We start from the raw sequence: 110,438 nt of genomic DNA on the forward strand, positions 1-110,438 counted from the left end.
ACGTGGGCGTAGTGACGGCCTTCGGTCTCATATTCCACGTGCGCGGTCGAGATGGTGATGCCGCGGGCTTTCTCTTCAGGTGCGCCGTCGATCTGGTCGTAGGCTTTGAAGTCACCGAAATACTTGGTGATCGCTGCGGTCAGCGTGGTCTTGCCGTGGTCAACGTGGCCGATGGTGCCGATGTTGACGTGCGGTTTTGTACGTTCAAACTTTTCCTTAGCCATTCTGTAGGCGCCCTTTTGAATTGGGGGTCGAAACCCGACCCGAATTTCCTCTGCGCGCGCGGCTTATTTGGTTTATAGGTGAAAATCAACCCGTTCCTGTGCGTCCTGTCGCAAATCACTGCCAGATCATGAACCATAGGCCACAGAGTTGCCGCCACAGGGGAATGGCAACAGGGTTCATTGCATCGGGCATGATCGGCCATGTCGGTGTCAGGGGGTCGGCCGGTCAGAGCCTGGCGGAAACGGATCTGGATCCACCGCGCGCGTGAGGCGGAATCAGCCCGCCGCGGCTACCGGTGGTTCTGTCACCCCAGTGGTGCGCGGTTGGTCAACCTGTCCGGAGGTCTGTTCGGGCCCGAACCAGCCCTCTTCCTTGCGCTGCTCGACCAGCCAATCCTCGATCTGGCCCACGGCGTTGCGCGCCAGTCCCCGCATCTGTTCTTCGCGGGTCCGGGCATGACCGGATCCCACCAGGAAACTGTCTGCCGTTGTTGTCTCAAAGACGGTGAATTTCTTGACGACCTTGTTCAGTTTGGCACCTGCGGCGTCGTCCCAAACGGTCACATTGACCGCCAGAACCGATTTCGGGCTGAGCACGAGGGGTACGCCGCCGGGGGCGACAAAATACCCTTCAACGCTGATCCCGAAATGATAGATCTTGTCGCCCTGATACTGGCTGAAGCGGGCATTGACCTCATTGGTGAGGATATCGACCCATTCCTCTTTTGAGACTTTCCGCGACCCCGGCACCATCTGAACCTTGGATGCGATGACGATGTTATGACCCAGCTTGAAGTTCCCGAGTTCCTCCAGCGGTTCGTCCGGCGCAGCGGCGGTACAGGCGGCGACAGCGATCATGGCGGCCAGGAGGGTAAAGATCCGGATCATAGCAGTCTCATTTCAGTTAGAAGACATCCCCAGATAGCCGCGCGGTACGGAACCGGTAAAGCCGTCATGGCCCTACGGTTCCACCGGGTGGCGCTGAGGTCACAGGTGCAGGGCAGCCACATCTGATCCTATCTGAACTTGTAGTTGCGCGGGAACCCGTAGGGCGGCCGTTTGCCGACACCTGCGCGCTTGCCCAACCACTGGCCCAGATCGGTTTCATGACGGGTCTTGCCACCGCCCATTTCCCAGCTGAGACCGTCATCCCAGTTGAACGTGGTGACATCGCTCAAACCGCCATCCAGCTCCAGCGACCCCTGCTTGCCACGGGCCATATTGTATTTCTGCAACCGCACGCCCTTGCCACGGGACAGCTCGGGCATCTCCTCAACCGCGAAGACCAGGAATTTGCCATTCTCAGACACCACTGCAACGTGATCGCCGATCACGGGGATGCAGATCTTGGCACGGTCGTCATCCTTGACGTTCAGCACCTGCTTGCCGCCGCGTGTCTGGGCAACGATATCTTTCTCGGCGCAGATAAAGCCGTTGCCCGCATCCGAGGCGACCAGCAGGCGACCGTCTGGATTGTGGATCAGAATATCGACAATCTCGACCTCATTGGGCAGATCCACCATCAGGCGCAGGGGTTCACCCATGCCGCGCCCGCCGGGCAGGTTGGACGCGGAAATCGTATAAAACCGCCCGTTGGACGCAAAGACCAGAAGCCGGTCCGTGGTTTCGGCATGGAAGATAAAGCGGGGGCCATCGCCATCCTTGAACTTCAATTCCCGGCCCAGGTCGATATGGCCGGTCATGGCACGGATCCAGCCCATCTGCGAGCAGACCACGGTGATCGGTTCGCGGTCGATCATCGCTTGGAGCGGCACATCTTCGACTTCGCCCGCCTCGGCAAAGCGGGTGCGACGCGGACCACCCTCATAGGATTTGCCAAACTGCTTCTTGGTGTCCTTCAGCTGTTCGGCGATGCGGCTCCACTGGAGCTCTTCGGAGGCCAGTAATTCGACCAGACCGGCGCGTTCTTCCTGTAGGGCATCGCGTTCGCGCACCAGTTCGATCTCTTCCAGGCGGCGCAGGCTGCGCAACCGCATGTTCAGGATCGCTTCGGCCTGGACTTCGCTCAGCTCTCCAGGCCCGGCGGCGGGCGAGATATAATCGGCTTCGGTGTAGGCGCGCGGGTGATCCAGCGCCCAGTTCTCGCGCATCAACGCGGCCTTGGGATCATCGTCATAACGGATGATATCAATCACGCGATCCAGATTGAGGAAGGCGATAATGAACCCTTCCAAAACCTCGAGCCGGTGGTCGATCTTGTCCATCCGGTGCTGCGACCGGCGCTGCAACACGTCGCGACGATGATCAAGGAAGGCGCGCAGCACCTCCTTCATCGAACAGACCTTGGGGGTCACGCCGTCGATCAGCACGTTCATGTTCAGGCTGAAGCGGATTTCCAGATCCGAATTGCGGAACATCATGTTCATCAGCACTTCGGGATCCACATTCTTGGACTTCGGCTCAAGAATGATGCGGATATCCTCGGCTGATTCGTCCCGAACATCGGCCAGGATCGGAATCTTCTTGGTCTGGATCAGCTCGGCGATCTTTTCGATCAGCTTGGATTTCTGGACCTGATAGGGGATTTCGGTAATGACGATCTGCCACTGGCCACGGCCCAGATCCTCAACCTCATGGGTACAGCGCAGACGGAAGGATCCGCGCCCGGTGTTATAGGCCTTGGCGATATTTTCGCGTGGCTCGACAATCACGCCGCCGGTGGGAAAGTCCGGTCCCGGCACGTAGTTCAACAGCGTATCATCACGGGCATCCGGGGTCTTGATCAGATGCAGGCAGGCATCGATCAGTTCGCCGATATTATGCGGCGGGATATTGGTCGCCATGCCCACCGCGATACCGGCCGCACCATTGGCCAGGATATTCGGGAAGGTTGCGGGCAAAACAACCGGTTCGGTCAAACGCCCGTCGTAATTGTCACGGAAATCAACGGCGTTCTCGCTCAGCCCGTCCAGCATCGCCTCGGCTACAAAGGTCATCCGTGCCTCGGTGTAACGAGAGGCCGCCGGGTTATCGCCGTCGATATTGCCGAAGTTGCCCTGCCCGTCGACCAGCGGATAGCGGACGTTGAAATCCTGCGCCAGACGCGCCATCGCGTCGTAGATCGCCGCGTCGCCGTGGGGATGGAAATCACCCATGGTGTCGCCGGAGATCTTGGCCGATTTCAAAAAGCCGCCCGTCGAGGTGAGACGCAGGCGGCTCATCGCGTAGAGAATGCGGCGGTGCACCGGTTTCAGACCATCGCGGGCATCGGGCAGCGCCCGGTGCATGATGGTGCTGAGAGCATAAGTCAGGTACCGCTCGCCAATCGCACGGCGCAGCGGCTCCAGTATTTCTCCGGTTGCGGGGGAATCGGGGGTGTCTTGATCATCTACCAGGTCGGTCATGCTCTGGTGATACTGCCCCCTCCGGTCTTGGTAAAGCGGGGCCGTGCGAAAATGCGGAGTTACCCCCATATATCGACCCCGCCACAACCGGCAGGGTCTGCCCGTCGCCCGACCACCCCCCGTACGACCGACAAAGCTGGCTTGGGGGAGAAAGTCGCCACCTCTCCCCTACTACGACTCGAAAAACTGCTGTAAGATCTAAGTTAAGCCGGAACAATCTGTGCAGCGGGTGCGTATTACCTGCAGCCGAGCGAATGCTCGATAATCATGAATTTGCACAGGTTTTCAGGCTGATCCTGGGGGGGATTTGTATATGTCACGCTTTGTTATCGCATCATTTCTGTTTTTGGGCTGGGGTTTTTACGAAGCCAGTGGCGGCGCTGATTTTGAGCCGCCCAAAGGCCCCTCTGCTGCCATCGACATCGCCAAGGCTGCTTTTGGCAGTGATGTCGACACCAGCGACACCGCAGCGCGCCGCACCGCGGTGACCGCAGAATCGCTGGTCAGCAAGGTGGCCCTGCGCGTGCCACAGACCGCAGCTACAACCTCAATGAACGCAAAATCGCCGCGCCCCTCCGCAGACCCCAATCTGCGTTCGCGTGTCGCGATGGCGCAGATCGCAGCCGTTGGTGAGGGGCTGAGCAACAGTGACGCTGCATTTTCCGTAGCCCAGGCTGCGGCGCCCGCCTCTGCGCGGATACCGGGTTCGGGCGATACGGCAACGGTGCAGCTGGCCTCGCTGTCGGATGGGCTGTCGGGGCAACCCCTGGTTCAGGCCGCGCTCGAAGCGGATGCCGCCGAATTGAACCCGGCCGAACCCGCAGAAGACATTCGCACCATCACTGCAACCCGCGTCAACATGCGGACAGGCCCCGGCACGGTTTACCCGATCCTGGATCGGCTCAGCAACGGCGAGAAAGTCACGGTTGTTGAGGACATTGGCACCGGCTGGCTGCACCTGCGCACCGTAAAAGACGGCAAGGTTGGCTGGATTGCGGCTTCCCTGGTGAGCAAGAAACGCCCATAAAGCGCCGGTACAGGTGACCGCGCGAGGGGTTTTATGCAGAAAACGATCCTGATCACAGGCTGTTCCTCCGGGATCGGTCTGGATGCTGCGCATGGTATGCGCGAACGTGGTTGGACCGTGTTCGCCTCCTGCCGCAAACCGGTCGACTGCGACAGGCTGCGCGCGCAGGGATTTGTCAGCCCGCTGATGGATTATACAGATGCAGAAAGCCTGCGCAGCGGTCTGGCAGAGGTGCTGGAGCGCACCGGCGGCACGCTGGACGTATTGTTCAACAATGGTGCGCACGGGCTGCCCGGCGCTGTTGAGGACGTATCGACCGAAGGGCTGCGCAGCATCTTTGAAAGCAATGTCTTTGGCTGGCACGAGCTGACCCGCAACGTCATCCCGGTGATGCGCGCACAGGGGCATGGGCGGATCGTGCAGAATTCCTCGATCCTCGGTTTTGTGAGCTTCCCCTGGCGCGGCGCCTATGTGGCGACCAAACACGCTATCGAAGGGCTGACCGATACCATGCGGGTTGAGCTGCGCGACAGCGGCATCAAGGTCGTTCTGATCGAGCCCGGCCCTGTGACGTCGAAGATCCGCGAAAAGGCCATTCCCCATTTCGAGAAATACGTCGATTGGGAGAACTCCGCCCTGCGCGACCGCTATGAGGCCAGCCTCCTGAAGCGGCTCTATGAAAGCAATGGACCAGACAGGTTCGAACTCCCGGCATCCTCAGTCACGGCCAAACTGATCCATGCCTGCGAGAGCCGACGGCCACGTCCGCGTTACTATGTCACCGTGCCGACCCATATCGGAGGTGTGCTAAAACGCATCCTGACCACACGCGCGATTGACCGTATCCTCGCGCGGCTTAGATAGCTGATGCGCGGCGGGCCCTGCCATGAAGGCAGCGGCTGTCGCGGCAAGAAACAAGGAATATGAGAAGATGGGCGATCCGCTCTACATCCTGGCGATTGCTGCGATCGCCGCAACCGTCATCGTGCTGGTAATCGGCATTGGTGGGTTCGGCGCCGGCGGCGCCTTCAATGCCAGAAATGCCAACAAGATGATGCGCCTGCGCATCCTGTTTCAGTTCCTCGCCGTGGTTTTCATCCTCGGATATGTCTATCTTCGCGCTCAGGGAGGTCAGTAAATCATGGTCGTATTGAACAAGATCTACACCCGTACCGGCGACAAGGGCGACACCGCTCTTGGCAATGGAGACCGCGTTGCCAAACATTCCGCGCGGGTCAATGCCTATGGCACCTCGGACGAGCTGAACGCCTTTGTCGGGGTGGCGCGACAGGAGGCCGACGGCGAGATGGACGCGGCGCTGGCGCGTATTCAGAATGACCTGTTTGACCTGGGCGCGGACCTCTGCCGACCTGAAATGGACAAAGATGCCAATGCCGAATACCCGCCACTGCGTGTTGCCGATGCACAGGTTGCGCGTCTGGAGGCGGAAATTGATGTCATGAACGCCAATCTCGCGCCTCTGCGCAGCTTTGTGCTGCCCGGTGGCGCAGCTCTCTCCGCACATCTCCATGTATGTCGTACCGTGGCGCGCCGCGCCGAACGTCTGGCAACCGAGCTTGCCACGCAGGAGGACATCAATCCGGCAGCGGTGAAATATCTCAACCGGCTGTCCGACTGGTTCTTTGTTGCGTCGCGTGCCGCCAATGACAACGGCGCGCGCGATGTGCTCTGGGTGCCCGGCGCCAATCGGTAAGCGCCGCAATGACAATACCCCACGCGCCCGGCCGAGCGGCGCGTGGCAGAGCTGGTCGGTGATCGCATAGCGCTGCGGCAACCTGTCCCATCGAGATCAAGCACCGGTATAGCTGCCGCTGCGGCAGTGCAGCATTATCGGCGAAACATTCCTGCAAAACTGCTGATGCAAACCGTCAGACGCGACGTCGGAGGGCGGTAACGTGACGATTTTGCCCTGTTGCGGCGCAATCTAAGCCGCTATCAACATCGCGAGAGCATGGAGGAGAGTCGCCCCGGCGGCTTACCGTTTGTTAAGGAGAGAACGCAAAATGAAGGTACTTGTGCCTGTCAAGCGCGTGATTGACTACAACGTGAAGGTCCGCGTCAAAGCGGACGGCAGCGGTGTCGATCTCGCCAACGTCAAAATGTCGATGAACCCGTTTGACGAAATCGCCGTCGAAGAGGCGATCCGCCTCAAGGAAGCCGGCAAAGCTGATGAGATCGTCGTTGTCTCCATCGGTGTGAAGCAGGCGCAGGAAACCCTGCGGACCGCGCTCGCCATGGGTGCCGACCGCGCGATCCTGGTTGTTGCAGCAGATGACGTGCATACCGACATCGAGCCGCTGGCCGTTGCCAAAATCCTCGCCAAAGTGGTCGAGGAAGAGCAGCCCGGCCTGGTTCTGGCAGGCAAGCAGGCGATCGACAACGACATGAATGCCACCGGTCAGATGCTGTCGGCGCTTCTGGGCTGGTCGCAGGGCACCTTTGCCTCTGAGCTGGACATTGATGGCGATAGCGCCGTTGTGACCCGCGAAGTGGACGGCGGCCTGCAGACCATCAAAGTGAAGATGCCCGCCATCGTCACCGTTGACCTGCGCCTGAACGAGCCGCGTTACGCTTCGCTGCCGAACATCATGAAGGCCAAGAAGAAGCCGCTGGACGAGAAAACCGCCGCCGACTACGGCGTCGATGTCTCCCCGCGTCTGGAAATCATCTCCACCACCGAACCCGCAGCCCGTGCCGCAGGCATCATCGTGGGCTCCGTGGATGAGTTGGTCGGTAAACTCAAAGAAGCGGGGGCTGTGTAATGGCTGTTCTTCTCCTTGCCGAAGTGACCGATGGCGCCCTGGCGCTGGACGCAACCGCAAAAGCCGTGACCGCGGCAAGCAAGCTGGGCGACGTGACCGTTCTGGCCGCTGGCGCCTCTGCGGCAGCAGCCGGTGCAGAAGCCGCCAAGATTGCAGGCGTGTCGAAGGTTCTGGTTGCTGAAGACGCCTCGCTCGGCCACCGTCTGGCGGAACCGACTGCTGCGCTGATCGCCTCGCTGGCATCCGACTATGAGCACATCGTGGCGCCTGCGACCACTGACGCCAAGAACGTCCTGCCCCGCGTTGCAGCCCTGCTGGACGTGATGGTCATTTCGGACGTATCCGGTGTTGTCGATGGCGACACATTCGAGCGTCCGATCTACGCAGGCAACGCGGTTCAGACCGTAAAGTCGCGCGACGCCAAAAAGGTGATCTCGTTCCGGACATCCACCTTCGACGCGGCTGGTGACGGCGGCTCCGCCTCCGTTGACACCATTTCCGCTGCCGAAAACCCCGGCCTGTCCGAATGGGTCGAGGACAAAGTCGCCGCCAGCGATCGCCCCGAGCTGACCTCGGCCGGTGTTGTTGTGTCCGGTGGTCGTGGTGTTGGGTCCGAAGAGGACTTCAAACTGATCGAAAACCTGGCCGACAAGCTGGGTGCGGCGGTTGGCGCCTCCCGCGCGGCCGTGGATTCGGGCTATGCACCGAACGACTGGCAGGTGGGTCAAACCGGCAAGGTCGTGGCGCCTGAGCTTTATGTTGCGGTTGGGATCTCCGGCGCAATTCAGCACCTGGCAGGCATGAAGGACTCCAAGATCATCGTTGCGATCAACAAGGACGAAGAGGCTCCGATCTTCCAGGTTGCCGATTACGGCCTGGTGGCCGACCTGTTCCAGGCCGTACCCGAGCTGATCGAAAAACTGTAAGCGCATCGCTTAAACATGTGAAAAGCCCGGGACATCTGTCGCGGGCTTTTTTTGTTTCCAACAACCTTTCGGGTCGCGATCAGTTCCTGAGGCGGGGTTGCAGATACTGCGCCACCTGCGCCGCAATTCTAACATGCTCCTTCGGGCCGACCATTCGCTGGGCCGACGGCAGGTCAAGCTGTCCGTAGAACATGCCGTCAATGTCTGCGGCATCCCGCGCGGTATGGACAGGGATCTCAACAACCCCGAGCACACGCGCACGCAGTGCATCCACCATCGGCCGGTCAACCAGCGCAGGCTCATGCCCAAACAGGACCTGATGATCGACGTCGTAATGGATCCAGAGCAAAGTCACCTCCCCATTGAGCGCCGCGATCAGCTCTCCCATACGGTCAACCCAGGTCTCTTGCAGATGATCACGAACGGTTTCGTAACGGGTTCTGCAACAAGATCGGAGCGCGCTCAGCAGGTGCTTGTTAAAGTGATACTCCGTGAAATCCATTTCCGGATACAGATCCCGCAGCGGCTCATGAGCGCATAAGAACCTGTCATTGCGCCGGGGATGAACCTTGTAATAGCCGTTGGAGATATTCTGTGCCCCCAGCACCTGGACAAGAGATGCTTCGGCCTTGCGGGCAATATCCAGAATATCCGGATCGCTCAAAAAGCTGTCGACCCCGGCATTCACGCTGCCAAGGTTTACGCAGGGGCGCTGTAGAATCGTTTCTGCTTCGGCCACGAAGGGACGTTCGACAAAGCGTCCAAAGACCTCTGTGCCGCCGATAAATGCCAAATATGGTTCAGTCAGATTACGCGCCGGCCCGCGGACCAATAATTTCGAACCCGCATAGCTGCAAGGCTCGCCCGCAAGCGCTGTCGCGCTCTTGAGTTCATAGCTCATAATACCCACCAAATTTCACCCGAGACTCACTTAATCCGAGATCCGTTGACGAATTGCTAATGCTCAACTTTGCCTAAAAACCCGGCCAATCGGCCTTGTGCCGCCCACGGACCCGCCAGTATGATCCGCCGGAAAACTCCCAAGAGGCATGAGCGATGGACATCCAGAAAATAGGCGTGATTGGTGCAGGCCAGATGGGCAATGGCATCGCACATGTGATGGCGCTGGCAGGCTATGATGTTGTTTTGAATGACATAAGCCAACAGGCCTTGGACAGTGCCGTGAATGCGGTGAAGAAGAACCTGACCCGGCAGGCCAGCAAGGGCAAGATTGAGCAGGCGGATGTTGACGCTGCACTAGGGCGCATTTCGACAACGCTAACGCTGGCGGATGTCGGCAAGACTGATCTGGTCATCGAAGCGGCGACAGAACGCGAAACGGTGAAGCAGGCCATTTTCGAGGATCTGCTGCCGCATCTGCTGCCGCACACGATTCTCACCTCCAACACCTCGTCGATCTCGATCACCCGACTGGCCAGCCGGACCGACCGGCCGGAGCGTTTCATGGGGTTTCACTTCATGAACCCGGTGCCGGTCATGCAGCTGGTCGAACTGATCCGCGGCATCGCCACAGATGAGGCCACTTTCTCGGCCTGTCACGCGGTGGTGGAAAAACTGGGCAAGACCGCAGCAAGCGCGGAGGATTTCCCCGCCTTTATCGTCAATCGGATCCTGATGCCGATGATCAATGAGGCGGTCTACACCCTGTATGAAGGCGTGGGATCCGTGAAATCCATTGATGAGTCGATGAAGCTGGGCGCCAATCATCCGATGGGACCATTGGAGCTGGCTGATTTCATCGGTCTGGATACCTGTCTTGCCATCATGAATGTACTGCATGATGGTCTGGCGGACACCAAATACCGCCCCTGCCCGCTGCTGACGAAATATGTCGAAGCAGGCTGGCTGGGCCGGAAAACGCAACGCGGGTTCTATGATTACCGGGGCGAGATCCCAGTGCCGACGCGATAGGCGGATATCTCAGAAAGGGGGCGCTGCCCCCTTCGCAGGCGAAACCGTCTGCCAGACGGTTTCCGGGAAGCCTGCTCATCCCACGGGGATATTTCCAGCCAGAAGATGACGCGCGGCGGCTCTAGCCCTGCTTGCCGAGCGACAGCGTATGTTCGCGCAGCCAAGCCATAAAGCCGCGCGGATCGCTCTGCAGCTTTTCCATCTGCGCATCGCTAAGGGGTTCACCGACAACCGGGCTCTGCGGCTTGTTGCAGGATCGCACGATCTCATGCAGCAACAACCCCTGACGCAGGATCGGCGAGACCTGATTGGCGATCTGGTACCAGCGAGAATTGCTGCCCGGAAAAAAGATGGGCACCACACGCGCGCCGGAGCGGCGAATGAGCTGGGCGGTGAACACGTTCCATTCCCGCTCGATTGCGGGGCCGAACCAGCTGTCCGAGGACATCACCACACCGGAGGGAAACAGCGCGACCACGCCCCCCTCTTTCAGATGCGCCATCGTTTTGGCCCGCATTTCGACCATCTTGCTTTGTGCTTCGGGGTCATGGGGAAACGGGACCGGAATCATAAAAGAGGTTGCCGCCTCGTCCAGGCCGGTCAGCACGGAGCGGGTCAGGATGCGATAATCCTGACGCACCCTGCCAATGAGATCCGCAAAGATCATCCCATCGACCATCCCATGCGGGTGATTTGCAACCACCACCACCGGCCCCTCTCGCGGGATGCGCAGGATTTGCTCCTGCGGTGTTTCCAGATCGATTCCCATGACATTGAGGGCACCGCGCCAGAATTTCTGGCCCCGGTATTCGGCGTTGCTGCGCTCGAACCGGCGCACCATCCTGAGGATCGTCAGCTTGCCCGTGCACCATTCGATGGCGCGGATCGCAAGAGACGTCCAGCGGTCGTCAAAGGAATTGGCATAGGTGAGAGTCCGGCGGTCATAGATCTCGCCGGTCTCTTCGGTCCCTGGCGTCGCGCCAGCGTCGCGATCATGCGCAGTATCCGCCAAGTGCCTTGTCCTGTTCCGTAGCTTTGAATGAGCCTCAGTAGCCTTCGCCGAACTTGTCAGCAACAAGCGTGTCCAACGCCGAGGCAAGCGCCTCTGCATCCGGGCCCGAGGTCTCGATGTCAATAGTCGTTCCTTTTGAGGCTGCCAACATCAAAAGCCCCATGATGCTGTCCCCGGAGGCCGACAGCCCGTCCCGCGAGACTTCGGCCGTGGCATCAAAGCCCTCGACCACCTCGACCAGCTTCGCTGAGGCGCGCGCGTGCAGTCCTTTTTCATTGACGATTTTCAGCGTTTTACGAACCATTTAGTGCGCTTGCTCCCCTTCGGGGTTGATATTTTGGGCGTTAATGTACTTGCGGCCCGCCTCCATGGCATGCCTGACCGCATCCGCAACAGGCAGATGGCGGGATTTTGCCAGTTTGATGAGCATCGGCAGATTGGCCCCGTAGAGGATCCGGCGATCTGGTGGCGTACAGGCCAAGAGGCTGAGGTTCGACGGAGAACCGCCAAACAGGTCCGTGACCACAACAACACCGCCGCCGCTATCGACGGCATCGGCAGCACGGCAGATCTCGCGCTGCTTCTCATCCCGGTCGTCTTCTGGGCCTATGCTGATCGCCTCCAGGCAGACCTGAGGACCCACAACATGTTCCACGGCGGCCAGATATTCTCTGGCCAGCCCCCCATGTGCAACGATCACGATTCCGATCAAGCCGGTCCCTCACTTCTGTCGCTGGCCGTGCAGCTCGCGGTGTCTAATTGACACCTGCTGCCCGTTTTCCGCAAGGTCCTTGGCCAGGGTTTCTGCCATCGTGACCGAGCGGTGCTGCCCTCCGGTGCATCCAAATGCTATAGAGAGATGCGATTTACCCTCTTCTCGATACGCAGGCAACAGCAAGCGGATCAGATCAAGCACCCGGTCAAAGAACGGCTGATAGCGGCTGTCCTCCTGAACATAGCTCTGCACCTTCGGATCCCTCCCGTCTAGGCTTCGCAAGTCTTTCTCCCAATAGGGATTGCGCAGGAACCGGCAGTCGAACACCATATCAATGCTGCGTGGCACGCCGCGTTTGTAGGAAAAGCTCTGCAAGGAAACCGCCAGCGCCCGCCCTTCGGGGGCAAAGCGGCGTTCGATATCCGCCTTCAGCTGGTGGATGTTCATCTCCGAGGTATCAAGCAACAGGTCGGAACGGTCGCGGATCGGCAGCATCAGATCAATCTCGCGAAGCACCCCGACCTCAGGATCCTCGGCCGGGGCGAGCGGATGCCGGCGCCGGGTCTCCGAGTAGCGTCGCAGCAGGACATCGGGGTCGGCATCGAGGTAGAGCACGGTCAGATGTAGATCCCGGCGCGCAGCCAGCATGTCGATAACATCGAGCAAGGCGGCGGGGGAGAAATCCCGGTTGCGACTGTCCAGACCCAGCGCCATCGGTCGGGTCAGGCTGTTGGTCTCCACCAGACCGGGCAGCAGGCGCAAAGGCAGATTGTCAATCGCCTCAAAACCGAGGTCCTCCAGCACGTTGATGGCCGTGGTGCGCCCGGCACCGGACGGGCCTGTCACCAGAACGATCGGCACCGCCGTTGGATCAGGGACAGCATCCGGGTCAGGCATCGGGATTCAAGGCTCCGTGTTTGAGAAACTGCAGCAGCGCAGGGGCGAAATGCGGGCCGTCGACACGACGCAGCTGGCGGATTGGCCGGTTGAGGATCGTGGTTTCAATCTGGGGCGGCAGACGTTCGGTTTCAACATGATCCAGATCGACGACACCGGCCAAATGCGCCTGGTCTGCTGCCCGGGCGAACAGCAGGCCCAACCCGCGCGCCTCGATCATATTGCGCAATGGTTCCGGCGCGCTGACCACCAGAGCGTCATCGCTGGCAGTTATGATCACCTGATCATCCGCGATCAGCTCCGCCCCGAGCGCCATCATTTGCAGGGCCAGTGTCGATTTTCCACTGCCGGAGCCGCCCGTGATCAACAGACCCTGCCCCGCCACCGCGACACAGCTGGCGTGAAGCCGACAGGTCGGCGTCGCAGCCATGGGTCAGACCGGGAGGCCGACGACAAACCGAGCCCCCAGAGGTTCCGAGGTGATGTCAGCTTCGGTCGGGCGGATATTCTCGGCCCAGATCACACCACCGTGTGCTTCGACGATCTGTTTGGAAATCGCCAGGCCAAGGCCCGAGTTATTGCCAAAATGCTCAACGGGCCGTTGTGAATAGAAGCGTTTGAACACCTTGCTCAGGGCCTGATCGGGGATGCCGGGACCGGTATCTTCAACCACGACCAGAACGCGGTTGTCGCGACGGCGCGCCCAGACGCGGATGGCATCGCCGTCCTCGCAGAAGGAAATCGCGTTGGTGATCAGGTTGACGAAGACCTGCGCCAGCCGGGCCTCCAGCCCCTGAATTGTTATCGGTGTCTTTGGCAGGTCGGTGATATAGTCGATCCCCTTGCCGCGCGCATCCTCGCCAAGGAATTGATTGAGGTTGCCAAGCATATGGAGGAGATCAAAGCTCTCCTCCTCCTCTTTCACCAGCTCAGCGTCCAGCCGCGAGGCATTGGAGATATCGCTGACCAACCGGTCCAGACGCCGCACGTCGTGTTCGATGACATCCAGCAACTTATCACGCTGATCTTCGCGTTTGACCATCCGTAGCGTACCGACCGCCGATTGCAGGCTGGCCAGCGGGTTCTTGATCTCATGAGCCACATCTGCGGCAAACTGTTCATTGCTGTCGATGCGATTATAGAGCGCCTTGACCATACCACGCAGGGCGCGGCTGAGACGGCCAATTTCATCCGGGCGGGCGCTCAGATCGGGAATGCGAATGCGCCCAGGCTTTGATTTTCGGGAGTCGCCATCGCGACCCAGCTCTGCGGCTTCTGCGAGGTCTGCGAGCGGGTTTGCGATCGTTGAGGCCAGCACCAAGCTCAACCCGATGGATACCACCAGCGCAACCACAAACATCTGCAGGACGCGCTCCTGCTCGCCGCGAACCAATGCGTCGATTTCGCCGGTTGGTGAGGCCAGCGTGACAACGCCGATCGCTTCTCCCTGAAACAGGATCGGCGTGGCAGCGGAGAAGACCGTGCCGCCGCTGGTATCAACAACGGCCTTTACCTCTGTCCCGCCGACCAGCGCCTGTTGCACCATAGCGCGCAGCTGGTCCTCAAGAGGCTGGGCCGGGCTCTCCGGCGTGTCCGACTTCAACAGTCCGCCCACAAAGGACCAAACAGCCGCCAGAGCATCGCTGATCAGGGTTGCTGATGGGCTGGCGTCATTGAGAAGGTCCAGCGCGCCGCCCTGTTCGACCCCCTTGGTCTGGGCAATCAGCGTCCCTGCGGTGTCAAAGACAAACACTTCCGCACCGGCCCGCAGGCTGATGTTCTGAAGGGTCGTTACCGGATCTATCCCGTCGCCGACCGCAAGGCTCACGGTGCCCAGTTCAGGCAGCTGTGCCTCAAACACATCCGAGATCAGCATCGCTTCGGCCGCCAGGGCACCTGCGCGCTGAAGCACAAGGCTCTGACGCGAGGAATTGAGATAGAGGATACCCGACACCAGAATGATCAGCGCAATAAGGTTCAGCGTGATGATCCTGCGTGTGAGCGGCGACGCCCGCAGCGTCAGGACGCCGCGACGGGCCCGCCGGTCCTGAAGTTCACGCGCGACGTTCTGCTCCGGCGCGACCCAATCATCGCCCAGAACAACATCACTATCCCGCCGTGGACGGGTTATGCCAGAATCGCGCATCGGCGTTGTACTCCGCCTGACCCTGAGCAGGGCTTACTCTTCATTGTAACGGTACCCGATACCATAAAGCGTCTCAATCGCCGAGAATTCAGGGTCCGCATTGCGCATTTTCTTGCGCAAGCGTTTGATGTGGCTGTCGATGGTCCGGTCGTCCACATAGACCTGATCGTCATAGGCGACATCCATCAGCTGGTCGCGGCTTTTGACGAAACCCGGTCGCTGTGCCAGTGCCTGCAGGAGCAGGAATTCGGTCACCGTGAGCGATACATCCTGCCCCTTCCAGCTGACAGAATGGCGTAGGGGATCCATCCGCAGGTTGCCACGCTCCATCACCTTGTTTTCGGTGGTGGTGGCCACTGCATCGCCGCTGATCGCCTCCTGACGGCGGAGCAATGCGCGGATGCGTTCGACCAGCAGCCGCTGCGAAAACGGTTTCTTGACGTAGTCATCAGCGCCCATACGCAGGCCCAGAACCTCGTCGATCTCATCATCCTTGGAGGTGAGGAAGATCACTGGCATCTGGGTCTTCTGGCGCAGTCGCTGCAACAGGTCCATGCCGTCCATCCGTGGCATCTTGATATCAAGGACGGCCATATCGGGCAGCTTCTTGTTGAACGCGTCCAACGCAGCCTGCCCGTCATTATAGGTCTCAACCTCGAAGCCTTCAGCCTCAAGGGTCATCGAGACCGAAGTCAGGATATTCCGATCATCATCGACTAAAGCAATCTTAGACATCTGATTGGCCCCTAATCTGCTCTTTTTTGCGTTTTTTAGACGTTCATCGCCGTTCTATCTCGGCGAATCAATGCCAATTGAGGAATCTCGACACAGTTTCGCCTCAATTGAGACAAAAATACCTTAGCAGGCGCTGAACATTCCGGCATCTACCCTCGCAAATTGTCTTTAAAAAAAATGGTTGCGCTAAACATCGCCTTGATGGCGCTAACTGCGTCAAACCGTTCTGTTCAGCCAGTAAAACCTCATGTTAAGACCACCCACATCGGCCGGTTGTGCCGATCTCTGCCCCAGGGCGCGGCTTTTATTGTTTGCGGCCTTCGATGGTCGACACAGGAGAAAGAACACATGGCATCTGGACGGGTTAACCCGCAATTCCGCCTCGAAGATCAAGGTATCGAAGGACTGGGGAACGTCTATTACAACCTCATGGAGCCAGCTCTGATCGAGGCAGCTCTGAAGCGCGACGAAGGTACTCTTGGCAACGGCGGCGCCTTCCTGGTGACCACCGGCAAGTTCACCGGCCGCTCCCCCAAGGACAAGCACGTGGTGAAAACCGACAGCGTCGCTGATACCATCTGGTGGGAAAACAACGCCGAGATGAGCCCAGAGGGCTTTGATGCGCTCTACGAGGACATGCTCGTCCATATGCAGGGCAAGGATTATTACGTGCAAGATCTGGTCGGCGGGGCCGACCCTGTCCATGCGATCAATGTGCGCATGGTCACCGAACTGGCCTGGCACGGGCTGTTCATCCGCACCATGTTGCGCCGCCCGGATCGTGAGGATCTGGATGATTTCATCGCCGACTTCACCGTGATCAACTGCCCGAGCTTCCAGGCGAACCCTGAGCGCCACAACTGTCGCAGTGAGACGGTGATCGCGATGAACTTCGATCGCAAGATGATCCTGATTGGCGGTACGGAATATGCCGGTGAGAACAAGAAATCCGTCTTCTCGCTGCTGAACTACCTGCTGCCGGAAAAAGGCATCATGCCGATGCACTGCTCCGCCAACCACGCCAAGGGCAATCCTGTGGACACCGCTGTGTTCTTTGGCCTCTCCGGCACCGGCAAGACCACCCTCTCCGCGGATCCTGACCGGGTGCTGATCGGCGACGATGAACATGGCTGGGCCGACAACGGCACCTTCAACTTTGAAGGCGGCTGCTATGCCAAGACCATCAACCTGAATGCCGAGGCAGAGCCGGAAATCTACGCCACTACTTCCAAGTTCGGCACCGTGATCGAGAACATGGTGTTCGACCCAGAGACCAAGAAGCTGGATTTCAACGACGACAGCCTGACGGCCAATATGCGCTGCGCCTACCCGCTGCACTATATCTCCAACGCCTCAGAAAGCGCCCGCGGCGGCCACCCGAAGAATATCATCATGCTGACCTGCGATGCCTTCGGAGTGCTGCCTCCGATCGCGCGGCTGACCCCAGCGCAGGCGATGTACCACTTCCTGTCCGGCTTCACCTCCAAGGTGGCGGGCACCGAGCGCGGCGTGACCGAGCCGGAGCCGACCTTCTCCACCTGCTTTGGCGCGCCCTTCATGCCGCGCCGCCCGGAGGTTTACGGCAACCTGCTGCGTGAGAAGATCGCCCAGCATGGCGCCACCTGCTGGCTGGTAAATACCGGCTGGACCGGCGGCGCATATGGTATCGGTTCACGGATGCCGATCCGCGCAACCCGCGCTCTGCTGACCGCCGCCCTGGATGGTTCGCTGGCCGAGGCTGAGTTCCGCAAGGATGGCAACTTTGGCTTTGACGTACCTGTGACCGTTCCGGGCGTGGCCGAGGTTCTGCTGGATCCGCGCCGGACTTGGGACGATCAGGCTGCATATGACGCGCAGGCTGCGAAGCTGGTTCAGATGTTCTCCGACAACTTCGAGCAGTACCTGCCCTACATCGACGATGATGTGAAGGCAGCCGCGATCAGCTAAGCCGACCACAGTCAGATCAGAAAAGCCCCGGTCCATGGCCGGGGCTTTTTCGTGTCTAGCAATGACCGATCTACTGCCCCGGTTTGATCCCGCCATCTTCCAGTTTGTGTTCCGGTTCCACGTGGATCGTAACCTGCGCTGTAGGCAGGGAGACGCGGATCGCCTCTTCGATACGATCACAGATCGCGTGCGACGCCCGCACGGTCATCTCGCCTGCGACAACCATATGGAACTCGACAAAAACCGCCTGCCCGGCGCGCCGGGTTTTTAGACCGTGCACCTGCAAGGCACCCTGCGCGGTCCGGTGGATGATCTCGGCAATCTCCTCGCGTTCGTGGGATGGCGCGGCCTGATCCATCAACCCGCCAACAGAACTGGCTACGACGCGGTACCCTTCGCGCAGGATATTGACTGCCACAAGCAGCGCCAGAAGCGGATCCAGCCATGGCCAGCCTGTCGCAAGCGCAAGACCAAGGCCGCAAAGAACCCCGGCAGAGGTCCAGACGTCGCTCATCAGGTGGCGCCCACCGGCAGATAAGGCAGGCGAGGCCAAGGCCGTACCACGCCCGATCAGAACCCCCGCCCACCAGAGATTGACCAGCATCGCCACGGCATTCACCAGCAGCCCGAACGGGCTCCACACCAATGGCGCCGGGGTGCGCAGCGCCTCTATCGCCTCGTGCAGGATCAGAAGGGCCGCGACGATAATCATGATCCCTTCCAGCACCGCCGAGAAATACTCGGCCTTGTGATGGCCAAAGGGGTGACCAGCATCAGGCGGGCGATTGGCGTAGCGAACCGCGAACCACGCCATGATAGCACCACCGATATTGACCAGAGACTCCATCGCATCGGAAAACAGGGCAATTGATCCGGTCATCCACCAGGCCAGCGCCTTCAGCGCCAGCACCAGCAGCGCAACGACAATAGATGCAGTGGCCAACTGTTCCGCGCCAAATCTCTTCACCATATGCCGTCCTTCGTCTGCCCGTTCGGATCATACAGGCTCAAGTGATGGTGTTAGAGCCTATGAGATGAGGCCCCGCCGCAGCAGATTTGCCCCCGCCAGCAGCAATACAACCAAAGTTACCCGCCGAAAGGTGACCTGATTGATCCGATCCTGCAACCGTCCGCCGATCCACATTCCCAGAATCGCTGGAGGGATCAGCAACATTGAAAAGGGCGCGGTCTCGGCTCTCATGACGCCGGACCCGATATGCGCCACCAGCAGCGCCACGGCGCCCAGCCCGTAGATGACTCCCTGTACCCGCATCTGCTCGCGCTTTTCGGTTCCAAGCGCCGTCAGATAGGCTACCGTGGGCGGCCCCCAGATACCGGAGAAACCACCGATGAAGCCGGCGACAGCAGCGACCGTTGCCTCAATACGCGGTGTGGCGCTGGAAATGGGGATTGGAATCCCAAACAGCTGCAACAAAGCAAACAGGGTGACCGGCCCACCTATCAGGATCAGCATGACGTCCTGTGGCAATACGCGGACCAGCTGCGCACTGCCCAGCAGAAAGATCAGACCCACAAGCAGAAAGACTCTGAACCGCCGAATCGACTCCCAGGCCGCCATTACCCCTTGCCGCAGGGCCTGCATCCCATTGGTCACCAGCGTGGGCAGGATCAATCCGGCAAGTGCGATATCGGGCGGTAAGAACAGGCTAAGTCCTGAAACAAGGATCATCGGCATGGCAAAACCAACCATCCCCTTGACCGTGCCGGCAAGTGCTGCAATCGCAAACGCAAAGATCAAGTTTTCCGGGGTAAGACCCGCAGAGAGGAAAACGGTAAGGATCGAATTATCGGACATGATCAAACCCTTAGCACAGGTTTCCATCGCCGTGCGCGCAAAATCGTTACGTAATTTTTGATCCAATCATAATGCCGCAGGGTATTTTTGTTGCGCTGCAACTGCAAAATGATTTACCACTGAGCCAGCTGAAAAGGATGTGATTCATGGCCCACGACGGACAGGACCCGCAAATGCAACCAACGCTTATTCCTGATTTGCTGGCGCTGACCGCTGCTGCGCTGGAACCGGTTGACCAGCTGCTGGAGGCGGCCCGTAGCACCGTCCGCGATCAGGTCAGCGAAGGCGGCCGGGTCTCTGGCGCGCTGGTCGAGGCCAACCAGACCGCCGCCCATGGCCTCGCCTGGCTCGCGACCTACGCCTACAGCCTGCGCCAGATGCACCGCTGGGCCAGCGACCTGCACTCAAATGGCAAGTTTGGCGAGATGGAGCACCTGCTGCTACAAATCGGTTTTGGCGAATACCTCTGGCAGATCTACGGCGGCATCCAGATGAACCAGGGCGAAATCCTGCGTTTGCAGGATCTGGGCCTGTCGCAAGAGAGCCAGCGGATGCTGATGGCCCCTGCCGTCATGACGCTCTGTGACAGCGGCAACACGCAGGCAGCGCGCGTCCGGCTGGTTGAGCTGATGCAGGAACAGGCCGGATCGGTGATGTTCGGCGCCTCGGGTCTGGACGAAGAACTGGAGATGATCCGCGACCAGTTCCGTCGCTACGCGGTCGAAAAGGTCGAGCCAAACGCCCATGACTGGCATCTGAAGGATGAGCTGATTCCGATGGAGATCATCGAGGAACTGGCCGAGATGGGCGTCTTTGGTCTGACCATCCCCGAAGAATACGGCGGCTTTGGTCTCTCCAAGGCGTCGATGTGTGTTGTCTCCGAAGAGCTGTCGCGCGGCTATATCGGTGTTGGCAGCCTTGGCACCCGCTCCGAGATTGCCGCCGAGCTGATCATCGCAGGCGGCACTGAAGAACAGAAAGCCAATTGGCTGCCCAAGATTGCCAGCGCGGAAATCCTGCCGACGGCGGTATTCACCGAGCCGAATACAGGCTCTGATCTTGGATCTCTTCGCACCCGCGCGGTGAAGGATGACAATGGCGACTACAAGATTACCGGCAACAAGACATGGATCACCCATGCCGCCCGGACCCATGTGATGACCCTCCTCGCGCGGACCGACCCCGACAGCACAGATCACCGTGGCCTGTCAATGTTCCTTGCGGAAAAAACACCGGGCACCGATGAAAACCCGTTCCCAACCGACGGTATGACCGGTGGCGAGATCGAGGTTCTGGGCTATCGCGGCATGAAGGAATACGAGCTGGGCTTTGACGGGTTTCACGTGAAGCGTGAGAACCTCCTCGGTGGTGAAGAGGGCAAAGGTTTCAAACAGCTGATGGAAACGTTTGAATCCGCCCGTATCCAGACCGCCGCCCGCGCCATCGGTGTTGCGCAATCGGCTCTGGATATCGCTATGCAATATGCCCAGGACCGCAAGCAGTTCGGCAAGCCGCTGATCGCCTTCCCGCGTGTGGCATCGAAGCTGGCGATGATGGCGGTAGAGATCATGATCGCGCGTCAGCTAACCTATTTCTCCGCCTGGGAAAAGGACAACGGCCATCGCTGTGACCTAGAGGCGGGCATGGCAAAACTGCTTGGCGCACGTGTTGCCTGGGCGGCTGCCGACAACGGCCTGCAGATCCACGGAGGCAATGGGTTTGCCTTGGAATACAAGATCAGCCGCGTGCTCTGCGATGCCCGCATTCTCAACATCTTTGAAGGCGCTGCAGAAATTCAGGCGCAAGTCATCGCGAGACGCCTCTTGGCCTGAGTTCAGTCATTAACTCCCCTGGACACTCCTCTGACCCGGTGCGTTTCGCGCCGGGTCTTTTTTATCTTTGCGCGTCCCTGGTTGGTTGACCTCGCCCCCTCATCGAGTAGCGTGCGGCGATGCGGACCAAGTTTTTCTCTCTCGTCACCCTGACTTGCGCTTTGCCCCTAACGGGCTGTTTCGGCGATGAAACCCTGCGCGGCTACGGCGGCCGTGGCGTGCTATGGCAGCTGCAGGAGATCGACGGCCATATTGTGAAAGACGCCACAACCCTGTCCTTTGATCGCGGGGAGAACGTGTCCGGCACCCTGCCCTGCAATCGTTTCACCGCGCGGCTGGACGTCCCCTACCCGTGGTTTGACCTAGCGCAGATGGCGACCACGCGCCGTGTCTGCCCGGCTCTCGGCGAAGAGGTGGCGGTTCTCGACGCCTTGCAGCAGATGCAGATCGTGGAGATCAAGGGCGACGTCATGATCCTGTCAAATGACACCGGGCGCGAGATGGTTTTCAAGGCTGCCGACTGAGCACATCCAAAAAGCGCCCCCGCGCCTCTGGCAGCGGGATGTTGCCCAGCGATGGTGCAAGCCTGTGTTCCAGAAAGAAACCCGTGGTGGACAAAGCCGCCACGATGTCCTGCGTCTCGGCCCCTCCACGTCCCAGTAACACGTCCGGCAAGGGCAACATGCGGTCGGCCCATTCCCCCGCCCCAGCGCGCGACACCGCTCGCCCGCTTTTGGGGGAGACATAGATCAGCTCATGTCGACTGCCAGTGACGGCGCAGTGATCGAGATCCAAGCCGAAGCCCATCTCCTCCAGCAGCGCAACTTCCCAGCGCAGATAGGCCAGCGGCCAGATATCGTCACGCCCCAGAAGGTCCAGAAGCTGCGCGCTGCGCAGATACAGGTCCGGGTGCGGTTCGCGTTCAGGCAGGCAGAAGGCGAGCAGCGCCGTCACCGCGTTCAGCCCGGCAAGCGCCAATCGGCTGGACATTGCCGTGGCGGCGCGGCTGCGGATCAGCTCAGCCTGATAGCTGCCAAGATGGTCTTCGAGCCGCGCGCGCCAGGTCAGGTCCAGTTGGGCACCCGGCTGCAACACCGGCGCCATCCGGCGCCCCGCGCCACCGCGGACGATCCCGGAGTGACGCCCGTGTTCGACGGTAAACGCATCCACGATGGCAGCACTTTCCCCATGGCGGCGCATCGTCAGCAATATGCCTTCGTCGCGCCACTCCATGATCAATCCAGCCCCGGCTCGTCCAGCAAATGCCGCCCATCGCGATCTTCGACCTCGATTACCCAGAGGTCAGGGTCGAAACTGCGCTGTTTGGCGATGGCGGCATCGACATCCGCCTCATCCCCCTCGGCCAGAGTGACCCAGCTGCGCAAGCCGCTCATCAGGTCATAGGAGCGGTGCAGAGCCTGCGCCCGACGGTCCAGCGTGTTCAGCTTCACCAATACGGCCCCCGCTGTGTCATCACCATGAGAGGTCACAAAGGCAGGGATATCGGCGAGCCGCAATCGGGTGAGATAGGCCTGCACCCAGAAACTGGCGGTCAGCCGCGCCATATGGGATCAATTCCCGTCCTTGAAATCGAGGCCCATCTCGGAATAGCGCTCGGATTCTTCCAGCCAGTTCGGGCGGACCTTCACCTGCAGGAAGAGATGCACCTTGCGGTCTAGGAACTCTTCCAGCTCAGCGCGCGCCGCCTGGCTCACAGCCTTGATGGTCTCGCCACGCTTGCCCAGAATGATGCCCTTGTGACCATCGCGCACGACATAGATGATCTGGTCGATCTTGGCGGAGCCATCTTTGCGCTCTTCCCAGTTTTCGGTTTCGACCGTCAGTTGGTAGGGCAGTTCCTGGTGCAGGCGCAGGGTCAGTTTCTCGCGGGTCATCTCTGCGGCGATCATCCGCATTGGCAGATCGGCGATCTGGTCCTCAGGGTAGAGCCAAGGCCCCTCTGGCAGCTGCTCCGCCAGCCAGCTGCGCAGATGGTCGACACCGTGGCCCTTCTCGGCTGAGATCATAAATGTGTCGGCAAAGGGGTAGCGGTCGTTGAGTTCCTTGGTCAGGCCAAGAAGCACTTCGGATTGAACACGGTCGATCTTGTTGATTGCGAGGGCAATCTTGCGCCCCTCGCCGATGTTCTCCAAACCTTCCAGGATGCGCTCTACCCCTTCGGTGATGCCACGATGCGCCTCAACCATCAGAACAACCACATCAGCGTCCGCAGCTCCACCCCAGGCGGCAGCAACCATCGCGCGGTCCAGACGCCGCCGCGGCTGGAACAGACCAGGCGTGTCGACAAAGACGATCTGGCTCTCCCCCTCCATGGCGACACCGCGGATGCGGGCGCGAGTGGTCTGCACCTTATGGGTTACAATCGACACCTTTGCCCCAACCATACGGTTGAGAAGGGTGGATTTGCCCGCGTTGGGCTCACCAATCAGGGCAACAAAGCCGGCGCGTGTGGTCATTTTTCCTGCTCCAATCGAGCCAACAGAGATTTGGCTGCGGCCTGTTCGGCCTGACGTTTTGATCCGGCGGTTGCGCGGCCTTCGGTGCCGTCCTGCAGCTGCACGGAGATGGTAAATTCCGGCTGGTGGTCGGGCCCCTTGCGCTCAACCAGTACATAGGTGGGCGGCTGCTCTCCGCGCGCCTGAGCAAATTCCTGCAATGTGGTCTTGGGATCGCGCGCATCCGCCTCGACTCGGCCAATTCGATGGCCCCAGAGCCGCAGGATCAACTGCTGCGCGGCCTCAAAACCACCGTCCTTGTAGACTGCGGCGATGACCGCCTCCATTGCATCCCCCAGCAAGGCCAGTTTGCGTCGACCGCCTGACATGGTCTCGGAGCGGCCCAGTTTCAGCACGGCCCCCAGATCAATCTCCCGTGCCACATCGGCACAGGTTTCCTTGCGCACCAAGGCGTTGAACCGTGGCGCCAGCTGGCCCTCGGTTGCGGTCTTGTCCGTATCCAACAACGCCGTCGCCATCACCAACCCCAGAACCCGGTCGCCCAGAAATTCAAGCCGCTGGTTGTCCTGCCGGTTCGGAGACGAGACCGAGGCATGTGTGAGGGCGCGCACCAAGAGTGCCGGCTGGGAGAAATGATAGCCGATCCGCGTCTCAAACGCGCGCATTTCTTTAGAGAGTTTCACTCGATCCCCTTGAAGAAGCGATCCGCGCGCCAGGTCCAGAAAAACAGCATCGACCGGCCAGCCGAGGAGAACATGATCCGATCTGCGCGACCAATGAGATTTTCGAAAGGCACATAGCCGACACCACCGGCCGATTGCGGCAGTCGGCTGTCGGAGGAATTGTCGCGATTGTCACCCATGAAGAAATAGTGACCAGCAGGCACCTGATAAATGCCTGTGTGATCCATACCCTGATTGCCGATGTTGAGCACAACGTGCTGACTGCCGCCCGGCAGAGTTTCGATCTGGCGGGATTTCGTGCAGGTTGCCCCTTCACCCACAGGGGCGTTTTCACAAAGAGGATAAGATCCGGCAGGTCCCTGCGGCGCCATCAGCTCCTCGAACTCGCCTGCATCCTGCAGGGCAACAGCCGCGCCATTTATATGCAGGATGCCGTTTTTGACCTGGATCTTGTCCCCCGGCAAGCCAACCAGCCGCTTGATGAAATCGTTCTGGTTTACCGGGTGACGAAACACAACGACATCGCCGCGTTCGGGTTCATCGGCCCAGATGCGCGAGTTATCACCGTCAAGGAAGCCACAGATATCACTGCTGTCGATGTCGATGCCGACGCTGGGGAATTTCAGGCTGGGGCAGGACGCCGAAGAGTAGCCGTAAGCCATTTTGTTCACGAACAGAAAGTCGCCGATCAGCAGGGTTTCCTTCATCGAGCCCGAAGGGATCCAGAACGGCTGAAAGAACAGGGTGCGGAATACACCTGCGATCAGCAGGGCGTAGACAATGGTCTTGACCGTCTCAAGGATCGAACTTCCGACTGTTGCTTTGGCCGTCATCAGGCTCTCCGGTCTAACTGTAAACAAGGGTCCGGCGCTACATGCGGGGCCGCTCCGGGTAAGTCAAGCATCGCCCGGCGTCGCAAGCGGTTCACTGGTGATTAGGCGCGCTTCGATGACGACAAAAGCCTGCGCCCAGGGATGATCATCAGTCAATGTGACATGGATGATGGCCTCGTGACCCGGCGGAGTCATCTTTGCCAGCCGATCTGCGGCCCAGCCGGTGACATGCATGACCGGCTGGCCGCTGCGCAGATTGGAAACGGCCATGTCTTTCCAGGCGATTCCCATCCGCAACCCGGTGCCGAGTGCCTTGGAGCAGGCCTCCTTGGCAGCCCAGCGTTTGGCATAGGTTCCGGCGACATCCATGCGCCGCTCGGCCTTGCGCTGTTCGATTTCGGTGAAAACACGGCTTTTGAACCGGTCACCAAACCGGTCCAAAGTGCGCTGAATACGCTCGATATTTGCCAAGTCAGTGCCAACGCCCAATATCATGCCCCGATCAAAGGCGATCTGACCGGAACTGGCAAGACCCGTGGGCGTCGGTGGCTGTCCTAGACGCGCGCCTCATCCATCAGGCGGCGCATTTCGGCGATGGCCGGGGTCAACCCTCTGAAGATGGCCTCGCCGATCAGGAAATGGCCGATGTTCAGTTCGCGCACCTCTGGAAAAGCTGCGATCGGTTGCACACAATCATAGGTCAGACCATGGCCCGCGTGAACCTCCAGCCCCAGGGAATGGGCAAAGCTGGACATTTCGCGCAGGGCTGCCAGCTCGGCATCGCGCTTGGCAAAATCGCCCTCGGCATGAGCCTCACAATAGGCACCCGTATGCAGCTCGATCACCTCAGCACCGATGCGATGTGCCGCCTCGATCTGCCGCTGGTCAGCGGCAATGAAGATCGACACCCTGCACCCGGCATCGCGCAACGGCGCGATGTAATGGGCCAGTTTGTTTTCCTCGCGGGCCACTTCCAGCCCCCCCTCGGTCGTGCGTTCTTCCCGCTTTTCCGGCACGATACAAACCGCATGGGGTTTGTGGCGCAGGGCGATCTTCTGCATTTCTTCGGTTGCGGCCATCTCAAAATTCAGAGGCACGCTCAACGCTTCCATCAGCCCGTCGATATCGCGATCGGTGATGTGACGGCGATCTTCGCGAAGATGGGCGGTGATCCCGTCGGCTCCGGCTTCCTCGGCCAGCTTGGCAGCGCGCACCGGATCAGGTACCTGGCCGCCGCGTGCATTGCGAACGGTGGCCACGTGGTCAATGTTCACGCCAAGCCGCAGGTCTGTGTTGTGCGAGGAAGTCTGTGCCATGGATCGCAGTTCCCAATTGAGTGCCTTTTGCCTGACACTAGGGGTTGCGCTGGCAAGGGCAAGCCCGGAAACCGCCAAATCGCGCAGTTTGGCAGCGGCTTAGCTGCTGCTGTCGTCTGCGGCGTCCAGCGAGGCGCGTTTCTTGATCACGTCGAACTTAGCCTTGATCTTGGTGCGGCGGCGCTGCTGATAGGCGCGGATGACCGGTACACTCAGCACATAGCAGACGGTTGCGGTGATGAGGCCGGGGATCACGCCACCGACGAGATAAGGATAGAACACATCGTGGTAGAACAGGGTCAGCCCCTGCCAATCCGCCGGTCGATCAGTGACCAAAGCGATCAGGTTGTCAAAAAGATCATTCCCGGCGGCCAGAAATTTCCCGACCAAAGACTTGTCGACATCGGCGTCGAACTCTGTCCCAAGGATCCAGTGGCCGGTCTGCAGAGAGGCAACGCCGATCGGCACATAGGTGAGCGGGTTGCCAAAAAACGTGCCGCTGAGGGCGGCGAGGATATTGCCGTTCATCAGCCGCGCGATAATCGCGGCCACAACGAAATGCATCCCGTAGAATGGGGTAAAGGTGGTGAATACCCCCGCCCAGACACCGCGGGCGATCCGCTCCGGCGAATCGGGCAGACGACGCACACGATGCTTCACATAGTGAAACGCGCGCCCCCACCCGCCCCGCGGCCACAGGAAATCGGCAACCGCGCGCAGAGGCGGACGTCTATCACGGCGCCTGAATACCAAAGGTTCGCGTCCTTCCCAAATCCTACTGAACGGCTACCCGAGCTTTGGGCGGCTTTCCGGCACATCGCGGTACCGTGCAACGGCGGCGACATCGCTCTCTGCTTCCAGCATCAACATCAGCGAATGCAGCTGCTCTACATCCCGCAGTTCGACATTAATCATCAGCCGGTAAAAGTCTGGTTTCCGATCGACAAATTCAAGGTCGGAGATATTGGCCTTTTTTTCGCCGATCAATGTGCAAATACGTCCCAGGACACCGGCGTCATTGCCAATCGTCAGCTCCAGCGTCACGCCGTAGACTGCGGGGTGGGTCCCACTGTGCCAGTGCAGATCGACCCAGCGTTCGGGCTGATCCTCGACCTCTCCCAAAGCGTCGCAATCTGCAGCATGGACCACAACACCCCGGCCACGATAGGTGATGCCGATGATCCGTTCGCCGGGCAGTGGCTGGCAGCAGGGGGCCCGCTCGAAGCTCTGCCCCGGCTCAAGACCAATCACCGCACGACGCGGCGAAACCTCATCGCTGTTGTCAGCGGCCAGTTCCGGATAGACCGCCTGAACCACATCATGCGCGGTGAGTACCGCAGCCCCCAAACGGGCCAGCAATTCATCGACCGTGCTGACGCGAAGCGCACGGGCCGCCGTCTCCAACGCCTTGTCAGTGGCCTTGCGCCCGACATGTTCAAACGCGGATCGCGCCAACTCGTGGCCCAGTTTCACGAACCGGGCGCGGTCAGCCTCGCGCAGGGCACGGCGGATCGCAGTACGCGCCTTGCCGGTGGTTGCAATATCCAACCAGCTTACCTGCGGGGTCTGGCCCTCAGCAGTGATGATCTCAACCGACTGGCCATTGCGCAGGCGTGTCCAAAGCGGCACGCGGATCGAATCCACCTTTGCCCCGACACAGGCGTGGCCGATGCGGGTGTGAATGGCATAGGCGTAGTCGATCGGAGTAGCGCCCTTTGGGAGCTTGATCACATCGCCTTTGGGAGTGAAGCAGAACACCTGGTCGGAATACATCTCCAGTTTGACGGCTTCGAGGAATTCATCGTGATCCTCCTCCGCATCAAACTGCTCCGTCAGGGACGCAATCCATTTGGCCGGATCAACCGCAAAGGGGTTCTCAGAGCGCACCCCATCGCGGTAGGACCAATGGGCCGCCACACCGGTTTCTGCCACATCGTGCATCTGCCGGGTGCGGATCTGCACCTCTACCCGCTTGCCGTCGCGCCCGGAGACGGTTGCATGGATCGACCGATAGCCGTTGGACTTTGGCTGGCTGATGTAATCCTTGAACCGCCCAGGGACAGCACGCCAACGCTGATGTATGGCGCCCAGGGCCCGGTAACAGTCTTCCTCGCTCGTTGTGATAATGCGGAACCCGTAGATATCGGACAGTCGCGAAAAGCCCTGATCCTTTTCCTGCATCTTGCGCCAGATGGAATAGGGTTTCTTGGCGCGGCCAAAAACTTCGGCTTCGATCCCGGTCTTTTCCAGTTCGGCCCGCATGTCGCCGGTGATCCGATGGATCACATCGCCGGTTTCCCGCTGTAGCGTGACAAAGCGGCGGATAATTGACTGGCGACCTTCTGGATTGAGCACGCGAAAGGCCAGATCCTCCAGCTCCTCGCGCATCCATTGCATCCCCATGCGACCAGCCAGTGGCGCGTAGATATCCATGGTTTCACGGGCTTTCTGGGCCTGTTTCTCCGGGCGCATCGCTTTGATGGTGCGCATGTTGTGCAGACGGTCGGCAAGCTTCACGAGGATAACCCGCAGGTCCTTGGACATTGCCATGAACAGCTTGCGGAAATTTTCTGCCTGTTTGGTTTCGCGGCTGGACAGCTGGAGATTGGTCAGCTTGGTGACACCATCAACAAGCATCGCCACCTCTTTGCCAAAGCGGCTGGCGATTTCGTCGTAAGACGCCTTGGTATCTTCGATGGTGTCGTGCAGCAGCGCCGTGATGATCGTGGCGTCATCCAGCCGCTGCTCTGTCAGGATGGCAGCAACCGCCACGGGATGGGTGAAATAGGCCTCACCCGAATGGCGGAACTGCCCGTCGTGCATCTGTTCGCCGAACGCATAAGCATCAGCGATCCTGTCCGCATTGGTCCTGGGATTGTAGTTGCGGACCAGAGCAATCAGGTCTTCTGGTGAAATCATTTCCGGTCCGCAGCCTCAGCTCATTATGTCTTGCGACGTCTTAACCCTGCCCTTGCGCCTCCATCAGCGCACGCAGCAGTTTCTCTTCCGACATATCATCCGTGGCAGGCTTGTCGCTTTCCGCGCCCATCAGCAGGGCCATCGAGTCATCCTCCGGCTCATCAACCTCGATCTGGGTCTGGTTGCTTTCGATCAGACGCTCACGCAGGGAGTCGGCGCTCTGCGTTTCATCAGCGATCTCACGCAGGGACACGACGGGGTTCTTGTCGTTGTCACGCTCAACCGTGAGCGGCGCACCAGCGGCAATCTCACGAGCGCGATGCGCTGCGAGCATCACCAGCTCAAAGCGGTTGGGAACCTTGTCTACGCAGTCTTCAACCGTCACGCGGGCCATGGGCGACTCTCCAAATCAAAAATAAGTCCAGAAGGGTGACTTCTAAAACCAAAGCTTTCTCTTGACAAGCGCCGAATGGGGCGCATTGGCGGCTCAGACCGGCGAAATCTCGGTCAAATCGGACATTGGCAGCGCCGCACAGAGCTGACGCACGGTCTGACCCAGAATCGGATGGCGCCAATCAGGTGCAACATCGCGCAGAGGCACCAGCACAAAGCCACGATCCTGAAGCCTGGGATGCGGCAACAGCAACTGGCCCGGCGCCTCTTTCATCTGCAGATCCAGTGGCAGATCCCTCCACCGTTCGAAGGTCGTCACATCCGGACATACCAGATCGTCATAAGCGACCAGATCCAGATCCAGTGTCCGCATGCCCCAGCGCTGCACACGTCGGCGGGCAAAATCCGCCTCCACCTCATGCAACAGTTCCAACAGTTCCCGCGGGGGCAGGTTTGTGCCGATCGCAATCGCTGCGTTCACATAGTCAGGACCCGAGCCCGCCGGGAAGCAAGGCGTTTGATAGAAGCGCGAGATTGCCCTTAGCCTGATGTCTGATTCGGACAACTGCCCAACAGCCCCTATGAGGGTATGCTCAACCGACTGTTCGCCGATAGGCAGGTTCCCCCCCATGGCGATAAGCGCCTCTGACCGGAATTCGGTCATTTTTGCCCTCGTTTCTTAATCCCGATACACTTGCGGCAAATGTCAAATAACCTACATTAAGTCCACCCGTTTTAGCGTATTTCAGCATTCACTCACGGAACCTCACTGCTGGGACGGACCTACCGGAAGGACATATTTGATGTTTTACAAGGACGAACGGCTCGCGCTGTTCATCGATGGATCGAACCTATATGCGGCAGCAAAGGCGCTTGGGTTTGACATCGATTACAAGTTGCTCAGGCAGGAATTCATGCGCCGGGGCAAGTTGTTGCGCGCGTTTTACTACACAGCTCTGCTGGAAAATGATGAGTACTCTCCGATCCGGCCATTGGTTGACTGGTTGCATTACAACGGTTTCACCATGGTGACCAAACCAGCCAAGGAATATACCGACAGCATGGGTCGGCGTAAGGTGAAGGGGAATATGGATATCGAGCTGACGGTCGATGCCATGGAACTTGCTCCCCGCGTGGACCATATCGTGCTGTTCTCCGGTGATGGTGATTTCCGCCCGTTGATCGCCAGCCTGCAGCGGCAGGGTGTGCGCGTCTCCGTGGTCTCCACCATCCGCAGCCAGCCGCCAATGATCTCGGACGAGCTGCGCCGACAGGCCGATAATTTCATCGAGCTGGAAGAGTTGAAGGACGTGATCGGCCGCCCTCCCCGCGAACAAAGTGACCCGCGCTCCGTATCAGCCGCCACCGGCTGATACAGATCTCTGGCCTGCCGGAGGCCACCACGACCCAGACATGGCCCGCAGCAGTACCTTCACTGTTTGCGGGCTTTTGCTTGCGCTGTTTTTGGTTTCCTTGTCCCCGGGACCGCCGCTTAATCAATTGCCACGGGGCTGGACCTCGCCGACAGAAAGCCCTAGCTCTGAGCGATAAGGAGACCGCGATGACCAAGCCCCCCCTCACGCTATATCTCGCCGCGCCGCGCGGCTTTTGTGCCGGTGTCGACCGGGCGATCAAGATCGTCGAAATGGCGCTCGAGAAATGGGGGGCGCCCGTCTATGTGCGCCATGAGATCGTGCACAACAAATATGTGGTCGACGGGCTGCGCGACAAAGGGGCCGTCTTCGTTGAAGAGCTGGATGAATGCCCCGATGATCGGCCGGTGATCTTTTCAGCGCATGGCGTCCCGAAGTCGATCCCGGCCGAGGCAGACCGGCGCGAGATGATCTATGTCGATGCCACATGCCCGCTGGTGTCGAAGGTCCATATCGAGGCGCAGCGCCATGCGGAAAACGGGCTCCAGATGATCATGATCGGTCACAAGGGGCATCCTGAAACCATTGGCACCATGGGACAGCTGCCCGAAGGAGAAGTGCTGCTGGTGGAAACCCCGGATGATGTCACCACGGTGACGGTTCGCGATCCTGACAATCTCGCATATGTCACCCAGACAACCCTGTCGGTCGATGACACCAAGGATATTGTTGCAGCACTTCAGGCTCGGTTTCCGAATATTGTCGGCCCTCACAAGGAAGACATCTGCTATGCCACCACCAACCGCCAGGAGGCCGTCAAGGAAGTCGCCCCGAAGGCAGATGCCCTATTGGTTGTCGGCGCTCCCAATTCATCGAACTCACGACGGTTGGTCGAAGTTGGCGCCAAGGCGGGATGCCAATATGCACAGCTGGTACAACGGGCCGAAAACATTGATTGGCGCGCGCTTGAGGGAATTTCCTCGGTCGCGATCACCGCTGGTGCCTCTGCGCCCGAGCTCTTGGTGAACGAAGTCATCGATGCCTTCCGCGAGCGGTTCGAGGTAACAGTCGAGCTGGTGGAAACCGCGATTGAACGGGTTGAGTTCAAAGTTCCCCGGGTTCTGCGGGAAACAGCCTGAGGCGGCTTGTCCCCTGCAAACGATAATGACGCAGCCGCTTTGCCGGTCTGCGGATTTCTTTGTCTTGCAACTGACCGGCAGCCGATTACCCTTGGCCTGAACCACCTTGTCTATCATAAGGAGCTGGTCAATTGATTTCACTGCAATTTCTGGTCACCGCATTTGTCGTCGTCCTCGCGCCAGGGACCGGTGTGCTCTACACGCTGGCGCTTGGTCTTGGTCAGGGGCGGCGTGCAGCGATTTGGGCAGCGGTCGGCTGCACCTTTGGCATCGTGCCCCATCTTGTGGCTGCGACACTGGGGCTGGCTGCGGTTCTGCACACCTCGGCGGTGCTGTTTCAGGCGGTGAAGATTGCGGGCGTTCTGTATCTTCTGTATCTGGCCTGGCAAATGCTGAAAACTGACGGCGCGCTGTCATTGTCCGGCGCGCCTGCTGCTCCGGATCATGGTCTAAGGATCGCCAAGCGCGGCGCCCTGATCAACATCCTGAACCCGAAACTTTCGGTGTTTTTTCTGGCGCTTCTCCCGCCGTTCCTGTCAGGCACGGCCGCAACAGCGACACAGGAGATGGTCGTGCTTGGCTTGATTTTCATGGCCATGACTTTTGGTGTCTTTGTGCTCTACGGGCTCTTTGCAGCGCAGGCGCGAAGCTTGATCCTGGGGTCGGACACCGTGGTCAAATGGCTGAACCGTAGCTTTGCTGCGCTGTTTGCCGCGCTGGCGGCCCGATTGGCGATGGAACGGGCATGAGCAGGATACCACCGGCACCGCTGGTCTTGGGGCTGGCCGGGCTGATCCCATTCGTCTGGGGAGCACTCACCACGCAGATCCCGGCGTTGCAGGTCTGGGGTGCCAGCCATCTTGGGGCGCGGTTTGTCGGCCCCTATGTGCAGCTGTTCTATGGCTCTGTGATCCTCAGCTTCATGTCCGGCGTGCTCTGGGGATTTGCGACCAAGACATCGGGTATGCAGGCGGCAACTGGTTATGCCCTGTCCGTGCTGCCAGCGCTTTGGGCATTTTTCATGACCGGCGGTGGACCGACCAGCGCGGGCATAAACCTGATCTACGGCTTTGCCGGCCTGTTGCTGCTGGATTATGCCTTTTACGTTTGGCGTCTGACCCCATCGTGGTGGATGCAGCTGCGCCTGCTGCTGACCGGCATTGTGGTCGCCAGCCTCGCCGTCGGTGTCTACCTGTGAGCGGGCCTGACCGCGAGACACTGGAGATCTACAACAACAAGGCAGCGGATTATGCTGACCGGAACCAGACACACCTGCGAGAAGACCCACGCCTGCACGAGTTCATCGCTGCCTGCCCGCCGAACGCACGGGTGCTGGATCTGGGCTGCGGTCCCGGCACCTCCAGCGCGGTTATGGCCGCAGCCGGGTTGCGCCCTGTGGCGATGGATGCTTCCGTGGAAATGATCGCACTGGCGGAACATATGCCGGGTGTTGAGACGTGTCTCGCCAGTTTTGATGAGCTGTCGGGGTGTGGCATCTATGATGGCATCTGGGCCAATTTCAGTCTGCTACATGCGCCGCGTGCCGATTTTCCGCGTCACCTGAGGGCCATCCGGCAGGCGCTACGGTCAGGTCGGCCCTTTTACATCGCGCTAAAGCTCGGTAAGGGCGAGGCCCGCGATGCCCTTGGGCGATATTATACCTACTACGAGGAAGACGAATTGATCGATCTATTGCGCACTGCTGGGTTCACCCCGGACAACCGCACCACCGGCGAAAACGCAGGGCTGGACGGCGCCATGGCGCGCTGGATTTCGGTGGCCTGTCATGGCTGATCTCTTCGCCTACACGGATGGCGCCTGCTCCGGCAATCCTGGCCCGGGTGGCTGGGGGGTTTTGCTTCGCGCAATGGACGGCGACACTGTTGTCAAGGAAAAGGAACTGCAGGGCGGCGAAGCCGAGACCACCAACAACCGGATGGAACTGCTGGCAGCGATCAATGCCCTGGAAAGCCTGGCGCGCCCCTCTACCCTCACCGTGGTGACCGATTCAGCCTACGTCAAAAACGGTGTCACCGGCTGGATCCACAGCTGGAAACGAAATGGCTGGAAGACCGCGTCAAAGAAACCCGTGAAAAACGTTGAGCTGTGGCAACGTCTGGACGAGGCGCAGCGCCGTCACACGGTCACGTGGGAATGGGTCAAAGGCCACGCAGGCCATCCCGAGAACGAACGCGCCGATGAACTTGCGCGTGCAGGCATGGCCCCGTTCAAGACTGGCAAAGCCAAGGCATGACCATCCTTACCCTTCTGGACTATGCGTCCGTTCTGGTCTTTGCGGCCTCCGGCGCCCTGGTGGCCAGCCGGGCACAGCTCGATATTGTCGGCTTTGCTTTCGTGGCCTGCCTGACCGCCGTCGGCGGAGGGACGGTGCGGGATCTTTTACTGGATCGCAACCCAGTGTTCTGGATCGGCGATTCTACGATAATCCTGTTGGCGGCGGTGACTGCGGTGATTGTCTTCTTCACCGCCCATTTGGTGGAAAGTCGGCTGCGCTGGATTGTCTGGCTCGACAGTTTTGCACTGGCAATCGCAGTTTCGGCGGGTACCGGCGCTGCCTTGCTAACCGGCCAGACGCCGGTGATCGTTGTGCTGATGGGCATGGCAACAGGCACCCTGGGCGGGTTGATGCGTGATGTGGTCTGCAATGAAGTGCCGCTGGTGCTGAAACAGGGCGAGCTCTATATCTCATGCGCCATGGCAGGCGCGATTACGGCGGTGGTCAGCATGGCATTTGGCCTGCCGACCCGCTGGGCGCTTGTGGCCTGCGCGGTGGTCTGCTGGGTTTTGCGGGCGGGCTCAATCGCATTTGGCTGGCATCTGCCAGTTTATCGTTCACGCCCGCCGCGCAGCTGAGCAACAGTCGGCAGGAAGGTTCAGCGGCGCCAGTGAAACGGCACGATGACCAACGCGCCGACGGATGCGGCGATGGCGTTCCAACCCGGTGCGCGAAAGCCGACGCCAAACATGATCACCACAAAATGGAACAGGAACGCGCCGCCAACGCAGATGATGATCGACGAGAGATACCCATTGTGGGTAAAACCGGTGCGCTCCGCCAGGTAGCCGACGATCCCGGCAATAACGACGCTGCCGAACAGGGCCAGAAACATTTCCGCCTCCCTTAAAGCTGTGTGCCGCGCGCTACGGGAAAGCCACGCAGGAAAATCTCGCGTTCCTGTGCTCCCTTGCCTGCCCGCTGCAATCGCAACAGCTCAACCGCGCCCTCACCACAGGCAACCCGCAGCGCATCGTCCAGAACGATTCCTGCCGCGCCGGCCCCCTCGACAACGCGGGATGCCAACAGTTTTACGCGCTGACCCTCGATCTCGCACCAGGCACCGGGAAACGGAGACAACCCGCGGATCGTCCGATCAACCTCCACCGCGGAGCGTTGCCAGTCGATGCGGGCTTCGGCCTTGTCGATCTTATGGGCATAGGTCACGCCCGCGTCCGGCTGCACCTCAGCTGTCAGGTCAGACAGCCCATCCAGGGCACGGACGATCAGGTCTGCCCCCATTTCCGACAGCCGATCATGGAGCTGGGCGGTGGTTTCCTCCGGGCCAATCTCGGTCGCTTCGCGCAGCAGGACCGGGCCGGTGTCAAGCCCCGCCTCCATCTGCATGATGCAGACGCCAGTTTGACTGTCGCCCGCCATGATGGCGCGGTGAATGGGTGCCGCTCCGCGCCAACGCGGCAGCAGGCTCGCATGGATATTGAGGCAGCCGTGTCTGGGGGCATCCAGCACCGCCTGTGGCAGGATCAAACCATAGGCCACGACCACCGCGACATCCGCCCGTAGATCCGCGAATTCGGCCTGCTGCTCGGCCCCTTTGAGGCTGACCGGGTGACGGACATCAAGACCCAGTTCAATCGCGCGGGCATGAACGGGCGTTGGTCGATCCTTCTTGCCGCGCCCGGCCGGACGGGGCGGTTGGCAGTAGACCGCAGCAATCTCATGACCCGCGTCAACCAGGGCATCCAGTACCGGAACCGAAAACTCCGGCGTCCCCATGAAAACAATACGCATCCGCTGCCCCTTACTCTCAATCCATTCGCCTGAAACAGGCCCCGAACCGCGGGTTTGTCCCCGCACGTGTCTCAGCCATTCAGCTTCTTCGCCTTGCGGATCAGCATATCGCGTTTCACCTTCGACAGCCGGTCAAAATACATACGGCCATTCAGGTGATCGATCTGATGTTGCACGCTGGTGGCCTCGATCCCGACGAAATCCCGTTCGACCACCGCGCCGGTTTCATCCATATATCGCACTGTCACCGCGCGCGGTCGTTTGATTTTGGCCGAGACGCCGGGGAGGTTGGGACTGGCTTCCTCATGTTCCCGAAGCGCTACCGAAGCGTGCAGGATTTCGGGATTCGCCAGCCGGACAGCGCGCCCTCGTTCGCTGGAGCCGTCGACAACTGCCAGTCGCTGCAGGACGCCGATCTGGTTTGCGGCCAAGCCAACACCGGGCATTGCCTCCATCGTGTCGATCATATCCTGCCAGAGGGTCAGCGTATCCTCGGTGATTTCGCTCACGTCCTCGGCGCGGCTGCGCAGATGCTTGTCGGGCCAGGGCAGGCAGGGGCGCACGGTCATCGGGGTGTCTCCAGATTAGTTTCATAGGTGGCAAGGGCCGCAGCGCGCGCTTCTGGGTCCACCCGGTCAAAAGTGACACGACCATCAAGATGATCGTATTCATGCTGCACGCAAGCCGCAGCAAACCCGTCAAACCGGCGCTGATGGCGCACGCCCTCCATGTCGGTCCAACCGAGATCTACCCAGGCTGGGCGCGTCACATCGAGACTGAGGCCCCTGATCGACAGGCACCCCTCGGTGCGTGTCGCCATCTCATCGGAAAGGGCGATGATCTCTGGGTTCAGGCAGACCAGCGGGTCGCGCGTGCCTTCCTTCCAGGTCGTATCCATAACAAATACCCGTGCCAGAACACCGACCTGGGGCGCGGCCAGTCCACGACCCGGCGCGGCATACATGGTGTCGAGCATATCGCGCACCAGATCCGCAACCTCTGACGGGTCAGTCACCGGCGTAGCTGGGCTACTCAGCACCGGGTCGGGCCAAGCCCTGATCTGGAGAACCGTCATCTTGTCCACCTTTCCGGGTCAAAGCAGCCGACGTACGCCATCTTGTCCACAGACGGAGCCACCCGCCCATCGTCAGCTACCGCGTCCGCGCTCGCGCTTCAGTTTCTGCATTTTCCGTGTGATCATCTGCCGTTTCAGCGGTTTCAGGTAATCAATGAACAGCTTGCCGTTCAAATGGTCGATCTCATGCTGGACGCAGGTCGCCCAAAGACCATCAAAGGTTTCCCGCTGGGGATTGCCATTGCGATCGATCCATTCGACGTCAACCACCTTCGGGCGTGTCACCTCGGCGTATTGATCGGGAATGGACAGGCAGCCTTCCTCATAGACATTGATGTCATCCGATGCTGCAACCACTTCTGGGTTGAACATGACCAGAGGGCGGGCCGGGCCATCCTCTTCCTTGACACAATCCAGCACGATAAGGCGGTCCAGCACGCCGATCTGCGGCGCTGCAAGGCCGATACCCGGCGCAGCATACATGGTTTCCAGCATGTCGTCGGCCAGCGTGCGCAATGCGTCCGAAAGGTCGGGAACAGCTGCACATACCTTCTTGAGGCGGGGATCAGGATGGATCAGGATCGGTCGTTTCATGCCGCTGATTTAGGCCATTGACGCCCGCCCTGCAACGGCCCCCTTGCGTGTCGCTGGATTGCCGTTAGCTTCGCCCCTGAACAACGGGAGTTCAGACATGGATTTTGACAAGATCATTGACCGCCGGAATACACATTGCATCAAATGGGACATGATGGAGGATCTCTATGGCGTGCCACGAGACAAAGGTCTGTCGATGTGGGTGGCCGATATGGATTTCGCAGTGCCATCGGTCGTGACCGACAAGATGCGGGAAATGGCCGACCATGGTGTCTATGGCTATGTGAACTGCGACAGCCCCTACCGGTCCGCAATCTGCTGGTGGATGCAGAACCGTCATGGTTGGTCGGTCGACCCCGACGCGATTTTCACGACAACCGGTCTAGTGAACGGCGTCGGTATGTGTCTGGATACCTATACGCAAACGGGTGACGGCATTGTGCTGTTCACGCCGGTCTATCACGCCTTCGCCAAGGTTATTCGCAACGCCGGACGTGAGGTGGTCGAATGCGAACTTGCCGTCAACGATGGGCGCTACGAAATGGATTTTGCGGCCTATGATGCGCAGATGACCGGTTCGGAAAAGATGGTCATCCTTTGCTCTCCCCATAACCCGGTCGGCCGTGTCTGGACCCAGGATGAACTGCGCGGCGTTGCCGATTTTGCCAAGCGGCACGATCTGATCCTGCTCTCCGATGAAATTCATCACGATCTGGTATTCGACGGTGCAACTCATATCCCGATGCAAAACGCGGCACCGGATATCACCGATCGCCTGTTGATGCTGACCGCGCCGTCCAAGACGTTCAACTTTGCCGGTATGCACACCGGTCAGGTCATCATTCCCGATCCCGATCTGCGCGCAAAATTCTCCCGCCGGATGCTGGCGCTGGCGCTGTCGCCGAACTCTCCCGGCCAATGGGCAACGGCTGCCGCCTACTCTCCGGAAGGCGCCGCCTGGGTGAATGAACTGGTGCCCTATCTGGACCGCAACCGGCAGATCTTCGATGCCGCCGTGAACGAGATCCCCGGTCTACATTCAACCCGGCTGGAAGCGACCTATCTGGCCTGGGTCGATTTCTCCGGCACTGGCATGAGCCGCGAGGAGTTCACCGCACGGGTTGAAAACGACGCGAAGATTGCGGCCAACCACGGGCCCAGTTTTGGAACTGGTGGCGGCAGCTTCCTGCGGTTCAACCTAGGCACCCAGCGCGCACGGGTCGAAGAGGCCTGCGAGCGTCTGCGCAGGGCATTCGCCGACCTTCAATAATGCCGGGTGGAAAATCGGTCTCGCTCAGATACGCGAGACCGAGGAGAAAAAAACGGGGGCTCTATTTAAGGCCCCCGTTTTCCAATCAAATATCAATATACCCAAGCAAATTCGCCCGGCTCAGAGCCGCAGGTCATCCTGTGCAATCAGCCCCACCGGCGCGTCCGGAGCACGGTAGAAATCCAATGGTGCCTTGTCCGAGGCCGGTGTTGCGCGTTTGAACTCATACCGCATTTCGCCGCCCTCCTCATCAGAGGCAACGATCAGGCATTGGGACAGATGCCGACTGCCGTCAAACAGATCAACCAGGCCCCGCAGCTGCGGTGCATCTGCTGCCTCGATCGAAAAGCCGTCTTTCCACATGCGCAAGACCGGAAACATGTGATCGTCTACAGCCACGCGCAGGCGGCTCTTGCGTTTCATTCCATCCAGCCGCGCGGCATCCAGCGCGTCCAGCACAGACTTCGGAACAAATGTCGTCATCGCAGTGACCTTTCGATCTGGCAAACGCTGGCGTCATCGCATGGCGATAATTGTTCCAGCGCGAGCGGGCGTTTTGCCCGGTTCACCACAAGTGTGAACTTGGAAAGGATAAAATCAAGTGAACTTTTTGAGTCATTTCCACATCTTGCGCGCAGCACCACTTTTGATCTGCGCGATGCAGGCTGGATACGCCCCTTGTCGCAGCTGTGCACTGGCGCAGGGATGATGCGCGTAAACTGCGATGGGCGCGCGCCCCCGCTCAACCTAGGTTACCTCTCGACATATGTATTCACAGCATACAGGAGACGGTGATGGGCCTCTTGATTGATGGCGTCTGGCACGACCAATGGTACGACACAGCATCAACCGGTGGCGCGTTCAAACGCTCGCAGGCGCAATTTCGAAACTGGATCACCAAAGATGGTCTGGCCGGGCCAACCGGCAAAGGAGGCTTTGCCGCGGAGAGCGGGCGTTATCATCTCTATGTCTCGCTGGCCTGCCCATGGGCGCATCGTGCGCTCATCCTCCGCCAACTCAAAGGGCTGGCAGATCATATCAGCGTTTCGGTCGTACACCCGGATATGCTGAACTCAGGGTGGAGTTTTGCCAAGGACGACCACGGCGCGACGGGTGACACGCTGTTCGGGAATGATCATCTCCACCAGATATACACCCGCGCCGACCCACAGTATTCCGGTCGGGTCACCGTGCCAATCCTCTGGGACAAAACGCAAAATACCATCGTTTCCAATGAAAGCGCCGACATCATCCGCATGTTCAACAGCGCCTTCGACGGCATCAGCCACAATGATGATGACTACTGGCCCGAAGAACTGCGCGAACCGATCGAAGCCGTGAACAATCGGGTCTATTCCACGCTGAACAATGGTGTTTACAAATGCGGGTTTGCCACCACGCAGGAGGCCTATGACGCCGCTGTTGAGCCGCTGTTCGAGACCCTCGACTGGCTGGAAGACATCCTGTCCGAACATCGTTTCCTGCTTGGCGACGCGTTGACCGAGGCAGACTGGCGGCTGTTCACCACCCTTGTCCGTTTTGATCCGGTCTATCACCTGCATTTCAAATGCAATCGGCGACGGCTGATCGATTATCCGAATCTCTGGGCCTATACTCGCGCGCTGTATCAATGGCCCGGCGTGGCTGGCACCGTCGGAATGGATCACATCGTGCGCCACTATCATTACAGCCATGAGACCATCAACCCGCATCGGATCATCCCGATCAACCCGCAGATCGACTGGATGGCGCCTCACGGCCGCGACTGACCTGTCAGCCTGCCACTGTCGCATGGTTGCTGCCGTGCCTGCCTGCAACCGCGCATTCGTGGTACGCCGAATGCGCGGGCTACAATCCTCACTTGGTTCACGGATTGTCGCCCATGGATGTTCCTTGCCGCTGTGATCGGCGATCACAACCGTCGATGCGGGAATCGGCAGTTGCTCCCGGACAGCCGGTTTCCGGCAAACGAGATATTACGTCCCTATTGTCGGGTATTCGCCAAGCACACCCATAGCGAGATTCTCCGCGCCGCAATCTCCCCGAGATTAGCGAATTGTTGATTGCATGGGGCTATGGTTGCTTTCTCGTCATTGCTGCTCCATACGGCGGTATTGGGTCAGCGGTTTTCTTGGCCCTCGGTTCTGGTTCATTTGTTAAGGCCCAAGATGACAGGCATGCTGGATCTGACAGAGGTCCCTCAGCGGGACCACGGCGGCAACCTTAGTGCCGCTATTTCGGAATATGGTGGTGTAGCCAGAGATTGGGTCGATATTTCGACCGGGATCAACCCCGTGCCATATCCGATCACTGGCCTGACATCTGCGGATTGGGGTGCCCTGCCCGACCAGGCAGCACAGGCCGATCTGGTTGCCGCAGCGCGCGCCTTCTGGAAGGTGCCGAAAGATGCAAAAATCCTCGCTGCCCCAGGCGCCTCGGCGCTGATTGCCGCCATTCCGGCCTTGGCTGACCCACGGTGGGTCCAGATCACGCCACCGACCTATAACGAACATGCCGCTGCCTTTACCACTCACGGGTGGCAGACCGTCACAGGGGGCCCGGCAGAGGCGCGGGTTCTGGTCCATCCAAACAATCCCGACGGACGCCGGTGGAGTGCTGAGGATGCACAGGCCCCGCTGGTCGTGATTGATGAGAGTTTTTGCGATGTCTGCCCTGAGGACAGCCTTATTCATCTTGCAGATCGCCCGGGCGTTATCATCCTCAAAAGTTTCGGCAAATTCTGGGGCCTCGCGGGCCTGCGGCTTGGCTTTGCTATCGGCGACCCCTGCCTGATCGACGGTCTGGCAGCTTGGCAAGGCCCCTGGGCGGTCTCCGGTCCGGCCTTGCGCATCGGCGCGCAGGCCTTGCGGGACGAGGACTGGGCCACCACCACACGGCTGAGGCTGCGGCAGGATGCCGAGCGCCTGGATCAGATGCTCATCGCCAAGGGCGCCCAGATTGTCGGTGGCACCGATTTGTTCCGCCTATATGATGTGGACGACGCTGCGGCCTGGCAGACCCAGCTTGCACGCGCACATATCTGGACGCGTATTTTCCCCTATTCAAAAAACTATCTGCGTCTCGGCCTGCCCACAGGGGATGGCTGGGCGAGGCTTGAGGCGGCTCTGTGACAACTGCGGAACTGCTGATACCGGCCTTGCTGCTGGATGCTGTTTTTGGCGAACCACGCTGGCTCTGGACGCGGCTGCCGCACCCTGCGGTTTTGATGGGGCGTGCGGTTGAGCTTACCGACCGGTCGCTTAACACCGGCAAACAACGCAAGGCCAAAGGTGTTCTGGCCATCGTCCTTCTGGTTCTTGGGGCAGGCTGGCTTGGCTGGGTTCTGTCGCTGTTTGGGCCGGTCGTGCAGTTTCTGGTAGCTGCGGTTCTGCTGGCACAACGATCGCTTTGCGAACACGTCGAAGCTGTTGCCCACGGCCTGCGCCACGATCTCGCAGAGGGTCGTACGGCGGTTTCTTTGATCGTCAGCCGCGATACCACCGGCATGACAACCCCGCAGATCGCGCGGTCAGCCATCGAAAGCGGTGCCGAAAATTTCTCCGACGGGGTGATCGCACCCGCATTCTGGTTTCTTGTCGGTGGCCTGCCCGGGCTGATGATCTACAAGATCACCAATACAGCCGACAGCATGATTGGCTATAAAACGCCGCGCCACAGAAATTTTGGTTGGGCAGCTGCACGGCTGGATGACGCGCTGAACCTGATACCGGCGCGGCTGTCAGCGTTGATGATCGCAGCCGTTGGTCGCGTGCTGCCAAGCTGGCCCGAAATTGCACAGGACGCAGGCCGCCATCGCTCCCCGAATGCAGGCTGGCCCGAGGCTGCGATGGCACGCGCGCTTCAGGTCGCGCTGGCCGGGCCCCGCTCCTACGATGGAAAAATGCAGGATTTTCCTTGGGTCAATGCTGTCGGCTCCAAAAGCGCCAGTGCCCATAGTATCACCCGTTGCGTTCGCCTGCTTTGGATGTCTTGGGCGCTGGGGCTTGCGCTAACGGTTGCCATTGCCGCGCTATTGTAGCTAACAAGGGGCAGCACTCTCAAAAAGGACACGCCAACCGTGTTGCGCCCCAGTCTTCTCGCCCTCGTCTCATTCCTGCTCCCTCTTCAGGCCCAAGCACAATGTGGCGGCGGATTTCGCAATTTCGTCCAGTTGATGAAAGAAGAAGCGCTGACCGGCGGATATGATAGCGCTACGGTGAACCGGTTCTTCGAAGGTGTTCGGCAGGATCAGTCGGTCCTGAAAGCGGACCTCGCGCAGGGTGTATTCCAAAAACCGTTCATCGAATTTTCGCGGCGCCTGATTTCCAAAAACCGGCTGGACCGGGGTCTGGCGATGGCGCGCAAATATGATACGACCTTCCGCCGGATCGAGACGACCTATGGCATAGATCGCAGCGTGCTGCTTGCGTTCTGGGCCTTCGAAACCGACTATGGCGCCGTTCAAGGGGATTTCAACACGCTGAACGCCCTTGTAACCCTATCCCATGACTGCCGCCGACCGGAGCTGTTCCGCCCGCAGGTGTTTGCGGCGCTGGAACTGTTTCGTCAGGGCAACTTTGATCCACGCCGCACCACCGGCGCCTGGGCGGGCGAAATCGGAATGGTGCAGATGCTGCCCGGCGATATCCTCGAAAACGGGGTCGATGCGGATGGTGACGGCCTCGTCAGCCTCAAGACCTCCGCTCCCGATGCGCTGATGTCCGGGGCGAAGATGTTGTCGCATTTGGGCTGGCGGCCCGGCGAACCCTGGTTGCAGCAGGTGACAATCCCCGAAGATCTGGACCTCCGCCTGAGTGGTGTTCATCACAAGCAGACAGTCGGCGATTGGCGGGCTTTGGGCGTGCGGTCCCGGTCCGGTCGGCTGGCAGCCACCGGCACCAAGGCTGCACTCATTCTGCCACAGGGTCACAAAGGGCCTGCCTTCTTGGCCTATCCGAACTTCGACGTCTATTTCGAGTGGAACCAGAGCTTTACCTATGTGCTGACGGCGGCATATTTCGCCACCCGCCTGTCAGGAGCCGCCCCCTATGATGCGGGCGCACCTGATACAGGTCTTGTGGCCAAGCAGATGGAACAGCTTCAGCGCAAACTCATCGCGCGGGGCCATGACGTCGGCAATGTGGATGGCATCCTTGGCGCCAAGACACGGATCGCGGTGCAAAAAGAGCAGGAGCGCCTGGGCTTACCAGCCGACGCCTGGCCGACCGAAACGCTGCTGTCGCGTCTCTGATCAGCTGGTGCAGCACCCCTGATATTCACCGGATCGAGCGCACCGGGAACCTCTGACCGTCGGAGGTGATTACCACCGTGCGGTCACGGTTTGTCACATATTGATCGCAGCGTGAGGCGCCGTTGACAAAGGTTACGCATATGAGGCCGTCCGGCTTGACGCTGTAGCTGCCCCAGGCCGTACCTCCGCCATTCTTCGCAGAATATGTGTAGGCGTAGGCCCCATCCGAGCCGAACAGCGCCTCGCCATCATCGTAAAAGACAAAGGAACGTCCGGGCAGCGCCGCCAAGGCCTCGGCATCAAAAGGTCGGTCTCCGCTGCGCATCGCACCGTCTTGGGCCGACACGGTACCGAAGCCGGCAACTGCAGCAAGGAAAACATAAAAGGCCAGCAACATGGGGTATCTCATGCAGCCAGCCTAGCGGTATTTCAGAGTCTGATCTGTCATGTTTCGGTGACGAAACCTTATGGGTCACCAATCAATGAATTCTTCGAATTCCTGTATGATCCTGGACCAGTAGCTCAAGAGCTCGGCGAAATCGTCCGGGTTCATCCCGCTTTTGCCAAGATAGACGTCCAGCTCAACCCGAGCGGATCCCTCGTCCGAGATATAAGCACGGCCAAAGCGGTTCTCCGTGTTCCATTCGTTGATCTTCGCCACACGCACGCCGCCATCCGTCTGGTAGCCCGAAAAGAACTGTATCGCATCGCAGTTCCTATTGTTCTCGCAGCCATAGAAATAGATTGAGAAGTCATTGCCGTAATAGTCGACCTTTAGCTTGGGGTCGCCCACATCGTCAGTTGTGACCTCAAAATCGACCCCTTCAGTCTCAAAAAAATTCGCAAGCGTGGTTGCATCCTTCGCAAGGATATTTTCAGCGTGCCCCAGACCAGGAATGGCGACCAGGGCTGCGGCTGTCAGTAGAGAAAGAAATTTCATTGCAAATCCTGTCATTGTCGCGGCGACGATAGAACCAGCGGCCTTGTTGAACAAGGGTTCAGGCGACCAGAGATTCGGCCTTCTTGAGATCGACAGACACCAGCTGGCTCACGCCTTTCTCCTGCATGGTCACGCCAAACAACCGATCCATCCGCGCCATGGTCACCGCGTGGTGCGTGATGATCAGAAAACGGGTGTCGGTCTGTCGGCACATCTCATCCAGAAGATCACAGAAACGGGTGACATTGGCATCATCCAGAGGTGCGTCGACTTCGTCCAACACACAGATCGGTGCCGGGTTCGACAGAAACACCGCAAAAATCAAGGCCATAGCGGTCAGAGTCTGTTCTCCGCCGGACAACAGTGAGAGCGTTGACAGCTTCTTACCCGGTGGCTGGCACATGATCTCAAGCCCGGCGTCCAGCGGGTCGTCACTTTCGACCATAACCAGATTGGCCTCGCCGCCGCCGAACAGATGGGTGAACAGCATGGTAAAGCTGGCGTTCACCTCCTCAAAGGCGGTCAGAAGCCGTTCACGTCCCTCACGATTGAGGCTGGCGATCCCTGCGCGCAACGTCTTCACCGCCTCTTCCAGATCGGCTTTCTCGGTGACCAGCTGGTCATGCTCTTCCTGCACCACACGGGCGTCTTCTTCGGCGCGCAGATTGACGGCTCCCAGCGCATCGCGCTGGCGCTTGTGACGGTTGACCTCCGCTTCCAGCTCCTCTGCATTGGGCATATCTTCAGGCGTGGCATCAAGGCGGGCCAACAGGTCGTCCGGCACGGTCTGCTGTTCCTCACGGATCCGCGCCTCCGCATGTCCCACCGCCTCACGGGCGGCATCGCAACGCGCTTCGGAGCGGGCTCGTGCTTCACGTGCCTCTGACGCAAGGCGCGCGCACTCGCGCTCGGCCTGCACGGCATCGCGCAACACGGTTTCAGCGCCGATCAGCGCGTCCGACGCGGCAGCCTTGCGCGCCTCTGCCTCTTCAATCGCGGCATTCAGTTCGTCATGTCTCTCCGCAATTTCAGCTGGAACCGCATGGGCCTCTTCCAGCTCGTCTTCTGTTGCCGCGCGACGCTCGGTCAGCTCGGCAATGCGCCTCTCGGCGCTGTCGAGACGATGACGCCAGCCGGAGAGCTCTTTGGTCACCTGCTGTCCGCGTGCGGTCCGAGCCTCGCCTTCGCGACGCAATTCATCCTGCGTTGATCGATGCGTCAGCATGGTGATCCGCGCGGCTTCGACCGCTTGCTTTACATCCTCGACCTTGGCGCGCGCTTCGGAGAGGTCTTCAAGGCCCTCCACCGCAGTCTCAGCCTCAGCCAGCTGCGCCTTTGCCGCCGCTGCATCCTCGTCATGGCGGGTCACTGCAATGCTGAGAGTTTCAAGTTTGCCTTCGGAGAGGTTGCGGTGGCTTTCGGCCCTGCTCAGCGCACGCGCGGCATCGGCGACGCGCTGATCCGCGACCCGGCGCGCCTGACGGGCGGCCTGATCAGCGGCGGTCACCTCCTCAAGCTTTCGCATCAGGACCTCATGTGCCGCCCTGGCGCCATCGGCACGCGCTCCTACATGCTCCATGTCCTGTTTCAGCGTCTCGAGACGGTTCATCTGCTCCAAACGCAGCGCTGCAGCACTGGGTGCATCCTCCGCCCAGGCGCGGAACCCGTCCCAGCGCCACAGATCCCCCTCCAATGTCACAAGACGCTGCCCCGGCAACAAGCGCGAATGCAGGTCTCTTGCGGCATCACTGTCGACCAGACCAACCTGCGAAATCCGACGCTGCAGCGCTGCCGGGCAGCTGACATGCAGAGACAGCGGCACAGCGCCCGCAGGCAGAGCCGCATCGCCGTCATAAGGCGGCAGGGTAACCCATCCACTTGGCCCGTCGATCTCTGCAAGAGGCGCACGCAGATCATCTGCCAGCGCCGCCCCGAGTGCCTTTTCATAACCGGCGGCGACACGCATTTCATCCAGAACATGCCCGCCCTCGGCAGTGTCACGTTCCACCAGCTTCGCAAGGGCCGTCACCTCAGCACGCAGCGCACCCAGCTCTCCTTCGGCTTCGGAGCGGCGAGCACGGGCCTCTGCTTCTCGCGATTGGGTGTCATTGCGGGCTTCATCCGCCGCCGCGAGGGTTTCATCTGCCAGTTCAGCAGCCGCGCGCGTCTCTTCTTCAGCGCCGACTGCCGCTTCAAATGCGGCCTCGGCTTCGGCCAGTGTTTCGCGGGCGGCCGCCATCGCCTCGCGGGAACTGCCGCCTTCCTCTTCCGCACGACTCAGTGCGCGACGGCAATCCTCAACCTGGCGCTGCGCGGACTGGTGGCGCGCGGCTAACCGTGCCACATCTTCGGTCAAACTCGTCAGATGCTCTTCGCGCGCCTGAAGAACAGATCCGGCCTCGCGGGATCGCTCAACGGCTTCGGCCATGCGGTCATCATGGCCAATGGCCGCCCGCGCCAATTCGCGCTGTTCCCAGTCCAGCCGCTCGATTGTCTCGCCGGCATCCCGGTTCAGCCCGCTTTCACGTTCGATATCAAGGCCCAACTGCGCCACACGGTTGGTCAGCGTCTCGATTGTCTGGCGTGCCTGTGACTCTTGATCGCTCAGCGCATCGCGCTGCACGAACAGACGTTGCAGGACCGCCGCTGCGATCGCTTCTTCCTCGCGCAGAGGCGGCAATGCGCCCTCTGCTTCTAGTCGCTTCCCATCTGCGACACGGGCTAGCGCCTCGGCCTTGGCGGCCTGCGTCTCACGCGCGCGTAGGACATCTTCTGCCTCAAGCCGCGCGTCATCGGCCTCGCGCCAGCGGCGATACAGCAACATCCCCTCCGCCCGGCGCAGCTGCTCACCGATATCACGATAGCGCTGCGCCTGTCGGGCCTGACGGGCCAGTTGCGAAAGCTGAGCAGCCAGTTGCTCGATCACGTCATCCACGCGCAGCAGGTTCTGTTCGGTGTTCTTGAGCTTCAGTTCAGCCTCATGCCGCCTCTGGTAGAGTCCCGAAATACCTGCAGCCTCCTCCAGAATACGCCGCCGGGCCTTCGGTTTGGCATTGATCAGTTCGGCAATCTGTCCCTGTCGAACCAACGCTGGCGAATGTGCGCCGGTCGAGGCATCAGCAAACAGCATCTGCACGTCGCGGGCGCGCACATCCTTACCATTGGTCTTGTAGGCACTGCCAACATCACGGGTGATGCGGCGCAGAATTTCCAGATTGTCACTTTCGTTGAACCCGGACGGCGCAAGCCGCTCGCTATTGTCGATTTGCAGGCTGACCTCAGCAAAGTTACGCGCAGGCCGGGAACTTGTCCCCGCAAAGATCACGTCCTCCATGCCACCGCCGCGCATGGCCTTCGGGCGGTTTTCGCCCATCACCCAACGCAGCGCCTCGAGCAGGTTCGATTTGCCGCAGCCATTTGGCCCGACAACCCCAGTCAGGCCATCCGCGATCAGCAGATCCGTTGGGTCCACAAAGCTCTTGAAGCCATTCAGTCTGAGTTTCGAGAAGCGCAAGCCGATATCCTATGATTCATTGGGGTCCAAGTGTCATGGGTTTGTTACACCACTGTCAATGTGGCCGCCCCCCAAATCCGCTAGCTCAGCGCGATATCGCCACCATATATTGTGGATAACTTTCTATTTCCCGCTTAACCGGCTACGCAGTCCAATCGCCCGACCAGCACGGCCTGATCGCCCAGTACATAGCCCACGCTACACCCACTGGCCAATTCCATGGCACGGGCCGCCCGACCTCTGATCGGTCCAAGCCGCGGCGCATACTGTGGGTTGACGCGAACGGCTTCTGCCAACCGACCGCGCATCCTGACATCAAAAACGCTGCCGTCCACGGCAATCCTCTGCACGGTCTGGCCCCGAAAATGCGGACTTGCGGTATCGCAGGCGGCAAGTAATACGACAAGGAGTAATGTAAAAATCGAGCGGAATAGAACCGTGGATCTGGCCGGGTCGAACATGCGTATCACCGTGACGGTTGTGACAAATTCTTCGGTCTTGCTCTCACAGCTAGCATGGAACGCGCAGGTTGTCTGCCGAATGGATGCCGCCCTCTTGCAGCCGCACCTGCCGCGTGGTCATATGTTTTGACCAATAACGCACCTCAGAAGGCAATCATCATGCCCTTTCAAAAAGTTCAGCCCGAAAAACTCTCTGCTTCAGTGGTGCGCCAGATCGAACAGTTCATTCTGCGAGGCATCCTGACACCGGGCGAGCGGTTGCCTGCGGAACGCGAACTGGCGGAGCGTCTGGGCGTATCGCGGCCATCCCTACGGGACGCACTGGCAGAATTGCAGAGCCGAGGCCTGCTCACGTCGCGGGCCGGTGCCGGTGTTTTTGTTGCCGATGTGCTCGGCTCAGCCTTTTCGCCTGCCCTGGTGCAGCTCTTTGCCAGCCATGATGAGGCCGTCTTCGACTACCTCAGCTTTCGCCGGGACATGGAAGGCCTCGCGGCGGAGCGCGCGGCCAAATACGGTTCCGACTATGATCTTCAGGTCATTCAGACCATCTTTGAAAAGATGGAACAGGCCGGTGATCCTGCCACTTCAGAGGAAGCGGCAGCTCTGGACGCGCAGTTCCATTCCGCGATCATGGATGCGAGCCACAATGTCGTCATGCTGCATATGATGCGGTCGATGTTCGACCTGCTGCGGGAGGGGGTCTTCTACAACCGCCAGATCATGTTCCAACAGCACACCACGCGCGAGGCCCTGCTCGCGCAGCACAGCGCCATCAACGCCGCTTTGCAGGCGCGCGACCCGGATGCAGCGCGGGCGGCGGTCGAAACCCATCTGGATTACGTGAAACAGGCGCTCAGCGACCATCAGCGCACCCTGCGCAACGCGGAAATCGCCAAACAGAGGCTTGAGCACGAAATCAGCAAGTCCTGAGCCAGGCGCCGACCCCATTCAGCACGGCCGGGATCAGGCTTCGGGCATGGACGCGAGCCACTCGGCCACGACCTCTTCGGGGTATCCTCGGTGGAAATGCGACTTCCACGGGTAGGCTGGCCGATCAGTGCCGTCTTTCAGCCGGACCTTATTCGCATCCCCCCTGTCGACCGCCGGGTTCCCAACCGCGATCCGATGATCTGCAACATCTCTCGTGACTGCGCTACAGGCTCCAACCAGGGCACCCTCGCCGACAGTCACCCCGGGGAGGACGGTGGTCATCGTGGCAATCACAGCAAATGACTTGATCCGAGCGCCAAGCAATACCTCGCTGGGCGGATGGGGGTCATTGGTCAGCACAACATAGGGAAAGATCCAGACATAATCGTCGATGACGCTCTTTTGGCCGATATGGACATTGCTGTGCAGCCGGACGTAATCACCAACGGTGCAATGACCCTGGATATCGCCCAGAGTGCCTATCTGGAAACCGCGTCCGGCCGAGGTCAGTTCACGGACGGTGACACGATGACCGGTCACCAGCCCCTCTCCAAAAGTCGAGCTTTCATAGAAAACACTGTGTGAACGTATGTTGGAGCGTGCCGAGATCCGCAGCGGCGTCCCATCCCCAAGCCGGGTTTCAACGCCGAGTTCGCAATTGCTTCCTATGCTTGTGCCCTCACCGATCTCGACATTGTCATGGATGATCGAGAACGGACCGATTTCCACGCTTGGGTGAATCTTGGCATTGGGGCTGACAATGGCCGTCGGGTGGGCGCGCATGTGAGTCTCCTTCGGGACTTGGAGGCCCGAGCTCCGGCTCGGGATCTTGGCTCACTTCTATCGTTCGGCCCGCGTCCGATCCACCATTTAGGTCAGCAACCGCCCCACTCCAATGGCCAAGCCCACAGCTGGGCGAACAAAAAACCCGGCCACATGAGCCGGGTTTTTTAATACGCGCCGATAACAAGTGCAGGTTAGTGCAGCTTGGCGTCCACGTCAGCGATAGCAGCGTCGATCAGCTTGTTGGCTTCTGTCGCTGTCATCTGCTTCGAAATCACAGCATCCGCCGCCGCGATAGCAACGAGGATGGCCTGATCGCGTACTTCTTTCACCGCAGAATCCTGCGCTGCCTTGATCTGCTCCTCGGCAGCCGTCATACGACGGGCGATCGAGACTTCCAGATCCGCCTTGGCCTGCTCAGCCGCCTTGGCAGCATCTTCACGTGCCGAAGCAACGATCCGGTCGGCCTGCGCCTGAACTTCCTGCTGCTTACGTTCGTAAGACGCCAGAATGGTCTGGGCTTCTTCACGCAGGGCACGGGCCTCTTCGAGGTCCTTCTTGATGCCTTCCGCACGGGCGTCAAGCTGACCCCCCAGCAGACCGGGCACCTTGGCATAGAGCAGAATACCGACGAACAGCAGGAACGCGAGCGTCACGACAAAGTCGGTGTTGCTCATCGACAGGAACGGGCCAGACGCCGCAAACGCGGGGCTGGTGGCACCAAAGGTCAGAGCAAGAGCCAATACTGAGCGCATGTTCTTATCCTTTCATCCGGTCGGCAACCGCGGCTGCGACGGCTTTTTCGTCTGCCTTGCCGCCAAATGCGGCGACGATTTCGGCGGCGGTATCTACAGCGACGGCTTCGACGCTGGCGATGGCACCGGCCTTGATCTCGGCGATGACGGCTTCTGATTCAGTTGCTTTGGCCGATATCTGTGCGTCTGCCTTGGCAATGGCCTCATCCAGATCTGCCTGGATTTCCGCACGGGTCTCAGCAGCGATGCGCTGAGCCTCGGCACGGGCATCCGCCAGAGCTTGATTGTAAGCGGTTTCGGCCTCAACGGCTTTGGCCTTCAGGTCTTCAGCCGCGGCGAGGTCGTTGGTAATGGTTCCCTGACGCTCGGCCAACACTGCCGCAATGCGGGGCAGCGCGATGCGCGACAGGATAAAATAGATCACGACGAGCGTGACCACGAGCCAGAAGATCTGGTTCGCATAGGTCGAGAAGTCCAGCTGCGGCATGCCGCCCGAACCGTGGGCAGCCTCTGCGGCACCGTGACCTGCGTCCTGCGTCTGAGTTGCCATGTCGTCCTCCTAGGGAACTTGCCGTTACACCGGGCGGCGCAGTCGTCCACACCGCCCGGCCGTAAGGAAAATGGTTCCGAAGGGTCTTAGACGGCGAACATCAGCAGCAGAGCGACCAGGAACGAGAAGATGCCCAGAGCTTCTGCAAATGCGATGCCGATGAAGAGGGTTGCGGTCTGGGAAGCAGCCGCGGAGGGGTTGCGCAGAGCGCCTGCCAGGAAGTTAGCAGCAACATTGCCAACACCCAGTGCAGCAATACCAGTACCCATGCCAGCCAGGCCAGCGCCGATGTGTGCGAGTTCGCCTTCCATTGTGTATCTCCTTACGATTGGAAGTTGAGGATCTTGTTGTTCGGACCTAACCGCGACTTAATGCGACGGATGAAGCGCGTCCTTCAGGTACACGCAGGTCAGAATTGTGAACACGTAGGCCTGAATGAAGGCCACGAGAACTTCGAGTGCGTAAACCGCGGTGATGGCAAAGATCGGCAGGAAGCTGAACAGGCCCAATGCGCCTGCAAAACCTGCGAATACCTTCAAAACCGCGTGGCCAGCCATCACGTTACCTGCAAGACGAATGCAATGGCTGACGGGGCGCACGAAATAGGAAATCAGTTCGATGATCGCGAGCACCGGGCGCAGCGCCAGCGGTGCGGAGCTGACCCAGAACAGGCCCAGGAACTTGGTGCCGTGCAGCGCAAAGCCGGTCACGGTCACGGTCACAAAAACCAGCATCGCCAGAACCGCAGTTACGGCAAAATGCGAGGTGGTGGTGAAGCTGCCGGGGATCAGGCCCAGCATGTTCGCGGTCAGGATGAACATGAACAGGGTCATAATGTAGGGGAAGAACTTCAGACCGTCTTTACCGGTGACGTCTTCGACCATCTTGTAGATGAACCCGTAGGCAAGTTCAGCAACCGACTGAATGCGCGACGGAACAATCGCGCGCTTGGACGATCCCAGTACCATCAGAGCGAAGATTGCGACAATCGCCAGCCCCATCCACAGGGTCACGTTGGTCGGGGTGTAGAAGTTCAGCTCTGCTGCGCCACCCAGCGGCTTTACCAGGAACTGGTCAGTCGGGTGAATCTGGAGCCCCGGAATAGCGGGCGCAAAGAACAGCCCAGACGCAAGTACCAGCAGAAAAGCTGCACCAAAGATTAGTTTGCCCATTGTCCCGTTTCTCCTGTCGCCGGGGGATCAATCCCGGTCTTGCGCATCTTGTTCGGCCATTTCGGCCAGTTTCTTTTCCTGGATCTCTTGCGCGCTGCGGAGCATTGTCTTTACCCCGGCCGCCAAACCCAGCATTGTGAACAGCACCAGAAAGATCGGTATGGTCCCAAAAAGAAGATCCAAACCGTACCCGATGCCAAAGCCGATCATCAGACCGGCCACCAATTCAATCACCATTCTCCAGGCATCGCTTGCCGTCGAATAATGTTCGTCCACACGCGGCTTGGGCTCATGGGCCTTACGCGCCTCTGCCAGTCTGGCCTCGAGCTGCGCCAAACGCTGCTTTTCCGGCTCTTGTGACACGGGCACCATCCTCACGTGAATTCTGATGCGGTGCTAAGGAGTCCTAGCTCCAGAGTCAACAACGCAGATTGCACTGCGGCAGGACGCGCAAGATATTGAAAATAATAAATATTAAAGACAGCCCCTCTTGGCCACGGATGACTTTTCGTAGCGGCCCCGTGAAACTCACCCTGAAAACTCATATTCAACCAAAAGGTTGATTTTCCTCAGAGCGCGGGTTTGCGCCGGATTTTACCAACCAAACGGCCGTCGATCATCACCAGCCCGAGCAAGATCGCAGCCATGCCCGCCAGATGCTCCATTTTAAGAGGTTCCTGAAGCACCCAGGCCCCCATCACCAAAGCCGAAACCGGCGCAATCAAGGTGGGCAGGGTGATATTGGTTGGCCCCACCCGCGGCAGAACCCAGTAGAACAGGATAAAGGCGGCGGAGGTCAGAATGAAGCCAATCACCAGCAGCGCTCCCCAGGTCTCCAGCCGTGTGATGACAGGCACGCCTTCGGCCCAGATCGCAAGCGGCGCGATCGCGGCTGTTGCTCCGGTCAGGGCGATGGCAACCAGGACCACCGGATCCATATCGCGAAACTGCCGGGCAATATTGACTGAGAACGCGTAGCACAGCGGCGCACAAAGCGTCACGAGCACGGCCCATATCTCGGACTGCCGCCCCCCTTGCAAAAGCGGCAACGACAGCACCAGAATACCGAGGAACCCAAACATCACACCCATTGATTTCAGCACTGTCGCCCGCTCTCCACCCGGCCAGAAATGCGCCACAACAACTGCTAGCGCCGGGGTAAAGGCATTGAGAATCCCGGCCACGCCGCTGGCAATATGCTGCTGACCCAGTGCGTAAAAGGCAAAGGGCGCAGCGTAGCTCAATACGCCGAAGCCAAACAAAGCCAACCAGCGCGACGGTTGCTCCGGCACCCGTTTGCGGGCCGCCAAAACATAGATCCAGCATCCAAGCGCCCCAAAGCCGACACGGCCCATGGAAACCGACAGCGGCCCCAATTCGCGCAGCAGCACAGCGTTGAACATGAAGGACATGCCCCAACCGATGCCCAGCACAAAGATCGCCACCCAATATTTCAGTGCCATGTCACGTCTCTCCGGTGCTGCAATCACTGACCCGGGCGTTATGGGGTTCACAGCTTGGGATTGTCGACCCGCATTCTGCGGTTTAGGTGTGTCAGAATGAGCGACCCCCTTGATATTGTCTTTGCCGCGCTTGCGGATCCAACACGACGCAGCATTCTGACCATGCTGCTGGAGGATGATATGGCTGTTACAGACGTTGCGGATCCCTTTGACATGTCGCTGGCGGCAATCTCCAAACACCTGACGATCCTGAGCCGCGCCGGTTTGATCGCGCAGGAAAAACGGGGCCGGGTCAAATGGTGCAAGCTACAACCGGATGCCATGCGGTCCGCCAGTGTCTGGATGCAGGGGTTTGGTCAGTACGAGCCCGTCAATCTGGATGCGTTCGAGCGGTTCCTGGAAACCGAACTCGGAACCCCGGCGAACGATCTGTCATCGGATTGACGCCGATCCGCCAGCCTCTGCCGCTGCCATCGGTGGGCGACCTTCCCGCAGCAGAAGCCAAAGCGCCCAGATCGTGCAGAGCACGCCCAGCGCCACGATACCGCCCGGAGCCGGTCGACCCAATGCGATTTCCCACAGGATGACCCAGCTCGGCGTCAGATAGGTATAGGCCATCACCTTGGCGGACGGCAGATGAAGCGTCGCGTATTGCAGCAAGACAAAGGTCGCGGCACTGGCAATCAGCGCCACATAAAGCAGAACCAGCCAGACAAGCGGTGACAGCCCGACCCAATCCGTGGCGCGGATATCAGCCCAACCCACCACCACCAGGATGATGGCCCCGGCAACCAGCATACCAAAGGTAAACACCACCGCAGGTTCCCCGCGATTCAGCAGCCGCACCATCGGCGTATAGACGGCATGAGCCACGCAGCCCCAGAAATAGATCACCTCTCCGCGACCGACCTCAAACGCCCAGATCGCCGCCAGATCACCACGAAATATGACCCAGATCGCGCCCGCCGCGCCGATCGCCAAAGCCAACGCCATCCGCCAGCTCGTAACCTGGCGCAACAGCAGCCAGCCGAAAATGCCGCTCAGAACCGGTGTCAGCGTAAAGACGGCGGCCGCACTGACCGGCGCTGCCGTTTGCAGGCCATAGAACATCAGAACAAAATAGACCGCAAAGAAGCCGCCCAGAAGGATGAAGCGCCAGGGCGCCTGAAAATTCCGTCGCCGCAAGCCATGAGTCACCTGGGCGGCAATGCCAATCACAACCGCAGCAATTATGAACCTCGCCGCGTTCAGGGCCATCGGAGCGATGTCGTTGGCGACCATGGAGCCAAGCGAAAACGATCCGGCCACCAACGCCGAGAAGAGCAGCATAGCCAGATGGCCACGATGGGCCGGTGTCATTCGGCCCAGGCCTTGGCTTCTGCTTTCAGAAAGCTGAGGAAGCTCTGAACCTTGGTGGTGCGGTGCAGATCCACATGGGTGACCAGCCACAAATCGCCACTCCACTCGGGCAGCGGCTCCATGATCTGTGTCAGCTCGGGATGCCGCGCAGCTTCCCATTTGGTCAGAAAACCGATCCCCGCCCCGGCCAAGAGCGCGTCCTGTATCGACGCCCCATTGACGCAGCGGAACGACAGCGCGCTCTCGGGGGCATGCGCTCGCAGCCAGCGGGAGTAAGGCGCGCGGCTGTCGATATCATCGTTACAAATGAAGCGATGATTGGGCATATCCTCAAGCCCGTTCAAGGGGCCGAACCGCTCCAGATAGGACCTGCTGGCGTAAAGCCCATGTTGCTGACGCATAAACGGCTGAACCACGTTGTCAGGCTGCTCAGGCGGAGATCCGGCACGAATCGCCACATGCGCCTCACCGTATTCCAGGCGAAACAGGCGGCTGCCGGTCAGGAACCGGATCACCAGCTCCGGATGCTGACGCTGAAACTCGGTCAGTGCAGGAACCAGAAGCGCCGACATCGACGACAGCGATGTCACGACCAGTTCGCCCGAGACAGCATCGCCGTGCCCCTTGAGCCGACCGACAAGCTGGCCAAACTGATCATCTGTGGCCTGCGCCACGCGCAGCAGATCCTGCCCGGCCTCTGTCGGTGTGTAGCCACGGGCATGGCGTTGGAACAGCTTCACGCCCAACCGCGCCTCAATAGCATCGACGTGGCGAATGACCGTGGCATGGTGAACCCCCAAAACTTCGGCGGCGCCGCTGACCGTCCCCATGCGCGCGACCTGATAGGCAGTGCGTACCTCGTCCCAGTTCTCCATGGCTATCTCTCAACTTGCGCCCCACTTACTGCAAACATGCACATTCCACCAAGGACGGCCAGAGAAAGGTTCGCAATTGCGCAAAGGTCAGCCAGAGTTTGAGCAGTTCAGACCCAGGTGATCGCCACACCCAAACGCTGCATCACATCGAGAAAGGCCGGACGGCTCAGCGCGACCGTCCGATCATTAACCAGCGGGTGCATGTAGATCAGGTCGACCTGCTGGGCAGCCTTGTCCATGTAGAAATGCACATCTCTTTCGACACCATTGATCATCGCAAGCGGCGTCACCGCTCCTGGGCGCACACCGAGGGTCTGAAACAGCCGCTCTGCCGAGCCAAATGACAGCGTCCCCAGCCCCAGCTCAGCGGCGAGACGCTTCAGATCGACGTCGCGGTCCTGTTCCAAGCTGATCAGGTGGTTGCGTTTCTTCTTGTCCCGCAAATAAAGGTTCTTCAACCGCAATGCGGTCTTCCCCGGCTCTACGAACTCCGCTTCGACCGCTTTTGCCTCCTCAACCGTGCGCAGCGGTGGATGGCAGTGCAACCGGTAGCCGATGCCCCAGACATCCAGCTGCGCCAGCAGTTTATCGCAGGAAACCGGTAGGCTGTCCTGTAGCTCGGTTGATGCATCCATTGCGGCCTCATACTGTTATCGTTCTGCAAATCACGTGATGTCAGCAGATCAATAAGAAACCCACAAGGACGCAAGGGGTAACATCATAGTTTCGCCGGCGTTTCAATGTTGGTTGGTCAGTCTGCCATAGACCGGCTACACCCGCCGTGCCTCCTCATAATGATCGAAACCGCTTGAGAACCACGCCGTACCGCGGGTCGCACTGGCCAGGCTGTTGCACAGCTGCTCCTGCGCGGCGACAGGCAGTAGGGTTTCAAACACATCCCACCCGGCGGCATCTGGATGGGCGGCAAAGCCCAGGATCTGCCCCTGCATTCCGCTCACCACGGGGACCAGCCCGCCGGTAAAGACGGAGGGTACGTGAATTTCCACGCGCATAATCGGTTGCAGCACCACAGACCCGGCCTGCGCCAATGCCTCACGCACCGCAGATTTGCCAGCGGTGCGGAAAGCAAAATCGGAACTGTCGACGGAGTGGTGTTTGCCATCCAGCAGGGTTACCTTCACGTCGACCACAGGGTGACCGTTGACACCCGCTTGCAGAGCCTCTCGCGCGCCGGCTTCGACTGAAGGAATATACCCTTTGGGTACGGCACCACCCTTGACCTCATCTGTAAACTGAAACCCTGATCCGCGCGCTGCGGGGGCGATGCTCAGCACGACATCCGCAAACTGGCCCGCCCCCCCGGACTGCTTGCGGTGGCGATGATGGATTGTGGCAGGACGGGTGATCGTCTCCCGAAGGGCGGGTGGCACCGGTTCGTCACTGACCTCAATGCCAAACGACCCTTTTAGCAGCGACAGAATCCGGCGCAGGTGCAACGGCCCCTGGAGGTGGAGCAGCGCATGACCGCTCATTTCATCCTGATCAACTCGCAGCCCCGGATCTACCTCAGCAATTCTTTCCAGTGCAGAGGTAAGGCGGACATCATCGCGATCATGTAAAGGGGTGAGGATCCGTTGATAACTTGCCGGGCGTGGCTGCGCCCAGTCCGGCAGTTCCGCAGCGTGGTCTTTAAGATAGGTATATCCAAGACTGAGATGATCAGACTTGACCACCTGCGCGATATCGCCTGGCGCCAACTCACCGGCATCAGATGAGGCACCATTGCTGCCATTCCCCGCAGATCGTGAAGGCGTCTGGACGCCTGCCCCGTTCTTTGCAAGCCCGCCATCACCGTTCAGTTGGGTCATCGCCCCCAGGTTGCCGCCACCGACCTGTGCGCCGATCCCGACAGGTTCGCTGAGCGCGCGGACCACAACTGTCTTGCCAAGATGTTTGACGAGGTCACCGATGCAGCCCACTGCAAGGGGCGTTCCGTCCCCCGCCAACCGCTGCGCAGCAACATCAACTGCCGGGGCCTCATGCCGAAGGGATTTCATAAGCCGCACAATCCCGTTGCGATGCAGCGCCGACCCCAGCAACGCAGGGATCAGGTCATTGTGCTGCAATACCCGCGTGGCGACATCATAGACCGCTTCGGTCAGCGGCTTGCGATCCTCGATCAATTGCTCCAGCAGATCGTCGTCGTAGTCCGCCAGCGCCTCCAGCATCTCTCCGCGCGCCTGACGCTCGCGTGCATGGATGCTGTCAGGGAAGGCCACAAGGGCCGAGGGCTGCCCCTCCTGATACTTCCACGCCCGCTCTGAGATCAGGTCTACTGCCCCGATCACCTCACCACCCGCCCGCATAGGGATCTGACGCAGTACGATATTGTGCCGACAATAGGTTTGTAGCGCAGCAACAATATCCGCCACCCGCCCTGCGGCCTGATCCATACGGTTGATAAAAAGAAAGGCGGGAACACCCGCCTCTTCGACCATACGCAGATAGGGCGCGGCCAAGACCCCGGCGGCGGGATCAGCAGGCACGCAGACCACCGTTGCATCACTGGCGGCCAAAGCGGGCCCGGCGATGGCCAGGTTTTCAACCCCGCCGGCGATATCAATCACCCCCCAGTTTTCCTCCATGAACTGGAAGGCTCTCAGATCTGCAACGCCCGTGGCGTGCTGTGGTTTTTGCCCAGGCTCCTGAAGTGTCGCCAGTGCCGTTGCCAACTCCGTTTTACCGGATTGGGAGGGGCCGATGATCGAAAATACACGCATCTGTCATGATCCTTCTGATGGCTGCAAAGCCGCCCGATGAAGGAATGCGGCATTAGATTGCCGCAACAGATGCCTTGAGAATAACTGCCTCTCGCGTGGTGCCGCTTATTCGACACCGTAGTTTCGTCATATGGGGGAACACCCGAATAAGCGCCCGTGAAGGTGGTCGCCGAGGTGCCGTCTCCCTGCGATATTCCCTCAGGGAGGTGGCTCGCGTCAACCGTTGCACCCAGCGCATGGCAGCCTCCCCCTCGCTCTGTCTGGGCGCGCCGGGTTGACTCACTCCGGACAAAGGCGTAACGCATGCTGCAAATCCGGGAGCCATGATGAGTCTTCCGGTCCCTGCCCGTGTCAGGGATCGCCCCCCACCAGCGTGTTACGCCCGTGGGGGCGATTGTGCATGGACCATTTGCTCCCTACATGTGGGGCGTCCACTTCGAAACCGGCATAGGAGGCCGCAGGCATGTTTGAAAATCTATCCGAACGCCTATCCGGTGTCTTCGACCGGTTGACCAAACAGGGCGCGCTCTCTGAAGAAGATGTAAAGACCGCCCTGCGCGAAGTCCGTGTCGCGCTGCTCGAGGCAGATGTCTCCCTGCCGGTCGCCCGCGATTTTGTGAAGCGCGTACAGGAGCAGGCAACGGGCCAAGCCGTGACCAAATCGGTCACCCCGGGCCAGCAGGTTGTAAAGATCGTCCATGACGCACTGGTTGACGTGCTTCGCGGCGACGAAGATCCCGGACAGCTGAAGGTCGACAACCCTCCCGCGCCGATCCTGATGGTCGGTTTGCAGGGGTCAGGTAAGACCACGACCACCGGCAAGCTTGCCAAGCGTCTAAAAGATAAAGAAGGCAAGCGCGTCCTGATGGCGTCGCTTGACGTCTATCGCCCTGCCGCGATGGACCAGCTGGCTGTGCTGGGCACACAGATCGGTGTCGACACGCTGCCCATCGTTCCAGGCCAGAAACCCGTCGATATCGCCAAACGCGCCAAACAGCAGGCGGCGCTTGGTGGTTACGACGTCTATATGCTCGACACGGCGGGCCGGTTGCAGATCGACGAAGTGTTGATGCAGGAGGTCGAAGACGTCCGTGATGTCGTCTCTCCCCGCGAAACCCTGCTTGTTGTTGACGGGCTGACAGGTCAGGTCGCCGTTGAGGTGGCCGAAGAATTCGATGCCAAAATTGGCATCTCCGGTGTGGTCCTGACCCGGATGGATGGCGACGGCCGTGGCGGTGCGGCGCTTTCGATGCGCGCTGTCACCGGCAAGCCGATCCGCTTTGTTGGTCTCGGCGAGAAAATGGACGCCATCGAAACCTTCGAGCCGGATCGAATCGCGGGCCGGATCCTCGGCATGGGCGACATCGTTGCGCTGGTCGAAAAGGCCCAAGAAACCATCGAGGCCGAACAGGCTGAGCGCATGATGAAGCGCATGATGAAGGGTCAATTCAATATGAATGACCTGAAGATGCAGCTTGAGCAGATGATCCAGATGGGCGGCATGCAGGGCATGATGCAGATGATGCCTGGCATGGCGAAGATGGCCAAGCAGGTTGAGGATTCGGGGTTCGACGACAAGGTTCTGCGTCAGCAGATCGCCATGATCCAGTCGATGACCAAGAAAGAACGCGCCAATCCTGCCCTGCTCCAGGCGTCTCGCAAGAAACGGATTGCAGCAGGATCCGGCATGCAGGTCTCTGACCTCAACAAGCTCATGAAAATGCATCGCCAGATGGCCGACGTCATGAAGAAAATGGGTAAGATGGGCAAAGGCAAGATGCTGAAGCAGGCTATGAAAGGCATGTTCGGCAAAGGTGGCATGCCCGAAATGGCCGGCATGGATCCGAGCCAGATGGACCCAAAAGCGCTGGAAGCGGCGGCCAAGGCGATGGGCGGCAAGGGCGGTTTGCCCGGCGGTCTCGGCGGGCTTGGTGGTCTCGGGGGTGGCATGGGGCTGCCCGGCGGCCTCTCCGGTTTCGGCAAGAAGAAATAAGCCGCATGATCGCCTCCATCCCTACCCTTCAGACCGAGCGCCTGACGCTGCGCGCCCCCAAGCTTGAGGATTTTGAGCATTGGGCCGCGTTCTTTGCGTCCGAACGCGCTCGCTACGAGCGTGGCATCCTGCCGCGCGGCGAAGCGTGGAGAGTCTGGGCCGGGGATGTGGCACTTTGGACACTTCGTGGGTACGGCCCCTTCGGTGTCGAAATCCGAGAAACCGGCGCCTATGCGGGCGAGGTCGGGATTTACCAACCGGACGGCTATCTCGGCCCGGAACTGGGCTGGTTCGTCGTCCCCGAAGCTGAAGGAAAGGGAATCGCTGCCGAGGCCGCGCAAGCTGTCATGACCTGGGCGCGACAGAATTTCGGCTGGGACAGTCTGATCAATATTATCGACCCGAACAACCACCGATCAATCGCCCTGGGCCAGCGTCTCGGCGGTGTTATCGACCCCGACGCAGAGGGCGAATGCGCCGACGACGTGGTGATCGTGCATGATCTGCGGGGGCAGGTATGATGCAGATCCCGGCTATCCTTCAGCTTGAAACCGAACACTTGGTCCTGCGCGGACCGGAGGCCTACGCATGATGGCCACCCACCTTCCCACACGCGTCTTTACCCACATCCGCTCCGCTGTGGCCGCCTTGCCACAGCGCAACAGCGCCTTAACCCCTTGTTTCCCGGCATCTGGCATGATCGAGCCGTCATTGATGCCGAAACAGGTCACTGGTGCGCGCGCGGCAGGGGCCGAAACGAGTGTGGGTATGCCAGACACAGACAATCGTTTCCCTAGCCTCATGACGAAGAGGCTATTGTTGGTCTCCCCTGCGGAGGCCGGTTTTGACGCGCATGATGCCTTCCTGCGCATTGGTGCGCCGCGCTTCATCGACGCGGTCGACGATCCTGATGCGCTGTGGTGGTCGATAGCGACGATCATCGGCCACTGGCACCTGCGTGGTTACGGATTGTTCGCCCTCATCGAGCGCAATACCGGGCGCCCGGTCGGCATGATTGGCCCCTGGTTCCCGAAGGGCTGGCCAGAGCCGGAGCTTTCGTGGCACCTGACCGAGGATGCCCGTGGTAAAGGCTACGCAAGCGAGGCCGCAGAGGTCGTTCTCGACTGGCTGTTCCGCGAGAAAAACTGGAGCAGTATCGCCTCCTTCATTCCCGAGGACAACGCAGCCTCCATTGCCCTGGCGCAGCGAATCGGCGCCCGCCCAGAAAAATTAGTATCGTTCCGCCTCGCACCTGCACACAATATGCGCACCTGGCGCCATCAGCCCCGCAAACATCTGCTGGACCGGCCTGCAATCACAGGGCGCCTTCAATGATCTATTGCCACTGCGACTTCAGCGCGGGGGGCATCTGATGCCATCGTCCATCCCCGTAATCGAAACCAAGCGCCTGATTCTGCGTGGCCCGGAAGCCGTGGATTATCCCGACTTCAAAGCCACGTTCAGTTCCTATCGTGCGCGTTTCATGGGCGGTCCACTGAACCCCTATGAGGCCTGGATGCTCTATGCCGCCGAAATCGGCCACTGGCAGGTGCGTGGCTTTGGCATGTGGATGATCCACGATAAGACCACCGAGGAAACTTACGGCATGGCGGGTGGCTGGATGCCTGCTGGCTGGCCCGAGCGTGAGATCGCCTGGATCATCTGGCCCGATGCCGCAGGTAAAGGCTATGCGCTGGAAGCAACCCACGCGGCACGGAACTACTATTACAATACGCTCGGCTGGGATGGGGCGGTCAGCTATATTGACCCCAAGAACCTGGATTCGATCCGTCTTGCCGAACGGCTGGGTGCCAAGAAGGACCAGGACGCCGCAACCATTGATGGCAACGACGCCGTCTACAGGCATCCCGCACCAGAAGCGCTCAAAAACAGCCAGTTGTCCCATGGGATCGAGATGGAGATAAGCCACTACGCAGATCCCATGTTCAAACCGGAGGGTTGGGCGCTTGACTGATCTATTCACCCAACGCTGCCTGATGCGATATGCCTTCATTGCCTTGTGGAGCCAGAAATGACGACAGAGACTCAAGATCCCGTCGCCCGCGCAGCGGCGTTGCTGAAAGGCCACCGCGAGAGTATTGATCGCCTCGATGCGATCCTCGTCTACACGTTGGGCGAGCGGTTCAAGCACACCCAGGCGGTGGGCCGACTCAAGGCAGAACACGACCTTCCCCCGTCCGATCCGACGCGTGAGACAGCGCAGATCGCACGGCTCGAAGACCTGGCGAAACAGGCCGACCTGGACCCCGATTTCGCCAAGGCTTTCCTGAATTTCATTATTCAGGAAGTCATCCGACACCACAAGAAACACCAGGAATAACAGGGACTTCCCTGCAAACGCCATTAAAGGAGACTGAACCCATGGCAATGAAAATTCGTCTGGCCCGCGGCGGCTCGAAAAAGCGTCCCTTCTACCGCATCGTGGCTGCCGACAGCCGCATGCCGCGCGATGGTCGCTTCATCGAAAAGCTGGGCACCTACAACCCGCTGCTGCCGAAAGACAGCGAAGAGCGCGTGAAAATGGACATGGAGCGTGTGCAGCACTGGCTGGACCAGGGCGCCCAGCCCACAGATCGTATCGCTCGCATGTTGGAATCCGCTGGCGTACGCGCTAAGGTTGAACGTAACAACCCTAAGAAAGGCACCCCGGGCAAGAAAGCCCAGGAACGTGCTGAAGAGAAAGCAGCCAAAGCTGCCGAAGCGACTGCAGAAGCGGAGTAAGTTGATGAACATGCGGGACAATTCATTCTCTGAAGACTTCCGCATGCAACTTGATCTGTTGATGCGTGTCCGGCGCGATGTGCGCCGGTTCCGCTCTGATCCGGTGGACGAGACAGTGCTTGCGCGCTGTCTCGACACCATTCAGCTGGCTCCCTCCGTGGGTCTCAGCGAACCATGGCGGGTCATTCGCGTCGAAAGTGACGCAGCCCGGGCCGCCGCACTTGCCAATTTTGAAAGCGCAAACGCCGAAGCGCTAGCGGGTTTCTCCGAAGCCAAGGCTGAACGCTACGCCAAACTGAAGCTTTCCGGCATGCGCGAAGCACCGGTTCAGTTGGCGATCTACTGCGACGATTCCACCACAAAAGGTCACAAGTTGGGCGCCGGCACCATGCCGGAGATGCGTCGCTATTCGGTGGTCACCGCCGTGACTCTGTTCTGGCTGGCCTTGCGCGCCGAAGGGCTGGGGCTGGGCTGGGTATCCATCCTTGACCCACAACGGTTGAACAGGGATCTGGATGTGCCAGCGGACTGGCAGCTGATCGGCTATTTCTGTGTTGGTCACCCGGAGCGGATGTCCAAGACGCCCGAACTGGAACAACTGGGTTGGGAAACCCGGCGCAACGCATTGCCGATCGAAACTCGGTAATCCGCCCATGTGGCGATTGATACGGCTTGCGGTTTTTGTTCTGATCGCCTTTACCGCAGGCGTTCTATATGAACGCAATTACCAAACAGAACGCTGCGGACTCGCGGGCGGCACTTGGACTGCTGCGCGGTTCTGCAAAGGATGGACTGAATGACTGAGCAGATTTGCGTTGGTGCCATTTCCGGCTCGTACGGAGTGCGGGGCGAAGTGCGGCTGAAGAGCTTTTGTGCGATGCCCGAGGATATCGAAGACTATTCCCCGCTCAGCACCGAAGACGGCAGCCAGACCTATACGATCACCTTGGTCCGCGCCATCAAGAACGGGTTTACCGCCCGTATCGGCGGAATCGAGACCAAGGAGCAGGCCGATGCTCTAAAGGGGGTCCGCCTGTTTGCGCCGCGCAACCGTCTGCCGAGCCTGCCGGATGATGAATACTACCACACCGATCTGATGGGGCTGGAGGTGTACGACACCGGCGGGACCCTGCTGGGGACCGTGAAATCGGTGCAGAACCACGGCGCCAGTGATCTTCTGGAAGTCGCCCTCCCGGCAGACAGCAAAACAGTATTGCTGCCCTTTACACTGGCTGCGGTGCCGACGGTCGATCTTGCCAGCGGACGCATCATCGCAGACCCGCCGGACGGCGTGTTCTGAGCCCGTCAGCCTTCAGCTGCCAACAGCTGCTCCAGCACATGTTCAACAGCGACCCCGAGATCCTTTGTTCTCTGTCGCGGCTCCGATAGTTTGCCGCCCAGCGCTGACCACAGCTTGAACAGGCGCCAAGTAAAGAAGAACCTAAAGATCGGATCCGTCGTCAGTTCTGCACCATAGCCGTCCTCAAATGCTGCCCAATCGGCTTTGGCAACACCTCCGAAACCAGGCGTGCGCCCTTCTGCAGCAAGGTGGTCGGGGCAGTTGGACAACCAGATATCGGCAATATCGCGCTGCGGGAATGTTCCGTCGTGGTTTGAATAGTCAATGAATGACACCTCACCATCGCACATCAAGATATTGCGTAGATGAAGATCTCCATGCTCCAATGCACCACGAAATGTCTGTGCACGGGCGCGCCGTGCCTCCCGGTGAAGCAGCGCGCAGAGGCCCAGGTACCTCTTGGGCTTTAAGACCTGGAACTCCCCGGCACGTACCGCCTCCGCCCGCGCTGAGACCTGTTTCAGAAACGGTTTTGGCCAGAATTGCATATCTCCGGCATCCGAAACCCTGTGCAATTCAGCGACCGCATGTCCAATCCGTCGAAGAACCTCTGCCCGGTCACCGAACCCGTATTCGGTCATAGCCAGCTCGCGATAGGCGGTATCCCCTTGGACAAAGTCCATCAAAACCACAGCACTATCTTGATCTCGCCACAGCACGTCAGGCGATGACACACCGCAGACCGATTGCAGGCCAAGCGCCGCTTGCTGATGCCGGTCAAGAAACCTGATCTGCCGCGCGGCGTTGGCTTCGTCAAAAACCGCCCTCAAGACATAGCTTTGCCCACTGGCCGTTTTGACCTCGAGCACACTGCGACAGTGTTGGCGCCGACTATGCACCTGTAGTCTGCGAAAACTGACCCCATCGGGCGGCAGACCTAGATCCGACGCAATACGTGGCCAGAACGCTTTTGCGCGCGCCTGCACATCGTCGATTGCGGCCTGATACTCACGGTCGGTAACAATAAGGGCCATTTCCGAATTCATCCAAACACCAAAGCTTTTTATTGCGTGTCGTTCTAACTGGATTAAACAGCACCACATGAGTGCACAAAACAAATCTCATGGCCGCAAAGCCATTCGCCCCTCATTTAAACCGCGCGAGCTGATGACGCCGACGCCGGATCTGGTCGGCGTCTGGAAGGCCAAGATCATGACGCTGTTCCCGAATGCCTTCCCCGGCATACTTGGCGAAAGTCTGACCGGAAAGGCGTTGCAGGAAGGGTTATGGCAGCTGGAAACCATTGACCTGCGCCAATTCGGCATCGGTAAGCATCGCAATGTCGATGACACTCCGGCAGGCGGCGGCGCCGGCATGGTCCTGCGGGCCGACGTTCTTGGCAACGCTATTGAACATACAATGGCAGGCAGCTCCGATAACTGGCCCCTGATCTATCTGTCTCCGCGCGGTCGCCGCATGGATCAGGCGTTGATGCAGAACCTCGCACGCTGCGACGGGGTCACCTTGCTCTGCGGGAGATTCGAGGGTGTCGACGAGCGCGTCTTGCAGCACTATGGCATTCAGGAAGTCTCCCTGGGAGATTTTGTGATGACCGGCGGCGAGATTGCCGCCCAAGCCATGATTGATGCCACCGTTCGGCTGATCCCAGGCGTCTTGGGCAACCAAGCCTCTGCCGAGGAAGAGAGCTTCTCCTCAGGCTTGCTCGAGCACCCGCAATACACCCGCCCGGCAGACTGGAAGGGTCACCCCATACCTGATGTTCTGATGTCCGGCCATCACGGCAAGATCGCTGAATGGCGCCAGAAAATGAGCGAAGAGATCACGCAGGCGCGGCGCCCTGACCTTTGGCAGACCTTTCTGAACCGCAAAAAGGCCGAGTGAGCGCCCTTAAGTGGACAGGCCGGTCCCAGACTGAACCTGGGCTCTTGATCCGCCAGCAAAACAGGCATAGAAGGCCCTGTCTGGATTCGCTTTTGCGTCTATGGACCGGTGTGCTGTTGCATCATGAAACCCCCGACCCGCCTTCTTCGGCAATCTGGGGGGATGTCAGCCCACTCTCAGGAAAGAACGGGACGATCTCTGGCGGGCTGCAAATGGCGGGACCCGATGAAGACCAAGAGCTCTCGCAACCGCGCAAAACTTCGTGGACAAAACCACGAGCAACCATAGGAGACCTGCGATGGATCTGATCGCACAGTTGGAGGCGGAACAAGTTGCCGCCCTGGGGAAAGAGATCCCCGATTTCAAAGCCGGTGACACCATCCGCGTTGGCTACAAAGTGACCGAAGGCAGCCGCTCGCGCGTGCAGAACTACGAAGGTGTCTGCATCAGCCGCAAGAATGGCTCTGGCATCGCCGGTTCGTTCACCGTTCGCAAGATTTCGTTTGGCGAAGGTGTGGAGCGTGTTTTCCCGCTGCACTCGACCAACATCGACAGCATCACTGTTGTGCGCCGCGGCCGTGTTCGCCGTGCGAAACTGTACTATCTGCGCGCCCGTCGCGGTAAATCCGCACGGATTGCAGAAGATACAAACTACAAAGCCAAAGCGTAAGGAGTGGTATCATGAAAGCCGACACCCATCCCGAATACCACTTCATCGACGTCAAAATGACCGATGGCACCATCCTCAAGATGCGCTCCACCTGGGGCAAAGAGGGTGACACTCTCTCGCTGGACATCGACCCCACCGTGCACCCCGCATGGACCGGTGGTTCGACCCGCCTGATGGACGCCGGTGGTCGCGTATCCAAGTTCAAGAAAAAATACGAAGGCCTGGGCTTCTAAGCCGATCCGGTCTTGTTCTTTCGGAAAACGCCGCTCATTTTGGGCGGCGTTTTTTATTGGTGCCACGCCTGCCCGCGCAGCGCCCTCTCCGGTTAACGCAGGATGAACCTAGACCCTAAAACAGGGCCTAACGTGCGGATATCCCGCTTTCCATCGATTCGCGCGGGCAGTATACTCATCCCAAAATGCGCGGTATTTTGCGCAGTGATTGGGGGAAGCGAACGTGGCGCATATTATTGTCGTCGGCAACGAAAAAGGGGGCGCGGGCAAATCCACCGTTTCCATGCATGTGGCAACCACCCTGGCCCGATTGGGATACAAGATTGCCGCCCTGGACCTCGACTTGCGTCAACGTTCACTGGGGCGCTATCTGGAAAACCGCAAGGCGTTCATGGAAAAGGCCGCGCTGGACCTGCCGCTGGTGGAGCTGCATGAGCTGCCCGAAATCGATCCCGAAAGCCTGCAACCCGGCGAGAACATCTATGACCACCGGCTGTCTGCGGCGGTCTCCGAGCTGGAACCCAACAACGACTTTATCCTGATCGACTGCCCGGGTTCGCACACCCGGCTCAGTCAGGTCGCCCATTCCCTGGCCGACACGCTGATCACGCCACTGAACGACAGTTTTGTCGATTTTGACCTCCTGGCGCATACTGACCAAAAGGGTGAAAAGATCACCGGGCCGTCCGTTTATTCCGAAATGGTCTGGAACGCGCGACAGTTGCGCGCGCAGGCTGGCCTGAAACCAATTGACTGGATTGTGATCCGAAATCGAGTTGGCACTCAGCGCATGGTGAACAAGGAAAAGATGGAACGCGCGATTTCCATGCTTTCGAAACGGATCGGATTCCGCGTTGCCCCCGGATTTTCGGAACGGGTGGTGTTCCGGGAGTTGTTTCCGCGCGGGCTGACCCTGCTGGACCTCAAGGATATTGGCGTCAAACAGCTGAATATCTCCAACATCGCGGCACGGCAGGAACTGCGCGACATGATGAAATCGCTGAATCTGCCAGGCGTGGATGTCGATATCTGATCAGCCACAGTCGTCGCGCCCTATCGACCAGGTGTTGGGCAACGGCAGCCGACGGTTATTCCTGATCCTCGGGTTGGCGATTGCCGAGCTGTTGCTTGTCATGGTCGCCTACCAGCTGCTGGCCGATGTGCATTGCAAATTCACCGGAGCGGATCTCGCCTGTACCACCGTGCGATCACTCGCCGGGCGTTTGCTGGCGTTGTTGACCGTGCTCAGCCTTTATCTTGTGCTGGTGCGCAGCGCCTATACTGCGCTGGCCGCATTTGTCGGGAGCGCCTCGCAACGCCCATCGGCAGTTATCCTGAACCTCGTCGGTCTTCTGATCGCGCTGGTCCCGCTGGCCCTGTTTGGACCCAGCGGCATCAACGCATGGATTTCGCCGACCCTTATTCTGGTCTGCCTAGGCGGCGGCATCGCCGGGCTAGGCGGTCTGCTGGCCCTGATGCCACTTCGAGATTGGGTTGTCTGGCTGCGCGGCTGCGGCCTGCCTCTGATCCTGGCGCTTCTTGTGGCACTGGTCATGCCCGATATCACTCGCATGATGGAACCGATCTGGAACATAGAAGCGCTGACGTCGGTGACGTTCCTCCTCGTGACATGGGTTCTGGAAAGCTCAGGTGCCACTGTCTGGTCCGATCCGGCGTTGCATCTGATCCGTGTCGACGGTTTTCTGGTGGAGATCGGCGAACCCTGCTCAGGCGTCGAAGGGTTTGCCCTCGTCACGACCTTTATGGGGCTTTATGCGCTGTTGATGGGCCGCGACCTCAGGCAGACACGATATTGGCTGTTCCTGTTTCCCGCCGCTCTGCTGCTCAGCTGGGGCTTCAATGTCGCGCGTATCGCTATACTGATCCTGATCGGCGCCTGGATTGCACCGGAACATGCGGTCAACGGATTTCACAGCTATGCCGGCTGGCTGATGTTCACCTGTCTTGCGCTGCTGATCCTGGCGATTGCCCATCGCTCTCGCTGGTTGCAGAGCAACCCCGCTAGGGTGGCCGCCGCAACCGCCGACCTGCCACCGCTGCGCGCCGATATGCTGATCGCGAGCATAGTGCCTTTTGTCGTGATGATGCTGAGCGGCGTATTGGTTTCTGCAATCTGGGCAGAACCTGCCGACGGATATCCGCTGCGTACTGCAATGATGGCAGCCGCATTGCTGTTGTTCTGGCCTGCCCTTAGGGCGCTGGCCTACAGGCCAAGCGCTATGGATATCACCGCCGGGGCCGCAATTGCAGCCGTCTGGATCGTGATGGCCACACCCGACATCAGCCGTGGCAACATGACAGAGCACCGGGATACCCTATGGATTGCGACACGCCTGCTCGGGACCATAATTCTGGTGCCCATCATCGAAGAGCTGTTCTTTCGCGGGTATCTGCTGCGCCGCATGGCCGGGCAGGGTCAGGTTCTACGGGCGGTTATCGCCTTGATTGTCAGCAGCCTTCTGTTCGGTCTGATGCATGACCGCTTCGCGCTTGGTGTGGCCGCTGGCGCAATCTTTGGCGCCCTATATCTGCGTGGGGGCGGGTTACCGGCCGCCATATTGGCCCATATGGTGGCAAATGCCCTGATCGCCTATGTTGCCTTTGCGACCGGGAACTGGACACTTATCTAGGTCCAGAATGGTTGACTCAAGCGACGCCCTGGCAGCCATTGGTTCTAGACAGACCGGCGCCGGCGCAACTCCCAGCTCAGAAGCAAAGCAGCGGCGACCGCAGCCACGGCGAGCATACCTGCGCTGACGTCGATCTCAGGCACGGTCTGGCCATTGCCGTTGCCGTTCCCATTGCCCCCGCCGTTGCCCCAACCATTGCCCCAACCATTGCCATTGCCGTTCCCATTGCCCGGTCCGCCCGCGTCAGGCCATTCACCAGCCGCAAATGCCATGGGGGCAGTTGCACACAAAACGGCCGCAACGGTTATCAGGTCATGTATGCGCACTGCCAGTTTCATCGCACTTTCCTCGCTGCTCTCTCAATAAAGTCAGGCATGGCAGTTCAAGATTTCTTGCACGAATCTCGTTGGCCATAATCTGTCGCAGTTCTGCTTTACGCGGAAAAAATGCGTAAATTATGGCAATTTTTACCTTTGTTCAGGCTGAGCGTTGTTCTGACGCCCGATCAGAAAGACCCGCTGCGCTGCCTTCGTAAATCGTGAAGAGCTCAACCGGCTCGGCAACACCGCGCAGCATATAGCGACCCAGCGACACCAGATCGTGACTGGTCGGCTGGGCCGCCCGTTGAACCTGTTCCGAGACAATGATGCTGCGACCAACAGAGGCGTGCATACCTGACAGCCGTGCCGTCAGGTTGACGGTTGGTCCGATCACCGTGAAATCCAACCGGTTCTCAGATCCGATATTACCATAGAGGATTTCGCCGGCATGCAGGGCCAGCGTGAAATCAGCAACCGGGTTACTCTGCTGCGCACGCTCGACATTGCGATTGCGTATCTTGCTCTGTAAGCCACTGGCCGCCGCGAGCGCTGCTGTTGCATCTTCGCCGATACTGCCAAGGTCAAACATCGCCAATATGCCATCACCCATGAATTTGAGGATATTCCCTCCATGGGTCTGAATGGTCTCGACCGCCAGACCAAAGTAGTCGTTAATCATGTCGATCAATTCGGCGCCCGGAATTTGCTCAGCCAGTTGGGTAAAGCCTTTCAGATCGAAATAGCAGATCACCGCATCAATCTGGCGTGACGAGCCCCGCTGTATTTCTCCTGACAGAACCCGCTGACCAGCATCGCGACCGAGATAGACCTGAAGCAGATCCTTGGCCATCTGCTGGGCAGAGGCCGCCCGCAGCGCCAGCGCCAGATGCGGGTAGATAAAACGGATCAACGTGAGATCCGCCTCTGAGAAACCATCGAGATGATCGGTTGACCAGGATGACAGGATGCCCTCTCCCGGCCGCTTAGGATCAAAAGGGGCATCGGCAAAATCACCAAAGCGCATTGCCAGCGCAAAGTAATCCGTGGCCCCGCGCTGTTTGAACTGCGCTAGTGCAGGAAACCGCTCCAGCACATGCCCGGTCAGTTTGGTGCGAAACTCAGGCACCTGGCGTTCCAACATATAATAGAAGGTGCTGTAGAGCCACTCATCCCGCGGTGTATCGCTGTGTTCATAGAATTCATGCGACAAGCCGTCCGCGCGGGTCCAGCTAAAGCCGATACCACCGTATTTTGGGTGATAGGCACGCTGCGCCAGATGGAACCGCAGGAGCGGCACGCCGTCGTCAGCAAGCCTCTGGCAAAAGCCTTGCAGCATCTCCTGACGGCTTGCCCCTCTTAGTCCTTCAGCAGTCAGCCAGTCGATTATCGGCGTGGCGCGCAGAGCAGCATCCGTCATTGTGCACGGCCTCACATTGTGGTTCCGGCCCAATCTGAAGCCTCAACCAACGGATGTCTATGGTTCAATTCCGGCCAGTTTGCGCAGCATGTGGCGCAGCGCCTCGCTTTCACCTTCGCTGAGTCGGGATGCAAGCTGCCCATCATAGATGGCGGCCTGCTCCCGAAGATCGCGATAGGCGGCCTGCCCCTGCGGGGTCAGTTCCAGATGCTCTGATCGTCGGTCTCGTTCATCCCGGTGACGCAATACAAACCGACGCTCGGCGAGCTTCGCAACGGCACGGCTGATCTTGGTCTTATGGATTTTGGCGCGCTGGCCAATTTCCTTTGCGGTCATGCGCCCGTAGCTGCCCAGATGGAACAGGACCCGCCATTCGGTACGGAGCATCCCGTAGCGATTCTTGTAGTGTTGTTGAAACTCAAGCGAGCTCTCTTCTGCGGCGCGATTGAGGAGATAGGGTAAGAAATCCTGCAGCGCGAAGTCATCTTTTTCGGTCATGAGGGTGACCTATGCCTTGTTAGTTACAAAATCAACTATTACCGAAACAGAGAGTTAAGAAAAGGAGCGCGCCATGAATCACAAAGTCGATGCCCACGAAATGATCCAGGCCCCGTCCCTTACCGGGCCACACGAGGGCTATATGCCGGGCTTTGCCAATGATTTTGAAACCGAGGCGCTGCCCGGTGCGCTGCCGCAAGGCATGAACAGCCCGCAAAAGTGCAACTATGGTCTTTACGGCGAACAGCTGAGCGGCACCGCTTTTACCGCCGATGTGCCGGAGCGGACCTGGTGCTACCGCATCCGCCCGTCCGTCAAGCATTCGCACCGCTATCAGAAGATCGACCTGCCGCATTGGAAGTCTGCCCCCTGCGTCGATCCGGACGTGATCTCGCTGGGCCAGTACCGCTGGGATCCGGTGCCGCATTCGGATGAAGGCCTGACTTGGCTCACCGGCATGCGCACGATGACCACCGCAGGCGATGTGAACACCCAGGTCGGCATGGCCAGCCACATCTATTTGGTCACCGAGTCGATGGTGGACAGCTACTTCTTCTCCGCCGATTCTGAACTCTTGGTGGTGCCACAGGAAGGACGCCTGCGCTTTGCCACTGAGCTGGGTATCATCGACCTCGCACCGCAGGAAATCGCCATCATCCCGCGCGGTCTGGTGTACCGGGTGGAGGTGCTGGAAGGCCCCTGCCGCGGCTTTGTCTGCGAGAACTACGGTCAGAAATTCGAGTTGCCCGGCCGCGGGCCCATCGGCGCCAACTGCATGGCCAACCCGCGCGACTTCAAGGCGCCGGTGGCGGCGTTCGAGGATCGCGAGACGCCGTCCACAGTGACCATCAAATGGTGCGGTCAATTCCATGAGACCAGGATCGGCCACTCGCCGCTGGATGTGGTCGCCTGGCACGGCAACTACGCGCCCTATAAATACGACCTGACCACCTATTGCCCGGTCGGCGCGATCCTGTTCGACCACCCGGACCCGTCGATCTTTACCGTGCTGACCGCGCCGTCCGGTGTACCGGGCACCGCCAACATCGACTTTGTGCTGTTCCGCGAACGCTGGATGGTGGCCGAGAACACCTTCCGCCCGCCGTGGTATCACAAGAACATCATGTCGGAGCTAATGGGCAATATCTACGGCCAGTATGATGCCAAACCGCAAGGGTTCGTGCCGGGTGGCATGTCCTTGCACAACATGATGCTGCCGCACGGGCCGGACAAGAATGCGTTCGAGGGTGCGTCGAACTCCAACCTCGGCCCCGAGAAGCTCGAGAACACAATGTCCTTCATGTTCGAGACCCGTTTCCCGCAGCATCTGACAGGCTTTGCCGCGAACGAAGCCCCGCTGCAGGATGACTACATCGACTGCTGGGCCGATATCGAGAAGAAATTCGACGGCACACCAGGCAAGAAGTAATCCAACGGGGGCGCTGCCCCCTCTGCGGCCTGAAGGCCGCATTCACCCCCGGAGTATTTCGGGAAAGATGACGAGAGCAGCTGCTCTCAAACGAAAAGGACCACGTATGCCTTTGACAAAATCCTGGGTCACCTCCGCCAACAGCGCGACCCATCCGTTCCCACTGAATAACCTGCCTTATGGCGTGTTTTCTGTTGATGGAGACGATCCGCGCTGCGGCGTGGCCATCGGCGACATGATCCTCGATATGCAGGCCGCCGAGGAAACCGGCTTGGTCCAGTTGAGCGATGCGCCACTGTTCGACGTTCCGTATTGGAACGACCTTATGGAAGAAGGTCCGGCCGTCTGGACTGCGCTTCGCAACCGTTTGACAGCGCTGCTGTCCGAAGGCTCTGCCGAGCAGGGTAAGGTCGAACCTTTGCTGGTTCCGGCTACGGACGCCGAGCTGCACATGCCCTTTGCCGTCAGCGAATACACCGACTTCTATGCGGGCAAGAACCACGCCTTTAACGTCGGCACCATGTTCCGCGGTCCGGAAAATGCGCTGCCGCCAAACTGGCTGCATATCCCGATCGGCTATAACGGGCGGGCCTCCTCCGTTGTGGTGTCCGGTACCGATGTGCGCCGACCCTGGGGTCAGCTGAAAGGTCCAAATGACGAGACGCCGCGGTGGGCGCCCTGCGCGCGCTTCGATATCGAGCTGGAGATGGGCGCCATTGTCGGCACCCCCTCCGATGGCCCGATCACCGTGCAGGAAGCGGATGACAACATCTTTGGCTACGTGCTGCTGAACGACTGGTCCGCGCGCGATATCCAGGCCTGGGAATACCAGCCCTTGGGACCGTTCCAGGCCAAGGCCACTGCCAACACGATCTCTCCTTGGATCGTGACCAAAACGGCGCTGGAGCCGTTCCGCTGCGACACGCCCGGGCGTGAGGTGGAACTGCTGGACCACCTGAAGGATTGCGGCCCGATGCTCTATGATATCGACCTTGAGGTCACCATGGCGCCGGAAGGCAAAGAGGCCACAACCATCGCGCGGACCAACTACAAAGAAATGTATTACTCCGCCGCACAGCAGCTGGCGCATCACACCACCTCGGGCTGCCCGATGAACGCGGGCGATCTTCTGGGCTCCGGCACCATCTCCGGCCCCACCAAGGAAAGCCGCGGCTCGCTCCTGGAACTCAGCTGGGGCGGTAAGGAGCCGCTAACGCTGGACACTGGCGAGGAGCGCTCCTTCATCGCCGACGGTGACACGCTGACCCTGAAAGGCGCGGCCAAAGGCGATGGCTACACCATCGGTTTCGGCGACTGCACCGGTACCGTGCTGCCCGCGCTTGAAGACCCCTACGCAAGATAAGGAAGACCACAATGGCAAAAGCTTTTGCGTCCCAAGGGGACATGACCGAAAAGAAAATCACCTTTGATGAGATCGGCGAGGGGCTTTATGCTTTTACCGCCGAGGGCGACCCGAACTCCGGCGTGATCATCGGCGATGACTCTGTGATGATCGTCGAAGCGCAGGCGACCCCACGGCTTGCGAACAAGGTGATCGACTGCGTTCGCTCTGTCACCGACAAGCCGATCACCCATGTGGTGCTGACACATTACCACGCTGTTCGCGTACTGGGTGCTTCCGCATTTGGCGCGCAGAACATCATCATGTCGGACAAGGCCCGATCTATGGTGGTCGAACGCGGGCAGGAGGACTGGGACAGCGAATTCCAGCGCTTCCCGCGCCTTTTCGAGGGCTATGAGAGCATCCCCGGACTGACCTGGCCCTCCACCACCTTCAGCGATTCGATGACCGTTTACCTCGGCAATCGCCGGATCGACATCAAGCATCTGGGTCGCGCCCATACCGCGGGTGACGCGGTGATCCACGTGCCGGATCAGAACGTGATGTTCACCGGCGATATCGTCGAAGACCACTCAGCCTGCTACTGCGGCGACGGGCATTTCGGTGACTGGGGCAGGACGCTGGACAATATCAAAGCTTATGATGTCGACGCCATTGCCCCCGGTCGTGGAGACGCGCTGGTGGGCAAGGACGCGGTGGAACGCGCCGTCGAAAGCACCCGCGATTTCGTTGAAAGCACCTACCGCCCGGCAGCGAAAGTTGCAGCCCGCAACGGCACGCTGAAAGAAGCCTGGGACGCGGTGCGCGCAGAATGCGATCCGAAGTTTGCAGATTATGCCATCTATGAGCATTGCCTGCCCTTCAACGTGGCCCGTGCCTATGACGAGGCACGCGGCATCGACACCCCCCGGATCTGGACCGCTCAGCGCGATCTGGAGATGTGGGAAGCCCTGCAGGGGTGAGGCCCAGGCAAATTTATACTCGGGGCGGTTTGATCCAGATCGTATCGCCCCAGCAGTACCTATGAAATGTTTGACCAGAACCTCGGCGTAGCCGCGACCGGGGGCTAGTCGAGCCGTGCCTGACGGCACCCGGATTTGGGAGGAGGCCAGATGAACAAGATCTTTGAAGTTCCCTTGTATTCTTATCAACGCAGTGACGATCAGGATGCGCCCTCGCCGGTGCGTCATCCAGTCGTCGTGATCGGTGCGGGGCCGGTTGGTCTTGCTGCCGCAATTGACCTGGCCCAGCAGGGCATTGGCGTGGTTGTGCTGGACGACAACGACAAGGTCAGTTTTGGCTCTCGCGCCATCTGCTTCTCGAAACGGACACTGGAAATCGCCGATCGGCTTGGCCTCGGGGATCCGATGGTCGCCAAAGGCGTTCAATGGAACCTCGGCAAAGTCTTCTTCGACGACCGCAAGGTGTACGATTTCAATCTTCTGCCTGAGGAGGGCCACAAGCGGCCCGCATTTATCAATCTGCAGCAGTATTATTTCGAGGAATACCTGGTGAACCGGGTCCGAGAGCTGCGGGAGCAAGGCGCGCCGATCGAAATCCGCGGCCGCAACAAGGTCTCTGCCATCGGCACCCACCCCAGCCATGCCGTGCTGGAAATTGACACGCCAGAAGGTTCCTACAACCTGGAAGCCGACTGGCTGATTGCCTGCGACGGTGCCGGCTCCCCCACCCGGCAGATGCTGGGGCTGGATTTCGTCGGACGGGTGTTCGAAGACAACTTCCTGATTGCTGATGTGATCATGGACGCGGATTTCCCGACGGAACGCTGGTTCTGGTTCGACCCTCCCTTCAACAAGGGGCAGTCGGCACTGCTGCACAAGCAGCCCGACGGGGTCTGGCGCATTGACCTTCAGCTGGGCTGGGACATCGACAAGGAGCGTGAGAAGCGCCCCGAAAACGTGATCCCGCGACTCAAGGCGATGCTGGGCGAAGATGTAAAATTCGAACTTGAGTGGGTCTCGATCTACACCTTCCAGTGCCGCCGCATGGAGAAGTTCCGCCATGGCCGGGTGATCTTCGCCGGCGATGCCGCACATCAGGTGTCGCCGTTCGGAGCCCGCGGTGCCAACTCCGGCCTGCAAGATACCGACAATCTGTGCTGGAAACTCAAGCTGGTGATGGACGGCAAAGCGCCGGAAAGCCTGCTGGACAGCTATGACATTGAACGCGTCCACGGCGCTGACGAGAATATCCGGAACTCCTCGCGCTCCACCGATTTCATCACCCCCAAGTCGGAAGTCAGCCGGGTCCTGCGTGATGCGGTTCTGGACCTGTCCGAACAGTATGAATTCGCGCGTCCTTTGGTGAACTCCGGCCGGCTGTCGGTGCCCTGCACCTATGAGGGCTCACCGCTGAATTCGGCAGACGCGCTCAACGGGCCGGTACGCACCCGGCCCGGCTCACCCTGCCCCGATGTGCCGCTGGTCGACGGGTTTCTGCTTGGCAAGCTGGGCGACAAATTCACCCTGCTGACCATCGACGCCGACGCGCCTGATGAGATTGAGGAATCCGGCATCACGGTCACCCGATTGGCGCTCTCCAGCAAGGACGACAAGACACTGGCGCTGAAGGACCGCTACCTGGGCAAGCATGAAAGCGGTGTCTACCTGATCCGCCCAGACCAGCATGTCGCCGCCCGCCGCCCCAGCTATGACGACAACCTGTTCCGGCATGCGATCCGCCGGGCCATCGGCAAGGAGTGATCACCATGACCGAAGACCAACTGATCCTGGCCGCCAACCTTGAGCGCGCCGACGATTTCTATGCCGATCTGCTTGCCGCGTATGAGGATCTCAGCAAGGCCGAAAGCGATGCGCTGAATGCACGGCTGGTGCTGGTGCTGGCAAATCACATCGGGAAACGCGCGATCCTGAAACAGGCCCTGGCTGCTGCCGCGCTGAAAACCGGGGAGGACTCCGCTTGAAAATCGAACAAATCCACCACGTCGCCTACCGCTGCAAAGACGCCAAGCAGACGGTGGAGTGGTACAACAAGATGCTGAACATGGACTTTGTCCTGGCGATTGCCGAGGACCATGTTCCCTCCACCCATGAACCCGATCCCTACATGCATATCTTCATGGATGCAGGCAACGGCAACGTCCTGGCCTTTTTTGAGCTGCCGACCAAGCCGGAAATGGACCGCGACCGCAACACGCCGGTCTGGGTGCAGCACATCGCCTTTAAGGTGAAGGACCGCGCGACCCTGATCCAGTTCAAGGAGCATCTGGAGGCCAACGGCGTTGAGGTGCTGGGCGTCACCGATCATTCGATCTTCCACTCGATCTATTTCTTCGATCCGAACGGCCACCGGGTGGAGCTGGCCTGCCCCGACCCGGAGGAACAGGCACTGCTGCAAAAGCTGGACTCCGTGAAATGGGAAATGCTGGAAGAATGGTCCAAGACCAAGAAGGCGCCGAAACATGCCGAATGGCTGCACGCCAAGGAATTGAGCGAGCTTTAGTGATCGGGCCGCGGGGCGGTGTTTCCACCGATCACTCAGGCCATGCAGGGAGACCGGAATGTCTGATGTCATACTCTACGACTACTGGCGATCATCGGCCAGCTATCGTGTTCGCATTGCCCTCAATCTCGCGGGTATCGCCTACCGGAGCCAAACCGTGGATCTGGTCAACGGCGAGCAAACCGGCCCCGAGCATCTGGCCCGCAACCCGCAAGGGTTCGTGCCGGTGCTGGAAATCGACGGGCTGCGCCTGACGCAATCGCTGGCAATCCTCGACTACCTGGACCAGACCCGAAACCTTGGCCTGCTGCCTGGCACCCCCTCAGAGCGTGCGGGGGTTCAGGCCCTTGCCCACTCCATCGCGGTTGATCTGCACCCTGTCTGCAATCTGAAGGTCGCCCGCTACGCCACCAGCCTTTGTGCAGAGGCACAGCCGCAAGATGCTGAACACTCTCTCGACATGCCCGCAGACTGGATGCGCCACTTCATTCGTCCGGGTCTCATTGCTTTTAATGCGCTTCTGGAAAGATATCCCCCTTCGCCATATTGCACCGGAGACCGTCCGGGGCTCGCAGATCTCTGCCTGATGCCACAACTCTACAACGCCCGACGCTGGGGGGTGGATTTCAACGACCTGCCCCGTCTTGGTGAGATTGAAGCCACATGTGCAAGCAATCAGGCCTTCGCGATGGCGCATCCGGATGCAGTTCATTCCGCCACTACAACGGACAAACAGATAGGATAATCCGCTTCCAGCGGTACGGCTCCTGCCAGACGAGGGGATCATTGATGTCAACCGATTGGACGGGTTTCACCCTTGCCATGACAGTGTTTATCGTCAGCCATTTCCTGCCACGCCTCGCAGATCTGCGCGGGCGACTGATCGCAACCCTTGGTCGCCGCGCCTATTTCTCGGCCTACGGGCTTTTGTCACTCGGAGTGTTCGGCTGGGTCATCGTAGCCGCGGCTGATGCGCCTTATGTCGAACTCTGGCCGCCATCTGATTGGTTGCGATGGGCCCCGATGCTGACAATGCCCTTGGTCTTTGTGCTGACAAGCTGCGGTTTGGGCGTGGAAACCCCCTTTACGCTTGGAGGACGGCGCAGTTCCGATCCGACGCGGGATGATCCCGGGCGCGCCGCGTTCAGCCGCCATCCGATCCTCTTGGCGCTGGCACTCTGGTCGCTGTCACATCTGCTGGCCAACGGCGATTTGGCTCATGCCATTGTGTTTGGCGGATCCTTTCTCCTGGCCGGTGCTGCAATCCTGCTCTTTGACCTTAAGGCACGCGCAACGCTTGGTGCGGACGCAGCGGCTTATTTCGCAACTACCGCCTTGTTCTCGCTACGCCCGATCCTCAACTCAGGCTGGCGGCAACAGCACCTGCGGGATCTGGCCATACGGGCCGCGCTTGGCCTGTTGCTCTGGGCGGCCGCGTTACATTTGCATGAGCGCGTGATCGGCGTTTCACCCTTGCCAGTCTAAAATTTGATTTCGCGCAAAGTCCTGCATTCAGAAATCGGTCATATCTGGCAATATGAAACAGATTGATCGCCTTCGCGAGCTGGGACTTTTTGACAGCCGCGTTCCCCGCTATACCTCCTACCCCACAGCGCCGGTATTCAGCGCAGCCGTCGATAGCGCTTTCCAGAGCCATGCACTGTCGGCGCTGGACCCGGCGGAACCTGTGTCAGTCTATATACACGTGCCCTTCTGCGAACGCTTGTGCTGGTTTTGTGCGTGCCGAACCCAGGGCACTCAGACACTCAGCCCGGTCGAAAGCTATATCGCCACCGTCGAAAAAGAACTGTCCCTTCTCGCCGAGCGACTTCCCAAAGGGTTGCAGATGGGCCGCCTGCATTGGGGAGGCGGCACTCCGACCATTCTGCCGCCAGCGCTGATACACCGGCTGGCGCAAGCGGTGAAATCTGCCATACCGCCGACAGATGATTGCGAGTTTTCAGTCGAGATCGACCCGACAATGGTAGACGGCGACAAGATTGCGGCTCTGGCAGAGGAAGGCATGAACCGCGCCAGCATCGGCATTCAGGATTTTGATCCCGAGGTGCAGGCAGCAATCGGCCGTATCCAGCCCTATGACGTCACTGCCGCCTGTGTCGCTGAGCTGCGCGCGGCTGGCATTCGATCTCTGAATACCGATCTCGTCTATGGATTGCCCCATCAGGACGCGACACGCATCGCGGATACGGTTGACAAGGTGCTGACACTGGCGCCAGATCGTGTCGCCCTGTTTGGTTATGCCCATGTCCCATGGGTGGCAAAACGGCAGAAGCTGATTGATGATACCGCGCTGCCAGGCGATGAAGCCCGCTACCATCTGGCTGAGCTGGCCGCAGAGGCATTTCGATCTGCCGGATTTGCCAACATCGGCATAGATCATTTTGCGCGCCCTCAGGACCGCTTGAACCTGGCCAGCGAAAATGGCGGCTTGCGGCGAAACTTCCAGGGTTACACGGATGACCGCTGCCCGACGCTGATCGGTGTTGGCGCTTCTTCGATCTCGCGCTTTGAAGGCGGCTATGTGCAGAATGCAGCTGCTACGGCCGCCTATGTTCAGAGGATTGAAGCCGGCGAGCTTGCCGGCGCACGCGGCCATCAACTTACCCAGATCGACAAGGTGCGGGCTCGGGCGATTGAAATGCTGATGTGTGATTTCCTGCTGGATCTCACGGAACTGCGCCAGCGGTACGGGCCCATATGCCAGCAGCTGACTGCGGATCTGGAGGAGGTCACCGCGACCTACGGTGAACTGGTGACCTGGGCGGACGACGCCCTCCGCGTCAAACCCGAAGGGCGCGCGCTGACCCGGATCATCGCCAGCGCATTCGACGCGCATAAACCAGAGGGTGTCCGCTACAGCCAGGCCTCTTGACGCTTTGAAAATGACATAGATCAGTCTCGAATATTGGCTTATCTGTCGCGCCTTTCTGCGCGGGACCACCCTGCCGTTGCCAGCTTTCCCCGTTGCCAGCTTTCCCCGTTGCCAGCTTTCACGGTCACGCTATCTGCTGCCAGACCAGCGGAGTACCGGGACATGACCAATAATGTGACACCTCAGGACAGCAATGACCGCGGCAGGATTATTCTGATCCTGGGTGATCAGCTGTCGCATGATCTTTCGTCTCTGCAGCAGGGTGACCGACAGAAAGACCGCCTCCTGATGGCTGAAGTTACGGAGGAAGCCAGTTATGTCCCGCACCACAAAAAGAAACTCGCCTTTGTCTTTTCCGCCATGCGGCACTTCGCGGATGAGCTGTCCGCCGACGGTTGGGCCCTGCGGTACATACGACTTGAGGATCCCGACAATTCAGGCAGCTTGATTGGCGAGCTGGAGCGTGCATTGGAGCAGACCCCGGCAACAGAGGTTCTCATCACCGAGCCGGGAGAATATCGCCTCAAAGAGGCGCTGACCAACTGGTCTGGACCGGCAAAGCTGACCATGCTTGAGGACAGCCGCTTTCTCGCCAGTCATGAGATGTTCCGCAACTGGGCGGAGGGGCGCAAACAACTCCGCATGGAGTATTTCTATCGCGAAATGCGTCGCAAAACCGGCTTATTGATGCAGGGTGACGACCCTGAGGGTGGCAAATGGAACTATGATTCTGAGAACCGCAAACCGGCCCAGAACGACATGTTCATGCCCAAGCCTGTTCACACCGATCCGGACAAAATCACGCAAGGCGTACTCGCGCTGGTGGAGCAGCGGTTTTCCAGCAATTTCGGACAGCTAACCCCCTTCTGGTTCGCAGTCACCCGCAAGGAAGCCCTGGCGGCGCTAGATCATTTTGTAGATGAGGCGCTGCCACTATTTGGCGATTATCAGGATGCCATGCTGACAGGAGAGCCGTTTCTCTACCACTCCGTTCTGGCGCAATACATCAATATTGGCCTGCTTGGCCCTTTAGAAGTCTGCCTCCGCGCCGAACGTGCCTATTATGAGGGGCGCGCTCCTCTCAATGCGGTCGAAGGGTTTATTCGTCAGATTATCGGCTGGCGCGAGTATATGCGCGGTATCTACTGGCTGAACATGCCGGGCTACACCTCAATGAATTTCCTGGGGGCAACACGGGACCTGCCAGAGTTCTACTGGAGTGGCCGAACCGACATGGCCTGTATGGCCGCAGCCATCAGTCAGACCCGTGACGAGGCCTATGCACATCATATTCAGCGGCTGATGGTCACCGGCAATTTCGCCATGCTGGCTGGAGTGGACCCGCACCAGGTCCACGAATGGTATCTGGCGGTCTACGCAGATGCCTATGAATGGGTTGAAGCGCCAAATGTCATCGGCATGAGCCAGTTTGCAGATGGCGGTTTCCTAGGGTCCAAGCCCTATGCCGCCAGTGGAAATTACATCAACAAGATGTCGGATTACTGTGCGAATTGCGCCTATGACGTGAAACAAAAAACAGGGCCCAAGGCTTGCCCGTTTACACCGCTGTACTGGGATTTTCTGATCCGAAACCGTGAAAAACTGTCAAGAAACCCGCGTTTGATGCAGCCCTATCGGACCTGGGACAGAATGTCGTCAGACAAACAGGAGGCCTATCTCAGCAGTGCAAGAAAGGTTCTGAACAGTCTCTAAATAGGCATTTTCGGGGATTTGGCCGAATATTAACCCGATTCAGGATCACGCTCCTTTCACCAAACATGTCCGTCAGAATTGGCACTTTGCCCTCGACTGGTTTGTTGTGCGGTCTCTGCTGTTGTCAGGGCAGCCACTTTTGCAGGGCGATGTGACACGGTATAAATCGATCATGACCACTTCAACGCTCCCATATTTTCCACTCAAGCGCGGACGCGTACATGAAGTCTGCGGTCCTGGCAGTTTTGGGTTTCTTGCAGCTTTGATGGCCCAGACCTGCGGACCCACGCTTTGGATACGTGAAAGCCACCGTCCAGAATATATCAACCCTCTGGGGCTAGGTGAATTTGCAGATCCCTCTCAGATGCTGGTTGCAAATGTGACGCATCAGACCGATGGGCTTGCCAGTGCCGAGGAGGCGTTGCGGGAGCGCGCTGTCGCATTGGTCGCGATCGACATCAGCAAACCTCTCAGCCTTACTGCCGGGCGGCGTCTGCAACTCGCGGCGAAGACAGGAAACAGCACCGGTCTTTGCCTTATCCCTGAAGGGATGGGCAGCAATGCCGCCGAAAGCCGCTGGCGCTGTCGACCTCTATTTCATGCACAGGACTCGACTCATTTTCACTGGAGTCTTATTAAGAACAAATCGGGAACAGTTGGATCTTGGCATGTTCGATGGAATCGCACGTCGCGTCGTGTCGATATGGTTTCACCGGTTAGCGAGTGACCGGTTTCTTCGGCAGTACCCGCTGTCCGGCCCTTTTGCGCTGACCATCAAACACAGCAATGCAAATCGGCTGTATTGCCTCAATACGGAAGCCGCGCAGCAAGGCTTGCACCAGGGTATGTCCCACTCAGACGCCCGCGCATTTTGTCCAAAACTACAAACAGCCCCTGCGGATCTCTACCGGGATCAGCAATTCTTGCTGACCCTGCGCCGATGGGCCACCCGGTATTGCCCTTGGGTAGGGTTAGAAGGCCGGGACGGCCTGGTTCTTGATATCAGTGGCTCTTCTCACCTTTTTGGAGGAGAGGACAATATGTTGAGTGATATCCGCACAGGTCTGACACGGGCGGGCCTATCGGCACAGATCGGACTGGCCGACACACGCGGAGCAGCCTGGGCGCTGGCACATTTCGGCGAGGGACAGGCTGCACCAGGGGCTATGTTGCCAGCTCTTAAGGACCTTCCCGTTGCCGCTCTGCGGCTGGATGTGAAGACAACAACCGCTCTGATCAGATTGGGGCTGCGCAAAATCGGGGATCTTGCGACAACGCCCCGTGCCCCGCTGACACGCCGTTTTGGACCAAACGTAGTGATGAGGCTGGATCAGGCCTTAGGGCAGCAAGTTGAAGAAATCACACCTTTGGCCGCGCCGCCCCATTACGGTGTCCGCATGACATTGCCAGAGCCTATCGGCCTGATAGATGATGTCATGGCTGGCACGAAAAGACTGCTGACACGACTCTGTGCAACCTTGAAAACCCATGAGATGGGCGCCCGTGTGTTTGTCGTAACACTGCGGCGAGTGGATCAGGGACACCAAGAAGTGGAATTGCGTCTGGCCCGCCCCTTGCGCGATCCACTCCGGATTCTCCCCCTGTTCGAAAAGGGACTGTCTGAAATTGACGCTGGCTTTGGCATAGATCAGCTGCGTCTCGAAGCGACACAGACCGAGGCTCTGCCCGCGCAGCAGATGACTCACGTTGCCACTGACAGCGACGACCGGCTGGACGATCTGATTACGCGGCTCGGGACACGGATCGGTCTTGAAAACATTCAGCGTTTTCTTCCCGCCGACAGCCATATTCCGGAACGTAGCTTCATTACATCACCTGCGGCCTATTCAACCGCCGCCAGCGGTTGGGTTTGCAGGAACCCACGCCCACTCTGCCTGTTTCACCCAGAACCGATTGCAGGGGGCGGATCTTATCCGCCGACCCATTTCCGCTGGCGACGCATGTCATTGACCACAGGCAGGGCCACCGGACCGGAGCGCATCACCCCCGAATGGTGGTTTGATGACGACAACTGGCGGTCTGGCTTGCGTGATTATTGGCGGGTGGAAACCACGCAGGGGCGACGGCTCTGGCTGTTTTATACGCCTCAGAACCCCGGCTGGTACGTGCAGGGGGAATTCGCATGATTGAGGTCAACCACAGGCATCGGCAGGTTGAGGTGTTTCAGAAAGATCTGCCGGATCGACGACTGCAAAAGCAAGATTATGCCGAACTGTGTGCCACCACAAATTTCACCTTTCTGACCGGGGCCTCCCATCCCGAAGAACTGGTTGCGCGAGCTGCCGAATTGGGACTGTCAGCGCTGGCAATAACAGATCACAACTCGCTTGCGGGGGTTGTCCGGGCCTGGAGTGCGCTAAAGGAGCTGACACGGGAAACACAGGATGCCTTGAAAATCCGGTCCCACCAGCGGATCGATTCCTCCTCTCGGCAAGAGATAGGCCACGCATCTGCCATTCCCAAGCCGATAGCACCGGTCCTTCCCAAGTTGATTGTCGGATGCCGTCTCATCTTGCAGGACAGCGCAGTGGATTGGCTGGCCCTACCATGCAACCGAACCGCCTATAGTAAGTTGGCAAGATTGCTCACCCTCGGGAAACGGCGTGCGGAAAAAGGTAAATGTATTCTCTACACTGAAGACGTCATCAATGCCTGCCAGGCCATGATCCTGATCGCCTTGCCAAAGGGATCATTGAACGATGCTGTCCTGGATATTCAACGAATGGGGCGGCAGTTTCCGCACCATGTCTTCTTGGGGGCCGCGCCGCGCTATGATGGAAGCGATCAGGCTTATCTCGCGGCCTGCGCCCAGACAGCGCAAAAAACATGCGCTCCAATGGTGGCGATCGGAGATGTCCTGATGCACCGTGCCAATCGCAGGCAGCTTGCTGATGTTTTGACCTGCATGCGCGAGAATATCACCATCGATGAGATTGGCACCCGCGCCTTGCCAAATGGAGAACGTCGGCTCAAAGCGGGCGCCGATATGGCACGTATATTTCGTGATCACCCTGCAGCGCTCCGCCGCACGTTGGAGATTGCCAATAGATGTAATTTTGATCTGGGTGAACTCTCCTATGAATACCCACATGAAGAGGCGGACGGTGAAACAGCACAGGCCCGTTTGGAACGCCTGGTTCAGGAAGGCTTGAAACGTCGCTACCCAGATGGTCCTCCGGACAGGGCAATTCAGCTGATGGAGAAAGAGCTTTCTGTTGTCAAAGAACTGGAGTTTTCAGCCTATTTTCTGACCGTTCATGACATCGTGCAATTTGCCAAATCCAAGGGGATCCTCTGCCAGGGACGCGGGTCTGCTGCCAATTCAATCCTTTGCTATCTCTTGGGCATTACGGATGTCAGCCCCGATATGATTGCGATGGTTTTTGAGCGTTTCGTGTCAAAGCATCGGGGAGAGCCACCGGATATCGACGTTGATTTCGAACACGAACGGCGTGAAGAAATCATCCAGTGGATTTACCAGAAATACGGTCGCCATCGTGCTGGGCTTTGCGCAACCGTCATCCACTTTCGCACGCGCGCTGCCATTCGCGAGGTCGGCAAGGTTATGGGCCTCAGCCAGGATGTAACTGCAGGCCTGTCCGGACAGATCTGGGGCATGAGCAATGGCAATGTGGATCTGGATCGCATTCGTGAACTTGGGCTCAATCTAGAAGACCGCCGCCTGATGCAGACGATACAACGGATCGGCGAGATCATCGGCTTTCCACGTCATCTTTCTCAACATGTGGGCGGGTTTGTCATCACCAGTGGACGGCTGGACGAACTTGCCCCGATTGAGAATGCCGCAATGGAAGATCGTACCGTCATCTGCTGGGACAAGGATGATATTGATGCCCTGCGCATTCTGAAAGTAGATGTGCTGGGATTGGGTATGCTCACCTGCATTAAAAAAGCCTTTGCCTTGATGCAGCAACACGAGAACATAACGCACAGCATCGCAACCGTCCCCCAAAAAGATGAGGCCACCTACGATATGCTCTGTGCCGCAGATGCGGTGGGGGTCTTTCAGGTAGAAAGCCGGGCACAGATGAATTTCCTGCCCCGGATGCGGCCCCGCAAATTCTACGATCTGGTTATCGAAGTCGCGATCGTCCGCCCGGGTCCGATACAGGGAGATATGGTGAAACCTTATATTCGCAGGCGAAACGGTTTGGAAAACCCGGATCCCTTCGGACCTGCTCTGGAACAGGTAACCAAGCGCACAATGGGCGTGCCTCTGTTTCAGGAGCAGGCTTTGCAGATCGCTGTTGTCGGTGCGGGTTTTTCTGCAGAAGAAGCTGACCACCTGCGCCGTTCTCTTGCCTCCTTTAGGCGCATGGGAACAATTGGAAAGTATCGCGACAAATTCATCGCTGGAATGCTGAGGAACGGCTATAGCCAAGACATTGCCGAACGGTGCTTCGGACAGATAGAAGGCTTTGCGGACTATGGATTTCCCGAAAGCCACGCTGCAGCCTTTGCCATGCTGGCCTATGTCTCAGCTTGGCTGAAATGTCACCACCCGGCAATTTTTGCCTGTGCCTTGCTCAATTCTCAGCCGATGGGCTTTTATGCTCCAGCACAGATCATCCGGGATCTACGTGATCATGGTATCGAAGTCCGGCCGATCTGTGTAAACTGCTCCGAATGGGACAACACGCTTGAACGCCGCCCGGATGGAACATTGGCCCTGCGTCTAGGGTTTCGTCAGATCAAAGGTTTCAAGGAAGACGACGCAGGCTGGATCATTGCTGCGCGCGGAAACGGGTATATAGATCCTGAGCACCTCTGGTTGCGCGCGGGGCTTGCCCCTGCAGCCCTGGAGCGTCTGGCTGAGGCGGATGCCTTCTCGTCTATGGGTGTCCCGCGCCGAGAGGCGCTCTGGCAAGTAAAATCAATCCGAACTCCTGCACAGCTTCCGCTGTTCAACGATCAGTTCGACGGAGAAGCCATCACCGAGCCGGACGTCATGCTGCCGCGGATGCATCTGGGGGAAGAAGTCGTCGAAGACTATGTCTCAATGCGCCTGAGCTTACGCGCGCATCCGATGGAACTTCTGCGTCCGGCTCTACCCGGCCTGATCTGCCACGACCAGCTGATAACCGCGCCATTACAGCCAGTCTGCGTATGCGGCCTGGTCATTACGAGGCAACGACCGGGCACCGCTTCAGGCGTGATATTTCTGACCCTCGAGGATGAGACCGGCGTTTGCAATGTGGTGGTTTGGAACAGGATATACGAACGTTTTCGCCGCACTGTCATGGGGGGGAGATTGTTGCGCGTAACAGGCTACCTTCAACGAGAAGGTGCTGTGGTGCATGTCATCGCCCAGAATATCGAGGACGAATCTGCGAGGCTATCGGAGCTAGGCCACCCGCTAGACAGTGCAATTCAATCCGAGGGGCCACGTGCGGACGACACCCCGAAACGCACCCGCTATCCAGCCCGCGCAATGCATCCAAGGGATCAAGCCAAGAGGCTCTTTCCAAGCCGGGACTTTCATTGAACCGCAGTATCGCCTTTTCTACCACAACTCATGCGTTTCGGCTTTGCAACACCCTATCACTTTGCGACCAGCCGAGAGCTATCGACGTCAGTGCGCATCGAACTACAAAAGGTATCTCGAAGTAGATCGAGCATGACCCATCTGACGATTGGGACGCCGTGCAGGCGAAAGTAACGAGCGCGATGTCTTTGTCGCTTTTCACGGAGTTCAGTGACGATGACATCCAAGCGCTAGAGAAGCTATTCAAGAAGGAGAGTGACTCGGATTGAGTTTGCTTGCGAGGCATGCGCACGACTAACGACGATCAAGAAGATGCAGGAGCGGCAGTTGGCACCCAGCTAGCCAGCAGATTGGTAGGAGCGTAGCGCATCTCAACTTAAATCATTGATTTATAGTTATACAATGGTGCCCGGGGGTGGAATCGAACCACCGACACGAGGATTTTCAATCCACTGCTCTACCCCTGAGCTACCCGGGCACGGGAAGGCTTATCGCCTTGGGTGTGGGCCTTCTATGACGTGGGCGTGACCGTGTCCAGAGGCTTTTTCAAAGAAAATCGCTAATGTTTGGTTTCTCGGTGTTTTTCGACTTCTTCCAAAGCGTTTTCAATGTCTTCCGGGTCCGCGCTCGGGGTCGCATAGGCGCCGTTGAACCACTTCGCAAGGTCAATATCCGCGCAGCGGCGTGAACAGAAGGGGCGATAATCGCTGGAGGTTTCTCCGTCACAGATCGGGCAGCTCATGCAAGCACCTCCGCCAGCGGAATACGGCCTCGCTTACGTTGCAGTTCAAAGTGGCCAAGCGTGGTCCAGCCAACCAGAACGGTGTCTTCGCTGTCATTGCGAAAACTGGCCCGCAACGCGGTTTCAAAAGCGCGACGATCTTTCTTGGGCATAGGAGCCGGATCAATAACGATCTGCCCGCCGAGACCGCGCAACCGCAGCGCCCGGGCCAGGGATTTTGCGCAGGCCATATTGGCTTTCACGCCAGCTGCAAGCGATGTGTCGCTGCCGGTGTTTACGTCGACAGCGATCAGCGCGCGGGTCTGTTCGATAAAAAGAAAGGCACCCCCGCTGAGAGGTTCGCGAATGCCCCGAACCGTTTCCAGTGCATCCAATACGCCCAGACGTTCAAATCCACCGGGATCGCGCTCGATATCTGCCGGATCGGTCCAGTCACGCCATGCAAGAAGATGCGGGGTGTCCCCCTCCGCCAATACTTCTGGTCCGCTACCGGAATCCTCCATGACCTGGGAGGCCAGCGCCACCATGGCGAGGATATCTTCTTCAATCTCCTCCCCGTCAGCGCCATGACAGGCGGAGCGCAGGATCAGGCCATAGCCGTGATCCCCCATCGCATCGTGGGCGATTTCCAAAAGGCGGTCCCGCTCATCCTCGTCGCGGATCGAGCGGGAAATATTAAGGCCAGGAGCCTCAGGCGTGACGATCGCGTAGCGGCTCTTGAACAGGAGTTTTTGGGAGACTGGCAAGGCCTTGCCAGCTTCGGCGTATCCTGTCAGCTGCACCAGCAACTCCTGACCGGGCGCCAACCCCTTGACCTGACGCAAAAAAGCCGGCCCGTCCGGTGTGGTCAGGAACATTCCGCCCTGCCCCTTGACGGGGCGATCTGCTCGGGCCCGGTAAATCGTGCCCGGTGTCGGTGCGTCGCTGTCAATCAGCAGATCCTCAAGCTGGCCATCCACCATGAGCGCCGCGGCCTCGCGACCATCGATATGGTCGAGCACAATTGTCCGTCCCTTCATGCTGCTGTCTCCTTACTCTGTGTCCAGCCTGCGCCGCGCAACAGGGCGGCGGTTTCGGCCAATGGCAGACCGACGATTCCAGTGAAGGATCCGTTGATCCAAGGGATCAACGCTCCTGCTGGGCCTTGAATTGCATAGGCGCCCGCCTTGCCCTGCCAATCACCGGTCGCAAGATAGGCATTCAGATCCTCATCCGAGAGGCGTTTCATCTTCACGGCACTGACAACATCACGCGCCCAAATGCGATCGCCGCGGCGCACCGCAACCGAGGTAATCACCTGATGACGACGTCCAGAAAGCGCCAGAAGAAATTCCGCCGCTTCCCCGGCATCGGACGGTTTTCCCATGATCCTGCGCCCCAACGCTACTGTGGTGTCCGCACAGAGAACCACATCCTCTGGGTTGGCAACGATCGCCTCGGCTTTCTGCCGGGCAATACGCGCGCAGTAAAGACGCGGCAATTCTCCCTTCTTGGGAGTCTCATCAATATCGGGTGGGCAGACCGCATCCGGGGTGATTCCCAGCTGAGCCAGCAGTTCCAATCGACGCGGGCTGCCTGATCCCAGAATGAATGCCATGTCCGGACCTCTTGTTCGTGTTTCTAACCCGCGGGCGAAAGCCGCCAGGCACTTCAGACTTGTCTTACTGGCTCTGCCGGACCGGGGAAAGCCCAACCCAGCACGCTGCGAGCTGCACCCAAAACAAAAGCCCGGCTCGAAGGCCGGGCTTTGTTCATATGAGGGATCGCCACGCTTACTTGAAGCGGTAGTTGATCCGTCCCTTGGTCAGGTCGTATGGGGTCATTTCAACCTGTACCTTGTCGCCAGCCAGAACACGGATGCGGTTCTTGCGCATCTTGCCTGCCGTATGTGCGATGATCTCATGGCCGTTTTCCAGCTCGACCCGAAACGTCGCATTGGGCAGGAGTTCCTTCACGACACCGGGAAATTCGAGCGTATCTTCCTTGGCCATGTTATCTCCATAATTGCGGTTTCCCGCGAGTCTGCGGGACGTGCGCTTAAATGAGCGCTTTTTCCCAGATTTTCAAGGGCGCAATCACCGCAGCTGACATATTGTGACCGATTTCTCAGGTTCGGACCTTTCGTCCCAATGCGTGCGGTTGCGTACAACGCCATCGCGGCGCACAAGGGCAATCGCCTCAAGATCAATGTCGGCATAGGTCCAGCCCGGCTTGTTCAATATGCCCTCGGCCAAGACACCAGTCGCGGGGAAGCCGGTATCAGGCGGTCCAAATATGCCACCCGTTCCGGTATTCTGATCCACGGCCTCTGACCATTCCGCAGGGCCTACGATAGACGACATCACCGAGACGCACTGATTTTCGAGAGCGCGGGCCATGGCGCCGATACGGACCCGCCAATAGCCCGCCAGTGCCTCCGTGCAGGACGGCACCAACAATAGATCCACATCTGCAAGCGCCCGTCCCAAAAGCGGAAATTCACTATCGTAGCAGATGAGGATGCCGATCTTGCCCAGTTCGGTGTCAAACACTTTGAGTGGGCCGCCACCGACCACCTCCCATGGATCACGCTCAAACATGGTCATGATCTGCTTGTCTTGAACGCCCTTCCTGCCGTTCGGGGCATATAGGGTCGCACGATTAACCGGACGATCCCGGCCATCAAATACGGGCGCCGATGCCCCAAGAATATGCACTCCGAATTGCGCGGCGAGACGCAGGTGCAAGGCATCGACTTCAGGCATCCGGCTGGAAACCGCATGTAGGGATTGTTCCAGATTTCCGGCAACCTCGGCACCATCGAGCGTGGACAGCTCCATCGCGCCATATTCGGGAAACACCAGCAGCTCTGCTCCCTGTTCAGCCGCTTCTTTTACCCAATGGGTGATTTTGGCATCATATTCGGACCAGTCATCAAACCAATCGAGCGGATAGGCAGCAGTGGCGATTTTCATGAGATTTTCCTGTCGTTTGACATCGAACGGCTGAGAAGAGCTGAGCTGCACGAGACCGCTCAGGTCAAGCTGCGTGACCAGAATTGAAGCGGTTTTCGGGTTTCCTCCACATCCCCCACGTCACGCCACGAAAAACGAGCCACCACACCCGGCATGGGGGAGTAACCCCGTTTGTGCCAGAAACTGTGTAGATCATTGTACACCTCGGGCCTGGCGGGATGGTCGCCCGGACGTTGAACGCTGCAAAACGCGGATACGCAAAAGCCGAGATCTCGGGCATGGGCCTCCCGCATATCAAAGAAACTGTGCCCAAGCCCGCGCCCGCGATACTGTGGCAACAGCACGGATTCGGCGCAGTAGAAAACATCCGTCAGCGCCAAGCCGGTTCCGTCGAACGCAGCGGCAAAATCCTCTGCGTGATCCGCGAGAGGTGCGCCGGTCGAAGCACCAACAAGCGCCTCGCCATCCCATGCCCCAATTACGATAGACCGGTCGCTGTCCAGATAGCTTTGCAGATAACTGCGTTCGTAGGCCAAATCGCCATCATAGAGATAAGGCCAATCGCGAAAGACAGCTATGCGAAGGCGGGCGATGTCATCAATCGCTTCAGCCAAGGCCGCGCCACGCAAAACCTCCAATTGAAGGTCCATCAGCCAGAGACCTGCGCCGTCCAATCCGCCAGGTTGTAATATGTCGTCACGCGGATGATCTTGCCGTCCTTCAGATCGAAGAACGACCCGGCGGGAAGGCGGTAGCTTTGCCGATGCGCTTCGGGCAGACCTGCATCGGTTTCGAGGTAGACGCCGTTCACGATGTATTCGGCAGCCGCCCGGGTACCGTCTTCATTATCGAAAATCACCATATCGGTGAGGTTTTCGTCGTAGCAGCGGCTCATATGGGCGCAAAACTCGGCAAACAACGCCTTACCGGTGCGGATTTTGCCTTCGTTCACGTGGTGGGCCACGTCATCGGAAAGACACGACAGCATGGCTTCGGTATCTTTGGCGTTGAATGCTTCAAAATATCGGGTGACGGTGCGGTTCATTTTGTCTCCAACGGGTTGCCCCAGCGCTCAGTCAGGCGCTGGATGATCTGGGATCGGGTTTGCCTGTAGCTGTCTAGCTTGGCATCCCGGGTTTCCCCCAGTCCAGTTGGGTCCATAATTGGCCAATATTCGACATCGAGGTGAAAAAACCGGGTGAGTTCCAAGGCCCGTCTCTGGCTGGCAGGCGACAAAGCCACGACCAGATCAAAAGACGACAGGTCGTCGCCCCATTGCTCCATTTCGTCAAACGACCGCGAGCGATGACGCGACAATTCAACGCCGATCTCCTGGCAGACCGCGATGCAGAAACCGTCGATTTCCATATCATTCTTGACACCGACCGACTGCACATAGGTGCCAGAGCCATAAAATTGCTTCATGATCCCCTCGGCCATAGGGGAACGGACCGCGTTGTGGTCACAGCAGAACAAAATCGACTGTGGCAACTCGCTCACGCTTCAGCCCCCAAAATGCAGAACGCAAATCAGCGTGAAGAGGCGGCGCGCCGTATCCGTATCAATCTCGGCCTTCCCTTCCAGACGTTCCTGAAGAACGCGGCTGCCTTCGTTATGGATACCTCGGCGGGCCATGTCGATCGTCTCGATCTGGCTGGGCGGCAGGGTCTTAACAGCTGTGAAATAGCTCTCGCAGATCTGATAGTAGTCTTTGACGACCTGACGGAACGGCGACAGTGACAGATGGAATTCCGCCGCTTTCTCCCCGGCTTCGGACGCCACATCAAACACCAACCGCTTATCCCGGATCGCAAGACCTAGATGATAGGGACCTTCTGGCACCTCGCGCTCGCCGCGCGCAGGTAGGGCAAAGCTGTTGTCCTCGATCAGGTCGAAAATGGCGACCCGGCGCTCCTGCTCAATCTCGGGCGTCGGCGGCGGCAAGTTACTGTCATCAAGGTCAATTTGGCTGATGCGGCTCATGGGTCAGATCTCTGTGCGCGGGTCATACAGATAACTGACTAGCCGATGGCCGCTGCAACGGCAATCCGCGGGGCACGATGTGCCGCAAGGATGTGTCTCTTGGGACAGTCTCGCATCTGAAGGCCGCCCCGCAATTCGTCACGGCCTTCTCCGTTGCATTACTGATTCAACCGATTCAGCCGGGCGCGGATAGACAGACCATGGGCCTGCAGGCTTTCGCTTTTCGCAAGTGTCTCGGCCGCAGGTCCGATAGCCCGCAGCGCCTCAGGCGTGATCTCACTCAGCGTCGTGCGCTTCAGAAAATCCATGACTGACAGGCCAGATGAGAACCGTGCAGATCGCGCCGTTGGCAACACGTGGTTCGGTCCACCGATATAATCACCGATGGCTTCGGGCGTATATTGGCCAAGGAAGATCGCCCCGGCATGAATGGTCTTTTCGCTGAGCGCGCGCGGATCAGCAACACAGAGTTCAAGATGCTCGGGCGCGATGCGGTTCGAAAGCCGCGCTGCCTCTGCAAGATCCGGCACGGTAATCACGGCACCATAGTCGCGCCAGCTGGGGCCAGCGATGGCGGCACGCTCCAACGTCTTCAATCGTTGCTCGACCGCTTCCGCCACGGCCCGCCCAAATCCTTCATCATCGGTGATCAGGATCGACTGCGCACTTTCGTCATGCTCAGCCTGACTCAGCAGATCCAGCGCGATCCAGTCTGGGTCGTTGTCCTTGTCCGCAATCACCAGGATCTCGGACGGCCCTGCAATCATGTCGATGCCTACCTTCCCGAAAACACGCCGTTTTGCCGCAGCAACAAATGCGTTTCCGGGGCCGGTGATTTTGTCGACAGGGGCGATGCTCTCGGTTCCATAGGCAAGGGCCGCAATCGCCTGCGCACCACCGATACGGTAGATTTCATCGACGCCCGCCAACCGCGCCGCCAGCAGAACCAACGGGTTGATCTGCCCATCCGGCGTCGGAACCACAACCGCGAGACGTTCAACACCGGCAACCTTCGCCGGAACCGCATTCATCAGCACAGAGGACGGATAACTCGCCAGCCCCCCCGGCACATAAAGACCTGCGGCCGATACCGCCGACCAGCGCCACCCCAATGACGCGCCAGTATCATCCTGCCACGCATCATCCGCAGGCATCTGCCGTGCGTGATAGGCGCGAATTCGATCGACCGCCAGCTCAAGCGCTGCACGTTCCTCGCCAGAGACCGCCTGCACAGCCGCGTCAATTTCGGCATCAGAGATTCGCAGCTGATCGGCTGTCAGCTGCAACCGGTCGAATTTTGCGGTCAGCTCAATCAGCGCGGCATCGCCACGGGCGCGGACATCCGCGATAATATCGGCAACCACAGCATCCACATCGGGACTGTCTTCACGTTTCGCGCCCAGAAGCGCGGTAAAGGCCTTTTCGAAATCAGCGTCGGACGCGTTTAGAAAAACGGGCATCATGGCTCTCCTTTGCGCCTGCAATATAGCCCCCAGCCCTCAGTCTCAAGATGATTGCTTGCGTTGATGTCAGCGCAGCACCCGCCGCGCCAGTTGCGATATCATGTCCGGCGGCAGAGCATCATCCAGCGGACATAGCATCAGCACATCATGTCGGGGCTCACTTCCCAACATCACCGAACGGGGGCGAAGACCGAATGGGCGAAAACCGGCCTGCTGATAGAGCCTTTGCGCTTTCTTGTTTTCCTGATCCACGCAAAGCTCGACCTGGGTCAATCCAATCTCGCGCGCGTGACCCAGAATTTGCGTCAATAGGGCTCGGGCCATCCCCTGACCTTGATAGGCACGTGAGATATAGAAAGGCCCCAGATCGGCGGTATGGGAAATGCGTGACAATCCCCCCTGCCGTAGCACGGCAAAACCCACCAACCGTTCCTCGGCAAACGCGCCCCAATAGGCGCCGCTCTCGAAGCCGCTGATCAGAGCCGCATCCGGAATGCTGTCGGCTTCTTCCACGGTCATCAGAAATGACGCAGGAAACTCTGTCAGCCCCTCGCGCCACAGGGCACGAAGATCCGCAAGATCAGCCTTGACCAGTCGGCGCAACATCATGTCTCGTGCTGCGGTGCCCGACCCGATGGTGCCTGATAGGGACGCGTCACATCGCGCAAGGTCACCTCGATCGCCTCGACAGCCAGACGGATGGCCCCATCACCGGCAAGCGTCAGGACAATATGCCCGTCACCGTCGGTACCAGGCTCAAAACTCAGCGATAGGAGAGACAGGATAAGATCGCGCTCTTTGCGATCCACCCCTTGCGACGCCACAGACAGCACCTGATCGACCACCAGTACACTCTGCACCCGTTCATAAGGGCGCCCGCGCCTTTCAGCGGCGTCCTTGTCCTCCCAGCGGAACCGGTTCAGCAGCAGGGCAAAACGCCGTTCGGTCGGGCGCCAGCTGATTTCCGTCACCGGAAACACCGCATCCTGTGCGAGCGAGGCGATGACCTGCAGATCGTCGGGACCCAGGGCACCAAGATTCAGCGGCGCTTCGCGCCCATCGTCGAAACTGGCATCTGACATCACTGCTCCTGGATCCGTTCGATCTTGGCACCGACCGACGACAACTTCCGCACCACATGCTCGTAGCCGCGGTCCAGATGATAGACCCGACTAACCTTGGTTTCACCCTCTGCCGCGAGGCCGGCAAGGATCAGGGAAACCGAGGCACGCAGATCGGTGGCCATCACCGGCGCGCCTTTCAGTTTTTCGACGCCGGTCACGGTAGCATGGCCACCATGCACGTCGATCTTCGCGCCCATGCGCATCAGCTCCGGCGCATGCATAAACCTGTTCTCAAAGATCTTCTCTTCCAGAACGCTGGTTCCCTCGGCCGTGCACATCAGGGCCATCATCTGCGCCTGAAGATCGGTCGGAAAACCGGGGAACGGTTCGGTCACGACATCCACGGCCTGAACGCGGTTACTGCCGCGGCGCACGGTCAGACTGTTCTCATTCTCGGTGATCTCGACGCCGGCGGCCTCCAACTTATCACAGAACACCTCGATCAAGGACCGTTTTCCGCCGAGCAGCTCAACCTCACCACCGCAGATCACTGGCGCCAGCATATAGGTGCCCAGCTCGATCCGGTCGGTAACAACCGGATGGGTGGCGCCGTGCAGACGATCCACGCCCTGAATGGTGATCGTCGAGGTGCCTTCACCTTCGATCTGAGCACCCATCTTGCGCAAGCACTGCGCCAGGTCGACGATTTCAGGCTCGCGCGCCGCGTTGTTGATCACGGTGGTGCCTTTGGCCAAAGTCGCGGCCATCAGGGCATTTTCGGTCGCGCCGACTGAAACCAAGGGGAAATCGATAGTGCCACCTTTCAAGCCGCCCATCGGCGCCTTGGCATGGACGTAACCGTCTTTCAGTTCCAGCTCTGCCCCTAGCGCTTCCAGCGCTTTCAGGTGCAGATCTACCGGACGCGCCCCAATGGCACAGCCACCAGGCAGCGAGACAACCGCATGACCATCGCGTGCCAACATTGGCCCCAGAACCAGAATCGACGCCCGCATTTTACGCACGATATCGTAGTCTGCGGTATGATTGTTGATGTCATGGCTGGACATCGCCAGCACTTGGCCCTCCTGCAGCGTCGACACCTCGGCTCCCAGCGACTGCAACAAAGTCGTCATGGTGCGAATATCCGAAAGCCGCGGCGCATTTGTCAGCGTCAGCGGCTCCTCGCTCAGCATGGTTGCCGGCATCAGCGTGAGACAGGCGTTTTTTGCACCCGCGATGGGAATCTGCCCCTTGAGCGGGCCATTCCCAGTCACCAAAATCGAATCCATCTGCCCTTACTCCTTGGAACTGCCTGTTGAGAGGTCGTCGGCCCTGCGTTCGATACTGTCGTCTTTCACCGCACGCGCCTTGGCCTGAGCCTTCCGACGGCCCATATTCGCCTTCAATGCGGCCTTCAACCGATCTTCGCGTGTGGGCGCTGACCCGCCGCTTTTTACTGTTTTCTTCTCTGCCATAGATCTTCTGTACCGGAGTGTGAAAAAACCGTCCAGAATGCTCTTGCACCCCACTTCGTTTATGCCTAAAAGCCCCCTCACCGGCGCTGCTGTAGCTCAGAGGTAGAGCACTCCCTTGGTAAGGGAGAGGTCGAGAGTTCAATTCTCTCCAGCAGCACCAGTTTCCAGAACATCGCAAGATTATATGCTTAACAGCATATCTGAAGCCGCCATTCTCGGCCGCTACCCCCTCCGTATGCAGGGATCTTTCTCGATTGCAGAGCTTCTCCCACAGATTGTCCGCCGATAGCCCACCGGTCGAGCACAACGTCCCTCGAGACCGAATCGATCCTGAGCATTCGAACTCCGATTCGTTGCCATTGCAGCAACAACGCCGACAGCTGCTTGAGACTGTCAGCGGTTAACCGCCGTTGAATCAAATTGTCTACAGATTGCGATGAGCGAATCACTCTGGTTAAGGCTGATTTTAATTTTCAGCCGTCATTCTCATTGCCAAGGACCGCAATCCCGCGAGCTAAGCGGGGCGCGGCACCGCAGCAGCACCCGGAACAGGAGGGTTGAATGACAAATCAAGTGCAACACGACCGCCCGCCGACCAGGACAAGGCCGGGCATCGTGCCGGCTGGTGCCAAGCGGTATGGGGTCGATCCAGTCTGTTTGGACCAAAGTGAAAAATGCGGGTCAAGGCTACGGTTTTTCAACCGACAGCTCGCAGGGCAGATCATACAGGCAAGCGTCCAACTTTCCCGGGTCCTCCCCACATTCAGCGCGTGCAGAGACAGCGTGTTTTCGTTGAAGCGCAGCTTGAGCGATCTATCGCATCTAGCCGAGCCGACGTTGGCGCTCTGCCTCAGGCCGCGCTGGAAACGACGATGGTGCCGCGCCGCGACTCCAAACTAATAAAAAAATCAAGTGGCCGCCAAAATCGATACTGCCTGAAATCCGCTTATCCATTGGAAGGTTCCCGCCAAAACCGGTGGGCCCACTTTGAGTACGACACCGTATCTGGTGTATCCGCTTTGCTTCAGTCGTGAGGCGCTGCGGAACGGGACCAACGAAATGGACGCGTCATCGTTTTGCACCCCTGCTGGGAACGCCAGTTCTCGGGCCACCACACGACACCAATAACTGCCGACAGGGCAATACCGAACCCGGCCGCCTGGAACGCATCGACATGCAGTCGGTGCGCCGGGTGAGCTGTCCCAAAACCAGCGTGCTGATCTCCCTGTCAGCCGCGATAGCACGAGGCTGCCCTCGACAAGGAACACGTCATGTCGACGATCTGGAACTCTATTATTCGAAAAACTGCAGTGGCTGCCGCTGCACTGACCATGATGAGCGTTTCTGCCGGAATGCTCCCGGCGCAAAGCATCAACAACAATATCAAGAGTCAGCTGGACGAATTCGTCAAACGTGGCACCGAGGTGAGATTCGAAGGGTATCTTACCGGCTACAGCTATTGGGATAACACTCCCCCCGGCAGTGCCGCCATTGCGCGCCCGGTCCTGCGGCGCCAGGCCGGCGGAACCGGCACTTATAATGACCCAATTACCATCGCGGTGGGACATGCCATTCGGCGCGGGCGCCAGACGTTGGACTTCCCGGCAGGCACACGGTTTTACATCGAGCGCCTGCGCAAATACGCAATCGTAGAAGATGTATGTGGCGACGGGCACCAGCCACAAAATGGTCCCTGCCATACCGGCAAGAATGGCCGCCCCTGGCTCGACATTTACATCGGGGGCAAGCGAAACTCTGTCCGCGACACCGAACGCTGCATGAACCGATTGACGGGGATGCAGCCCATCCGCCTCAACCCACGGCGCGGCTATCCGGTTGCACAGGGCGAAATCTCGGCCAGCGGCTGTCAGGTCTTCGGCCCGGTGAGTTAACTTGGTCGCGATCCAATTCGCTAACCCTAGCGGGCGCGGCGCTTCAGATGCGCAAGCGCCTGCAGGACGATCCCATTGGTGTTAAGGTCAGCATGGTTTGCCATTTGCCCATAGCCGTCAAGGAACAGGCCACTGCTCATGCCAAAACCATCAATTCGGGCGCGGCTCTGTGCGGTTTCCAGCATCTTCAGGCTGAACGCGCATGGCCGCACCGCATACCACAGATAAGCCGCTTTGGTTGAAAAGATCCCGTAGGGGCTGGTCGCCACAGGCTCAAAGAGCACATCGCGCCCCTTTCGATAACTGACATTCCATCGCGTTTCATGGCCAAGATCGAACCCCTGATAGACAAACCAGGGCGCTGTATCGATTGGGGTCTCTGATGGCGCCAGCAATTGCCCGGTCTGATCATAGTGATGCTTCATCGCCCCAAGGAAGATATCGGTGAGGACCGCGCATTCCGCCGAGGGTCCCAACTCGACATATTCCAGCAGCAGCGGTTCGGTGGGCAGAATACCAATCTGATCCACCGTATAGAGTAGACTGACCGTTCTGTCGGCGACGGTATCCCCGACGAAGGCCTCCCGATAAGGAGATCGCGTATCAGGCTGACCCAGCAACGGCAGAATACGCGTCTGATAGTGGGCGCAGTGCGACAGATACGACGACTGGATGCGTGTCTTCAGAATATTCTTCAGCACACCACCCTGCATAAGGCCCGCAATTTCCCATTTCTTCATTAGCTGAGACGACGCCTCCGCAAGCGCCGCATGTTTCGCGGCCCGGGTCACGGCACTGCTCAGGCGTGCAAAATCACAGGCATCAAAGCCGCGGCGTTCGATAGACGCATCCCGCACATTGATCAGCGTGGGCGGATAGGCCATGTCCCCGTCAGTAATCACCGGCAGGGACGCCATGATCTTCTTGATGCGGCGATAGATCTTGTCAGCGGGCGCCAGATCCAGATCAATTGCGGCGAGCAGCCCCAGTATCAGGCTGCCGACATCCCACATCGTGATTTCATAGTTGTTGAAAGACTTACCGTTAATCTGCTTCCTGACGGTCAGCGCCAACCCGGTGGCGCTCATCTCTGCCTGTTCCAGATAGCTGTAGGCCAGTTGGGCGTCGGCCATCATGGCCTCATCAAATACAGGCGACTCCGGCGCCAAATCAGTACTGCGCAGTGCCTCTCGCGCCTCCAGCAGCAACTCATGCGCCGGGTCAACAATTCCTGTAGGATAATTAAGGCAGATCCCATTCGCGGCCGGAATCTTGGCGGCGAGCTTGCCAACAGCGTCAACCTCATGAACGAAGACAGCATCCGGATGCCGCACGTCTCCCCGCTGCGGCGCAACCTCATCGGCAAGGAAGAGCGGGCCTTCCACCGGTTCGCCGTCAGGCCCCAGGCCCGGCGCTCCCAGACGGCGCTGCTCCCCGTCACCGGTCTCCAACAACAAAGCGCCATCCGCGCGACGCTCCCCGCCGCGCACCAGAGTCACACAGTCAACGCCGAGACGTGCCCGCGCCTGGCCCAGTAACGCGTCATAGCCTTCCCCACTCTCAGGGAACTCGGGCAGAATGACATAGTGCCGGGAGTGGTTTGGCAGGAAAGCACAACACCGTTTGTAGAGTTCTCGCGGCAGGACCGACAGAAGATACCCTGAAAGGCGCGCGCGATTGACACTCGCGGCGATACGTTGACCGACCTCATAAGCGCGTGCCGGATCAATCGGCAGTTCCGCCACATCAATGGCCAGCACCGTCCCGTCCCCCAATTGGGAGAAAAGCCCGGATGTCATCTTCTGCTGGGCTGATCTCAGATCAAGACGCGCCTTAAGCGGTAACATCAGAACTGCGGCCGGCCCAAGCAGCGCCTCGCGTTCGGCATCAGCAACCGCATCGTATATCACGGTCGTGCACCCTCCGGTCCGCAAGCCATCCTGCCTCAGGTCGCCCTCCACCCCATTTGTGGACACGGTCGAAAAATGCGCAGGCTGGGCCGCCGCCGCCATCGACCCCGGCAAAAGCCGATCAATCTGTGATCGCAGGCTCCAGAGTGCTCGTGCCTTGAAATATCCCGTCTTCTGCATGAGATCGCGCGTGGCAGGGACAATCTCGACGAATGTCCGGTTTTTGGATGCCGTGTCACTCAGCATCGACAAGACCGGATGAACGGCATCCGGGCTGTGTCTGGCGAAGTCATCGAACTCAACTTCAACCGCCAAAGCAACGCCTTGCGACAGGAACGCAAAGATCAGCGAGCCAAGTGCGTTCTCAGGCAGGGATGGATGCACACCTGTCAGCAGTATGGAAAACGCGCGAATTCCCTCTGCGTGATCTGTCTGCGCTTCAGCCGGCCATGCTGCACCTATCAGGCCACCTGAGGCCAACCCCAGAAACTCACGACGTTTCCACCGCATTACCCTGTCCAACTTTCTGGTTTCGGCGCTGTTTACCATAACTTGAACGAGCCGCGATGCCCATCTTGAATTATCGTTAGGACTTTGTTAAAAACTTAATTAGCGGACGCGGAATCGAAATGGTTCGCGCGAAAGCACGACTGGCGAAAATCGCCTGCCCCCCAAACGAGTAAATGAAAAAGTAACACGTTATTTGAACGGGTTGGCAAGTGATGTACACGACGACTGATAATCGGCCGACGCCAGGGCCAAAGAAAAGTAGAGCAAAGGCTCCTGCTGCTTCAACGCGTCGTCACAAAACATTTCCGACTGAGATTCTGCCGGCCGAGATGGCTCTCTCGACCGACGCCGAGAAGCAGATCTTCAAAGCTGGCAACGCAACCCGGCCGTTTCTGGCGGTCCTGTTGTTTGTGATTGCGCTCGCCCTGGCGGCGGCGATGATCATTGCCGTGACACAGAATGTGATCACCGAGTTCAAATTGGCGCGACCATTGTTTCAGAACAGCGCGCCTGCGGATAACATCAGCCAAGATTGGCGCCGTTTCCTGCCGCAGAGTGACAATCTGGAAGGCGATGGGGGCAATGATCAGCTCGACCGCGATTACGCCAGCGCGGATATTGCGGGCGGCAGTTCCTGCGAAACCCAAACAGGCACGCCCCGCAGTGCGAGCAATAACCCCTCGAAAGTATACGCTTTTGTAACGGCGGACCTCGAAGACGTTTCCAACTCCGTTCAACGGACCTGCAACACGATCAATGTGTTTGTCCCCGAATGGCTGATCATCAGCGACAAAGGTGTCGACTGGTTGCAGTCCGGCAATCAGGATTTTAGTACGCCCTATGTCGTGCGGACCAACCCTTTTGGCGATAGTCCGATCCAGCCGCTGATCCATGTGCAGGCCAGCGCGCTCAGCAGCGAGGCGTCTGGTCACTGGTCTAATACCGCAGCGCTTGCGGCGCGGCAGGGATGGTCCGGTCTGTGTTTTGATATGCGCCGGCTTGAGGTGCAAAACCTGCAAAAGGCTCTACTCCATCTCGATGGTGTGAAAGGGGACTTCGCGGCAGCAAACTTGGAAACCTGTGCAGTTATCGCGCCAGACCAGATCGAAACCCTTGGCTATGGCAGCGCATTACCCGAGCGGGTGATCCTGCCCGCCATTCAGAACAGCTACCGTCTCGGGATCTACGAAGAATCGCCAGCTCCGCTTGATTGGTTCCAGTCCGTTCTCGAACGTGCGCGCACCACTATCCCTCAGGATAAACTGGTGATTGGTCTCGCGGCTGGTGGTGTGCACTGGACCACTGGCACGAGTGCACCGGAGTTTATCAGTTATGCAGATGCAATGTCCCAGGCCGACCAATATGGCGCCTTCGCGGGCTATGCACCCGAAAAAGGTCACGGGCTGATCTCCTATATGGACGCTGGTGGCGAGCGAAACATGATCTGGTATCTGGATGCCGTAAGCCACTACAGCCAGTTGCTGAGTGTCGCAGAAGCTGGCATCGACGGTGTTGCGATCTGGGGGCTGGGGCAAGAGGATCCCTCCATTTGGCCTCTGCTCGCCCAGGAAGATATCCTGTCGGACGAAGCCTTTGCCACATTGCGTGATATCGATCTGAACAGCTTTGTCTCGTATCGTGGCACCGGCCCATTTCTGCGGTTCAGCGAAACCGAAGTCGTCGGCCGTCGCCACGTGACCCGCGATTCCGAAACGCTCATGGTCACCGATGCGATCACCGATCCGCTGCCCTTGCCGGTCATCGCTGACCGCTACGGGGTCTTGCCAGACAAATCCATTCTCCTGACCTTTGATGACGGGCCGTCGCAGGACCACACGCAGGAGATCCTCGATATCCTGAATGCCGCCAACGTCCCTGCGACGTTCTTCATGGTCGGCAATCAGATGTTTGAGCAAAAGAACGTCGTCAACGCACTCGCCGAAGCCGAATTCGACTTCGGGCTGCACACCTTCTCTCACCCGCAGCTCAATCGCGCCTCCCCTGCGCGGGTGCAGGTTGAACTGGCTTTGCAGTCAAGGATCTTTTCCTGGCTGACCGGCCGCACACCAGTTGTTTTCCGCGCGCCCTATATGCGTGGTCCCGGACCGCTGGAGGGCGATCTGGCGAGGCGGCTGAAGACCATTATCGATCAACGTTATCACCTCCTGGGTGCCGATATCGTGCCACCGGATTGGCGCAGCCTGAGCCCGAAGCAACTGGTAGACTACACTCTGGGAGCCTTGGACGGCAGCGGTCAGGTGCTGCTCATGCACGATGGCGGAGGTCCGCGCAGCAGTACCATCAGCGCCCTACGCCTGTTGCTGCCCGAGCTGAAAGCGCGCGGCTATCAGTTTCTGACGCTAGAACAGGCAATGGCGGGGTTTGGAAGCCCCTACGAGACGCGGCAGGTCGCCAGCCTTGAACCCTTCGAAGCGCTGGCCTTTACAGGTGTGGGCAACAGCGCCACGTGGGTGGCATTTGTGGTTCCATTTGCAGTGCTTCTCGGGGTCATCCGCGCTCTTGTCCTGTTTATAATGGCGATCCGGTCCCGCCGTGCGGACCGCACGGATCTACGCCACCGGACAGGTGATTTTTCCGCCCCGGTGACGGTGGTGATCCCAGCCTATAACGAAGAGAATAGCATCCTGAAGACGATCTACAGCGTGCTGGAGTCAGACTACCCCAACCTATCAGTGCTGGTGGTGGATGACGGGTCGACGGACTCCACCTATGAGCTGGTGACAAAGACTTACAAACGCAACCCGAAGGTACAGATCCTGCGTCAGCCCAATGGCGGCAAGTGGAAAGCATCCAATCTCGCCTTCTCGCATGTCACCACCGACTTTGTCGTTGCGATTGATGCCGATACCATCGTCGCGCCGGATGCTATCCGCCGTCTGATGCAGCCCTTGCGCAACCCCAACGTTGGTGCAGTGGCTGGCAAAATCATGGTCGGCAACTCTAACAACCTTCTGACAAAGCTGGAAAAGCTTGAGTATACGGTCGCCCAGAACATCGACCGCCGCGCCTATGAAACGATCAATGCGATCATGGTTGTACCCGGTGCATTTGGCGCCTGGCGAACCGACGCTGTGCGCAAATGTGGCTACTACAGCAGCCAGACGCTGGCAGAAGACACCGATCTGACCATCTCACTCCTCGAAAAGGGGTATGAGGTCCGTGCCGCGGAGCGTGCATATGCCTACACCGAGGCGCCCGCATCCGTCGGAACGCTGATGAAACAGCGGATGCGCTGGTCGATCGGGATCCTGCAATCCGCATGGAAACATCGCGGCACCATCCGTCAGGGCCATGCTGTCGGCTTGGTCGGGCTTACGGATCTGGTTGTCTTCGGAGTGATCATGCCGCTTCTTGGCCCGATCATCGACCTGTTGCTGGTGCTCATGTTGGTGCGGTTCGTGTCCAGCTTTGACGGCACCAACTTTGACGCCTTCACCGTTCGTGATTATGCCGTGCTCGCCATTTTCCTTGCGCTACCGCTGCTGGAAATGATCATGGCTGATTATGCCGTACGGTCCGAGCCATCGACCCCGCGTGCCATGGTGCTGCTGTTGCTGTTGAACCGCTTCATTTATCGCCAATTGCTGATCATCAATGTCTATCGCTCGCTGTGGCGGATCCTGACAGGGCGGTTGACGGGGTGGCACAAACTACGTCGATTTGGATCCGTTCAGGCGCCGGTCCGGCCAACAGTTGCAGCCCGGGCGCATCTCAGCTGACCTGCGGACCGCATGACAACCGGCCTGCGGGATCGGGCAAATCGCGGCCTACCCCGCTCACGGGCTCGAGGAACCAGATTGATCTGTCACCAGCCTGGACTGGTCTGGCATGAAATAAGCCCTGCCCAAGAGAGAACCTTGGGCAGGGCTTTGTCGTTTTACACGCAGAGTTGCTCAGTTGCCGTCAGACGTGCTTTCACCCGAGAGCGCATTGGGATCGAACGCGCCACCGAAGGCGGAGTTTCCGCCGCTTGCCGGTGCCGAGCTTTCGTCTTCGCCTTCAGGGGCAGCGCTGTCTCCGCCACCCAGAGCATTGGGGTCAAATACCCCGCCAAACCCAGAGCTATTACCACCGCTGCCAGATGGCTCAGATGTTGGGTCTCCGGCATCAGAGCTCCCGTTTTCGGCTTCTTCAGCTGCTCGGCGAGCAGCGTCTTCGGCACGGCGCTGACGCAATTGCTGAATACGCAGCTCGGTTTCCAGCCGTTTCTGCTCCTTCACTTCGGCGATACATTGAGCTGGGCTGTAAACAGTCGCCGTGCCGACAATCACAATGGTGAAGCAGGCAACCCCAACCAGCCCAAGAGCCGCCCAGTTCGAACTGAGGAACCCCGGCAGCCGCAGCCGGCCACTTTCCAGCTCTTCCACCGTCGCGTCCTTGCGGGCCGCCGCGACCAACTCACGCCGACGGATTGTTGCCTCGTTAAACAGCGCCGCAAAAACCGTTAGCACAACGATGATAAATGCCAGAGCAGAGATCGCCGGAGTGATACCGTAGCGCACCTTTTGTGCCAGTTCGATTGTCAGGGTCGGGTATTCGCCGAAGGTGAAAGTAGTGGTGTTGTAGTTCTCAAAACTAGCAAGGAAGGCAAGAACCGCCGCCGACGCAATTGCCGGTTTCATGAATGGCAACAGAACCTTGCGGAACGCCTGCGCATGGGTCGCCCCCAGATCAAGCGCCGCCTCAGTCAGCGCGATGTCGTAACGCTGCAGACGCGCCACCAGCACCAGCATACAATAGCTGGCGATGAAGGTGGATTGGCCGATGATGGTCAAGAACAGCCCATTGGACAGGAAACTATCCGCCCCCAGACCAACCATACGGTTGATACGATCCCAGAACACCAGAGTCGAAATACCGATCACCACGCCCGGTATCAGGATCGGTGCGATGATGACGGTGTAATAGGTCGCCCGGAGCTTCGGCCAGATCTGCGTTAGCATCAAAGCGCCCGCCAGACCCATTGCCACCGACAACACCACCGTGCCCGCGCCCACCAGAATAGAATTCCAGATGCCATTCAGAATGCGCTCGTCCTGGAACAGGGCAGAGAACCATTCGAATGTCAGGCACTCCCATGGCGTGGCTTGCGGAAAGCCCGGCGAGTTGAAGGCGGTGACCGACATGATCACCAGCGGCCCCAGAAGATAGGCGAAGAATATCGCCAGATAGAACCAGACGCTCAGGCGCAGAAAGGAGAAATTCTTCATTTGCCGATATCTCCCATATTCACCTTGAACAGGCGCATGACGGCCAGAACCAACAGGATACAGGTCACAAGCAGTACCACCGCATAGGCAGCACCCTGCGGCCAGTCGGAGTTGTCATTGAACTGCTGGTAGATCAACTGCGTGAACCACAAGGACGAGGGGCCACCCAGGATCTGCGGCGCCGCCAGAGCGCCCGCCGAGAGCATGAACACCATGGTGCACCCCGAGCTGATACCTGGTTTGGCATAGGGGATTACAACACGTTGGTGGATCTTGGCCCAGCTGGCCCCCATGTCTCGAGCGGCCTCGATCTGGTTGCGATCCAGGCTTTCAATCACGTTATAGATCGGAAAGATCATCAACAGGATGTAGGCATAGCCAAGCCCTGCATAGAGCGCGATATCATTGCGAATGAAATCAAACGGCGTATCGAAAACCCCCATCCCGACGAGGGCCGTGTTCAGAACACCGCTTTCCCCGAAAATGATGCGCAGGGCAAAGGCCCGCAGGATTTCATTGATCCAATAGGGGATGATCAGCATCAGGGCAAAAATACGGATGTGATTGCCCTTGGTCTGCGCGAGATAATAGGCGATCGGATAGCAAAGGATCAGGTTGAACACCGTGACACAGACCGCAGCGACGAGCGTGCGGAAGAATACCCGCAAATCAACTGCATTGTAGTCTTGGCTACCGCCCTCGGGGCCAAAGACCAGATATTTGTAGTTCTCCAGCGTATAGACGTCCTTCGGCCCGCCGATCTCTGGTGGAGGCAGGTTCGGTCGGAATGAAAAGTCGAGCATCGACAG

Annotated in this window: 117 protein-coding genes and 2 tRNA genes (1 of these 119 running past the window's edge); 53 read left to right on the forward strand and 66 right to left on the reverse strand. The window is 59.2% G+C overall.

Annotated elements, in window-relative coordinates; genetic code table 11:
• The 3 genes from VWZ85_RS04905 to VWZ85_RS04915 form a co-directional block, all read right to left on the reverse strand.
• A partial coding sequence (locus tag VWZ85_RS04905; protein WP_416534629.1) for a GTP-binding protein occupies window positions 1-224 on the reverse strand: 224 nt, incomplete at its 3' end.
• Between the two features lie 276 nt (window positions 225-500).
• On the reverse strand, window positions 501-1,112 hold the full coding sequence (locus tag VWZ85_RS04910; RefSeq protein ID WP_416587303.1) for a hypothetical protein: 612 nt from the start codon (window positions 1,110-1,112) through the stop codon (window positions 501-503).
• A gap of 128 nt (window positions 1,113-1,240) precedes the next feature.
• Window positions 1,241-3,589: a DNA topoisomerase IV subunit A gene (locus tag VWZ85_RS04915; RefSeq protein ID WP_416587304.1), complete on the reverse strand. Its 2,349-nt coding sequence runs from the start codon at window positions 3,587-3,589 to the stop codon at window positions 1,241-1,243.
• Between the two features lie 313 nt (window positions 3,590-3,902).
• Here VWZ85_RS04915 and VWZ85_RS04920 point away from each other — a divergent pair, with 313 nt between their 5' ends.
• The 6 genes from VWZ85_RS04920 (at window position 3,903) to VWZ85_RS04945 (ending at window position 8,325) form a co-directional block, all read left to right on the forward strand.
• Window positions 3,903-4,616, forward strand: coding sequence for an SH3 domain-containing protein (locus VWZ85_RS04920; RefSeq protein WP_416587305.1), 714 nt, complete (start codon window positions 3,903-3,905; stop codon window positions 4,614-4,616).
• 33 nt (window positions 4,617-4,649) lie between these two features.
• A complete protein-coding gene (locus tag VWZ85_RS04925; RefSeq protein ID WP_416543454.1) occupies window positions 4,650-5,480 on the forward strand; it encodes an SDR family NAD(P)-dependent oxidoreductase in 831 nt (276 codons plus the stop codon).
• Between the two features lie 67 nt (window positions 5,481-5,547).
• Complete coding sequence (locus VWZ85_RS04930) at window positions 5,548-5,754, forward strand: twin transmembrane helix small protein (protein WP_040176068.1); 207 nt, start codon at window positions 5,548-5,550, stop codon at window positions 5,752-5,754.
• A 3-nt stretch (window positions 5,755-5,757) separates the two neighbouring features.
• A complete protein-coding gene (locus tag VWZ85_RS04935; RefSeq protein ID WP_416544477.1) occupies window positions 5,758-6,330 on the forward strand; it encodes a cob(I)yrinic acid a,c-diamide adenosyltransferase in 573 nt (190 codons plus the stop codon).
• A gap of 310 nt (window positions 6,331-6,640) precedes the next feature.
• Entirely contained in the window at window positions 6,641-7,399 is a 759-nt protein-coding gene (locus tag VWZ85_RS04940) for an electron transfer flavoprotein subunit beta/FixA family protein (protein ID WP_340546564.1), read from the forward strand.
• Complete coding sequence (locus tag VWZ85_RS04945) at window positions 7,399-8,325, forward strand: electron transfer flavoprotein subunit alpha/FixB family protein (protein WP_340546563.1); 927 nt, start codon at window positions 7,399-7,401, stop codon at window positions 8,323-8,325. The genes VWZ85_RS04940 and VWZ85_RS04945 overlap by 1 nt, the downstream gene beginning before the upstream one ends.
• 79 nt (window positions 8,326-8,404) lie before the next feature.
• Here the strand turns inward: VWZ85_RS04945 and VWZ85_RS04950 are convergent, their stop codons facing one another.
• Window positions 8,405-9,226, reverse strand: coding sequence for a DUF6473 family protein (locus VWZ85_RS04950; RefSeq protein ID WP_416587306.1), 822 nt, complete (start codon window positions 9,224-9,226; stop codon window positions 8,405-8,407).
• A gap of 155 nt (window positions 9,227-9,381) precedes the next feature.
• Between VWZ85_RS04950 and VWZ85_RS04955 the strand changes: the two genes are divergently transcribed.
• Complete coding sequence (locus VWZ85_RS04955) at window positions 9,382-10,257, forward strand: 3-hydroxybutyryl-CoA dehydrogenase (RefSeq protein WP_340546561.1); 876 nt, start codon at window positions 9,382-9,384, stop codon at window positions 10,255-10,257.
• 121 nt (window positions 10,258-10,378) lie between these two features.
• Here the strand turns inward: VWZ85_RS04955 and VWZ85_RS04960 are convergent, their stop codons facing one another.
• The 7 genes from VWZ85_RS04960 to VWZ85_RS04990 are packed head-to-tail and all read right to left on the reverse strand — an operon-like array spanning window position 10,379 to window position 15,762.
• Window positions 10,379-11,269: a lysophospholipid acyltransferase family protein gene (locus VWZ85_RS04960; protein ID WP_416544478.1), complete on the reverse strand. Its 891-nt coding sequence runs from the start codon at window positions 11,267-11,269 to the stop codon at window positions 10,379-10,381.
• A gap of 34 nt (window positions 11,270-11,303) precedes the next feature.
• Window positions 11,304-11,573 carry an HPr family phosphocarrier protein gene (locus VWZ85_RS04965; protein ID WP_340546559.1) on the reverse strand — a complete coding sequence of 90 codons (270 nt, stop codon included), beginning with the start codon at window positions 11,571-11,573 and terminating at the stop codon, window positions 11,304-11,306.
• Complete coding sequence (locus tag VWZ85_RS04970) at window positions 11,574-11,981, reverse strand: PTS sugar transporter subunit IIA (protein WP_340546558.1); 408 nt, start codon at window positions 11,979-11,981, stop codon at window positions 11,574-11,576.
• A gap of 9 nt (window positions 11,982-11,990) precedes the next feature.
• Complete coding sequence (gene rapZ, locus VWZ85_RS04975; protein ID WP_340546557.1) at window positions 11,991-12,881, reverse strand: RNase adapter RapZ; 891 nt, start codon at window positions 12,879-12,881, stop codon at window positions 11,991-11,993.
• Window positions 12,874-13,311, reverse strand: coding sequence for an HPr kinase/phosphorylase (locus tag VWZ85_RS04980; protein WP_340546556.1), 438 nt, complete (start codon window positions 13,309-13,311; stop codon window positions 12,874-12,876). The genes rapZ and VWZ85_RS04980 overlap by 8 nt, the downstream gene beginning before the upstream one ends.
• 3 nt (window positions 13,312-13,314) lie before the next feature.
• The gene (locus tag VWZ85_RS04985) at window positions 13,315-15,027 is read right to left on the reverse strand and encodes a sensor histidine kinase (RefSeq protein WP_416587307.1); all 1,713 of its coding nucleotides are present in this window, start codon (window positions 15,025-15,027) and stop codon (window positions 13,315-13,317) included.
• A 33-nt stretch (window positions 15,028-15,060) separates the two neighbouring features.
• Window positions 15,061-15,762, reverse strand: a complete 702-nt coding sequence (locus VWZ85_RS04990; RefSeq protein ID WP_340546554.1) for a response regulator transcription factor — start codon at window positions 15,760-15,762, stop codon at window positions 15,061-15,063.
• Between the two features lie 348 nt (window positions 15,763-16,110).
• Here VWZ85_RS04990 and VWZ85_RS04995 point away from each other — a divergent pair, with 348 nt between their 5' ends.
• Complete coding sequence (locus VWZ85_RS04995; protein WP_340546553.1) at window positions 16,111-17,709, forward strand: phosphoenolpyruvate carboxykinase; 1,599 nt, start codon at window positions 16,111-16,113, stop codon at window positions 17,707-17,709.
• A 70-nt stretch (window positions 17,710-17,779) separates the two neighbouring features.
• Here the strand turns inward: VWZ85_RS04995 and VWZ85_RS05000 are convergent, their stop codons facing one another.
• Together VWZ85_RS05000 and VWZ85_RS05005 are read right to left on the reverse strand one after the other, a co-directional pair.
• A complete protein-coding gene (locus tag VWZ85_RS05000; protein WP_416540989.1) occupies window positions 17,780-18,679 on the reverse strand; it encodes a cation diffusion facilitator family transporter in 900 nt (299 codons plus the stop codon).
• Between the two features lie 57 nt (window positions 18,680-18,736).
• On the reverse strand, window positions 18,737-19,525 hold the full coding sequence (locus VWZ85_RS05005) for a sulfite exporter TauE/SafE family protein (protein WP_416540990.1): 789 nt from the start codon (window positions 19,523-19,525) through the stop codon (window positions 18,737-18,739).
• Between the two features lie 146 nt (window positions 19,526-19,671).
• Between VWZ85_RS05005 and VWZ85_RS05010 the strand changes: the two genes are divergently transcribed.
• Complete coding sequence (locus tag VWZ85_RS05010; protein WP_416555550.1) at window positions 19,672-21,357, forward strand: acyl-CoA dehydrogenase family protein; 1,686 nt, start codon at window positions 19,672-19,674, stop codon at window positions 21,355-21,357.
• A 119-nt stretch (window positions 21,358-21,476) separates the two neighbouring features.
• Entirely contained in the window at window positions 21,477-21,881 is a 405-nt protein-coding gene (locus tag VWZ85_RS05015; RefSeq protein WP_416587308.1) for an META domain-containing protein, read from the forward strand.
• On the opposite strand, the gene recO is transcribed toward VWZ85_RS05015, so the two are convergent.
• From recO to folK, 11 genes are all read right to left on the reverse strand, one after another.
• On the reverse strand, window positions 21,865-22,590 hold the full coding sequence (recO, locus tag VWZ85_RS05020) for a DNA repair protein RecO (RefSeq protein WP_340546548.1): 726 nt from the start codon (window positions 22,588-22,590) through the stop codon (window positions 21,865-21,867). The genes VWZ85_RS05015 and recO overlap by 17 nt on opposite strands.
• A gap of 2 nt (window positions 22,591-22,592) precedes the next feature.
• Window positions 22,593-22,922, reverse strand: a complete 330-nt coding sequence (locus VWZ85_RS05025; RefSeq protein WP_416534640.1) for a DUF1491 family protein — start codon at window positions 22,920-22,922, stop codon at window positions 22,593-22,595.
• A gap of 6 nt (window positions 22,923-22,928) precedes the next feature.
• Window positions 22,929-23,834 (reverse strand): GTPase Era, encoded by a 906-nt coding sequence (era, locus tag VWZ85_RS05030; RefSeq protein ID WP_340546546.1) that lies wholly within the window; start codon window positions 23,832-23,834, stop codon window positions 22,929-22,931.
• On the reverse strand, window positions 23,831-24,517 hold the full coding sequence (gene rnc, locus VWZ85_RS05035) for a ribonuclease III (RefSeq protein WP_340546545.1): 687 nt from the start codon (window positions 24,515-24,517) through the stop codon (window positions 23,831-23,833). The genes era and rnc overlap by 4 nt, the downstream gene beginning before the upstream one ends.
• The gene (gene lepB, locus VWZ85_RS05040; protein WP_416534641.1) at window positions 24,514-25,350 is read right to left on the reverse strand and encodes a signal peptidase I; all 837 of its coding nucleotides are present in this window, start codon (window positions 25,348-25,350) and stop codon (window positions 24,514-24,516) included. The genes rnc and lepB overlap by 4 nt, the downstream gene beginning before the upstream one ends.
• Before the next feature lie 63 nt (window positions 25,351-25,413).
• Window positions 25,414-25,845, reverse strand: coding sequence for a holo-ACP synthase (gene acpS, locus VWZ85_RS05045; RefSeq protein ID WP_416587309.1), 432 nt, complete (start codon window positions 25,843-25,845; stop codon window positions 25,414-25,416).
• 59 nt (window positions 25,846-25,904) lie between these two features.
• Window positions 25,905-26,666: a pyridoxine 5'-phosphate synthase gene (locus tag VWZ85_RS05050; protein WP_416538338.1), complete on the reverse strand. Its 762-nt coding sequence runs from the start codon at window positions 26,664-26,666 to the stop codon at window positions 25,905-25,907.
• A 99-nt stretch (window positions 26,667-26,765) separates the two neighbouring features.
• Entirely contained in the window at window positions 26,766-27,419 is a 654-nt protein-coding gene (locus VWZ85_RS05055; RefSeq protein WP_340546541.1) for a DUF2062 domain-containing protein, read from the reverse strand.
• A 33-nt stretch (window positions 27,420-27,452) separates the two neighbouring features.
• Window positions 27,453-29,585, reverse strand: coding sequence for a RelA/SpoT family protein (locus VWZ85_RS05060; RefSeq protein ID WP_340546540.1), 2,133 nt, complete (start codon window positions 29,583-29,585; stop codon window positions 27,453-27,455).
• A gap of 40 nt (window positions 29,586-29,625) precedes the next feature.
• The gene (gene rpoZ / locus VWZ85_RS05065) at window positions 29,626-29,979 is read right to left on the reverse strand and encodes a DNA-directed RNA polymerase subunit omega (protein ID WP_061049565.1); all 354 of its coding nucleotides are present in this window, start codon (window positions 29,977-29,979) and stop codon (window positions 29,626-29,628) included.
• 93 nt (window positions 29,980-30,072) lie between these two features.
• Entirely contained in the window at window positions 30,073-30,642 is a 570-nt protein-coding gene (gene folK / locus VWZ85_RS05070) for a 2-amino-4-hydroxy-6-hydroxymethyldihydropteridine diphosphokinase (RefSeq protein WP_416587310.1), read from the reverse strand.
• 139 nt (window positions 30,643-30,781) lie between these two features.
• On the opposite strand from folK, the gene VWZ85_RS05075 reads away from it, so the two are divergent.
• The 7 genes from VWZ85_RS05075 to VWZ85_RS05105 all read left to right on the forward strand — a co-directional run bounded on the left by VWZ85_RS05075 (window position 30,782) and on the right by VWZ85_RS05105 (window position 35,364).
• On the forward strand, window positions 30,782-31,351 hold the full coding sequence (locus VWZ85_RS05075) for an NYN domain-containing protein (protein ID WP_340546538.1): 570 nt from the start codon (window positions 30,782-30,784) through the stop codon (window positions 31,349-31,351).
• Window positions 31,352-31,539: 188 nt separating this feature from the next.
• Entirely contained in the window at window positions 31,540-32,490 is a 951-nt protein-coding gene (gene ispH / locus VWZ85_RS05080) for a 4-hydroxy-3-methylbut-2-enyl diphosphate reductase (protein WP_340546537.1), read from the forward strand.
• Between the two features lie 131 nt (window positions 32,491-32,621).
• The gene (locus VWZ85_RS05085) at window positions 32,622-33,239 is read left to right on the forward strand and encodes a LysE family translocator (protein ID WP_416587311.1); all 618 of its coding nucleotides are present in this window, start codon (window positions 32,622-32,624) and stop codon (window positions 33,237-33,239) included.
• A complete protein-coding gene (locus VWZ85_RS05090; protein WP_340546535.1) occupies window positions 33,236-33,688 on the forward strand; it encodes a DUF3429 domain-containing protein in 453 nt (150 codons plus the stop codon). Before VWZ85_RS05085 ends, VWZ85_RS05090 begins: the two co-directional genes overlap by 4 nt.
• Window positions 33,685-34,284: a class I SAM-dependent methyltransferase gene (locus VWZ85_RS05095; protein WP_416587312.1), complete on the forward strand. Its 600-nt coding sequence runs from the start codon at window positions 33,685-33,687 to the stop codon at window positions 34,282-34,284. The genes VWZ85_RS05090 and VWZ85_RS05095 overlap by 4 nt, the downstream gene beginning before the upstream one ends.
• On the forward strand, window positions 34,277-34,744 hold the full coding sequence (gene rnhA / locus VWZ85_RS05100; protein ID WP_416543462.1) for a ribonuclease HI: 468 nt from the start codon (window positions 34,277-34,279) through the stop codon (window positions 34,742-34,744). Before VWZ85_RS05095 ends, rnhA begins: the two co-directional genes overlap by 8 nt.
• Complete coding sequence (locus VWZ85_RS05105) at window positions 34,741-35,364, forward strand: trimeric intracellular cation channel family protein (protein ID WP_340546532.1); 624 nt, start codon at window positions 34,741-34,743, stop codon at window positions 35,362-35,364. The genes rnhA and VWZ85_RS05105 overlap by 4 nt, the downstream gene beginning before the upstream one ends.
• Window positions 35,365-35,384: 20 nt before the next feature.
• Here VWZ85_RS05105 and VWZ85_RS05110 read toward each other — a convergent pair whose 3' ends face one another.
• The 5 genes from VWZ85_RS05110 to def (VWZ85_RS05130) all read right to left on the reverse strand — a co-directional run bounded on the left by VWZ85_RS05110 (window position 35,385) and on the right by def (VWZ85_RS05130) (window position 38,207).
• Window positions 35,385-35,621, reverse strand: coding sequence for a hypothetical protein (locus VWZ85_RS05110; protein WP_340546531.1), 237 nt, complete (start codon window positions 35,619-35,621; stop codon window positions 35,385-35,387).
• 11 nt (window positions 35,622-35,632) lie between these two features.
• Entirely contained in the window at window positions 35,633-36,538 is a 906-nt protein-coding gene (fmt, locus tag VWZ85_RS05115) for a methionyl-tRNA formyltransferase (protein WP_416587313.1), read from the reverse strand.
• A gap of 71 nt (window positions 36,539-36,609) precedes the next feature.
• The gene (gene def, locus VWZ85_RS05120; protein WP_340546529.1) at window positions 36,610-37,107 is read right to left on the reverse strand and encodes a peptide deformylase; all 498 of its coding nucleotides are present in this window, start codon (window positions 37,105-37,107) and stop codon (window positions 36,610-36,612) included.
• Entirely contained in the window at window positions 37,104-37,613 is a 510-nt protein-coding gene (def, locus tag VWZ85_RS05125; RefSeq protein ID WP_416543464.1) for a peptide deformylase, read from the reverse strand. The genes def (VWZ85_RS05120) and def (VWZ85_RS05125) overlap by 4 nt, the downstream gene beginning before the upstream one ends.
• A gap of 72 nt (window positions 37,614-37,685) precedes the next feature.
• Window positions 37,686-38,207, reverse strand: coding sequence for a peptide deformylase (def, locus tag VWZ85_RS05130; RefSeq protein ID WP_416534653.1), 522 nt, complete (start codon window positions 38,205-38,207; stop codon window positions 37,686-37,688).
• A gap of 97 nt (window positions 38,208-38,304) precedes the next feature.
• Between def (VWZ85_RS05130) and VWZ85_RS05135 the strand changes: the two genes are divergently transcribed.
• A complete protein-coding gene (locus tag VWZ85_RS05135; protein WP_416587314.1) occupies window positions 38,305-39,477 on the forward strand; it encodes a MalY/PatB family protein in 1,173 nt (390 codons plus the stop codon).
• Between the two features lie 120 nt (window positions 39,478-39,597).
• Here VWZ85_RS05135 and VWZ85_RS05140 read toward each other — a convergent pair whose 3' ends face one another.
• Entirely contained in the window at window positions 39,598-39,960 is a 363-nt protein-coding gene (locus VWZ85_RS05140; RefSeq protein ID WP_340546525.1) for a hypothetical protein, read from the reverse strand.
• Between the two features lie 311 nt (window positions 39,961-40,271).
• On the opposite strand from VWZ85_RS05140, the gene VWZ85_RS05145 reads away from it, so the two are divergent.
• The 4 genes from VWZ85_RS05145 (at window position 40,272) to VWZ85_RS05160 (ending at window position 44,728) form a co-directional block, all read left to right on the forward strand.
• The gene (locus tag VWZ85_RS05145; RefSeq protein WP_416587315.1) at window positions 40,272-41,246 is read left to right on the forward strand and encodes a glutathione S-transferase family protein; all 975 of its coding nucleotides are present in this window, start codon (window positions 40,272-40,274) and stop codon (window positions 41,244-41,246) included.
• A 408-nt stretch (window positions 41,247-41,654) separates the two neighbouring features.
• Window positions 41,655-42,608: a threonine-phosphate decarboxylase gene (locus VWZ85_RS05150; RefSeq protein WP_416587401.1), complete on the forward strand. Its 954-nt coding sequence runs from the start codon at window positions 41,655-41,657 to the stop codon at window positions 42,606-42,608.
• Entirely contained in the window at window positions 42,605-43,516 is a 912-nt protein-coding gene (gene cbiB, locus VWZ85_RS05155; protein ID WP_416587316.1) for an adenosylcobinamide-phosphate synthase CbiB, read from the forward strand. Before VWZ85_RS05150 ends, cbiB begins: the two co-directional genes overlap by 4 nt.
• A gap of 39 nt (window positions 43,517-43,555) precedes the next feature.
• The gene (locus tag VWZ85_RS05160; protein ID WP_416587317.1) at window positions 43,556-44,728 is read left to right on the forward strand and encodes a lytic murein transglycosylase; all 1,173 of its coding nucleotides are present in this window, start codon (window positions 43,556-43,558) and stop codon (window positions 44,726-44,728) included.
• A gap of 25 nt (window positions 44,729-44,753) precedes the next feature.
• On the opposite strand, the gene VWZ85_RS05165 is transcribed toward VWZ85_RS05160, so the two are convergent.
• From VWZ85_RS05165 to VWZ85_RS05175, 3 genes are all read right to left on the reverse strand, one after another.
• The gene (locus VWZ85_RS05165; RefSeq protein WP_340546520.1) at window positions 44,754-45,125 is read right to left on the reverse strand and encodes a hypothetical protein; all 372 of its coding nucleotides are present in this window, start codon (window positions 45,123-45,125) and stop codon (window positions 44,754-44,756) included.
• A 75-nt stretch (window positions 45,126-45,200) separates the two neighbouring features.
• Entirely contained in the window at window positions 45,201-45,668 is a 468-nt protein-coding gene (locus VWZ85_RS05170) for a YbjN domain-containing protein (RefSeq protein ID WP_416534658.1), read from the reverse strand.
• 58 nt (window positions 45,669-45,726) lie between these two features.
• Window positions 45,727-49,182, reverse strand: coding sequence for a chromosome segregation SMC family protein (locus VWZ85_RS05175; protein ID WP_416534659.1), 3,456 nt, complete (start codon window positions 49,180-49,182; stop codon window positions 45,727-45,729).
• Between the two features lie 620 nt (window positions 49,183-49,802).
• Between VWZ85_RS05175 and VWZ85_RS05180 the strand changes: the two genes are divergently transcribed.
• The gene (locus VWZ85_RS05180) at window positions 49,803-50,573 is read left to right on the forward strand and encodes a FadR/GntR family transcriptional regulator (RefSeq protein ID WP_340546517.1); all 771 of its coding nucleotides are present in this window, start codon (window positions 49,803-49,805) and stop codon (window positions 50,571-50,573) included.
• Window positions 50,574-50,606: 33 nt separating this feature from the next.
• Here the strand turns inward: VWZ85_RS05180 and VWZ85_RS05185 are convergent, their stop codons facing one another.
• The 7 genes from VWZ85_RS05185 to VWZ85_RS05215 all read right to left on the reverse strand — a co-directional run bounded on the left by VWZ85_RS05185 (window position 50,607) and on the right by VWZ85_RS05215 (window position 55,296).
• Window positions 50,607-51,356 (reverse strand): N-acetyltransferase, encoded by a 750-nt coding sequence (locus VWZ85_RS05185; protein WP_416587318.1) that lies wholly within the window; start codon window positions 51,354-51,356, stop codon window positions 50,607-50,609.
• A 194-nt stretch (window positions 51,357-51,550) separates the two neighbouring features.
• Window positions 51,551-52,111: a F0F1 ATP synthase subunit B gene (locus VWZ85_RS05190; RefSeq protein WP_260082157.1), complete on the reverse strand. Its 561-nt coding sequence runs from the start codon at window positions 52,109-52,111 to the stop codon at window positions 51,551-51,553.
• Between the two features lie 4 nt (window positions 52,112-52,115).
• On the reverse strand, window positions 52,116-52,661 hold the full coding sequence (locus VWZ85_RS05195) for a F0F1 ATP synthase subunit B' (RefSeq protein WP_260112726.1): 546 nt from the start codon (window positions 52,659-52,661) through the stop codon (window positions 52,116-52,118).
• Between the two features lie 86 nt (window positions 52,662-52,747).
• The gene (locus VWZ85_RS05200) at window positions 52,748-52,972 is read right to left on the reverse strand and encodes a F0F1 ATP synthase subunit C (protein ID WP_008562443.1); all 225 of its coding nucleotides are present in this window, start codon (window positions 52,970-52,972) and stop codon (window positions 52,748-52,750) included.
• 57 nt (window positions 52,973-53,029) lie between these two features.
• Window positions 53,030-53,833, reverse strand: coding sequence for a F0F1 ATP synthase subunit A (locus tag VWZ85_RS05205; protein WP_416587319.1), 804 nt, complete (start codon window positions 53,831-53,833; stop codon window positions 53,030-53,032).
• Between the two features lie 27 nt (window positions 53,834-53,860).
• Window positions 53,861-54,205 (reverse strand): AtpZ/AtpI family protein, encoded by a 345-nt coding sequence (locus tag VWZ85_RS05210; protein WP_416587402.1) that lies wholly within the window; start codon window positions 54,203-54,205, stop codon window positions 53,861-53,863.
• 197 nt (window positions 54,206-54,402) lie between these two features.
• On the reverse strand, window positions 54,403-55,296 hold the full coding sequence (locus VWZ85_RS05215) for a DMT family transporter (protein WP_416587320.1): 894 nt from the start codon (window positions 55,294-55,296) through the stop codon (window positions 54,403-54,405).
• A 96-nt stretch (window positions 55,297-55,392) separates the two neighbouring features.
• On the opposite strand from VWZ85_RS05215, the gene VWZ85_RS05220 reads away from it, so the two are divergent.
• Window positions 55,393-55,740: an ArsR/SmtB family transcription factor gene (locus tag VWZ85_RS05220; RefSeq protein WP_340546511.1), complete on the forward strand. Its 348-nt coding sequence runs from the start codon at window positions 55,393-55,395 to the stop codon at window positions 55,738-55,740.
• On the opposite strand, the gene VWZ85_RS05225 is transcribed toward VWZ85_RS05220, so the two are convergent.
• From VWZ85_RS05225 to VWZ85_RS05240, 4 genes are all read right to left on the reverse strand, one after another.
• Complete coding sequence (locus VWZ85_RS05225; RefSeq protein WP_340546510.1) at window positions 55,729-56,655, reverse strand: DMT family transporter; 927 nt, start codon at window positions 56,653-56,655, stop codon at window positions 55,729-55,731. The genes VWZ85_RS05220 and VWZ85_RS05225 overlap by 12 nt on opposite strands.
• Complete coding sequence (locus VWZ85_RS05230) at window positions 56,652-57,530, reverse strand: LysR family transcriptional regulator (RefSeq protein WP_340546509.1); 879 nt, start codon at window positions 57,528-57,530, stop codon at window positions 56,652-56,654. Before VWZ85_RS05230 ends, VWZ85_RS05225 begins: the two co-directional genes overlap by 4 nt.
• Before the next feature lie 107 nt (window positions 57,531-57,637).
• A complete protein-coding gene (locus VWZ85_RS05235) occupies window positions 57,638-58,165 on the reverse strand; it encodes a prolyl-tRNA synthetase associated domain-containing protein (protein ID WP_416587321.1) in 528 nt (175 codons plus the stop codon).
• A gap of 135 nt (window positions 58,166-58,300) precedes the next feature.
• Complete coding sequence (locus VWZ85_RS05240) at window positions 58,301-60,271, reverse strand: elongation factor G (RefSeq protein WP_340546507.1); 1,971 nt, start codon at window positions 60,269-60,271, stop codon at window positions 58,301-58,303.
• Between the two features lie 463 nt (window positions 60,272-60,734).
• Here VWZ85_RS05240 and ffh point away from each other — a divergent pair, with 463 nt between their 5' ends.
• From ffh to rimM, 8 genes are all read left to right on the forward strand, one after another.
• Entirely contained in the window at window positions 60,735-62,264 is a 1,530-nt protein-coding gene (gene ffh / locus VWZ85_RS05245; RefSeq protein WP_416587322.1) for a signal recognition particle protein, read from the forward strand.
• Between the two features lie 5 nt (window positions 62,265-62,269).
• Entirely contained in the window at window positions 62,270-62,785 is a 516-nt protein-coding gene (locus VWZ85_RS05250) for a GNAT family N-acetyltransferase (protein ID WP_416587323.1), read from the forward strand.
• A gap of 67 nt (window positions 62,786-62,852) precedes the next feature.
• Entirely contained in the window at window positions 62,853-63,599 is a 747-nt protein-coding gene (locus VWZ85_RS05255; protein ID WP_340546504.1) for a GNAT family N-acetyltransferase, read from the forward strand.
• A gap of 37 nt (window positions 63,600-63,636) precedes the next feature.
• Window positions 63,637-64,239 carry a GNAT family N-acetyltransferase gene (locus VWZ85_RS05260; RefSeq protein ID WP_340546503.1) on the forward strand — a complete coding sequence of 201 codons (603 nt, stop codon included), beginning with the start codon at window positions 63,637-63,639 and terminating at the stop codon, window positions 64,237-64,239.
• A 57-nt stretch (window positions 64,240-64,296) separates the two neighbouring features.
• Window positions 64,297-64,605, forward strand: coding sequence for a chorismate mutase (locus VWZ85_RS05265; RefSeq protein ID WP_340546502.1), 309 nt, complete (start codon window positions 64,297-64,299; stop codon window positions 64,603-64,605).
• 41 nt (window positions 64,606-64,646) lie between these two features.
• Window positions 64,647-65,006, forward strand: coding sequence for a 30S ribosomal protein S16 (gene rpsP / locus VWZ85_RS05270; protein WP_340546501.1), 360 nt, complete (start codon window positions 64,647-64,649; stop codon window positions 65,004-65,006).
• Window positions 65,007-65,010: 4 nt separating this feature from the next.
• A complete protein-coding gene (gene bluB, locus VWZ85_RS05275) occupies window positions 65,011-65,652 on the forward strand; it encodes a 5,6-dimethylbenzimidazole synthase (RefSeq protein ID WP_416534664.1) in 642 nt (213 codons plus the stop codon).
• 150 nt (window positions 65,653-65,802) lie between these two features.
• Window positions 65,803-66,306, forward strand: a complete 504-nt coding sequence (rimM, locus tag VWZ85_RS05280) for a ribosome maturation factor RimM (protein ID WP_416534665.1) — start codon at window positions 65,803-65,805, stop codon at window positions 66,304-66,306.
• Window positions 66,307-66,311: 5 nt separating this feature from the next.
• Here rimM and VWZ85_RS05285 read toward each other — a convergent pair whose 3' ends face one another.
• The gene (locus VWZ85_RS05285) at window positions 66,312-67,352 is read right to left on the reverse strand and encodes a phosphotransferase (RefSeq protein WP_416587324.1); all 1,041 of its coding nucleotides are present in this window, start codon (window positions 67,350-67,352) and stop codon (window positions 66,312-66,314) included.
• Between the two features lie 55 nt (window positions 67,353-67,407).
• Between VWZ85_RS05285 and trmD the strand changes: the two genes are divergently transcribed.
• The 5 genes from trmD (at window position 67,408) to xrtE (ending at window position 71,762) form a co-directional block, all read left to right on the forward strand.
• The gene (trmD, locus tag VWZ85_RS05290) at window positions 67,408-68,208 is read left to right on the forward strand and encodes a tRNA (guanosine(37)-N1)-methyltransferase TrmD (RefSeq protein WP_416587325.1); all 801 of its coding nucleotides are present in this window, start codon (window positions 67,408-67,410) and stop codon (window positions 68,206-68,208) included.
• A gap of 298 nt (window positions 68,209-68,506) precedes the next feature.
• The gene (gene rplS, locus VWZ85_RS05295; protein WP_014876109.1) at window positions 68,507-68,878 is read left to right on the forward strand and encodes a 50S ribosomal protein L19; all 372 of its coding nucleotides are present in this window, start codon (window positions 68,507-68,509) and stop codon (window positions 68,876-68,878) included.
• An 11-nt stretch (window positions 68,879-68,889) separates the two neighbouring features.
• Entirely contained in the window at window positions 68,890-69,111 is a 222-nt protein-coding gene (gene rpmE / locus VWZ85_RS05300; RefSeq protein WP_340546496.1) for a 50S ribosomal protein L31, read from the forward strand.
• 223 nt (window positions 69,112-69,334) lie between these two features.
• Window positions 69,335-70,144, forward strand: coding sequence for a division plane positioning ATPase MipZ (locus tag VWZ85_RS05305; RefSeq protein WP_340546495.1), 810 nt, complete (start codon window positions 69,335-69,337; stop codon window positions 70,142-70,144).
• Entirely contained in the window at window positions 70,131-71,762 is a 1,632-nt protein-coding gene (gene xrtE / locus VWZ85_RS05310; protein WP_416587326.1) for an exosortase E/protease, VPEID-CTERM system, read from the forward strand. Before VWZ85_RS05305 ends, xrtE begins: the two co-directional genes overlap by 14 nt.
• A 44-nt stretch (window positions 71,763-71,806) precedes the next feature.
• Here the strand turns inward: xrtE and VWZ85_RS05315 are convergent, their stop codons facing one another.
• The 3 genes from VWZ85_RS05315 to VWZ85_RS05325 all read right to left on the reverse strand — a co-directional run bounded on the left by VWZ85_RS05315 (window position 71,807) and on the right by VWZ85_RS05325 (window position 73,997).
• Window positions 71,807-72,100 (reverse strand): VPEID-CTERM sorting domain-containing protein, encoded by a 294-nt coding sequence (locus tag VWZ85_RS05315; RefSeq protein ID WP_340546493.1) that lies wholly within the window; start codon window positions 72,098-72,100, stop codon window positions 71,807-71,809.
• 139 nt (window positions 72,101-72,239) lie between these two features.
• Complete coding sequence (locus tag VWZ85_RS05320; RefSeq protein WP_416587327.1) at window positions 72,240-73,499, reverse strand: adenylate/guanylate cyclase domain-containing protein; 1,260 nt, start codon at window positions 73,497-73,499, stop codon at window positions 72,240-72,242.
• A 57-nt stretch (window positions 73,500-73,556) separates the two neighbouring features.
• Window positions 73,557-73,997 carry a MarR family winged helix-turn-helix transcriptional regulator gene (locus VWZ85_RS05325; RefSeq protein WP_340546491.1) on the reverse strand — a complete coding sequence of 147 codons (441 nt, stop codon included), beginning with the start codon at window positions 73,995-73,997 and terminating at the stop codon, window positions 73,557-73,559.
• A gap of 73 nt (window positions 73,998-74,070) precedes the next feature.
• Here VWZ85_RS05325 and hmgA point away from each other — a divergent pair, with 73 nt between their 5' ends.
• From hmgA to VWZ85_RS05390, 13 genes are all read left to right on the forward strand, one after another.
• The gene (gene hmgA / locus VWZ85_RS05330) at window positions 74,071-75,426 is read left to right on the forward strand and encodes a homogentisate 1,2-dioxygenase (RefSeq protein WP_416534670.1); all 1,356 of its coding nucleotides are present in this window, start codon (window positions 74,071-74,073) and stop codon (window positions 75,424-75,426) included.
• A 106-nt stretch (window positions 75,427-75,532) separates the two neighbouring features.
• Entirely contained in the window at window positions 75,533-76,789 is a 1,257-nt protein-coding gene (gene fahA, locus VWZ85_RS05335; RefSeq protein ID WP_416543479.1) for a fumarylacetoacetase, read from the forward strand.
• A gap of 11 nt (window positions 76,790-76,800) precedes the next feature.
• Window positions 76,801-77,751: an MBL fold metallo-hydrolase gene (locus VWZ85_RS05340; RefSeq protein ID WP_416587328.1), complete on the forward strand. Its 951-nt coding sequence runs from the start codon at window positions 76,801-76,803 to the stop codon at window positions 77,749-77,751.
• 150 nt (window positions 77,752-77,901) lie between these two features.
• Entirely contained in the window at window positions 77,902-79,512 is a 1,611-nt protein-coding gene (locus VWZ85_RS05345) for an FAD-dependent oxidoreductase (protein WP_416587329.1), read from the forward strand.
• Window positions 79,513-79,517: 5 nt separating this feature from the next.
• The gene (locus tag VWZ85_RS05350) at window positions 79,518-79,733 is read left to right on the forward strand and encodes a DUF2783 domain-containing protein (protein ID WP_416587330.1); all 216 of its coding nucleotides are present in this window, start codon (window positions 79,518-79,520) and stop codon (window positions 79,731-79,733) included.
• Window positions 79,730-80,272 carry a VOC family protein gene (locus VWZ85_RS05355; protein ID WP_416587331.1) on the forward strand — a complete coding sequence of 181 codons (543 nt, stop codon included), beginning with the start codon at window positions 79,730-79,732 and terminating at the stop codon, window positions 80,270-80,272. Before VWZ85_RS05350 ends, VWZ85_RS05355 begins: the two co-directional genes overlap by 4 nt.
• Before the next feature lie 58 nt (window positions 80,273-80,330).
• Window positions 80,331-81,017 carry a maleylacetoacetate isomerase gene (maiA, locus tag VWZ85_RS05360; RefSeq protein WP_416587332.1) on the forward strand — a complete coding sequence of 229 codons (687 nt, stop codon included), beginning with the start codon at window positions 80,331-80,333 and terminating at the stop codon, window positions 81,015-81,017.
• A gap of 44 nt (window positions 81,018-81,061) precedes the next feature.
• Window positions 81,062-81,757, forward strand: a complete 696-nt coding sequence (locus tag VWZ85_RS05365; RefSeq protein ID WP_416538309.1) for an NnrU family protein — start codon at window positions 81,062-81,064, stop codon at window positions 81,755-81,757.
• Window positions 81,758-81,809: 52 nt separating this feature from the next.
• A complete protein-coding gene (gene hemN / locus VWZ85_RS05370) occupies window positions 81,810-83,165 on the forward strand; it encodes an oxygen-independent coproporphyrinogen III oxidase (protein ID WP_416534677.1) in 1,356 nt (451 codons plus the stop codon).
• A 162-nt stretch (window positions 83,166-83,327) separates the two neighbouring features.
• Window positions 83,328-84,878: a cryptochrome/photolyase family protein gene (locus tag VWZ85_RS05375; RefSeq protein WP_416587333.1), complete on the forward strand. Its 1,551-nt coding sequence runs from the start codon at window positions 83,328-83,330 to the stop codon at window positions 84,876-84,878.
• 172 nt (window positions 84,879-85,050) lie between these two features.
• Window positions 85,051-85,605, forward strand: a complete 555-nt coding sequence (locus VWZ85_RS05380; protein WP_416534679.1) for an ImuA family protein — start codon at window positions 85,051-85,053, stop codon at window positions 85,603-85,605.
• A complete protein-coding gene (locus VWZ85_RS05385) occupies window positions 85,547-87,025 on the forward strand; it encodes a DNA polymerase Y family protein (RefSeq protein WP_340546479.1) in 1,479 nt (492 codons plus the stop codon). The genes VWZ85_RS05380 and VWZ85_RS05385 overlap by 59 nt, the downstream gene beginning before the upstream one ends.
• On the forward strand, window positions 87,022-90,405 hold the full coding sequence (locus tag VWZ85_RS05390; protein ID WP_416587334.1) for an error-prone DNA polymerase: 3,384 nt from the start codon (window positions 87,022-87,024) through the stop codon (window positions 90,403-90,405). Before VWZ85_RS05385 ends, VWZ85_RS05390 begins: the two co-directional genes overlap by 4 nt.
• A gap of 403 nt (window positions 90,406-90,808) precedes the next feature.
• Here VWZ85_RS05390 and VWZ85_RS05395 read toward each other — a convergent pair.
• From VWZ85_RS05395 to VWZ85_RS05465, 15 genes are all read right to left on the reverse strand, one after another.
• Window positions 90,809-90,883, reverse strand: a tRNA-Phe gene (locus tag VWZ85_RS05395).
• A gap of 81 nt (window positions 90,884-90,964) precedes the next feature.
• Window positions 90,965-91,147, reverse strand: a complete 183-nt coding sequence (locus VWZ85_RS05400) for a DNA gyrase inhibitor YacG (RefSeq protein WP_340546477.1) — start codon at window positions 91,145-91,147, stop codon at window positions 90,965-90,967.
• A complete protein-coding gene (locus tag VWZ85_RS05405; protein ID WP_416587335.1) occupies window positions 91,144-92,166 on the reverse strand; it encodes a ribonuclease E/G in 1,023 nt (340 codons plus the stop codon). The genes VWZ85_RS05400 and VWZ85_RS05405 overlap by 4 nt, the downstream gene beginning before the upstream one ends.
• On the reverse strand, window positions 92,163-92,744 hold the full coding sequence (locus VWZ85_RS05410; RefSeq protein WP_340546475.1) for a Maf family protein: 582 nt from the start codon (window positions 92,742-92,744) through the stop codon (window positions 92,163-92,165). The genes VWZ85_RS05405 and VWZ85_RS05410 overlap by 4 nt, the downstream gene beginning before the upstream one ends.
• A gap of 175 nt (window positions 92,745-92,919) precedes the next feature.
• On the reverse strand, window positions 92,920-93,138 hold the full coding sequence (gene infA / locus VWZ85_RS05415; protein ID WP_005978431.1) for a translation initiation factor IF-1: 219 nt from the start codon (window positions 93,136-93,138) through the stop codon (window positions 92,920-92,922).
• Window positions 93,139-93,222: 84 nt separating this feature from the next.
• Window positions 93,223-94,101 carry a carbon-nitrogen hydrolase family protein gene (locus VWZ85_RS05420; RefSeq protein ID WP_416587336.1) on the reverse strand — a complete coding sequence of 293 codons (879 nt, stop codon included), beginning with the start codon at window positions 94,099-94,101 and terminating at the stop codon, window positions 93,223-93,225.
• A 59-nt stretch (window positions 94,102-94,160) separates the two neighbouring features.
• Complete coding sequence (locus tag VWZ85_RS05425) at window positions 94,161-94,751, reverse strand: GNAT family N-acetyltransferase (protein ID WP_416587337.1); 591 nt, start codon at window positions 94,749-94,751, stop codon at window positions 94,161-94,163.
• A complete protein-coding gene (locus VWZ85_RS05430; RefSeq protein ID WP_340546472.1) occupies window positions 94,751-95,146 on the reverse strand; it encodes a ketosteroid isomerase-related protein in 396 nt (131 codons plus the stop codon). Before VWZ85_RS05430 ends, VWZ85_RS05425 begins: the two co-directional genes overlap by 1 nt.
• Window positions 95,143-95,601, reverse strand: a complete 459-nt coding sequence (locus tag VWZ85_RS05435; RefSeq protein ID WP_340546471.1) for a low molecular weight phosphatase family protein — start codon at window positions 95,599-95,601, stop codon at window positions 95,143-95,145. Before VWZ85_RS05435 ends, VWZ85_RS05430 begins: the two co-directional genes overlap by 4 nt.
• A 3-nt stretch (window positions 95,602-95,604) precedes the next feature.
• On the reverse strand, window positions 95,605-96,084 hold the full coding sequence (locus tag VWZ85_RS05440) for a UPF0262 family protein (protein ID WP_340546470.1): 480 nt from the start codon (window positions 96,082-96,084) through the stop codon (window positions 95,605-95,607).
• Between the two features lie 158 nt (window positions 96,085-96,242).
• Window positions 96,243-97,544: a histidinol dehydrogenase gene (gene hisD / locus VWZ85_RS05445; RefSeq protein ID WP_416555608.1), complete on the reverse strand. Its 1,302-nt coding sequence runs from the start codon at window positions 97,542-97,544 to the stop codon at window positions 96,243-96,245.
• Window positions 97,545-97,613: 69 nt separating this feature from the next.
• A complete protein-coding gene (locus VWZ85_RS05450; RefSeq protein ID WP_416587338.1) occupies window positions 97,614-98,156 on the reverse strand; it encodes a GNAT family N-acetyltransferase in 543 nt (180 codons plus the stop codon).
• Window positions 98,153-98,629 (reverse strand): DUF2948 family protein, encoded by a 477-nt coding sequence (locus tag VWZ85_RS05455; protein WP_416540874.1) that lies wholly within the window; start codon window positions 98,627-98,629, stop codon window positions 98,153-98,155. Before VWZ85_RS05455 ends, VWZ85_RS05450 begins: the two co-directional genes overlap by 4 nt.
• Window positions 98,629-99,900 (reverse strand): UDP-N-acetylglucosamine 1-carboxyvinyltransferase, encoded by a 1,272-nt coding sequence (gene murA / locus VWZ85_RS05460; protein ID WP_416587339.1) that lies wholly within the window; start codon window positions 99,898-99,900, stop codon window positions 98,629-98,631. Before murA ends, VWZ85_RS05455 begins: the two co-directional genes overlap by 1 nt.
• A 6-nt stretch (window positions 99,901-99,906) precedes the next feature.
• Window positions 99,907-100,086 carry a hypothetical protein gene (locus VWZ85_RS05465; RefSeq protein ID WP_340546465.1) on the reverse strand — a complete coding sequence of 60 codons (180 nt, stop codon included), beginning with the start codon at window positions 100,084-100,086 and terminating at the stop codon, window positions 99,907-99,909.
• Between the two features lie 85 nt (window positions 100,087-100,171).
• On the opposite strand from VWZ85_RS05465, the gene VWZ85_RS05470 reads away from it, so the two are divergent.
• Both VWZ85_RS05470 and VWZ85_RS05475 read left to right on the forward strand, forming a co-directional pair.
• Window positions 100,172-100,246: transfer RNA gene (locus tag VWZ85_RS05470), tRNA-Thr, on the forward strand.
• Between the two features lie 1,111 nt (window positions 100,247-101,357).
• A complete protein-coding gene (locus VWZ85_RS05475; RefSeq protein ID WP_340546464.1) occupies window positions 101,358-101,978 on the forward strand; it encodes a hypothetical protein in 621 nt (206 codons plus the stop codon).
• A 26-nt stretch (window positions 101,979-102,004) separates the two neighbouring features.
• On the opposite strand, the gene VWZ85_RS05480 is transcribed toward VWZ85_RS05475, so the two are convergent.
• The gene (locus VWZ85_RS05480; protein ID WP_416587340.1) at window positions 102,005-104,398 is read right to left on the reverse strand and encodes a DUF3131 domain-containing protein; all 2,394 of its coding nucleotides are present in this window, start codon (window positions 104,396-104,398) and stop codon (window positions 102,005-102,007) included.
• A 329-nt stretch (window positions 104,399-104,727) separates the two neighbouring features.
• Here VWZ85_RS05480 and VWZ85_RS05485 point away from each other — a divergent pair, with 329 nt between their 5' ends.
• On the forward strand, window positions 104,728-108,138 hold the full coding sequence (locus tag VWZ85_RS05485; RefSeq protein WP_416587341.1) for a glycosyltransferase: 3,411 nt from the start codon (window positions 104,728-104,730) through the stop codon (window positions 108,136-108,138).
• Window positions 108,139-108,312: 174 nt separating this feature from the next.
• On the opposite strand, the gene VWZ85_RS05490 is transcribed toward VWZ85_RS05485, so the two are convergent.
• On the reverse strand, window positions 108,313-109,629 hold the full coding sequence (locus VWZ85_RS05490; protein ID WP_416555616.1) for an ABC transporter permease: 1,317 nt from the start codon (window positions 109,627-109,629) through the stop codon (window positions 108,313-108,315).
• Window positions 109,626-110,438, reverse strand: the 3' portion of a protein-coding gene (locus VWZ85_RS05495; protein ID WP_340546460.1) for an ABC transporter permease. The gene runs 108 nt beyond the window's last position; 813 of the gene's 921 nt are visible here — the last part of the coding sequence; the start codon falls outside the window, past its right edge; its stop codon occupies window positions 109,626-109,628. The genes VWZ85_RS05490 and VWZ85_RS05495 overlap by 4 nt, the downstream gene beginning before the upstream one ends.

This window comes from Phaeobacter sp. JH20_29 (genome assembly GCF_048056175.1).
GTDB lineage: Bacteria > Pseudomonadota > Alphaproteobacteria > Rhodobacterales > Rhodobacteraceae > Phaeobacter > Phaeobacter bryozoorum.

What these genes read in the sequence shown, in the direction of transcription:
- VWZ85_RS04910 (WP_416587303.1), bottom strand. Translation starts at nt 1,112, where the DNA reads ATGATCCGGATCTTTACCCTCCTGGCCGCCATGATCGCTGTCGCCGCC.
- VWZ85_RS04915 (WP_416587304.1), bottom strand. Translation starts at nt 3,589, where the DNA reads ATGACCGACCTGGTAGATGATCAAGACACCCCCGATTCCCCCGCAACC.
- VWZ85_RS04920 (WP_416587305.1), top strand. Translation starts at nt 3,903, where the DNA reads ATGTCACGCTTTGTTATCGCATCATTTCTGTTTTTGGGCTGGGGTTTT.
- VWZ85_RS04925 (WP_416543454.1), top strand. Translation starts at nt 4,650, where the DNA reads ATGCAGAAAACGATCCTGATCACAGGCTGTTCCTCCGGGATCGGTCTG.
- VWZ85_RS04930 (WP_040176068.1), top strand. Translation starts at nt 5,548, where the DNA reads ATGGGCGATCCGCTCTACATCCTGGCGATTGCTGCGATCGCCGCAACC.
- VWZ85_RS04935 (WP_416544477.1), top strand. Translation starts at nt 5,758, where the DNA reads ATGGTCGTATTGAACAAGATCTACACCCGTACCGGCGACAAGGGCGAC.
- VWZ85_RS04940 (WP_340546564.1), top strand. Translation starts at nt 6,641, where the DNA reads ATGAAGGTACTTGTGCCTGTCAAGCGCGTGATTGACTACAACGTGAAG.
- VWZ85_RS04945 (WP_340546563.1), top strand. Translation starts at nt 7,399, where the DNA reads ATGGCTGTTCTTCTCCTTGCCGAAGTGACCGATGGCGCCCTGGCGCTG.
- VWZ85_RS04950 (WP_416587306.1), bottom strand. Translation starts at nt 9,226, where the DNA reads ATGAGCTATGAACTCAAGAGCGCGACAGCGCTTGCGGGCGAGCCTTGC.
- VWZ85_RS04955 (WP_340546561.1), top strand. Translation starts at nt 9,382, where the DNA reads ATGGACATCCAGAAAATAGGCGTGATTGGTGCAGGCCAGATGGGCAAT.
- VWZ85_RS04965 (WP_340546559.1), bottom strand. Translation starts at nt 11,573, where the DNA reads ATGGTTCGTAAAACGCTGAAAATCGTCAATGAAAAAGGACTGCACGCG.
- rapZ (WP_340546557.1), bottom strand. Translation starts at nt 12,881, where the DNA reads ATGCCTGACCCGGATGCTGTCCCTGATCCAACGGCGGTGCCGATCGTT.
- VWZ85_RS04980 (WP_340546556.1), bottom strand. Translation starts at nt 13,311, where the DNA reads ATGGCTGCGACGCCGACCTGTCGGCTTCACGCCAGCTGTGTCGCGGTG.
- VWZ85_RS04985 (WP_416587307.1), bottom strand. Translation starts at nt 15,027, where the DNA reads ATGCGCGATTCTGGCATAACCCGTCCACGGCGGGATAGTGATGTTGTT.
- VWZ85_RS04990 (WP_340546554.1), bottom strand. Translation starts at nt 15,762, where the DNA reads ATGTCTAAGATTGCTTTAGTCGATGATGATCGGAATATCCTGACTTCG.
- VWZ85_RS04995 (WP_340546553.1), top strand. Translation starts at nt 16,111, where the DNA reads ATGGCATCTGGACGGGTTAACCCGCAATTCCGCCTCGAAGATCAAGGT.
- VWZ85_RS05000 (WP_416540989.1), bottom strand. Translation starts at nt 18,679, where the DNA reads ATGGTGAAGAGATTTGGCGCGGAACAGTTGGCCACTGCATCTATTGTC.
- VWZ85_RS05005 (WP_416540990.1), bottom strand. Translation starts at nt 19,525, where the DNA reads ATGTCCGATAATTCGATCCTTACCGTTTTCCTCTCTGCGGGTCTTACC.
- VWZ85_RS05010 (WP_416555550.1), top strand. Translation starts at nt 19,672, where the DNA reads ATGGCCCACGACGGACAGGACCCGCAAATGCAACCAACGCTTATTCCT.
- VWZ85_RS05015 (WP_416587308.1), top strand. Translation starts at nt 21,477, where the DNA reads ATGCGGACCAAGTTTTTCTCTCTCGTCACCCTGACTTGCGCTTTGCCC.
- recO (WP_340546548.1), bottom strand. Translation starts at nt 22,590, where the DNA reads ATGGAGTGGCGCGACGAAGGCATATTGCTGACGATGCGCCGCCATGGG.
- VWZ85_RS05025 (WP_416534640.1), bottom strand. Translation starts at nt 22,922, where the DNA reads ATGGCGCGGCTGACCGCCAGTTTCTGGGTGCAGGCCTATCTCACCCGA.
- era (WP_340546546.1), bottom strand. Translation starts at nt 23,834, where the DNA reads ATGACCACACGCGCCGGCTTTGTTGCCCTGATTGGTGAGCCCAACGCG.
- lepB (WP_416534641.1), bottom strand. Translation starts at nt 25,350, where the DNA reads ATGACGGCCAAAGCAACAGTCGGAAGTTCGATCCTTGAGACGGTCAAG.
- acpS (WP_416587309.1), bottom strand. Translation starts at nt 25,845, where the DNA reads ATGATATTGGGCGTTGGCACTGACTTGGCAAATATCGAGCGTATTCAG.
- VWZ85_RS05050 (WP_416538338.1), bottom strand. Translation starts at nt 26,666, where the DNA reads ATGGCACAGACTTCCTCGCACAACACAGACCTGCGGCTTGGCGTGAAC.
- VWZ85_RS05060 (WP_340546540.1), bottom strand. Translation starts at nt 29,585, where the DNA reads ATGATTTCACCAGAAGACCTGATTGCTCTGGTCCGCAACTACAATCCC.
- rpoZ (WP_061049565.1), bottom strand. Translation starts at nt 29,979, where the DNA reads ATGGCCCGCGTGACGGTTGAAGACTGCGTAGACAAGGTTCCCAACCGC.
- folK (WP_416587310.1), bottom strand. Translation starts at nt 30,642, where the DNA reads ATGACCGAATTCCGGTCAGAGGCGCTTATCGCCATGGGGGGGAACCTG.
- VWZ85_RS05075 (WP_340546538.1), top strand. Translation starts at nt 30,782, where the DNA reads ATGTTTTACAAGGACGAACGGCTCGCGCTGTTCATCGATGGATCGAAC.
- ispH (WP_340546537.1), top strand. Translation starts at nt 31,540, where the DNA reads ATGACCAAGCCCCCCCTCACGCTATATCTCGCCGCGCCGCGCGGCTTT.
- VWZ85_RS05090 (WP_340546535.1), top strand. Translation starts at nt 33,236, where the DNA reads ATGAGCAGGATACCACCGGCACCGCTGGTCTTGGGGCTGGCCGGGCTG.
- rnhA (WP_416543462.1), top strand. Translation starts at nt 34,277, where the DNA reads ATGGCTGATCTCTTCGCCTACACGGATGGCGCCTGCTCCGGCAATCCT.
- VWZ85_RS05105 (WP_340546532.1), top strand. Translation starts at nt 34,741, where the DNA reads ATGACCATCCTTACCCTTCTGGACTATGCGTCCGTTCTGGTCTTTGCG.
- VWZ85_RS05110 (WP_340546531.1), bottom strand. Translation starts at nt 35,621, where the DNA reads ATGTTTCTGGCCCTGTTCGGCAGCGTCGTTATTGCCGGGATCGTCGGC.
- fmt (WP_416587313.1), bottom strand. Translation starts at nt 36,538, where the DNA reads ATGCGTATTGTTTTCATGGGGACGCCGGAGTTTTCGGTTCCGGTACTG.
- def (WP_340546529.1), bottom strand. Translation starts at nt 37,107, where the DNA reads ATGACCGTGCGCCCCTGCCTGCCCTGGCCCGACAAGCATCTGCGCAGC.
- def (WP_416543464.1), bottom strand. Translation starts at nt 37,613, where the DNA reads ATGACGGTTCTCCAGATCAGGGCTTGGCCCGACCCGGTGCTGAGTAGC.
- def (WP_416534653.1), bottom strand. Translation starts at nt 38,207, where the DNA reads ATGAAACGACCGATCCTGATCCATCCTGATCCCCGCCTCAAGAAGGTA.
- VWZ85_RS05135 (WP_416587314.1), top strand. Translation starts at nt 38,305, where the DNA reads ATGGATTTTGACAAGATCATTGACCGCCGGAATACACATTGCATCAAA.
- VWZ85_RS05140 (WP_340546525.1), bottom strand. Translation starts at nt 39,960, where the DNA reads ATGACGACATTTGTTCCGAAGTCTGTGCTGGACGCGCTGGATGCCGCG.
- VWZ85_RS05145 (WP_416587315.1), top strand. Translation starts at nt 40,272, where the DNA reads ATGGGCCTCTTGATTGATGGCGTCTGGCACGACCAATGGTACGACACA.
- VWZ85_RS05150 (WP_416587401.1), top strand. Translation starts at nt 41,655, where the DNA reads ATGCTGGATCTGACAGAGGTCCCTCAGCGGGACCACGGCGGCAACCTT.
- VWZ85_RS05165 (WP_340546520.1), bottom strand. Translation starts at nt 45,125, where the DNA reads ATGTTGCTGGCCTTTTATGTTTTCCTTGCTGCAGTTGCCGGCTTCGGT.
- VWZ85_RS05170 (WP_416534658.1), bottom strand. Translation starts at nt 45,668, where the DNA reads ATGAAATTTCTTTCTCTACTGACAGCCGCAGCCCTGGTCGCCATTCCT.
- VWZ85_RS05180 (WP_340546517.1), top strand. Translation starts at nt 49,803, where the DNA reads ATGCCCTTTCAAAAAGTTCAGCCCGAAAAACTCTCTGCTTCAGTGGTG.
- VWZ85_RS05185 (WP_416587318.1), bottom strand. Translation starts at nt 51,356, where the DNA reads ATGCGCGCCCACCCGACGGCCATTGTCAGCCCCAATGCCAAGATTCAC.
- VWZ85_RS05190 (WP_260082157.1), bottom strand. Translation starts at nt 52,111, where the DNA reads ATGCGCTCAGTATTGGCTCTTGCTCTGACCTTTGGTGCCACCAGCCCC.
- VWZ85_RS05195 (WP_260112726.1), bottom strand. Translation starts at nt 52,661, where the DNA reads ATGGCAACTCAGACGCAGGACGCAGGTCACGGTGCCGCAGAGGCTGCC.
- VWZ85_RS05200 (WP_008562443.1), bottom strand. Translation starts at nt 52,972, where the DNA reads ATGGAAGGCGAACTCGCACACATCGGCGCTGGCCTGGCTGGCATGGGT.
- VWZ85_RS05205 (WP_416587319.1), bottom strand. Translation starts at nt 53,833, where the DNA reads ATGGGCAAACTAATCTTTGGTGCAGCTTTTCTGCTGGTACTTGCGTCT.
- VWZ85_RS05210 (WP_416587402.1), bottom strand. Translation starts at nt 54,205, where the DNA reads ATGGTGCCCGTGTCACAAGAGCCGGAAAAGCAGCGTTTGGCGCAGCTC.
- VWZ85_RS05215 (WP_416587320.1), bottom strand. Translation starts at nt 55,296, where the DNA reads ATGGCACTGAAATATTGGGTGGCGATCTTTGTGCTGGGCATCGGTTGG.
- VWZ85_RS05220 (WP_340546511.1), top strand. Translation starts at nt 55,393, where the DNA reads ATGAGCGACCCCCTTGATATTGTCTTTGCCGCGCTTGCGGATCCAACA.
- VWZ85_RS05225 (WP_340546510.1), bottom strand. Translation starts at nt 56,655, where the DNA reads ATGACACCGGCCCATCGTGGCCATCTGGCTATGCTGCTCTTCTCGGCG.
- VWZ85_RS05230 (WP_340546509.1), bottom strand. Translation starts at nt 57,530, where the DNA reads ATGGAGAACTGGGACGAGGTACGCACTGCCTATCAGGTCGCGCGCATG.
- VWZ85_RS05235 (WP_416587321.1), bottom strand. Translation starts at nt 58,165, where the DNA reads ATGGATGCATCAACCGAGCTACAGGACAGCCTACCGGTTTCCTGCGAT.
- VWZ85_RS05240 (WP_340546507.1), bottom strand. Translation starts at nt 60,271, where the DNA reads ATGCGTGTATTTTCGATCATCGGCCCCTCCCAATCCGGTAAAACGGAG.
- ffh (WP_416587322.1), top strand. Translation starts at nt 60,735, where the DNA reads ATGTTTGAAAATCTATCCGAACGCCTATCCGGTGTCTTCGACCGGTTG.
- VWZ85_RS05250 (WP_416587323.1), top strand. Translation starts at nt 62,270, where the DNA reads ATGATCGCCTCCATCCCTACCCTTCAGACCGAGCGCCTGACGCTGCGC.
- VWZ85_RS05255 (WP_340546504.1), top strand. Translation starts at nt 62,853, where the DNA reads ATGATGGCCACCCACCTTCCCACACGCGTCTTTACCCACATCCGCTCC.
- VWZ85_RS05260 (WP_340546503.1), top strand. Translation starts at nt 63,637, where the DNA reads ATGCCATCGTCCATCCCCGTAATCGAAACCAAGCGCCTGATTCTGCGT.
- VWZ85_RS05265 (WP_340546502.1), top strand. Translation starts at nt 64,297, where the DNA reads ATGACGACAGAGACTCAAGATCCCGTCGCCCGCGCAGCGGCGTTGCTG.
- rpsP (WP_340546501.1), top strand. Translation starts at nt 64,647, where the DNA reads ATGGCAATGAAAATTCGTCTGGCCCGCGGCGGCTCGAAAAAGCGTCCC.
- bluB (WP_416534664.1), top strand. Translation starts at nt 65,011, where the DNA reads ATGAACATGCGGGACAATTCATTCTCTGAAGACTTCCGCATGCAACTT.
- rimM (WP_416534665.1), top strand. Translation starts at nt 65,803, where the DNA reads ATGACTGAGCAGATTTGCGTTGGTGCCATTTCCGGCTCGTACGGAGTG.
- VWZ85_RS05285 (WP_416587324.1), bottom strand. Translation starts at nt 67,352, where the DNA reads ATGAATTCGGAAATGGCCCTTATTGTTACCGACCGTGAGTATCAGGCC.
- trmD (WP_416587325.1), top strand. Translation starts at nt 67,408, where the DNA reads ATGAGTGCACAAAACAAATCTCATGGCCGCAAAGCCATTCGCCCCTCA.
- rplS (WP_014876109.1), top strand. Translation starts at nt 68,507, where the DNA reads ATGGATCTGATCGCACAGTTGGAGGCGGAACAAGTTGCCGCCCTGGGG.
- rpmE (WP_340546496.1), top strand. Translation starts at nt 68,890, where the DNA reads ATGAAAGCCGACACCCATCCCGAATACCACTTCATCGACGTCAAAATG.
- xrtE (WP_416587326.1), top strand. Translation starts at nt 70,131, where the DNA reads ATGTCGATATCTGATCAGCCACAGTCGTCGCGCCCTATCGACCAGGTG.
- VWZ85_RS05315 (WP_340546493.1), bottom strand. Translation starts at nt 72,100, where the DNA reads ATGAAACTGGCAGTGCGCATACATGACCTGATAACCGTTGCGGCCGTT.
- VWZ85_RS05320 (WP_416587327.1), bottom strand. Translation starts at nt 73,499, where the DNA reads ATGACGGATGCTGCTCTGCGCGCCACGCCGATAATCGACTGGCTGACT.
- VWZ85_RS05325 (WP_340546491.1), bottom strand. Translation starts at nt 73,997, where the DNA reads ATGACCGAAAAAGATGACTTCGCGCTGCAGGATTTCTTACCCTATCTC.
- hmgA (WP_416534670.1), top strand. Translation starts at nt 74,071, where the DNA reads ATGAATCACAAAGTCGATGCCCACGAAATGATCCAGGCCCCGTCCCTT.
- fahA (WP_416543479.1), top strand. Translation starts at nt 75,533, where the DNA reads ATGCCTTTGACAAAATCCTGGGTCACCTCCGCCAACAGCGCGACCCAT.
- VWZ85_RS05340 (WP_416587328.1), top strand. Translation starts at nt 76,801, where the DNA reads ATGGCAAAAGCTTTTGCGTCCCAAGGGGACATGACCGAAAAGAAAATC.
- VWZ85_RS05345 (WP_416587329.1), top strand. Translation starts at nt 77,902, where the DNA reads ATGAACAAGATCTTTGAAGTTCCCTTGTATTCTTATCAACGCAGTGAC.
- VWZ85_RS05350 (WP_416587330.1), top strand. Translation starts at nt 79,518, where the DNA reads ATGACCGAAGACCAACTGATCCTGGCCGCCAACCTTGAGCGCGCCGAC.
- maiA (WP_416587332.1), top strand. Translation starts at nt 80,331, where the DNA reads ATGTCTGATGTCATACTCTACGACTACTGGCGATCATCGGCCAGCTAT.
- VWZ85_RS05365 (WP_416538309.1), top strand. Translation starts at nt 81,062, where the DNA reads ATGTCAACCGATTGGACGGGTTTCACCCTTGCCATGACAGTGTTTATC.
- hemN (WP_416534677.1), top strand. Translation starts at nt 81,810, where the DNA reads ATGAAACAGATTGATCGCCTTCGCGAGCTGGGACTTTTTGACAGCCGC.
- VWZ85_RS05375 (WP_416587333.1), top strand. Translation starts at nt 83,328, where the DNA reads ATGACCAATAATGTGACACCTCAGGACAGCAATGACCGCGGCAGGATT.
- VWZ85_RS05380 (WP_416534679.1), top strand. Translation starts at nt 85,051, where the DNA reads ATGACCACTTCAACGCTCCCATATTTTCCACTCAAGCGCGGACGCGTA.
- VWZ85_RS05385 (WP_340546479.1), top strand. Translation starts at nt 85,547, where the DNA reads ATGTTCGATGGAATCGCACGTCGCGTCGTGTCGATATGGTTTCACCGG.
- VWZ85_RS05390 (WP_416587334.1), top strand. Translation starts at nt 87,022, where the DNA reads ATGATTGAGGTCAACCACAGGCATCGGCAGGTTGAGGTGTTTCAGAAA.
- VWZ85_RS05400 (WP_340546477.1), bottom strand. Translation starts at nt 91,147, where the DNA reads ATGAGCTGCCCGATCTGTGACGGAGAAACCTCCAGCGATTATCGCCCC.
- VWZ85_RS05405 (WP_416587335.1), bottom strand. Translation starts at nt 92,166, where the DNA reads ATGAAGGGACGGACAATTGTGCTCGACCATATCGATGGTCGCGAGGCC.
- VWZ85_RS05410 (WP_340546475.1), bottom strand. Translation starts at nt 92,744, where the DNA reads ATGGCATTCATTCTGGGATCAGGCAGCCCGCGTCGATTGGAACTGCTG.
- infA (WP_005978431.1), bottom strand. Translation starts at nt 93,138, where the DNA reads ATGGCCAAGGAAGATACGCTCGAATTTCCCGGTGTCGTGAAGGAACTC.
- VWZ85_RS05420 (WP_416587336.1), bottom strand. Translation starts at nt 94,101, where the DNA reads ATGAAAATCGCCACTGCTGCCTATCCGCTCGATTGGTTTGATGACTGG.
- VWZ85_RS05425 (WP_416587337.1), bottom strand. Translation starts at nt 94,751, where the DNA reads ATGGACCTTCAATTGGAGGTTTTGCGTGGCGCGGCCTTGGCTGAAGCG.
- VWZ85_RS05430 (WP_340546472.1), bottom strand. Translation starts at nt 95,146, where the DNA reads ATGAACCGCACCGTCACCCGATATTTTGAAGCATTCAACGCCAAAGAT.
- VWZ85_RS05440 (WP_340546470.1), bottom strand. Translation starts at nt 96,084, where the DNA reads ATGAGCCGCATCAGCCAAATTGACCTTGATGACAGTAACTTGCCGCCG.
- hisD (WP_416555608.1), bottom strand. Translation starts at nt 97,544, where the DNA reads ATGCCCGTTTTTCTAAACGCGTCCGACGCTGATTTCGAAAAGGCCTTT.
- VWZ85_RS05450 (WP_416587338.1), bottom strand. Translation starts at nt 98,156, where the DNA reads ATGATGTTGCGCCGACTGGTCAAGGCTGATCTTGCGGATCTTCGTGCC.
- VWZ85_RS05455 (WP_416540874.1), bottom strand. Translation starts at nt 98,629, where the DNA reads ATGTCAGATGCCAGTTTCGACGATGGGCGCGAAGCGCCGCTGAATCTT.
- murA (WP_416587339.1), bottom strand. Translation starts at nt 99,900, where the DNA reads ATGGATTCGATTTTGGTGACTGGGAATGGCCCGCTCAAGGGGCAGATT.
- VWZ85_RS05465 (WP_340546465.1), bottom strand. Translation starts at nt 100,086, where the DNA reads ATGGCAGAGAAGAAAACAGTAAAAAGCGGCGGGTCAGCGCCCACACGC.
- VWZ85_RS05475 (WP_340546464.1), top strand. Translation starts at nt 101,358, where the DNA reads ATGTCGACGATCTGGAACTCTATTATTCGAAAAACTGCAGTGGCTGCC.
- VWZ85_RS05480 (WP_416587340.1), bottom strand. Translation starts at nt 104,398, where the DNA reads ATGCGGTGGAAACGTCGTGAGTTTCTGGGGTTGGCCTCAGGTGGCCTG.
- VWZ85_RS05485 (WP_416587341.1), top strand. Translation starts at nt 104,728, where the DNA reads ATGGCTCTCTCGACCGACGCCGAGAAGCAGATCTTCAAAGCTGGCAAC.
- VWZ85_RS05490 (WP_416555616.1), bottom strand. Translation starts at nt 109,629, where the DNA reads ATGAAGAATTTCTCCTTTCTGCGCCTGAGCGTCTGGTTCTATCTGGCG.